Below are 96952 nucleotides of genomic sequence, written 5' to 3'. Positions count from 1 at the left end.
GCAAGCTTTTGTAAGTCCGCTCGACTTGCATGTATTAGGCACGCCGCCAGCGTTCATCCTGAGCCAGGATCAAACTCTCCAATAAAGAGTTTGAGCTTATGCTCAAATGTTGACTAGCTTATGTTACTTTTTCGTTCTTTGTTAATCCCTATAAGATTAACGTGGACGCTGTTGTTTTGTTTAGTTTTCAAAGATCATTTTGTGATGCGAATCGCTTAAAAGCGACTTCCTAATCATAACAACTTGTCCCTAAAGTGTCAAGCTGTTTTTAAACTTTATTGTCACCGTTGTTACCAGGATATTCGTTTGATACCCTTGTTCCTTGGCGACGAATTTAAATATACCATCCTACACACTATATTGCAATACTTTTCTTGATAATTTTCAAAGCAGTTTTCCTGACTAAATGGAACCTATATAGAAGGTATTATAATAGTGATGAAAATTCTTCATAGTTTTACCCACTTTCTTCATATAAACGAAAAACAATATAAAGGTAGAATTGTCACTTGAAAAATATATATTGTTCTTCCTCTCCGTCTCTTGTATGATGGTAATTGGACAGACAACATAACTTCATATCCACAAGGGGTGCCACTTTTGGCTGAGACTGAACAATGATGTTCTAACCCTCTGAACCTGTTAGATAATTCTATCGTAGGGATGTGGCAAACTTATTACTTATCTTAATTAAGCAATAAAAGAGCCTAACCTCTCTTTTATTGCTTTTTTTATTTGAAGGAGGAGATTATCATGAAAAAATCGAATACGCTTTTCCTTGTGGAAGTTGCTATTTTCGGTGCTTTAGCTTATTTGCTTGATGTTTTAGCAGGAGTTTTGTCATTAAAAATATGGGCGCAGGGAGGTTCCATCTCCATTGCGATGGTCCCAGTTTTTATTATGGCATTTCGCTGGGGATTAAAAGGTGGATTGCTTTCAGGGTTGATACTGGGATTATTGCAGCTCACATTCGGTCCTGTCGGAGTTCATATAGTTCAGATTTTGTTGGATTATATAGTAGCTTTTGTTGTGTTAGGGTTTGCCGGTTTGTTCGCTAGACAGGTTGTAATTGCAGTAAAGATGGACAATTTCAAAAAAGCGATCTATTTTGTAACCATTGCATCATTCATTGCCTGCACGCTTAGATTTTTTGCACACTATCTTGCCGGAATCATTTTCTTTAGGGATGCTGCACCAGCAGGGCAACCGATTGAGATTTATTCGCTCATTTATAATGGAACATATATGTTGCCTAGCTTTGTAATCTCGACAATAGTTACTTTGCTGCTGATCAAGGCAGTTCCAAGAATTTTCTCTTTTAGCAAATCCGTTTCTTGAGCTAATCCTCCGGGGTTAGCTTTTTTGTTTTTATTTTTACTAGAATGTAATGAAAGAGTCCTACATATATTCTAGTAAACGCTAATGTAGGAGGTTCTGTAATGATTGTAGTTAAAGATGTAGCAATGGTTGTGGCTCTCTTATCTTCAATGGGGTTATTTTTATACGGATACTTCGAAGGGCTCAGGCTGTGCAATCAAAGAGGAAGAGTCAGAGGTGAGGGCGTCATCTTCAGCTTTTCACTTGCGATGGTTTTTGCCTTGATTGCCAATGATCTTGTATCCTAAAATAAAGAAGCCGACTTATGCGAGTCGGCTTCCATTTGTTCATGACCTAATTTAAACTTCTTCAAGCAAAAAGTAATAGGAATGGTAGTTACGTTCATTGACAAATCCAAGTTTCCGAGCAATGGCAATGGAATCTTTTCGAAACAGTTCCGTTGTCCAGTTCGGCGTATCTCCTCGTTTCAGACACTCTTCAATAAAGAAATTAGCCATAGCAGAAGCAATTCCTTTGCCTCGATGTGCAGTATCATAGGTATTGATTCCAATTTCCTTGATTCCATTATGCTGATAGACCGAGAGGCAGGCTCCGATTACTTTGTCTTTGTAATAGGAAGCCACCCCAAGTCCGCTTTCTAGAAACTGATCAGTAGAGAGCCAAAACTTTAATATTTCTGCTGTCAGTAAATCATCATGATCCTTTAAGAGAATGTCACGGTCAATGAATGCAATTTTGTATTCTTTAGGTAGGTTGAATTTTTTATTAGAAGAAGCATACTTTTCTTTAGAAAAATCAAATGCCACTCTTGTTCCTTGTTTAATAGGAATAGTTTGAAATACATTTTTCATTTCTGCTTCATCTTTTCGGGGATATGTTTCTATATTGATGTCCTCTTCCCTATAGGCTCGAGCCATCGGAATGAGCTCCGCCTGGAACCATTTTTCAAAATCACTGTCCCCTATTTCCCCTATTAGATAAATCATTTCATGGACAGCATATACAACAAGCATCTTTGGGCTATCATGATTGTCTACGTAGGCCATTCCAATTTGCTGGCCTGAAAGTACCCCCCCAATAATTGGGTGCCTGTTCACCTTGTGCTTTTCTAAAAAAGCGGATAGCCCAATTGTCTCTTGAACCTTAACAAGCTCCATCATCGTTCACTCTCCAAAAAATTTCCACATATAGGCTATCTCTTCGAATGACTGGGCACCAATTTGTATTTGTTCGGTATCTACCTCCTCAGGATGAAGGGATAAATAGAATGCTCGGCTTGGATTGTCAGCCAGCACCCATACAAGCATGGATTTGTGGCCTTTCTCAATTAAGAATTCACGCACTTTTCTAAAAAGCGCCTTTCCGATTCCCTTTTTCTGATTGTTTTGAAGGATATAGATGGCATATAGTTCTCCATCCACATCATATTTCTTCGTTCGTTCAGGTCCCGCACTTGCAAAACCGACGATATCGCCATCCACTTCTGCTACAAAAAGACAACCTTTCTCATATCCTGCCTCTATTGCTGACTCCCACATCTTTTGTCTATTATCATAGGATAGGGATTCCAAGTAGCTATCATCAACAATTCTTCTATAGGTGGTTTTCCAGCTATCCACGTGCACTTTTGCGATGGATGCTTCATCACCGTTCTTTGCCAGCCTGATTTTCATTATCTTCTCTCCCTCACTCTATCAGCTCTTTTGATTTCTTGTTGTCTCTTAAAAAATAGGCCACACTCAGCATGACCAGCATACCACCAGTGAACTGTGTCCATGTGATGTACTCCTCTAATACGAAATAGGCAAGAATGGCTGCACCAATCGGTTCAAATAAGATGCTCATGGAAATGACATTGGTACTGATATACTTGATTGCCCAATTGAACAGGGAGTGCCCGAGCAGAGTGGGGATGATTGCGAGCAGCAGAAACCATAACCAATCCATTTCCGAGTACCCTGTAAAAGAATCACCTGTGAGCACAACATAAAAAAATAGCGCAATCGTGCTTACTCCATAAACAATAAAGGTATATGTAATGAGAGAAAGTCTTTTCCGGACGTCCTGGCCAAAAAGTAAATAGGCGGTAACCAATGCACATGCAACCAATGCCAGTATGTCCCCGAAAAGTGCCATCCCACTGATTCGGAAGTCTCCCCAGCTTATGATGATGCTGCCGATGATTGCAATCGCTCCACTTGTAATGGATTTGGGACTTAGCTTTTCCTTGAAGAAAATATATGTCCCTATAAATGCAAACAAAGGCTGTAAGGTAACGAGTACAGTGGAACTGGCGACACTCGTATAGTTAAGGGATTCAAACCATAATATAAAGTGGAAAGCCAAAAAAATTCCAGCCACTATGGAAAAGATCCAATCTCGTTTCGTTATAACCTTTAATTCATTCATATACTTATATAGGAATATCGGCATGATCAGCAGTACGGAGAAAAGCAGGCGATAAAAGGCAGTCACGCCCGCTGGAGCCTCTGCAAGCTTTACAAAAATGGCTGATGTGGATACGGTTACGACACCAATCGCCAAGGCTATATATGGATTCATCCACTTGTTCATTTTTCAGTCTCCTTGTCCAGATTCCAAGATGTAGATATTTCTTTCTAATTGTACTGAATATTGCTATAATTTTCTAATCATTTATTTATTATTTTTTGCAGCATACATAGATAGAGGAGGAGTTCGATGGAGGACATCTTGGAGTTTTTCATAGAGTATGATTTTATCATAAAGCTTAGCTTGGCAGTAGTTGCCGGAGTAATCATCGGATTGGAAAGAGAGCTGAAAGGAAAGCCACTCGGATTGAAAACATGTGTCATAGTTTCCGTGATGGCGTGCCTTCTGACCATTGTTTCCTACGAATCGGCGTTTCTCTATTCCAAAGAGTATTCACGACCGATGGATCCAGGACGTATTCCTTCTTATGTTATTAGTGGAATCGGATTTTTGGGTGCAGGTGTAATCATGAGAAGAAGCAACGAGGCCATTTCCGGATTAACGACTGCCGCGCTAGTTTTAGCATCTGCTGGAATCGGAATTACAATCGGAGCAGGCTTTTTCGTCGAGGCTTTAACAGGAGTAATCTTCATTATTTTAGGGGTGAAAGTCATCCCTTCCCTATTTGACGTTATCGGGCCAAAAAAGCTCAAGGAAAAGGAAATAAAGGTCAAACTTTATATTGAAAAAGATGTGAATCTAACGACAGTCATGAAGGAGATTCACAGCAAGAACCTCAACATCAAAAGGGTGAAGGTAAAAGAGGAAAGAGACGATATCGTGCTGAATTGCATCATTACAACCAAGAAAAGCATCTATACCACAGATGTCTATTATGAAATCAAAAGCTTGACCGGAGTTTTCCAAGCGGAAGTGGAGAATATCGATTAACAACAAATCATTTTTAAAAAAGTATTTGCAAAACAACAATTTTTTGATAAAATAAATTCAGTCCTAACGGGGCATTAGCTCAGCTGGGAGAGCGCTTCGCTGGCAGCGAAGAGGTCAGCGGTTCGAGCCCGCTATGCTCCATATTAAAAATCCTTAAAGCCAAATGGCTTTAAGGATTTTTTGATTCAACCTCTATTATGAATGGCTTATTGCCTATTACTGAATTTCTCCTCGATAAACGCCTGCTCTTCCTTCACACTCAAAATCCCTGTCGCTCTTCCGACAGAGCCGTCCTGCAGTTCCCAGATAGCATTATGGTCATCATCGACTTTTGTAAAGTTCTTATTCTGCCATTTAAGGAGGATTTCCTCGTAGATACTGCCATGCTTGTAGTCATTCCTATTGTGCAGCACTACTTCCAGCAGCCTATCGACACGTTCCTCGGTTAAAGGGAGGACTCCCCATTTTTTATCCGCTTCCACCTTTTGATGGCTCATATGATGAATGGCGTTCTGAACGGCCAATTCCGACATATCCGTTGGAAAGTCATCTTCTATTGTTGTGATGGTTTCTTGAAAATTCATCTGTGCCCCTGGTTCCACTTCTTCGGTTAATGGTTTTTTCAATTTAACCCCCCCACCAGATTCAGGCTCGACCGCTGCAATATAATACACAAGCATAATGATGATAAGTGGCAAGACAACAATGATCAGCCATTTCATATTGGTTTTTAATATCTTTATATTGTCCACTCCCCACATTTCCCCTATTTATTCTTCATTATACAGGATATGGCATTATCACGAAACACTTAAGTACATCTTTGAAATGTATGTAATCTGAAAAGTCTGAAGGTTTTATAGAAGCATATAAAAAGAATAAAACTGCAGTCGAAAAATCGACTGCAGCCATTTATTTTACAGACTCTAGTAATTTGTTGATCTCCATCGGATTAAATCCTTTTACCGCTTTGTCACCCACTGCCGTAACTGGAATTCCCATAAATCCGAACTTTTCAACTTCCTGTTGGTAGACTGGATCTGCCAAGATATCCCTTACTTCAAAAGGAATTTCCTCTTGTTTCAGGTATTCCTTTACATATTCACAGTCCTTGCATCCCTTTGCGGAATAGACGATAACTTTCTGGTTCATCTGAAGCCCTCCTTGATGTTTACTTTGGCTTCATTTTACCATAAAGGAACTCGTTTTTATAAGGGAGCTGCTCCCTACTTTTCGACCCATTCATCCTTGTCATTTTTCTTGTATTTATTCTTCACAGCATCCCATGCCACTTTATGGGCGGTTTCTTCCTTGTCATATTGTTCTGAGGCTGAGTTGAAAGCTTCTTTATAGATTTCCTGTCCATGCTTCGGCAGATTGTCTTTAACACCCTTGGGCAAATCTTTCAACGAATCATATGGCATCACGGTTTCCTCCTTTATATTTACTCTTACCTTATCCTTATCCTTTTCATCAGTTGAATAAACAAACTTCCCCTATAAGGAAGGAGATTCAATCCAAAGAGAGAAATTATTAATAAGAGAATGAGAATGTGGAATTCAACCAGAGTAGGAGTAACTTATGAAAAAAATGCTTTTGTTTGCCATCAGTACAATATCTTTTCTTTTAACAGGCTGCACATCCGATGTCGCTAAGGAAATCCCTGCAAAGCCATCTGCGGAAAAAAGCGCTGAGGTCCAAGTGTCAGAAGCTGATGAAAAATTATATACTCCTGGAATAAAGGTAAGTGATTGGATGCTACCGAGACAGAATTCGCGTATGCGATCCAGTTCTGTCACCCATGTGATGCTGCATTTCACGAATAATGCCATGCGTAATCCGGAGAATCCCTACAATCTGGATGATGTGTATGCTTTGTTTGAAGAATATGAAGTGTCGGCCCATTACATGATTGGTAGAGATGGGGAGGTTTATCATCTTGTACCTGAAAGCAGGGTTGCCTTTCATGCGGGAAAAGGAATTGATTTAAATTATCAGCATTACCATAATAGTTTCAATGAACATTCGATTGGAATAGAATTGCTTGCTATCGGGACCAAGGAAGAGATGTTTCCTATCGTCCCTGAGGAAATCTATGAGAGGATAGACCCTGCAGATATCGGGTACACCGAGGCCCAGTATACCGCATTGAACGAGCTGTTGGTCGATATTTTAAAACGCCATCCCTCTATTAAGAATGACCGGGAACATATCGTAGGTCATCACGAGTATGCCCCTGTTCGTAAAGTGGATCCAGGCTCCTTGTTTGATTGGTCAAAAATCGGGTTTTAGTAGCATACAAGTATTTCTCTTGAAAAATACCCTTTTTTCGTGACACAGCGGTCTTTGATTTCAAAGCCCGCTTTTTCTATCATCTCATCGATTGTTTCGATGGTTACCACGACCAGTTTATCCGATATTCTTCGAGCGTGTTTTAAAATATCTGCCTGATCTTCTGGTGTTGCATGGGTATAGAGGTTGTATGGCATGTCTATGATTGCGACATCATATTTTTCCGTAACATCCGCTATTGGTCCGAGTGTCACATTTCCTTTTAAGTTGAAATAAGCAATGTTTTCCCTTGAGCCTTCCGTAACCAATGGGTTTATATCCCTTCCCTCAATATGAATCCCCATGGACAAAGCTTCAACCAGGACGGTACCGATTCCACAGCATGGATCAATTGCTCTTATTCCTTCTGGGTGAGGAACAGCTATATTGGAAACTGCGCGGGCGACACGCGTGCTTAATGCGGTGGAATATTCGCGTGGTTTTTTCGTATGCTTCAACCATACCGCTTCATTTTTGCGATAATTGCCAAAGTACCATCTCCCACCATATGCCACAATTCCAAAGATATGCGCCGGATTATGGACATCCGCCTCTCCATGGATGCGTGCCCCAAGGTCCCTTTCCATTAACCTTCTCTCGTTGTATTCAATTTGATCTTCTTTTTCAAGGTCATTGATCTTGATGAAGATGATTTTAAACGTCTTATCCAACATATCTATCTCTTCGACTTGCTCTAGAATATCCGCTAGTGTATCGCCGGCATATAGAACTTCGATACGTTCCCTTATAAAAGGACTTCTGCTTGGATCTATGTTAATGGTGCTTTTTATTATGTTATTGGGGGATTCCATGCCAAAAAAAGAGCGCATCTCCAAGTGGCTCAAGGATCGCTCTTCAGGGCTGCTTGCATATGTATAAATAAATTCCTGTGTGTACAATTCCTTTTCCAACTACTACTCATCCTCTATCTTGTTAATGCTTGCCTTTAAAGCTTATCGGTAAATCTTTTAAAAAGCAATGAAAGCTGTACAATCAAAATTTGGCAAGCCTTTGATAGAGTTAACATTGCAGGGCAGAAAGCAGAGAACTGCCCCTGTTATTTGACGAGGTTATGCTTGAATGCGTAAATGACTGCCTGGGTCCGGTCCTGGACCTGCAGCTTCGCCAATATATTGCTTACATGTACTTTGGCTGTTTTCAATGCAATAAACAGCTCATCCGCAATTTCCTGATTCGTCTTCCCTTGTGTCATAAGAAGCAGAATCTCCATTTCACGATTTGTAAGTTCTTCATGCAGGTGGTGTTCATTCTTCTGACGCATCTTTTTCATCATTTTCCCTGCCACTTCAGGTTCCAGGATGGATTGACCTTTATATGTGGAGCGTACTGCATTTGCAATATCACTTGCCTTGGAAGTTTTCAGCATATAACTCGTTGCTCCTGCTTCTAGTGCCGGATACACTTTTTCATCATCCAGAAAGCTCGTGACTATTATTATTTTTGCGTCCGGCCATTGATCGATAATCCTTTTGGTTGCTTCAATGCCATCCATTTCCTTCATGACAAGATCCATCAGGATAATATCAGGTTTATGCAGGAGCGCCAATTCCACTGCTACTTTTCCATCATCCGCTTCAGCAATAACTTCTATATCAGGCTGTGCGGATAAATAGGCAGTGACACCAATCCTCACCATTTCATGATCATCTACAAACAAGACTCTAATCATTTTCCTCACCCTTTAAATCCAACTTGGGAACCTTTACTTCCAATCTTGTACCCTGGTTTTCTACACTCACTATTTTTAACGTGCCGCCTATCTCTACTGCCCGCTCATACATGTTTTGCAATCCATAAGCACCAGCCCGTTCCTTTTCCACCTCAAAGCCTTTCCCATCATCTACAACTCTCAGGATGATAAAATCATCACGGCTGATCAAGAGTACTTCAACAGACGATGCCTTGGCATGCCGAAGTGTATTGGAGAGGCTTTCTTGAAGTATTCGGAACAAATGATCCTCCACTCCCTTGTCAATGGAAAAGGGCTCAATCTTCCATGCAATGCTCATCGGAACCTTTTGCATCAATTCCACCAATAGCTCCTCTGCCCCTTCCTGGAGCGTTTTTCCTTTCAAGGCAACTGGCCTCAAGTGCAGAAGCAGCGCACGCATTTCCAATTGGGATTGATGTATCATCTCTTCGACCAGCCTGAGTTGCTTTGTTTCTCTGTCTTCAAGAGACTCTTTCGGCTCAGTTAAGGCCGACATGAGCATCGAAGCAGCGAACAACTGCTGACTTACCGAATCGTGCAATTCCCTGGCCAATCTGTTACGTTCCTGCGATACAATTTCCTGGATTCTGCTTTCAAGGTCCACCGCTTTTTCATTCGCAAGCTTTTGGGAAAGCTTCGTTTGTTCCTTCATCTGCTTTTGAATCTTGTTCAGTTCTCTTTCTATCTCGCCAATTTCCTGCACCGGATTCACGGCATCCCATTCGATATTTCTCCCTTGTTCTAGTTGGATGAGATGACCGTGAATCCCCATAATTTGCTTTTTCCAATACAATCCCGAAAATAGGCCAACCAATAAGCCAAGCAGGATACATATACAAAACGCAAACACAACAAATGGCAGATCGAACACTTTTACTTCCCATAAGGATGACCATTCCACTAAGGGAAAAGAAAGGAAGTAGACGAAGCCAAACGCAAGAAAACTGATGATGGCTGTGGTGACCCCCAACAGAAAATGCCTTTGCAATATACTCATACTCTTTTCACCTCGAGGCTTCCTACAATACAAGAGGTGATTATTTTTATCTTTTGGGCGGCATCATCATACCCCGAAGTTTGGTAATGTACCGTCTGATTCCATTCCTTCGACGATTCTTCCTCCAGTATCATGGTGGAACCAACCATTACAGAATGCTTGACACTGATATCAACCTCATATGGTACAAGAATTTGAATGTTGCCCACGACATTTCGTATGAAAATGACCGCTTCCCCTTTCGGAAGGACCGTATAACTTAGATCGATGATGGCATCTCCAATACCGGTTTGGATATTGACATCCTCCCATGTGTAGGAGTGTTCCGGTGTTTTCTGCCGGCCGAGAAATTTATTCTGGAACCACTTCTGTTCATGTTTCACCAGTCTTACACCCTTCGCATCCGCTATTTCCGGTCTAATATAGGAGGGATTCTGTTTGGATTGGGTAAACAAAATAAAGAAGTAAAGAATGGAAGCCAATAACAAGAATCTGAATGTAAAAGAGCCGATGATGGTAAAAAATACTGATAACGCACCTATGCCAAATAAGACTTTACCTAGAAACCAATTCCATTTCTTTTTGCCGAAATATAGACATATGCCAGAAATAAGAAGGGAAAAAATGAGACCGGTATCAAAAAACGAGATTTCCAGGATAAAAATAAAAAATCCAATGATGAGAATATAGCTCAACATATCAGTTTTCTTCATATTAAACATTGTTTCCCCTCCTTTTAAGGCATATTACATGCTTGCTGCAATGGATAAAAAAGGCGTACAATGCCGCCTTTTTTTAGAATATCAGTTATTAGGATGAAAGAGAATGTGTTTTCTCTTCATTTGGCAACTCTTTTTCAATTTGAGCGATTCTAGCATCTATTGTATGACGGTGGTAGGAAGCATTCACTTGATGTTCCAGACGCTCCAGATAGCTCTCCATTTCATTAAATCTAGAAGTGGACGGCGCTCCGTTATTGGATTCCAGGACCTGATTCATACGATGGTTGGCTCTGGCGACATTTTCTCTGCCCATCAATTCCATCCGCTTAATGTACATATCCTTAAGCTTGTGTTTCATGCCTTCATATTTTTGCTCCAGGGAAGTTAGATCTTTCGTAACCTTTTCTAAGGAAATCTTCAGCTGATTTGCGCGTTCCTCATATTGCTGATACTCTCTTACTGCAAATTCATAGAGTTCCGACTCGTCAGCTTTAGAAGCTATTTCAGCTTGATGGTTTCTTTTTTCCGCAAACTGGGTGGCTTGATGATATTCTCTTACAAACTCATCTTTCAGGATATTTTGACGTTCCACTAACAGTCGTACCTTTTCCACTTCTTTCTCGCAATCCCTTAAGTACTGGTTAAGCATGGATATTGGATTCTTTTGCTCTTTTTTATCAAGTGCTTCATGGAAATCTGCTGCGATAGTATTCTTAATTCTCGTAAATAAACTCATTTTCAGACACTCCTTTAATTATTTGTTGTTTAGTGCATTCCATTCTTTTTCAAAGTTTGTAAATGGGTCACTGCTTTCTTTGGCATCGATGATCGTGTCTTTCGATTTGTTCCAGTTTTTATAGACGACATATAAAATGTACGCTGCTACAAGTCCTAGAACGGCCGGGACATTTGCGATCGAGAATCCAATGGCGATGAAACCGATGATTCCCCACAGTACCTTGTTGGCGGTGGAATCGGTTTTCATGAACTCCTTCACCGCATAATAGGAAACCACCAAGCTTACTGCCAACCCGAGTAACGGTCCGATATTCGCCAGTAATATGAAGAACGCGATTACCCCTACTAATAACAATCCAAATTTTTTCATCTGTGTTTCCTCCTTTCATGTCTCTATCTTATCTGCTTTCAAGGATTGCTATAACGAGCCTGAGCTATATTTTGAGATAAGACTTGAGGCTTATTGGAGCTACGACCAATGAAAATGAATGTTGAAATGTCGAGAAGAAGGCTTATGTAGTCTTTTTGGCACTTGAACTTTCCAATGATAATTGGTAGAATTTTCAGAAAGTAACTTGTCTCACCTTTTTTAAAATAATGATTAGGAGGCGTTGTAATGGAAAAGCTGGTTCACTTAATTCCGTACAAAGTTGACAATCAATTGTTTGAGGCGCACCAAATTCCCGAAGGAGTGGACATGATACAAGCCCCCTCTCTCTGGAACCGAGGTTTTAAAGGCAAAGATACTGTCATAGCAGTCATTGATACCGGCTGCGATACCTCTCATCCGGATTTGGAAGGGAGAATCATTGCAGGTAGGAATTTTACAGATGATGATAATGGCGACCCTGAAAAGATTACCGACTATAACGGACATGGCACACATGTTGCCGGAACCATCGCTGCCATTAATGCCGAATCCGGTGTGATTGGTGTTTCTCCAGAAACTCAACTGCTGATATTAAAAGCTCTCGCTGGAGAAGAAGGCTCTGGCTCCTATGAATGGGTAACAGCTGCAATAGAATATGCAGTTTCTCAGAAAGTGGATATCATCTCCATGTCACTTGGTGGACCGATAGATGTTCCCGAACTTCATGATGCAATCAAGACTGCAGTGGAAAATCAGATCCTGGTTGTATGTGCCGCAGGGAATGAGGGGGATGGAAATCATTCTACCGAGGAATTCTCTTATCCGGCAGGCTATAACGAAGTAATATCGGTTGGGGCAGTGAGTCTTCAGCGCAAATCGTCCTATTTCACCAATTCCAATAATGAAGTGGACGTTGTGGCACCAGGAGAAAAGATAATTTCCACGATTCCCGGTGGCAGATACGCTGTTTTCAGTGGTACATCCATGTCTGCACCACACGTGGCAGGTGCTCTCTCCCTGGTCAAAAATTTGACTGAAAGCGAGTTTGAGCGCAAGCTTACCGAGCCGGAATTGTATGCACAGCTTGTGAAGCGAACCATTCCATTAGGCTATCCTAAGAGTCTTGAAGGAAATGGTCTGATTTATTTAACTGCCCCCGAATTGCTGGCAGATTATTTGAAACAAAATGATATTGAAGAATCGATCGGTGTATAGGGAGACGGTTGGTCAAAAGGGAAATCCCAAAGGAGTTTAACACTCCTTTGGGATTTTTTTGTTTTATATTATCTTACCTCTCTCACTTGTTTGTTCCTTGGTGACGTCTAATGCAAGAATTACCGAACCAATAGCTTGAACCCAGCTCCCCGTAGTAATAACTGCTTCAGTTGATTCACTTTCTCCGGTCTTTATTTCTTCTGCCCCACCAATCGCTTGCAGGGAGTTCCCGATAACCTGAAGCAGGTTCCCAATGATGGTCATGGTATCGGCTTCTGCTCCATCCCACTCATCTCCTAGTGCCGTAGCTGCACCGAGAGCTTGTAGCAGGTTCCCACTGATAAATAATTTATCCCTAATTATCGTCTCTTCATCTATTAAAAGACCTGAAATGACCGTGATATTCCCAGCGGCTTGAATTTCATTGCCTAATTTCCCAAACGTGAATCCTTCCTGCCCATCCGCTTCCAATGCATTACCTGTAGCTTGAAGCACATTCCCAACAATGTCTAGGCCCTCACTCTGCTCCTCCACTCTGACAAGGAATCTGGTACTGCTTACAGCGGAGATGACCGTTCCTACAGCCTGTATCCATGACCCGACGAGTATTTTTTTTTCACTATTCATGATTTTTCCGCCATTCTTTTCATACCAAAGCCTATTTAATAACAAGATAAGGTCTCATCATCTCATAGTCCTCGTGTTCTAGCATATGGCAATGCCACACATATAGTCCCGTGTATGGACCGAAATTCATGATGATTTTGGTTACCTCTTCCGGATTTGCCCTGACTGTATCCTTTTTACCACATTCCTGTGGTTCCGGCGGAATAGGTCGGCCAATATACTCAATTACTCGATCTTGTATAAAACGTTCTACATTATATTTCCTTCGGCTCAGGATCTGGAAATCGACTAGATGAATATGAATGGGATGAGTATCCTCTGTTGTATTGATCAAGTACCAGATTTCCGTGCTCCCTAGTTTCGGTTTCTCAGATATAGGAGCATCCCAATCTTTGTTATCCAAAAGCATGATTTCCCGACCATATTGGTCCATTGTATGATCCAATGTCAAAAACCTTTTCAATGCCGCGTCATTTGTCTGGAGTTTTGGGAAATTCCCCAAGTAGGATGGGATAACACTGGTGTCTATATGATCAAGAGGCAGATTCACGATGAATTTCATGATTTCTCTGATTTCGTTTTCCTTGTCACCCTCCGGAAACGGCGCCGGTGCTTCATTGGTCATGATGATACTTTTTCCTTCGAGGTTAGTAAAATCAATGACTAAATCTGCTCTTTCAGCAGGTGCAAGAGTAATGGACCTGATGCCTATCGGCCGCTCCATCAGACCCCTATCCGTACCGATCTGATACATAAGCTGTCCTGTCTCCAGTTTTAATCGATAAAAGCGGCTGTTGGAAGCATTGACTACTCGGAAACGATATTTACGAGGTTCTACTTCCAAGAAAGGCCATACCTTCCCATTGACCAGGATCGTATTGCCAAAAAACTCTGGTACAACAGATGTTTTCAGTCCCGATACTGGTTCATCCGGTTGTGTGGGATAGTAGAGAGAACCATCCGGCCGAAAGGATCTATCTTGGATGATAAGGGGAATATCATAGGCTAATGAGGGAAGATTCAGGGAACGCTCAAAATCACTTCGTACTAGATACATCCCAGCGAGTCCTGCATATATATTGAGACGGGTAATACCAAGTGCATGATCATGGTACCAGAGCGTACAGGAATTCATGTAATTTGGATACCGATAGATCCTTTGGGTAAATGTTGGGCCAACCTGTTCAAAGTTTGCACTGAACCATGATTCCGGATATCCATCACTTTCAGGTTCCACGACTGCACCATGCACATGAACGACTGTTCTGACTTCGGGAACATCTTTATGGGCGCCATGAACCGTAAAGTCCACAGGAAGCAAATGATTTTTTGGCAGAGCATTCATCCATTTGATGAATACCTTCTCCCCACAGTCGACTTCTATGGTCGGTCCAGGGAATATTCCTTCATATCCCCACACCGTTGTATAGGGGAGATCGCGGTGAAGGGATTGCTTCGTTTCCTTCATTGTTACCTCGTAATAGGTGTAAGTGTTGTCTTTTTTTACTGGTTCTAATTTTGGAGGAATAGGGAGTGCATCTACAAATTTTGTAAGAGAGGTTACAATTGTGGTTTCAGACATATTGGGTTCCCCCTTATTTAGGCTCTCCCCAAAGAATATTCGGCAGTCTTGCAGATTAACCCTATTTTTGCAGGTCCTTCCCCTTACTTGCTTCTAACCCACTGGATCGATTCCATGTCATCATGGGGATGCATGTAATGATCGTATTTTTTATATTCCTGCTCCAAGTCTGTTAAGGACAGTTCATACAGGTGCTGATCCTCTTTTTTGAATACACGGAAATAGAGGAGCTTGCTTATTAATTCCAAACGTCGATTTTCAACCGCATTTTTCAAAATTTCTCCCATTTTCATCACTCCTAAAATGATAAAATACAAAAAACCTCTTCCTGTATGAGACAAGAAGAGGTTGGATTCATATAGAAAGAGAAACCTCAACTTATCTGCCAAGCATTGCTGCTTGCTGGAATTAGCACAGTATCTCTTATTCGAATCTGTTGCTGAAGCTTCATAGGGCCATTCCCTCCACTTCTCTTGATAAGTTACGCTATTAAGTTATACAGAAAAAAGTAATTTGTTATGTTCATCATAAACCCGATAATCCCGATTTGTCAACTAAGAATTATTGTCGAGCCTCATGAACCTTCAGCATTTTTCCTTTTATTGTGGTGTGCTTCATCGCTTTTAGCACAATCGGACCCTTTCCATTCAAAATATCAACATAGGTGACATTATCCTGAATGGTGATGATGCCTATGTCACCTGCAGCCACTCCTGGTATTTTGGATATGGTGCCAACAAAATCGACCGCTCTGATTTTCTTTTTCTTTCCACCATTGAAATAGAGCTTCATGATATCCTTGTCCAGTTTCGCACTTTTTGCTTCTTTAATAGTTGGGCGTGTATTTATTTTCATATCAAATTCAGATGTTGCCCCAGAAACCATTTCTTTAGTTGGAGCTTCTCTTTTCGTTATCTTAAATCCAATATACGATTCGATTTCTGCCAGGAATTTTTCTTCATATGGAGTAACGAATGTAATGGCTTTTCCGGAATTTCCTGCACGAGCGGTCCTACCTGTTCGATGGACATAGCTCTCCTTTTCCATCGGCAGGTCGTAATTAATCACAAGGGAAACATTTGCGATATCAATCCCTCTTGCCGCAACGTCCGTCGCAACCAGATAGCGGAATCTCCCTAGTTTGAAATCATTCATAACGGCAAAACGATCCTCTTGCACAAGGCCTCCATGCAGCTTGTCACACGGATAGCCCGCTCGATCTAATTGACGATATACATCATCCACCTGAATCTGAGTTCTGCAAAAAACGATACAGCTATCCGGGTTCTCCACTGTTGTAACAGCCTTCAACAGTGAAAACTTATCATTCTCCTGAACTTCAATAACTGCATGCTCAATTTTATCTGTTGTGATTCCTGTACCTTTTATTTCAATATGAGTTGGCGTTTTCATATATTTAAGAGAAAGTTGCTCGACATCCTCTGGTAATGTTGCGGAGAATAGCATCGTCACCCTATCGATGGGCAACTTTTGGATAATGGCTTCCACCTGATCAATAAATCCCATATTTAACATTTCATCCGCTTCATCTATAACAAGATATTTTAAACGCTCCACGTCGAACGTCCCTTTTTCCATATGATCGAGCACCCTGCCAGGTGTCCCCACCACCACATGGGACTTTTGCTTCAACTCCAGCTTCTGTCTATCAAAAGGCTGCTTGCCATAGATGGCGGTAGCTTTAACCCGCTTGAACCTGCCGATATTCGTTATGTCCTCTTTGACCTGAGCCGCAAGCTCACGGGTTGGAGTCAGAACGAGTGCCTGAGGCTTATTCTCCTCCCACTCTACAAGATCACAAAGCGGTATGCCAAATGCTGCTGTTTTGCCGCTGCCTGTCTGTGATTTCACGACCAGATCCTTCTTTTCCATTGCATTCGGAAGCACTTTTTCCTGGACTTCCGTCGGAACTGTATATCTTAATTTTTCAAGAGCGCTAACTATCTCTTCACTTAATTGGAAGTCTCTAAAACTATTTTTCATGCTGTACCCTCATTTTTCTTCTATTTACACCAGATTCATTATACTTCATTATCGTTTGTAAAAAAAATAGACCCATTTGAGTCTATTCACTTCATGTTAATTTTCCTGTAAGAAGGTGACCTTTAATTCCAATACCTCTGATCTGCTGCCAATTCGTATCGGCGGCCCCCAAAACCCGAACCCAGAGGAAACGATAGCATGTAAGCTATTTTTCTTCAGGTAGCCCCAATCCAATTCGAACATCCTTTTTGTAATGAGGTGATTGGGCATCATTTGCCCTCTGTGAGTGTGACCCGACAAAATAATATCAATACCACTTTCTTCTGCTTCCTTTAGCTGGGTCGGCTGATGATCCATGGCGATGATGGGGAGGCCATGATCCAGTTTCTCTACTAAATCCTTGATGGACTTTCTTTTGGAGTCTGTTTTATCTTTCCTGCCCACTATATAAAAGCTATCCTCGACTTGAATGACTTCATCCATGAGAATGCGGATATCAAGCTTCTTCATTTCCTCTAAAAATGCCGGAATCTCTCTTCCGTAATACTCGTGGTTGCCTAGTACCCCATATATCCCCAATGGAGCATGCAGGTTTTTGAGAATCTCACCCATTTGCTTCCGTACAAATTGCTTTGGATCGTCATCAATTATATCCCCAGGAAGCAGGATTAAATCCGGATTTATACTTTCCACAGTTTTTACGAGACGATTCACATGCGCCCTTCCGGATAACTTTCCAAAATGCATGTCAGATGCCACAGCTATTTTCAGTTCCTTATGGTTTATCATCTTTTTAGGTATAGATATCTCATAGCTTCTAATTACCGGACTGTATGCGTTGAACGTTCCTAATGCCATAAGAAGCATGAAGATGATCAAAGTGATATTTCCGGTCCACATGATTGCAGCTTCTGCTGATAATGGACTCCACTTCAGCAGGAATACCGTTAAATTGGCTATAGGGAACAGAAGCAGACCGTATTGCACCACTGCAAACCAATAGGAGCCGATGATGGAGAGAAAACTAAGGACCTTCAACAGCCTTCCGAGAATATAGGAATACGCGATTATTGCTACAATAAGGCTATAAAGGATGGGGTGTTCCCAATTTAAGGCGGTGCTTGCCCAGATCCACACATTCCAGCCAAGATAGTAAACGAATAAATTGTACAACGAAAAAAACGCAAGAATCGATAGAACAGGACGAAGCTTCAATACGACAACCCCTTTGACGATATATCTGCATTCATTATAAGTCATTGAAACAGAAACAAATAATAAACTGCATCAAAAAACTGACCCCCGAGATGAAGGGTCAGTTTACTAGAGTGGATTTTTTCAGATAGGAGTCCAAAATTATATTTCCAAACGGGATAAACGCTGCGATTACTGCACCCATTATCCATTTAAAGGACCATCTGACTTTATACGTTACATAGGCGATTACGAAAAGATAGGTGATGAAAAGGAATCCATGGATTGCCCCGACTACACTTACCACCTCCGGAATATCCAAGCCATATTTTATCGGCATGGCAATGAACATCAAGAGTAGAAGCGAGCCCCCTTCAATAAGTCCCATTACTCGGAATCGATCGATCGGCGTCTTTTTCATAGAATATAAACCACCTTAATATTTGCTAGTTGTTTTCTGTATTATAATGGATTTCCGGGCGCAATAGCGGATAGAAAGTTGACAATCCTGTGAAGTGGAAAGCTGTATAAGAGTATCTTTTATCTACTTTTGGATTTCCTGCAATAAATCAGGTAGCCCAGCTGAATCAATAAGGTCAGAACAAGTGCAGATGGAAAGATGAAAATGAAGGATGCTACTGCGGCCAGATCCCCCCAGGTCGGGTCTGATAAGTGGATATAAATGGAATAAAGAACAGACAGAAAGAAACTGATGAGTACGCCATAAAAAATGATTTTATACTTTTTCATGCTAGTTCCCCCTTGTGCACCGTATATTTCAATGCTCAAAACACCGCTTTTGATAAGTATATTATTTAGATAGGCTAAATAACCCTAAAGGAAAAAAACAGTGCAATTATTACCCGCACTGTTTCTTATTATTCTTGATCTGCGACTTCCTTTAAGGACTGTATACCAGCTTCCAAATAGTCCATGAATTTCTTTTCCACCTCAGGCTCCAATATCCCGGGCATGCATTCTTGGATTTTCTTGAAGTTATAGATGATCATCTCCGTCGTTAACCCTCTGCTGACCAATACACTGTTCAGCCATGTAGCGTATTCGGTAAAGGTGTTGGTGTCATTCAGTTTATAAGCGGTATTCAGATATAAGAAATGATAGAAGTTGTCTTCTATTGTTCGCTCTTTCCCTTTTTCCCCAAACTTTTCTTTCAGGGAGGGGAAGTCCCGGTACATCTTTTCAACCACTTTTTCAACTATGGGCGTTACATCTATCTCGCCGATATCGGCTTTTATTTTTTGTACGGTAGGAGACAATATCAGTTTGGTCATGTTGCCACAACCTTATATCTGGTGATAGTCGGAATAATTGCTGCCAACTCTTGGTCCGGATACTTCTTTTCCAGCTCATGAATGCGTTTATAATCCTCGCCCTGCACCCAATCCATAAACGATTCCTTGGAATCCCATTCCATAAATACCGTCAATTCTTCTGTCTTCTTTTCATTTTGAAGCAAAAGGAAACGGTGGAACCCTTCCGCTTTCTCCACCAGCCCTGACCGGTTATGATAAATGGCAATCACTTCATCTGCTTTTTCTTGTGGTACTTTAAATGTCGAATGAACGATATACATAAAAATCCTCCTTCTTGATGATTGAACCATAGTAATTGAAGTATTTTTTAGAGTATGACAAAAAAGATGTATCTATATCCGCACATCTTTTTATACGTATTATCTATTTATCTATGTATGTGAAATTGGTAGTTCAATATTTCTTCTCTTTATTTCTTCTATAATCAACTTTAAGAAATCTTCATTAAGATTGTTCGTTTTTGCTGCTTCATATACTTCCATCAGTGATTCATTACTTAATAAATCCATTAGATTCCCTCCCAAGCGTTAGGATTTTCTAAATAGCTGATCTAAGTTATCTTATTCTGTTCTGTAGAGCTGCCAACCATTCGCTAGATAGTTTGTGTCATAAACGAATATTTAAATAAGATAGCTTTTCATCTTTTTAAAAATCCTAATATAGTGGAACGGAAGTAATTGGAAAATAGATTCATGTTATCTATCTAACCTCTATACGTAAATCTTATCGGAAACGTTTCACTTTTGTCCAATGAATTATCAGCCTTTGAGTGTTAAAACATTGCCTTTCAGCCCTGTTCCTTAGCATTTCAACCCTTTTGGGCCTACATTATAGGGACAAGTCTTGGGTTGACCGCAAAAAACTCAGATTACGAAATATTCACCTTAAATGTTCGTAATCTGAGCAAGCATTTCCTGAACTTCATTGATCTTGAGCTTAGAAATATGTGCGTATTTCTCGTGGTTGATAAAATAGGCAAAATAGGTTTCATTTTTAGGTGTAATATGTGATAGCATACGCAAATTCACGATATAGGAGCGATGGGTACGGTAGAAATTACTGTCTAGCTGCTTGTAGATATCGCTGATATTTTCATAGGTTTCGACTGTTTGATTGACGGTATAGATAATGCACTTTTTTCCTGATTTTTCAATAAAAATGATATCATTGAATGCAATATAATAAAAAGAACTGTTAGAACGGACAGGAAGTCTCTTGTTGCCCGAAAGCTCCCCAGCTTCCCTATTGTTCAATATGATTGCTTTCGCTCTCTCCAAAGCTTTGTACACCCTGATTTTTTCTACCGGCTTTACGATATAATCCACTGCCGAGATTGCAAAAGCTTCTACAGCAAATTCATTGTACCCTGTTGCAAAAATGAATTTTAAATCCGGCGCAAAAACCAGGCAATCCTTAATTGCTTCTAGTCCATTTTTATTCGGCATGTTAATATCTGCAATCACTAACTCCGGTTTGTTTTTCATAACACTCTCGATCAGCTGTTCTCCATTTTTACAAATATCGATTATTTTAAAGTCTCTTAACTGACTTATAAAAAATTTAAGTATTTCAAGAGAATCCTGATTGTCATCAACAATAATGAGATTTATTGGCTTCAATCGAAGAAAACCCCTTTCTTTCCGTAAAATTAAATAGGGATCTTCACCCAAAATGTACTTCCTTCATGTTCTTGGCTGCAAACCCCAACTCTACCTTTCATCTCCAGTACATTCTGTTTCACCAGGGTCAAACCAATTCCAGTTCCTTCAATATTAAAGTCTGCATGGAATATCCGGTAAAAAGGTTCAAAAATCTTTTCTTGCAGCTCTTTTGGAATTCCTATTCCCGTATCTTTCACAAAAAGTGCCAGGTAGTGCCCCGTCACTTTCCAATATAGGGAAACAGAACCTTCCACTCTATTATATTTAATAGCATTTGACAGCAGATTAACGACGACCTGTTGAAACCGTATCGGATCAACCAATACCGTCACATCCTCCAGGTCTTTTTCCACAAAAATCAAGATCTTTTTATCCAATGCATTATTTTTCAATAGTTGTATGCAATCATAAATCGCATCTTTGACATTGACAGGCTTGTAATTGTCATCAGCCATATCAGGCTTGGAATCAATCCTTACCAATTCGAGAATGTTATTAATTAATTGAAGCAGATGTTTACTGGAATACAGAATTTTACCTAACCGATATTCCTGCTTGGCCGAAAGAGGATCTTTTTTATCATCATCCAGTATTTGAGCAAAGCCTATAATGGAATTCAAAGGTGTTCGCAACTCATGACTAATCATTGCCAGGAAGTTCGTTTTCGTTCTATTTGATTTTTCCGCTACATTCTTTTCATTTATAAGCGATTGCTCGATACTTTTTTGCAGAGTTATATCATGAAAGATAATCAAATGGTGAGCTTGATAAATATCTTTGGAAGCGAAAAAACTGATGATTCTTTCCGTCTGATCCGGCCGATTAATCATATACTCATCAGAATGCGTTTTTCCTAAGGACAATAGATTACTCCAGTGTTCTTTTAAAGGAGTCTGGTTTGAATCACTCACAAATTTTTTCACCTGGAGAGACCTGCACTCTTCTTCCTTTATTCCAAGAATCGAGCAAGCTGCAGGATTGGTGTCTACAATATTCCCTTCATTATCCAGAATCATGATTCCTACCTGCGCCCCTTCGAATATATCGCGCAACTTCTGTTCATTCTGCATAAGATGAATAATGGTTTTCTGCAAATCCAGTAATTCCTTAGGCGACTCTGTCTTGTTCAGCTTCATCGCAGTCTCATTGAGGCTGGAATTGATCTCATGTGTTTCCGAAATTCTTTGTTTATGTATGTATTCTTCTGTAATATCAAGAATCATCAGCGTGTATTCTCCTGCCAAAGAAGGGAATATCATAAACCTTAGCCACTGTACGGATAATTCAGAGAACATTAAATCAAATTGCTCAAATCTGCTTTCCTTGATTACACTATCTATGTGGTTATCAATAATAGAGGATAATTCAAATTGAAATATGGAAATTATATGCTGGCCGTTTATTGGGCACGCATCAAGCTTTAAAAGGTTCATCGCTTCATCATTAATAAAACTAATTCTTTTATTCCCATCAAACAGGATATAGCCATTTGATCGACTGCTAAAAGAATTTGTTTTCTTAAATTTACTATGGTTTTTTTCGGCTTGATCCACTTTAATAAAATTATTCATTTTCATTCCTTTCTCAAATGCCCCATTCCTGACAAATGATTAAGAAAACTAGTATATGTATCTAGTAGTTTGGTGCATATCGAACATCTAGGAAAAAAGATGTAATATCATGCACATTAAAACTTGTACTGTTAATATTATATCTTTTAAAATAGACTTTTTACACCTTGTTACTGTTGGATATCCCTCCAATATTTACGTACACTCTGATATTTTAACTCTAAAAGCTATTATATAACCACTTCCCACGTTGCTTTTCACCTGCAATTTCTGCCCTTTTCATACCGTAAAACCTTTATTTCATTAGCTTTTCGACACTTTTGGTGGTCTCAACCTTATACTATAAACTTTAGCGTAATATAATAAATCCCCTGAAAAATATTACATTATTTACCGATAAGTGTGCATAAAGAAAGGAAGCCGAGATTTCTAGTCTATGGGCTTCCCTTTTCACTATTTAATTTCCAAAAAAAACTGTTTAAATACTATTGCACCAATTCCCATATATTCAAGATACGGATCTATTATTTTATTACATTCAAGCAATAGAAACATTACACTTCCCTCCCTAATGGAGATGATCGTTCTGGAAGCCATGAAGCTAGAAAATCAGGCAGTTTTCCATCTTTTACTGTCGTACCAGTATGTCCACCCTGCAGGATTTCACAGCTTTTATCTGGACTTGTAACCGCGTTCAAAATCGGTAGACATTGTTCTTTAGGAACTAAACGGTCTCCCTCTGTTACAACAACCAGCAAATTGGCACGAATTGCTGCGAGATCCACGTTTTTTTCATTTATTTCCAAGTTTCCTCGAATAAGCTTATTTTCTTTTACTAGATCGGTATTTATCTGTATGGCAGTTTTTGCAGTTAAGGGAATATGACCTTTTGTCCAGGTGTTGAAGCGAATCCATTTATCAACATATTCCCGGTCTTGTGCTTTACGAAGCAGAGAGAGGTAGGGGCTATAATAGATGGGCGATGTCAGAAGGCGCATGCCTGCTTCCACTTTGGGACCAGGGATAATTCCCATTTCTTCGATATACTTGTCAAAAGAAACCCGCTCTTCTCTCAACGCCTGTATCCAGGAGTCAAAGAATGGAATCCTTTCAAAATCAATTGGAGTTACGATGAGTATCAGATTTTTTATCGGTTCTTTAGCCAATGCGCAGTATATTGCCGCAAGTGTTCCACCCAGACAATATCCGAATACGGTGATCTCATCCGCTTGCGCATGCTTTAATGCACGTTGAACACCTCTTTGAATATACTCTTTTACATAGTCGTCAATGGATAGATTCCGATCCTCTAATCCTGGGATTCCAAAATCTAATAAGTATACATCGTATCCATTTTGGACAAAAGCTTCAATGGAACTTCTTCCGTGACCCAAGTCTAAAATAAATGGGCGGTTCACCAATGAATAGATAAGAAACAGAGGGACCTTGTATTTTTTTTCTTTTGCTGGATAATACCATAGGGTCGCTTTATTTTTTTTCCATATCGCATGTCTTCGTGTGACCCCATCACTATATGGAAGTTTATTGTATTCCTGCATTTCTTTTTTCCATTTTGATAGATTTTCAGAAGTCAAAGAGAAAACCACCTCTCCATTTGTATCACTTTTGAATCCTTGCCTGGTTTCTTTGAAAGCACAACGTCTCCTTCCTTGGCTTTGAACCGCGGGGAAACATGATCTTTCCTCTCGTTTTGATAGGATTGCCTTTGTACTTTTCGTTCCACTTGCTCCAATGAAACAGAAAGCTTTGCCAACTGCCCTTCGATGTTATCCATCTTTTCCTCGAGCTGTATCATCAATCTCGCTAAATTTGCCATATCATTTTTCGTCGGAAAATTAAATTGAAAGGAAAGAAGTTCAACATTTTCCTTTACACTCCTCATTCTTCTTGCAAGTAATTCACTACCCAAGTCCCCATATTGCGCAATATCTTCCCGGTTCAACTGAGTCTGAATCAGTTCATTCAGCTGTTTTTCCAATGATATCCCCTTTTTTATAAGGTTCTCCATTGCAACGCTATTACGATTTGCCAAGTATATTCACATCCTTCTTTAAATTAATGCTGTCATTCCGCCATCCATTACCAACACATGTCCTAAACAGTAATCGGAAGCTTTTGAAGCCAAAAAGACTGCCGCTCCTTTCAGATCATCTTCATTTCCGAAGCGTTTGGCAGGTATTTGCTGCATCAAGTCAGGTGCGGACTTTTCCAGTACTTTTTTCGTAATCTTAGTCGGAAACATTCCTGGAGCAATCGCATTTACCTGAATATTGTGCTGTGCCAATTTCACAGCAAGGTCCTTTGTAAAAGTGATGACACCACCTTTACTCGTGTTGTACGCAATTGTGTCCATAATCGATGGGGATGTTCCTCCTAATCCGGAAATGGAGGCAATATTGATAATCTTTCCGCTGCCCTGCTTAACCATCACTCTTGCAACTGCTTGGCTGAACAGGAATACTCCCTTTAGATTGACATTCATGACCTTATCCCATTTATCCTCTGGTAAATCCAGCGTCGGCGCCATCCAGGAAGTGCCACTATTATTGACTAAAATATCAATTGTTCCAAATTGCTCAAGTACAGTATCTACCACTAGCTTAATGTCCTCCGACTTTGTCACATCACACGAAAGTGCCAAGGAGCGAATACCTTTCTGCTCAAGCTCCTCACTTACCTCCTTGCAAGCAGCAAAGTCTCGCGAGCACACTACAACATTTGCACCTGCCTCTGCCAAACCATGGGCTATCTGTGCACCAAGCCCCTTACCTCCCCCTGTAACAATCGCTGTTCTCCCACTCAAATCAAACAACCCTTCTATATCCATCAAACAACCTCCTAGTTATACTACGTCCCCATCCTTACTCTATTAAACCTTAAAGAGACTTCCATATATTATAGAAAGAAAATGATAGAGATGTGTTTAAAATGAGCATAATGCCCTAGCATATTTTTAATAGAGAGGATGGGGCCTGACCCTCCTACACATCAACACAAACAAATCTTAAGACCGCTCCATCCTTCACCTACAACCAATCAACAACGCAAGGATCTGGCCCTGGTCTTGTGCATCCCTCTCGCACAAAACCTAAAAACCCATCCCTCCCAAACGTCAACTGCTTCAAAACCGCAAGATCAACAGTACGGGGCCTGACCCTCCTACCACATCCCCACAAAAAAACCTTAAGACCGCTCCATCCTTCACCTACAAACAATCAACAACGCAAGGGTCTGGCCCTGGTCTTGTGCATCCCTCCCGCACAAAACCTAAAAACCCATCCCTCCCAAACGTCAGCAGCTTCAAAACCGCAAGACCAACAGAACGGGGCCAGACCCTCCTTCCCAATCAATTCAAACAAAACTCAATCCCACCCTATCCCTAACCTACAAACAATCAACACCGCAAGGGTCTGGCCCTGGTCTTGAGCATCCCTCTCGCACAAAACCTAAAAACCCATCCCTCCCAAACGTCAGCAGCTTTAAAACCGCAAGATCAACAGACGGGGCCTGACCCTCCTACCACATCAACACAAACAAATCTCAAAACCGCTTCATCCTTCACCTACAACCAATCAACAACGCAAGGGTCTGGCCCTGGTCTTGTGCGTCCCTCCCGCACAAAACCTAAAAACCCATCCCTCCCAAACGTCAACTGCTTCAAAACCGCAAGATCAACAGTACGGGGCCTGACCCTCCTTCCCCATCAACACAAACAAAACCCAACACCACTCCATCCCTAACCTACAACCAATCAACAACGCAAGGGTCTGGCCCTGGTCTTGAGCATCCCTCCACCTATCAAAATCAGCACGAATCCAAAAAAAACAAAAAAAAAGCCCCCTATAAAGGGAGCTTTTCCTCGTCAAAAACTATTACTTTTGAACGTTAGTTGCTTGTGGTCCACGAGCGCCTTGTTCGATTTCGAAAGATACAGTTTGACCTTCTTCTAAAGATTTGAAACCTTCGCCTTGGATAGCAGAGAAGTGTACGAATACATCGTCTTGTCCTTCTACTTCGATGAAACCGAAACCTTTTTCAGCGTTGAACCATTTTACTTTACCTTGTAACATAATGTTTCCTCCTACAGTGGATGAATCCACAATTGTATTACCATTCTTGCTCTGCATAATCTTTCAAGACGAAAAACGTTGAAGTAAATTCCTTCTATCAGCCTTACCGAACAAAAACAATTAACTTAATCATAGAGGTTAATCTTTTAAAAATCAAGTTTTATTTGGTTTTGCTAGTAACTTCCATCTTTATGTGACGGTGTTGCTGGAAAACGGCAATGAAGATTATGCAGCAAAAAACTGCAACGATGGTGAATTTCTGTAGTAGTGTACCCAAGATAATCCAAAATATAAACCTATACAAATAAATTTTTTTCATCTGGAAAAAATTTATTTGAAATACAGGAAATATTATTCTTCCCTTTTTATGATTATATGTTGTAACATAGTACAATAGCTTTTCCAAGAAGAGACAACTGTATTTTTAGGGAGGACAACATGAAAAAATTCGGACTTTTACCCAGAATCATTTTAGCTATTCTCTTAGGTATTATCGTTGGGAACTTTGCACCACAGTGGTTGATTAAAATCTTTGTAACCTTTAATGAGATTTTCGGAAACTTTCTTGGTTTTGCCATCCCGCTTATTATCATTGCATTCATTGCACCTGGTATCGGGGAACTGGGCAAGGGGGCCGGAAAACTGTTAGGGATCACAACAGGATTGGCATACCTATCCACTGTTGCGGCTGGCCTATTGGCATTCTTTGCAGCAAGCTTTCTTTTTCCTTTGCTTTTGAAAAATGCAAATTTGTCTAAGGCTTTTGAAAATCCCGAAGAATCTCTGCTTGCACCTTTCTTTAAGCTTGAAATCCCTGCACCATTGGAAGTGATGACCTCATTGGTTATCGCCTTCACGCTTGGTCTTGGAATGGCTGCTATCAAAGGGAATGCACTAAAAACAGTGATGGTGGAATTCAGACAGATTATCGAGCTTGTGATTTCAAAAATCATTATTCCACTCTTACCGTTTCATATATTAGGAATTTTTGCGAATATGACCTATGGCGGTCAAGTCCAAACAATCATTACCGTATTCGCCAAGGTTTTCATCTTGATTATTCTGCTTCACATTGTCATGCTCCTTTTCCAATATACGTTAAGTGGGACAATTTCTAAGAAAAATCCATTTAAGATGCTTAAGACGATGCTGCCGGCTTATTTCACTGCACTTGGCACCCAGTCATCCGCATCTACCATTCCTGTTACGCTCGAGCGTGCAAAGAAAATGGGCGTTAAAGAGAAGACAGCGGATTTCACTGTCCCACTACTTGCCACCATTCATCTTTCAGGCAGGACAATCACCATCGTCTCCTGTGCAATGGCAGTCATGTTTATCAATGGGATGGATTATTCGTTCGCAACCATCCTGCAGTTCATTCTTATGCTTGGTGTCACGATGATTGCTGCACCAGGAGTTCCTGGTGGCGCTGTAATGGCCGCACTGGGACTTTTGCAGACGATGCTTGGCTTTGATCAGACACTGGTTTCACTGATGATTGCCCTGTATCTGGCGCAGGATAGCTTTGGTACGGCCTGTAACGTTACCGGAGATGGCGCAATTGCAAATGCAGTTGATCGATTGACCGGACACAAAAATTAGATATAAAGAAGCGGAGGGCTCAAATTTGAGTCCTCCGCTTTCTTTATGTAAGTGAGTTCATGAATTTATTTCAACTGCATTCTTTCATAACCAAAGTGCTCCAAAAATTCGTTAAATGCCTCCATCTTACCTAGAATGATATCGTGCTGCAATTCACCAGGAGCGGTTGAGTCCATCTCCTTCCTATAATCTTTAATTCTGGATTCTACATAGGAAATGATAGCTGTTTCATTAAATGATGTCATATATCTCATCTCGTCGTTTTAATAGGAATTTACCCTTGAACTAACACAAGCAAACTTTGGTGAGCACATTGCAAAAATAAAAGAGACTCAACATCTGAGTCTCCTGCTTTTATCGTTCCACTTCCTGTAAATCATGTATATCTACTGTTGTTCTCTCTTCACCCGGTCCGCGAAGGTGAACGGTGGCAGTTCGGCCGTCCTCGCTCAGGGAATCGATCCATACCTCTGTTCCTTGAAAGGTTACATTTATGTCGGCTGATGATGAAAGGATCTGTTTCACACGTTTTGTTTCCATTATTATCCCTCCTGCATTTTTTCTTTGTTCTTCATCTTTATATTTTTGCTTTTTTCCTCTTATTTATGCCTCCAAAGTTTAAGCCCTTGCCTCTATTGTCAAGAATATAAAAAGAGGTGAACATAATGAAGCTGAAACCTGATGAAAAAGAAGCCTTAAGTGATGCAATAGACAAGATGAATGAAAGCCTGGACCGTTTTATTGAGTTCTATAATGAAGCTGAAGAAGACAAAGCGATTATTGAATATGAAGATGAGGTCATTGCACTTATCCAGGCAGGAAAAGAGAAATATGGAGAAAGCGCCCTGACAAAAAAAATCAATCTGATCCTCAAAGAAGTGCTATCCTTTGTATCTGATGAGGAAAAGGAATCATGAAAAATCTCAAGAGTAATTCATCATTTTTATTCGCCTTTGTTCATTGGCCAGTAATCATTAGAATTCTTTGTATTATTTTCATCATAAATATCTCATTTGGAGTGCTGATACATTTTATCGAACCGGCTGAGTTCCCCGCAATATTTGATGGGATATGGTGGGCCATTGTAACAACGGCGACACTTGGCTATGGAGATTACGTACCCGTTACAGTTACCGGGAGATCCTTGGCCATACTATTGATATTTTTCGGGACAGGTTTTGTGACTACGTATTTTGTTGCGCTTGCAGCTAGTGCTGTGGCTACACAAAATGCTTATTTGGAGGGCAAAGTGGAGTATAAAGGTGAAGGACATATCATAATTGTCGGTTGGAATGAGAGGGTCAAAGAGTCTTTGATGCATATAAAAGAGCTTGTAAAGAAGCCTGTGGGGGTTGTCTTAATCGATCAGACCTTGCAGCAAAACCCACTACATGACCAAAATGTCCACTTTATTAAAGGGAATCCCATTTATGATCAGGTGCTTTTAAAAGCAAATGTTAAAAATGCATCACTCGTTGTCATAACATCCGATCAGAGCAAAGATGAAGTCCAGGCAGACATGAATGCCGTCTTAACATTATTGACCGTTAAAGGCTTGAATCCTGAAGTTCAAACCATTGTAGAGATACTGACTTCGGCCCAGGTCAAGAATGCCAGTCGGGCAGGTGCCGATGAAATTATCCAGACCAATATGCTATCAAGCTATGTCATGATCAACAGTATGGTATCATATGGCATGTCCAATACTGTCCTTAATATGCTTGATCAACTAAAAGGCAGCAAGCTGAAGTATCTGGATGCAGAGGAATCCTATATCGGTACGACCTTTGAGCAATTAAGCAACCAGCTGTTACAAAATAAGATACTATTGATAGGCATAAAAAGAAGAGAGGATACGATGGTCAATCCTCCTCTCTTCACGCTTATTCAGGCTGATGATAGTCTTCTGGTAATCAAAGATTAGTCCTGGAGTAGTACAGCTTCCAATTCTTTCACCAGAGTTTTGCCGAGATCGATGTACTCTTTAGGGAAAGTAGCGTCCGGGTCAACCGGTTCGGAAAACTGATCAAATGATGCTGTTGCATTGTCTACATGCACATTATCATCTAATCCTCTTTGGTATTTATGTGATAGTAAAAAAGGTCTTCCTAATCTCACAGAGGTACCTTGGGAGTCAAGCTGGCCATCTACCGCCTGAAAGGGAACACGTAAAAATTGGTATCCTTCATCACTGTCGATTTCATAATCAAAATAGCCATGGTCATACTCCCAGCCGCCACCAATTGAGTAGCCCAGACTTTTTAGTTCCTGTTCCAGCTTATAAAGATGAAACTCCGTACCTTCCAGTTTTGAAGGAATTGGAATCATGGAAATCCCTCCTTTTATAGTGGTAGGCTTCCCTTGTAGGATGTTTGTCATGCAAAATCATTAAAAAAAGCTGCCCACAACCTCGGCAGCTTTTCCTTTTTAAAACTATTTCAAACGCTTCTCAAGCTCCGCTTTAACCTCTTCAAAGCCTGGTTTGCCTAAGAGGGCAAACATGTTCACTTTATAAGCTTCCACTCCAGGCTGATCAAACGGATTGACGCCAAGGAGGTACCCGCTCATTGCACAAGCTTTTTCAAAGAAATATACAAGGTAGCCGAATGTATAGGCATCCATCGCAGGAATGTTTACAACAAGGTTTGGCACCCCACCGTCAGTATGTGCAAGCAATGTGCCTTCGTAAGCTTTCGTGTTGACGAAATCGACAGTCTCACCAGCGAGGTAGTTCAAACCATCAAGATCGTTTTCTTCCGCTTCCACTTTAAGCTCATGTCTAGGAGTATCGACTTTGATGATTGTCTCAAACAAGTCACGGCGGCCTTCCTGTACATATTGTCCCATAGAGTGCAGGTCTGTAGAAAAGTTTGCGGATGCAGGGAAAATACCCTTTTGATCTTTCCCTTCACTTTCACCAAACAGCTGCTTCCACCATTCAGAGAAATATTGCAATCCTGGCTCGTAGTTGATAAGCATTTCAATGGTTTTTCCTTTATTGTACAGGACATTACGAACTGCGGCATACTGATAGGCAGCATTGTCTTCCAACTCAGATTCAGCGAAATCAGAGCTTGCCTGTGCAGCGCCCTTCATCATCGCCTCGATATCTGCACCAGAAACGGCGATAGGCAGCAATCCTACTGCTGTCAGAACAGAATAGCGTCCCCCCACATCGTCAGGAATAATGAATGATTCGTATCCCTCTTCCGTTGCAAGAGTTTTTAATGCACCACGCGCTTTGTCCGTTGTTGCGTAAATACGTTTTCGCGCTTCTTCTTTACCGTATTTTTCTTCAAGGATCTTGCGGAAAATGCGGAAAGCCAATGCCGGCTCTGTTGTAGTACCCGATTTGGAAATGACATTGATGGAAAAGTCTTTTCCATCTAATAGGTCCATTAAATCTTTCATGTAAGTGGAACTGATGTTGTTTCCAACGAAAATCACTTGTGGAGTTTTACGCTGCTCTTTTGATAGTGCATTGTAGAACGAGTGATTCAGCATCTCAAGGGCAGCACGCGCTCCAAGATACGATCCACCAATCCCCACCACCAATAGAACATCGGAGTCAGCTTTAATTTTCTCTGCACTTTTGACGATTCGTGCAAACTCTCCTTTGTCATAGGCAGTCGGCAGATCGATCCAACCGAGATAATCATTTCCTGCCCCTGTTTTCTCATGTAGAGAATGATGCGCCACTTTCACTGCATCTCTTAAGTATGTAATTTCATGTTCGCCGAAAAATGATAGAGCTTTACTATAATCGAAGCGAATATGTGTCATTGTTTATACCCTCCAAAAAACATATTTACCATGCCAATTTTCACTTTACCTAATAACACACAATAATTCAAGAAGACCACTCTTTGAAAGCGGATACAGTTTTCAAAGAGGATTCGGGACATAAGAAAACGGCTATACACTACGTATAACCGTATCTTATTTAAAATATGAAGACTTACCAGAAGAGTCAGGTTGGCTCAACTTCTTCTTTTTCACCTTTATTTTTCGCCACTACTACACGAATATATTCACGTGGCTTAAATGGTCTGATGACATTTAAGCTGCCTTGATCGTCCAATTGATTGCTTCCAATCAGCACAATTTGAGAATCAGTGGTGTTCATACTATCGTCAAATTCCTTTTTCTGCTCGGTATTAACCCACCATGCACCAGCAAATAATGTGGAAAAAATTGAAAGAGCAACAGCTGCTTTTGTTTTCATCATAACTACCACCACCCTGTTTATAGAATGGCAAAATTCGACGTTTTTTATGCATGCAGAAAAAATTTTTTTGGTTTGTTTGGACGAGTTTCTATTTATTTAATATAGAAAGGAAAAATGGCCTATACTAAGAATCGACATGGATGCTATTAGGTTGGATTTAGTATATAATTTGATTTGGTAATGTTTCTTTATAAATAATTACTCTCAACAATACATTGCAGGTGCTTAATTGATTAAGGCGCTTTGCATTGTTTTCTTATGTTAGGGAGGTTACTTGAAATAGAGGAGGTTTGTGTCTTGTCACTGATTCACTTAGTGATTTTATCGCCTTTCTTGCTGGCGATTTTTGTGCCTTTGCTGCATAAGTATTTTAAGCGTATACATACCGGTTGGTTCGTCCTGCTACTTCCCATTCTATTGTTCATTTACTTTATAGGAAATTTAGGGGAAACGATGGACGGTAATACATATTTGAGTACAATGAATTGGATTCCTTCCATGGGGATAAATTTCGCAGTGTACCTGGATGGCTTGGGGCTATTGTTCGCCCTTTTAATAACGGGGATCGGTTCCTTGGTGGTCCTGTATTCCATTTATTATTTATCCAAGGAAAAAGAAGCCCTTAACACCTTTTATGTTTACCTTTTGATGTTCATGGGAGCCATGCTTGGTGTTGTATTATCAGATAATATGCTGGTTCTCTACTCGTTCTGGGAGTTGACCAGTATCTCTTCCTTCTTATTAATTAGCTATTGGTATCATCGGGAAAAATCCCGTTATGGAGCCCTTAAGTCCATGCTAATTACCGTTTTCGGCGGACTTTCCATGCTTGCCGGAATTATTCTACTCTACACGATGACAGGAACATTCAGTGTTCGCGAGACAATCGCAAATGTTGATATCGTAACTGCTCACGAATTATTTGTTCCTGCGCTCATTCTTTTTCTTTTAGGCGCTTTTACAAAATCAGCCCAATTCCCATTTCATATCTGGTTACCTGATGCAATGGAAGCTCCTACACCCGTCAGCGCATACCTGCACTCTGCAACGATGGTTAAAGCCGGTATTTACCTTGTTGCCCGCATGAGCCCTGTATTCGCTGGAGCACCTGAGTGGTTCTGGTTGATTTCAATTTTCGGAATCATTACGTTATTCTGGGGATCCTTCTCCGCAGTGAAGCAGACAGATTTGAAGGCTATCCTGGCTTTCTCTACAATCAGTCAGCTCGGATTGATCATGTCCCTGCTCGGAATCGGCAGTGCTGCGGTTTACTATGACTATCTTGAAGAAAATATCTATACGGTTGCGACACTTGCAGCCGTATTCCATCTGATCAATCATGCAACATTCAAAGGAAGTCTCTTTATGGTTGTCGGGATCGTCGACCATGAAACAGGGACAAGGGATATCCGTAAGCTTGGCGGATTAATGAACTTGATGCCGATTACCTTTACCCTTGCAATCATCGGTGGATTTTCGATGGCCGGACTGCCACCTTTCAATGGTTTTCTCAGTAAAGAGATGTTCTTTACGGGTATGGTCAACGCTACACAGATCGATGCGTGGAACATGGAAACATTAGGGATGATATTCCCGGTATTGGCTTGGATAGCAAGTATCTTTACTTTCATCTACAGCATGGTACTAGTGTTCAAAACCTTCACAGGGAAGTACCAGCCGGAAAAGTTGGATAAAAAACCACATGAGGCGCCACTTGGGATGTTGATTCCTCCCATTATTCTTGCTTCCTTGGTTGTTATTTTCGGATTTTTCCCGGAAATTCTGAAAGGCTTAATTGAAGCCGCCCTTCACTCCATTTTCCCCAGCAACTTTACAGTGGAGGATGTGCACATCTATTTCTGGCATGGATGGACAATCGAGCTATTCATGACGATCGGTGTTATCGCTTTCGGTTCCTTCTTGTACTTTACCGTGGCTAAATGGGGAAAGATCTACGAGTGGTTCCCGAAACGTCTCACATTGAACAAGCTGTATGACGGAGGTCTTGTAGGACTCGAACGTGGCTCTTTTGCCTTTACAAAGTTCTATATGACAGGATTTATCCGAAATTACCTTGTGATGATTTTTGGATTTATGGCCATATTGCTCTTTTATGTTATGGGGCAAACAGGGGCATTCAACTTCAACTTTGACAATGCATCAGAGGTTGGTGTTTATGAACTGATCCTGGCACTTGTCATGGTGATTGCGGCAGTGACTATCCTCTTTACTAAATCACGTCTTTCCGCAATCATTGCGCTTGGAGTAGTAGGTTATTCCATGAGCTTGTTCTTTGTACTATTCAGGGCACCTGATTTGGCTTTAACGCAACTGATTGTTGAAACCGTATCGGTAGCACTATTCCTGTTATGCTTCTACCATCTTCCTGAAATCTCCAAGAAGGTGAACAGACTAAGATTCCGCCTGACAAATTTCATCATCTCCATCAGTGTCGGTATCGTCGTTATTCTGATCGGGCTTTCTGTCAACAGTTCCCGTGTAGCAGAGTCCATATCAGATTATTTCGTAACTGCTTCATATGAGGAAGCAGGCGGAAAGAACATGGTAAATGTCATATTGGTAGATTTTCGAGGCTTTGATACCCTTTTCGAAATTGCCGTTCTCACCATTGCAGCTTTCGGTATCTATGCCATGATCAAGCTGCGACTTACGAAAGGGGAGAGTCAATGATGAAGGTGAATGATCTGATTTTACAAACCGTTACGACTTTTTTGGCGTTTATCATAATCATTTTCTCCATCTACCTTTTCTTTGCCGGCCACTATACACCAGGAGGCGGATTTATCGGAGGATTGATGACTTCCGCAGCCCTGGTCCTTTTGCTGCTGGCCTTTGATATAAAAACAATGAAAGAGGCTTTGCCTATTAATTTCCTGACAGTGGCAGCCAGCGGATTGATGATTTCCATTTTAACAGGGGTGGGGGCATTTCTTTTTGACGTCCCATTTTTGACACATACCTTTCAGTATATTGAACTTCCGATTCTTGGAGAAACTGCCCTTGCCTCTACGCTTGCATTTGACTTAGGAGTTTATTTAGTTGTTGTCGGAATCGCGATGACCATTATTCAAACGATAGGAGAGAGCGAATAATGGAAATAGTAATGACCATAGTTGCAGGAATACTGATTGCAACTGCTGTATATTTAATGCTTTCAAGAAGTATTTTACGAATTGTAATCGGAACAGGACTGTTATCGCATGGTGCCCATCTTATGATTCTTACCATGGGGGGATTGAAGCGGGGTGCTGCCCCTCTTCTCGGGCAGGAAGCCACTTCCTATACCGATCCTTTGCCGCAGGCTCTCATTCTAACGGCAATCGTTATCAGTTTCGGTGTCACCTCATTCTTCCTTGTCCTTGCATACCGTGCTTATCAAGAACTGAAGACAGATGATATGGATAAATTAAGGGGAAATGAAAATCATGAATAACCTAGTGATCTTACCGATACTAATCCCTTTAATTACAGCTACACTTCTTTTACTTTTACCAAAGAGAATCAAGCTGCAAAAATTGATTAGTGTCATTTCGTTATCTTTTGCAACTATTGCCTCAATCGTTCTCGTCCATAAGGTTTATACAGATGGGATTCAAACACTTGAAATAGGAAACTGGCGACCGCCCTTTGGCATTGTGCTTGTGGCGGATATGTTTGCCTCCCTGCTGGTGTTGACAGGTATCATTGTCTCCTTTATGTGTATCCTGTTTGCATTCCGCTCCATAGGAAAGGGACGGGAGAGCTATTACTATTATGCTTTTACTCAATTTCTATTAACAGGTGTGATGGGGGCATTCCTGACAGGGGATATATTTAATCTATTCGTCTTCTTCGAGGTGATGCTGATGGCCTCCTATGCACTGATTGTCATTGGAGGCACTCGCAGCCAACTACGCGAATCCTTGAAATATGTACTTGTCAATGTGATATCCTCCGCCCTGTTTGTACTGGCACTTGCCTACATTTATGGGCTTATGGGGACGCTTAATATGGCGGATATCTCCAACAAAGTGGCGGAATTCGGTCAAAGCGGAATATTAACAGTAGTTGCTATTTTGTTTTTAATTGTGTTCGGACTAAAAGGCGGGATTTTCCCATTGTACTTCTGGCTTCCTGGTTCCTATCATGCCCCACCATATGCTATTACAGCGTTATTTGGAGCATTACTGACAAAGGTTGGTGTATACGCAATCTTCCGGACATTCACACTTATTTTCTATCATGAACCAGCAATTACCCATACCATTATCGCCATACTAGCGGGGATCACCATCCTGATTGGTGCAATCGGCGCTATCGCATATTGGGATGTCAAAAAGATTCTCATTTATAATATTGTCACTGCGGTCGGTGTCATCATTTATGGTGTGGCACTTGCCAATGAAACCGGTTATGCAGGTTCCATCTATTATCTAGTACATGATATGGTCATCAAGGGGGCACTTTTCCTTCTAGGTGGAGCAATGTTTGCAGTTACTGGAACGGATAATATCAAAAAAATGGGAGGCCTTATCAAGCGTCACCCACTACTTGGATGGATGTTTTTCACAGCTGCAATGGCACTTGCAGGGATACCGCCGTTAAGTGGTTTCGTAGGAAAAGTTCTTTTGGTACAAGGTGGTTTAGAGGCTAATCACTATGTGTTTGTTGGTGTCATGCTTTTGTCGAGTTTACTCGTCCTCTACTCTGTCATGAAAATCTTCATGAATTGCTTCTTTAAGGCAGAGGTACTATCTGCAAAAGAAGAACAAGGCTCTACAAAAGGACTCATTTATCCTTCTGTCATCTTACTGGCACTTTCTGCATTCCTTGGATTTGGTGCAGAATTTGTATACCCGTATGTATGGCAGGCAGCAGAAACACTGATGGATCCATCCATCTATATCCAAGCAGTTTTAAAGGAGTAGTTTCTAATGGCTTTTCAAATTCTTATTAATATTTTGGTTGCAGGAACGTGGATGTTTCTTAAAAATGACTGGAGCTTTCCTTCCTTCTTTGTAGGCTATTTTTGGGGGCTTCTTCTGATACTCGCAATGAGACGCTTTATTCCCGGTCGTTTTTATTTTTCACGTATAATTGCCGCGGGAAAACTGTTTTTCCTTTTCCTGAGAGAGCTTCTATTGGCAAATGTTCAAGTAATCCGTGATATTCTTCGCCCTAACCTTGACATCAAGCCAGGTATTTTCGCATTGCCTACCGACCTGAAGAGTGATTGGGAAATCACCTTACTTTCCCTTCTCATCACCCTGACACCTGGTACGCTTGTGATGGATATTTCGGATGATAATAAAATCCTTTATATCCACGCAATCAATATGCCGGATGCAGATCAGGCTATCTCAGATATAAAAAACTCGTTTGAAAAGGCAATAATGGAGGTGACGAGATAAAATGTTTGACACTCCTTTGGAAGCATTACTTACAGTAAGCTTACTGATTTTATCCGTCTCCACCTTAGGGCTTGTATATCGTGTCATAAAAGGGCCATCCACTCCTGATAGGGTCATGGCACTTGATTCGATCGGGATAAACTTAATTGCCATAACCGCCATCATTTCCATTTCGCTAAAGACGGATGCCTTTTTGGAGGTAATTCTCTTAATAGGGGTTATCGCCTTCGTCGGTACTGTAGCTTTCTCAAAGTTTCTACAGAAAGGGGATGCCATCGAATATGACAGAAACAGTTAATGTTTTTATTGGCGTGCTCGTCCTGTTAGGTGCGCTCCTAAGCCTTGTAACCACATTGGGACTATTGCGCCTGCCTGATGTCTATTGTCGCAGCCATGCTGCTTCCAAGAGCGCCACATTGGGGGTTCTCCTCGTTTTAATAGCTGCCTTGCTTTATTTTTGGTTTGAAGACAATTATTTCAGTGCCCGTTTAGTGTTGGGTATTGTTTTTGTATTTGTTACCTCACCAGTAGCGGGGCATCTACTGATAAGGGCTGCATATTACACGGATGTTCCACTTTGGAAAGGTTCCGTACAGGATGACCTGAAGAAAAAAGCGCAATCCAATACACTCCAGAAGATGAAAAACAGCTAACGGTCAGAGCCCGTTAGCTGTTTTTGCATTCATTGTTGCTATATAGATATTGTATACATCAAATGTAGCCCGTTGATTTCCGCTCCGGACACTTGCTTTCCGCGGGGACGGATGGGAGCCTCCTCGGCTTCGCCTGTGGGGTCTCCCATGCCCTCTACTCTCCCGCAGGAGTCAAGTGTCCTCCGCTACAATCAACTCAGTTTTTTAACATTATTTGCTCTATTGAAATAAAAAATTGAGACAAAATAAAATTTTTCTATCTTTAGTAAGGTGAATTATTCCATTGAGTTCACCCCTGTTGGTCGGAGTGAAAGGCGTGAGACTCCTGCGGGAGCAGCGTGTCAAGGGAGACCCCACAGGCGCAAAAGCGCCGAGGAGGCTCCCGAGGCCGCCCGCGGAAAGCGAACGCCTGGAATGGAGACCAACAGGGTGTTTAATATTGACACCTTATCGCAAGCCAGCTCTATTCTAAAAGCAACAATCTTTGCGAAATGAGCCTTTTATAATTATAAGGATGCTTTTAAGATGGAAACCACATCATCATATGATAAGGATTTGAAATTGCCAACGGGACCTCGGGACATGACGTGCTCAGCCATTTTTTCAATATTCGTGTCATCGATATCATAATCTGCCAAGCGAGTCGGTGCTCCAAGACTGGACCAGAATTCACGCAGCCTTCTTATTCCTTCTAGTGCCACATCTTTATCGGTCGACCCGGAATCCTGTACACCAAAGACGCGGACTGCCAATTGCTTGAATCGCTCGATATTCTCATCTATCACATGCTCCATCCAGTTCGGGAACAGGATAGCCAGACCTCCTGCATGCGGAATATCATAAATGGCGGATACAGCATGTTCTATACCATGAGTAGCCCAGTCTCCACGGTACCCCATCTGCAACATGCCGTTCAAAGCGATGGTACCATTATAGAGGATTGTTTCACGGTGTTCGTAGCTCTCAAGGTCATCCAACAGCTTCGGAGCCGTTTCCATGACAGTGATCAATACCGCTTCACACATTCTATCTTGCAGCGGAGCATTTGTCGGTTGATGGAAGTATTGCTCCAGAACATGGGACATCATATCAACCATTCCATATACCGTATGATCTTTTGGTACGGTAAAGGTATTTTTAGGATCTAGTATCGAAAATTGAGGGAACGTAACAGGACTGCCCCAGCCATACTTTTCTTGCGTTTCCCAGTTGGTGATGACAGAGCCGGAATTCATTTCCGAACCGGTAGCTGCCAATGTCAACACGGTTCCAAATGGAAGTGCTTCTGTTGCGATATGTTTTCTAAGAACAATATCCCACACATCTCCTTCATATTTCGCTCCTGCTGCAATTGCCTTTGTGCAGTCGATGACACTTCCTCCGCCGACTGCCAGTATGAAGTCAATGTTATGCTCGCGGCAAAGCTCCACTCCTTTTCGAACAGTCGTAAGGCGTGGATTCGGCTCCACTCCAGCTAATTCTGTTAAGGTTGCACCAGCATTATGTAGAACCTCTGTAACCTCCGTATATAGACCACTCTTTTTAATGCTTCCTCCACCATAGACAAGCAATACGTTTCTGCCGTATTTCTCTAATTCCTTTGGAAGTACCTCAAGCTGTCCGCTGCCAAAGATTAATTTTGTTGGATTATAAAATGTGAAATTTTCCATTAGTTTAAACCCTCCCTTTTTCCATGATTATGGCTGATTTTATTTTGCTATGCAAAGAATCAGCCTCAACACATCTAGCATCCAACATAATTATTTTGTTTATGAATAAATTTTTCATTCTGACAAAATATATAAAGGAAGCACTTATATTCTCAAGGAGGGAATGTTATGAGTACAATTCAACGCATCGCTTTAGTTCTTACCATCATTGGTGCAATAAATTGGGGACTTATTGGATTTTTCCAATTCGATCTTGTCGCAGCTATCTTCGGTGGCCAAGACGCAGCCCTATCCAGAATCATCTACGGTCTAGTCGGAATCGCAGGACTGATCAACCTTGGACTTCTGTTCGTCCCATCCGAACAACACGAAAGAGAAGTAGAACCAAGAACCACAAGATAACCCAAAACCGCCTCTCCGTATTGGATGAGGCGGTTTTTTATTTATGGCTCTGTTAAACTCCGCTGATGATTTCCGCAATAGGCTACGCTTTCCGCGGGGCGTTTAGTGGAGCCTCCTCGGCTTCGCCTGTGGGGTCTCCACTAAACGCTTCCTCCCGCCGGAGTCTTCGCCTATTGCTCCAATCATCAGCTAGTGAACTTAAAAAGAATCGATAAATACATTAAAATGTATTGTCAAAAAGCAATTTTCTCTTAGTTATTATAGAAGAACAAAATTGATTTCACTCTCCCCCTATTGGTTGGAGCGCAAGGGGTGAGACTCCTGCGGAAGCAGCGTGTCGAGGGAGACCCCGCAGACGCTTTAGCGTCGAGGAGGCTCCCGAGGCCGCCCGCGGAAAGCGAACCCCTGGAGCGGAAACCAATAGGGGTGTTTTATACGTACATTTAATATAGAGGCAACTTTTACGAAAAAAAAAAACACCTACAACAGCAGGTGCCTTCGTTCGTATATTACTTCTTGATTAAATCTTCACGGTTGGATTGCTCAATCCACTCTTCTAATTTGTCTTTTAAAGTGTTGAAGCCGCCTGGAGCTGTTTCTGTGTGTTGTTTCACTACAGTAGCTTGACGCTTTTTAGGCTTTCTTGGTGCTGAAGCTTGGGGAGCTTCTGCAGGTGCTTCTTGAGTAGCTTTGATGGACAAGCTGATTTTTCCGGACTTCTCGTCAACAGAAAGAACTTTCACTTGAACCTCATCGCCCATTTTTAAATGTTCGTTAACATCTTTCACATAACCGTGTGTAATTTCGGAAATATGAACAAGACCTTGAGTTTCTTCGTCAAGTGCTACGAACGCTCCATAAGGTTGGATACCTGTTACTTTACCTGTTAAAACCGTACCTAATTCAAATTTATTAGACATGAAAACACTCCTAAATATTATAATTTTTATACACATTGAACGCAATAAAAAATTATACCACACATTCTACTTTTTTTCAAAAGATACTTTTTCATAAGACTGATCTGTGTCTTTATTATTCGTGGTTTTCATTTTATATATCCTCAATCGAATGAAATATATTTGTTCTTTTAGCACCTATATATAAAGGAGGAACTTTTAAGTGACTTAAATAGAAAAAATCAAAAAATGTACAAATATAAAACAAGCAATAAATGATATGATAGTGTTAGAAATAGGAAAAAGGGGCGATGGAAATGAAGAATGTTGGAGAGAATATTCGACAATACCGTGAGCGCGCAAAGCTGACACAGAGTGAACTTTCTTTAAAGCTAAGAGTTGGTACTGCAACGATTGAGAAATATGAAAGTGGTCAACAGATCCCGGATATGCAAACGATTTTAAAAATATCTACTGTCCTTGATGTTCCTGCTTCTGAACTACTGGAATCTGTTTCTCCTATAAATTCACATGGCATAGACCATGAACTGCAACAATTGATTGAGGAAGTAGGCGTAAAACGCGCAAAGTTGATTCTTCGAAAAGCAAAAGAGTATTCCGACGAGGACTTTCTGAATGTGATGCAAATGCTTTTTGAAAAGAAGTATAAAATAAATTAATAAAATATTTAAAAAATATGTTTATTTTATTATTAATGTGGGAATCATTAAACTATCAAGGCTTTCTAGTATTCCCCCTTTTGTTAAGGGCCAAATCCCTAAGTGGATTTGGCCCTCTTTTTTTGACCTGTAAAACACCGCTGTTGATTTCCGCACTAGGCGCAGCGACCCAAGGGGCGTTTGTGGGGCCTCCTCGGCTTACGCCTGTGGGGTCTCCACTAAACGCAACACCCGCCGGAGTCTTCGCCTATTGCTCCAATCAACAACTAGGTAACGTTCCTCAACATTATGCTTTTACAGAGCCTTTTTATATATAATTTTTGACAAAGCGCTCCATGCGTTTTATGGCTTCCTGGAGTTGTTCCATACTCGATGCATAGGAACATCTGATGTACCCTTCGCCGCTCTCCCCGAACACATTACCTGGGACGACGGCGACTTTTTCCTCTAGCAATAGATTCTCCGCAAATTCCTGAGAAGATAGCCCTGTCAGCTTCACAGATGGAAATGCATAAAAGGCACCGCCGGGAACATGGCAAGGCAAGCCGATCTCATTTAAGGATGAAACAAAATAGTTTCTTCTTCTACGGTAGCTTTTTTTCATATCCTCAATATCTTTCCGTCCATTTTTCAAGGCTTCAATGGCGCCATACTGAGCCATCGTGGAGGCACACATCATGGCATATTGATGGATTTTCAGCATCGCCTCGACTATATCGGTCGGTCCTGCAACAAACCCTAAACGCCACCCTGTCATTGCAAAGCCTTTGGAAAACCCTGAAATCAAAATCGTTCTTTCCTTCATGCCAGGCAAGGTGGGAAAACTGGTGAAGCTGGTATCAAAGCAAAGCTCTGCATAGATTTCATCCGAAAGGACAAGAAGGTCATATTTTTCTACCAGCTGACTTATCTCAAACAGCTCTTCCTTGCTCAGCATCGTACCTGTCGGATTATTTGGGAAACAAAGTAGAATTGCCTTTGTATTTGGAGTGATTGCATTCTCGAGATCCTCCATATCCACTGTAAACCCATTCTTCGCATCTGCTCCGACCTTGACTGCTCTACCGCCGACAAGTTCGATCAAGGGAGCATAGGATACAAAGCTTGGTTCAATGACAATTACCTCATCTCCGGGATCTACAATTGCACGTATCGCGAGATCCAATGCCTGACTTGCACCAACCGTAACGATAATGTCACTGCCGGCACTATATGTAACATCAAACTGCTGCTCCAGGTACAGGCTGATCCCCTTGCGAAGCTCCAGTAAGCCTGCATTGGCGGTGTAGGAAGTATAGCCGTTCTGCAATGAGGTGATACACGCTTCCCTCACTCCCCAGGAGGTGACAAAATCCGGTTCCCCCACTCCCAAGGAAATCACACCTTCCATATTGGCAGCCAAGTCAAAAAATCGGCGGATTCCTGATGGTTGAAGCTTTTTCACATGATGTGCTACTCGGTTTTTCATGGTGACACCACAATTCGGCGATCATCTTCTCCTTGATCAAAGATCGTCCCATCATGTTTATACTTTTTCATTATGAAGTGTGTCGTCGTTGAAATGACGGAATCTAATGTAGCCAGCCTTTCAGATACGAAGTTGGCCACTTGGGATAACGATTTTCCCTCGACCACAACCGAAAGGTCATATGCACCTGACATCAGGTACACAGATTTAACCTCGGGGAATCGGTAAATGTTTTTGGCAATTTCATCAAACCCTACATCCCGTTTAGGTGTAACCTTCACATCGATCATGGCAGTAACCCCTTCGAAGTTGTCCACTTTTCGCCAATCAATGATTGCACCATATTCTACGATAATTCGTTGGTTTTCCAAATGTTCCAATATATTTCTTGTTTTCTCTTCTGTAAGTTCTACCATTTTGGCCAGGACACCTACGTCAATTCGTCCGTTATCTTCGATGATTTGCAGTATGTCCAATTCTTTTTCTGTAAGTTGCATAGTACGGGCCCAACTCCTTTTCGATAAACGATGTCTCATTATAACAAATTATTCCTCAGCTTGGGTAACAGTTATTTTACAAAAATTTTTAACAAAATTACACATGTTTGAAAAGTTTCAAAGAGGTTAAAATACCTATATAATTCTGGATGGAGTGTTGGAAGATGAGAACAAATCACTTTACAGCAAACATTAACGGCATCAATATATTTTACGAATTCCATCATGATTCCGAATCAAGCGGCCTGAAAAAACCGACACTTGTGATGATTCATGGTTTTTTGTCGTCCTCTTTCAGCTTCCGAAGATTGATTCCTTTACTTACCAAGGATTACACTGTAATGGCCATTGACCTTCCCCCATTTGGAAAAAGTGAAAAATCCAAGAAGTTTGTCTATTCCTATGAAAATCTTGCCAAAGTGGTAATCGCATTGCTCGATAAGCTTGCCATCAAAAAAACGGTATTAATCGGACATTCCATGGGAGGACAGATAGCACTGAATGTCAGCAACCAGAAGCCCGAGCTTGTTGAAAAAGTGGTCCTGCTCTGCAGCTCCGGCTATTTAAAAAGACTGCCTGCAAGAATTGTCTACTCTTCCAAAATTCCATATTTTTATCTCTATCTGAAATTCTGGCTGGCAAGACAGGGACCGCTGAAGAATCTATTGAATGTTGTATATGACCATTCATTAATTGATGAGGAAATGATTGAGGGTTACACACAGCCTTTTTATGATGATCAGATTTTCCACGCCCTGACGCGAATGATCCGTGATCGTGAGGGTGATCTGGCATCAGATATCCTGAAAAAGATTGAAACACCAAGCCTTTTGATCTGGGGCGAGGATGATAAAGTCGTCCCTCTTGAAATTGGACGACGATTACACAGGGATCTGCCAAACTCACACCTCATCACCTATAAAAAAACAGGACACCTGCTTCCAGAAGAAAAACCCCAGGATGTCCGCCAAAACATACTGGATTTTATACAAACTTCCTATTAGTAAAAAAAACAGAAAAGCCATTGGCTTTTCTGTTTTTAAAAGGAACAAGACGAGTCTTCATTTTTTATTAGTAGAAGCTCCATCGCCTTCTCCCTGCACTGAGACAGTGGAATATTCTCCTCAAACGAAAACTCATATATCGCTTGTATTTTCTTTGCAAGTCTATTAATATCATCAAGTTCATGAACAGCCTGGACTACATCCACACATTCGGTATCGTAAGCATCCACACCATATCCTAATGGATCCCATTGCAGAAGGTTCTCCATTAAACGAACATTGATACTAGGTTTCATATCCATTTGCACACCTTGCTTTCCACCTTCTTATTGCTTGTCTTTTATTATAACTCTTTTAAATGAAAATGTTGAGTGGGGTGATCTTGATGCATTTTCTGCTTATCGATTTAACGTGCTAATCCGATTACTCCCGTAACTTTATCGGTATTGGACAAGCTTCGATAAATTTTTTAAGATGAAAGAAACAAAGGGGGAAGACAAAATATGTCTACATATAATTTTGACAAAATCATAAATAGAACTGGTACCTCCAGTGTTAAATGGGATGAAACCACCAGCGTGTTCGGTTATGGGGATGTGCTCCCTATGTGGGTGGCAGATATGGACTTCCAGTGTCCAAACGAAGTAACTGCCGCGATAAAAGCAAAAGCGGAGCATGGCATCTACGGATATACCTCTGTTCCTTTATCCAATCGCGATGCCGTTCAATCATGGTTAAAGAAACGGCATGATTGGAACGTGGATAAAAATTGGCTTTCCTATATATCAGGTGTTGTTCCTGCACTCAGTGCCGCAATCCAATCATTGACGGAACAAAACGATAAGGTAATACTATTCTCCCCTGTCTATTATCCTTTCTTTGACATGATCAAATGGAATGAGAGAAAGCTTGTCACAAGCCCGCTCCACTTTGAGAATGGCCGTTATAGTATGGATCTGGATCATTTTGAAAGCATGATAGATGAAGATGTGAAGCTTCTTCTTTTATGTAACCCACATAATCCGGGAGGTACGGTATGGTCCAAAGAAGAACTGAAGCAGCTTGGGGATATTTGTGTTAGGCATAATATAAAAGTGGTTGCCGATGAGATACATGGCGATCATGTACTAAAAGGTCACTCCTATACTCCATTTGCGTCCATCTCGGAAGAGTTTGCTCAAATAAGCGTTACCTGCATCGCCCCGACGAAAACCTTCAATATTGCTGGGTTACAGGCGGCTGTCATGATTATTCAGAATAAGGAACTAAGAGAAAGTGTCAACCTTTTTCAAATGAAGCAAGGGACCAACATGTTGAATGCCTTTGGCATCATTGCGATGGAAGCTGCCTATCGGTACGGAGATACATGGCTTAGGGAAGTACTGGAGTACATCGAAACGAATATGGAGATTGCAATCGATTTTATTGACAGGGAGCTTCCTGAACTCAGAGTAGCAAAACCGGAGGGAACTTACCTGCTGTGGATTGATTGTCGAGCGCTCAAAATGACCGATGAAGAGCTCAAAGAGTCCTTGCTTCAAAAAGGTAAACTGGCACTTGATTTTGGAAAGAAATTCGGCGATGAGGGAGAAGGCTTCATCAGGATGAACGTAGCCTGCCCGAAAGAAATTCTACTCGAAGGATTAACACGTTTGAAACAGGCGCTTGCTTAAATCAGCCCAATTGAAAATGGGTTATGCTGTAATGGCACAACCCATTTTTTACAAGGTTATAAGATGCTCCGTATTGTTTAAAGAAATCAGTGTACATTTATCCCCATTTTTCCGAAGTAAATGCATACCCGTGTCTCCTGTATAAAAACTTACATTTGCCGTCACAGGTAATTGGAGAAATGACTTCAACAGATTTGAGATTGTCCCGCCATGGGACACAATCGCAATTCTTGCAACCGCATAGCTTTCAGATAGTATTTTCGAAAAGGCAATTTCCGTTCTCATCCGAAATTCCAGTTCCGACTCCCCATTTTGTATTTTCTCATGCGGTTTTCTTCCACCAGGCGGCAATGGGTACTTGGTGGCGGCAACTTCCCTTTGCATTCCAGCAAGCACTCCATTATTGTATTCCATTAAACCCTGCTCCTTTATCAGCATACAACCTACTTCATCGGCAAGAATGGTAGCTGTTTCCGATGCCCTTTTTAAGGTGCTGGTCCAAATGATATCTGGCGGGCAATGCTCATTCAAGCGGCAAGCCAATCTTCTGGCCTGCTCCCTCCCAAGATCCGTAAGAGGATAATCAGCTCTGCCTTCATGCACGTTTATGAGGTCTGCCTCCGACTGTCCATGTCGTATAAGTAGTATCTCCAAAGATGAAACCCCCTTTATCTATAAATTTAAAATTATCGCAAAACTATGAACTATGTCAATAAGATTACGAATATTTCTTAAATAATACAAAAATAATGGAATTAAACCTTCGAATAAGGGACGAATAAAAAACAGGCAGGGAAACTATCCGTTTTCCTTGCCTGTTTTCATTTTATGACTATTTGGAAAGCATATTACTTTTTCTTCTCCGCTTCATCCACCGGTTCTTCCACAACTTCCTTCTTCTCTGCCACCTCTTTAGAAATGACTCCGCATGCAATCCGAGTGCCAGAATCTCCGGTTGGCTGAGTCATTCCGTCATCCGGTTCTTCCGAGATGATGATTGCAGTACCTTTCTTCCCAAAAAGAGATGTTTTTCCGTCCTTCAATGTTGCTGCTGGCGCCATCAGCTCCGCAATCACCGTTCCGTCATCCTCTACAATGATATTTGGCAGATCGCCGACATGGGCACCTTCTGGATGCAAAAGACCGTGTTCTTTGTCATCTGGATTAAAATGATTGCCGGCAGTCTTAAAATCCGGCGCGTCGCACAAGCCCTCTTCATGTATATGTACACCATGCTCACCGGGAGGAAGACCTTCGAGGTTCAGCTTGACGGTTACTCCTTTGCTATCCTCGGATATCTTTGCCACCCCAAGGGTATCACCGGAAGCATTAAAAACCTCCACGTCGAGTGCATTTATCTTTTCTTCCATACAACCATTTAACACAAAAAGCATTAGTACACTTAAGCAAGGTATCAGTTTACGCATACTTTCCTCCATCAGACTCTTTTTCCTAAGTTTCTCCGTTGCGAAGGAAAAGTATTTACGGAAATAAAAAAAAGAGAGATGAACCCCATACACCGGAGTTCATCTCATTATAGATCAGTTATTCTTTTATAATTTTTTCTCGCTTTAAGCGGTCCTCTAATTCCTTCGCTTTTTCAGATTCTTTTTTGGATACTTTTATAATCAGTCTGAAGACGAAGATGGCTGCAATAAAGAAAATGGTGAAAGTGATGGCAGCAGGAATATATTCTGATTTGTCCTCAGGGAAATAGAGAAACAATTGTAATATCAATGATGTTATCACGGTTGGAACACGACCTTTCTAATTGGGGACAGTCATGTTTTTAGTATAACAAACTCCTGTTTTTTTGGGAAACATCTTCATGCTTAATCAACAATCTTCATGCTCTCTATTTTGATTTCCTCTGTCGGCTTTGCCGAACCGTCCACCGGCACTTCAGCAATGGCGTCAACTACCTCCATGCCTTCTACTACTTGTCCAAATACGGTATGTTTATTGTCCAGCCAAGGCGTTCCACCATGCTCTTTGTATAATTCAATTGTCTCTGCAGGAAATTGGGCGCTTTCCATTTGGGCAATCATATCCTCTGTAACCTCGGATGCCTGAACGATAAAGAACTGGCTTCCATTTGTCGAAGGACCAGAGTTTGCCATGGAGAGTGCCCCTTTTCTGTGAGGGTGATTTTCACTGAACTCGTCCTCAAACGGCTCACCCCAAATGCTTTCCCCACCCATACCGGTTCCTTCCGGATCACCTGTCTGAATCATGAAGTCCTGGATGACACGATGAAAGATCAATCCGTCATAGTAGCCGCTAGCTGCATGCGTAACAAAATTCTCGACAGCTTTAGGTGCCGCATCCGGATATAATTCAACCACTATTTTCCCCTTTGACGTTGTGATTTCCACCGTATCGTCCTTCTTATCGTACTCATAGGCAGCTGCTTCCTCGCCACTGGTTCCTTCCGATTCGTTGTTGTTGCTTGTACCTTGTCCACAACCTGCTACAATAAGTAGTAGAGCAAGCATCATAAATGACCAAATTTTCTTCATGTTGTTTTCACACTCCATATATTATTCTTTATAGAAGATATTACTAGAAATAATAAGAAAAATCATCCATTAAAAATCAAAGGGGGACTTAAGATGGACGAAATTAAAGTAGGTTCGGTCGTTACAGGCATCTATAAGACGGGAAAATACATAGGCGAGGTGACAGATGTTCGCCCTATGCACTATTTGGTGAAGGTGAAGGCTGTGCTGAAGCATCCACAGCAAGGGGATCTTCATGCCCCGAAGGAAGTGGACGTACCTCTTTTTCATGAACGACGTGCACTTGCCCACAATGAACAAACAAACATTCCGAAAAATATGGTAAAGCTTTATGGTGGAGAAGTAATCGATTATAAGGAATCCTTGAAGATTGCCCTCGAAAGCTCAAAACAGGCTCTCCAAAACGACTCGGGGGATTGGGCTCAAAAATGCCTGGAGAATCTGTCTGTCCTTGAAACGGAATACAAACTATAATAATGTGTCCATGCAAACTGAAAGCCAAATCACTCTTGAGGTGATTTGGCTTTTTATAAGGCATATTTATTCATTATTTTAGATAGGTCGATGCGGTCTCCGATGGTAGTTGGCTTTGGTCTTGCCAGGTAGCTTTTATCCTTTTCCACTAACCGGAATATATTATAGGTCGTAAGGGCGTCATCGAGAGCACGATGATGTTTTCCTGTACCCTCTTTTCCATATTCCTGAACCGCTTTCCACAGTCCTGTCTGATTCTGATCTCCAAAGAACCTTTTATATTCCATGGAAAGGTCCACTTGTTTGCATGGCAATGGGAACTGCAGACCATGATAATCACAATTATTCTTCAGTACCCGCATATCCATGTTGCCCCAAGTAATGACGGTTCCCCTTTCATGCGCTTTAAAGGAACTCAGCACATCAATCAACTCAAAAAAACTTATTCCCTCATCCACTTTTTTCTGGCTGATGTTTAAAAAGGATCGGCAACGGTCAGTTAAGGTCGGAAATGCTTTCGGCTGGATATATGTGGAGAACTGCTGGATAATCTGTTCGTTCTCTACCGCCACAATACCGGCTTCAATGACTTCAGGAAAAAAATTCTTGGGGTAATGCCTGTTCTCAGGCATGGTGAACTCAAAATCAATGAACAAAAATAATGGAGGAAGACTCATCTTAACCCTCCCTTCTCTTAATTTTCAGAATTTTATTACTTTATTATATCATGGGAATATAGGTTTTAAGTACGATAATTAATACAATTTTCAAAAAATATGCTTGTTTATCGCTTTTTTGGTTGATTTTTTCCATCCATGAGTTATTATTTAGTTATACGAAATATTTAATATCCGAAATAACCAAAGAAGGTGAGTAATATTTCAACGTCAGGACGGAACATGTTCATCATGTGGTTTGCGAACTTTTTCGTTGCTGCGAGTGCTACAATGGTTCTCCCTTTTCTATCTTTATTCATTGAAACGTTCGGGAATTACTCTGATTCCTATGTTCAGCGCTGGTCCGGTTTTATTTTTGGGATCACATTCCTGACAGCGTTCTTCGTTTCACCGATTTGGGGAAGAATTGGGGATAAATACGGCTACAAGCCTATACTGATCTTAACCGGGTCAGGGATTGCGACTAGTATTCTATTGATGAGCTTTGTCGATAGTGTTCATGGGCTTTTTATCTTGCGTATGTTCATGGGGTTGGTTACCGGTTTTATTCCAACATCGATGGCCTTGATATCCTCCCAGACGTCTAAAGAAATCGCCGGGAGAACACTCGGTACATTGCAGACAGGCACTGTTTCCGGAGGCTTATTGGGTCCTTTGCTTGGAGGGATGCTGGCCGATTCCTTTGGCTTCACTTATACTTTTTTCATTACCGCAGGAGTCATTTATTTTGCAGTTTTACTCGTAGCATTTGGCATTAAAGAAAAGAAAAAGCAGCCCAAAAACAGTAAAGAAAAGATTTATACACGAAAAGAAGTTTTGGCCTATATTGTCCAAAAGCCGATGTTGCTTAAAATCATGCTTCTCTCTTTGCTGATACAAGCGGCAAACTTCAGTATCCAACCATTATTGACACTCTATGTAGGCGAATTGACCGGGGCGGCCAACCTTGCTCTGCTTGCTGGATTTGCCTTCTCTGCTACAGGTTTTGGCAACCTGCTGGCATCTCGCAACTGGGGTAAGCTCGGAGATAGAATAGGGTACGAAAAGGTCATTGTACTATTGATGTTCCTAAGCTCCCTGCTTTTTATCCCCCAGGCCCTGTCTACATCATTATGGCAATTAGTACTGTTCAGATTTTTCTTTGGAATGGTGGTTGGCGGACTGATTCCATGTATGACCGCATACATTCGATCTGCCGCTCCCCTTTCCATGCAGGGGGAAGTCCTCGGGTACAATGTAAGCTTCCGATTTCTTGGGAATGTCATCGGGCCTGCAATGGGCGGATTGATTTCAAGCTTTTATAGCATCTCGACTGTATTCTATGTAACGAGCTTCATTTTCCTTTGCTCGGGAATCATTCTGCTATACGGGATTACCCATCCGGAACGGGCAGAAAAGACAGTGGAGTCATCCAATTGAGCGTCGCAGCAGTTCCCCTGCTGAGGCGCTTTTTTCATTCCTTCTTCCATTCTCTTCCTTGTTCCTGTATGATTTTGTTTAATATATTGGTTATAAGGGGGCAAATCATGTCGACTCTTCAAGACTACGAAACAAGGATTCTGCATGCATTCCACACACATGCAAATGGCGAGAACAAGGAACCGATGGAAAAATACATGCGCAATCATTTTCCGTTCCTAGGCATTAGAACTCCGGAAAGAAAAGATATTCTACGTAGATTCCTGCTTGAAAACGGAAAGCCTCCTCTAGAGTGGCTCGAGCAGCTCGTCACCTTTTTATACAGTCAGCCTGAACGTGAGTTTCATTATGTAGCACTTGCGATGATTGACCTGCACATAAAGAAACTTGATGCAGACTTCCTGCCTTTACTGGAAAAATTGATTATCACGAATTCCTGGTGGGATACAATTGACCATATTGCACCGAAACATGTGGGTGCGATCCTATTAAAAAACAGAACTTCCATCGCCGACTATCCTGATCGCTGGATTCAGGACGATTACTTTTGGCTTCAGCGCTCTGCCATTCTATTTCAATTGAAGTACAAACAAAAAACAGATGAAGAAAAGCTGTTCCAAATAATCAATCAAAGAAAAGATTCAAAGGAATTTTTTATTCAAAAAGCGATAGGATGGGCTCTGAGGGAATATAGCAAAACCTCCCCTGATGCTGTCATTACATTCATTAAAAATAATGATTTGGCACCGCTCAGCCAGCGGGAAGGCATGAAGCATGTCCATACACTTAACCTAAGATAGATAAAAAATGAGGAAGTGCGCGTTGCAAGCGCCACTTCCTCATTTAACTATTACCTTTTTTTCAGAATCGCCATCGTACATCGGGAAACACATATAAGCGCTTCGTTCTCATCGACAATTTTGATATCCCATACCATTGTTGTTTTCCCTCGGTGCAGCACAGTACCAATGGCTGTCACCATTCCATCCCTTTTTCCTTTTAAATGATTTGCATTAATTTCCAGACCAACACAAATTTCCGTCTCCTGGTCAATCAGATGAAAGGTTCCGATACTTGCCACTGTCTCTGCCAGTGCTACGGATGCACCCCCATGCAGCAATCCAAACGGCTGATGCGTGCGCTTATCCACCGGCATGGTCGCGATAGCCCGTTCTTCTGATAATTCAATGATTTCCATCCCTAGCGCTTCAATTAACGTATTGGTTAGCTCCACCATTTACTCCTCCTATCATTTCCTATGTCTCAATAATACTACTGCAACAAGGAAGTATACAGAAAAGAATAGAAAAATCGGGAGTAAAGCAGGCCAATCCCACATATTGTCCACCTCCAAAATCCGAACCCTAAGAAATTCGGCTATTTGCTAAATATCAAACCTGTGAGTTGAGCGGCACTTTGTTATCGCATATAATGATTAAAAGATAATTGATAAATAGAGGTGAGATGCGTTGAATAAGGAAATACCTCTACATGATATTTCGTTGGAGAAGACATTCGAGAAATATGAAAGTAAATACAAGGCGGTTGCCGATAAAAAAAGGCTGCACATCATGAATCTTCTCTGTCAACACGGAGCACTGTGCGTATGCGATATGGTTCCATTGATCGGGATGCCACAGTCTAAATTATCGTATCATTTGAAAATCCTGCTTGATGCGGAAATAATCGTGAAAGAGACGAGAGGAACCTGGAGCTATTATTCTTTGAATCAGAAGGAAGTTGACAACCTTTTATCAGAGGAGCTTTGCTGTCTGTTCAGGTAGGTTAATAGGTGGAAAAAACAGACCGTTCCTTTCATGGGAGGCCATGAAAAGGAAGCGGTCTGTATTATTTTTAATATATATATTCAAGGTTCACTGTAGCGTTAATGGTAATTTCCTGGGGTTCGATAGGGGTACTTGCTTTTTCCTGTAGGGCAAAGCCTGCATATCTTGGTCCAAAGAACACTTGCTGGGCCACTTCTTCGACCCTTACTGGGACTGGGTGAAGACGTACACCTATCGTGCTAGCCATGGCGCATGCTTTTTTATATCCATTGAGGATCGCCTGCTGAAGTACTTGTCGGTAGATTGTATTATATTTGGTAGCCTCGAAGGAAAGATTTTCCGAAATATTTGCTCCATTTTCAAATGCGATGTCCACTACAGAGCCCACCTTAGTGATATCCCTCACAGTTACTCGGAAAATATGCCGCACTTCATAGGACGTCAATACTGGTGTGCCCGACTGATCTGTGTACCTTGGAAAAGATGTATAGGAGGACGTTTCAATATCATTCTGGTCAATCCCTGCTTGAAGCAAGGCTTGAATCATCCTATTTGCCTTTATCCGATTTTCCTCCTGGGCCGCTTGAACGTCTGGATTGGACGTAACCACCCCTAACTGAATATACGCAATATCAGGACGGACTTCTTTTTTTGCCGTTCCTTGTACCAGCATTTTTCGATGATTTGGACTTTCCATACACACCCGCCTCTTCCATTGGCTATTAACAGCTTCTTGTAGTTAATTGTATGAAGGGGGAGAAGGAAATAATACTTTATCGGTATTTTTGAAGAGAAAAGGTGGGATCATTCAGTTCTTTATACCATCTATGGACATTGTACAAGACAAGGGAAATAGCAGAAGCAAGGAAAAGTTCCATGCGATATTCGATGATAAACTGAGCCTGATGCCAGACATAATTCCCCAAAAAGAAGAATATTGTCACCCATACTACGGCAGCCGAATAGGCAGCCAGCGCAAATTGATAGAACGGGAGCTTCATAAATCCTGCCAAAAACGGAACGACATTTCTTGCGCCCGGAAGGAAGTAGGAAATACATAATGCAAATGCATGGTACTTATTGATTAGCGCTTCCCCTCTTACCAGGGAGGCCTCCACTTTTTCATTCTTCTCAAGTGTGGAATACAAGCCGCTTCCAAGACATCTGCCAAGAAGATAGCAAGTGGTCAAACTTGAGATTACGCCCAAATAGATGGTCAACAGTGCTGGAGTGGTCTGTAGAATCCCTTTATAGGAAATGATTCCTATTGAACTGACAAGCACTTCATTAGGGACCGGTATGCCAAACATGCCTAACCAAAGCCAAAAGAACAATCCTATATATCCATAGTCGCGTATTAGTTGTAAAATAATATCAAAATCCATGCGATCCCTTCTTTCCGCATTCAGCGAAGGATTTGATACAAATCTTTTTTGTTTGTACTTCTTCGTGTTACCTCTATATTCCTTTTATCTCAGCTATCTAAACTAAACAACACGCTGACAGATTTTTCTATATTACTTGTATGGAAAGGAGATTGTGCATGACCAACAAAACCGTTCTGATTACAGGCGCTTCCGGGGGCTTTGGTAAAACGTTCACGAAAGTCTTTTTACAAGCAGGCTATCACGTGATTGCTACGATCAGGCAGGAAAATAAAAAACAGGAGGTACTGTCCGGATTATCCGAACAGGAACGAACGAATCTAACCCTCTTATTTTTAGATGTATCACATGACCAATCTGTTGCGCAATTTCAAACTGCGTTAAGTGCTTTCCATCGGATAGATGTGCTTATCAATAATGCCGGTTTTGCCGTGGCAGGGTTTGCCGAAGAACTTACCGTTGAGGAATATAAGCTGCAATTTGAAACAAACTTTTTCGGAGTGATCCGTGTTACGAATGCTGTCCTCCCTTTCATGAGGAAACAAGGCTCCGGGAGGATTATCAATATCAGTTCAATCAGCGGGCTGGTCGGCTTTCCGGCACTGTCCCCCTATGTCTCTTCCAAGTACGCCCTAGAAGGCTACAGTGAAAGCCTGCGCTTGGAGGTAAAAGACTTTGGAATTGATGTCGTGCTTTTGGAACCAGGTTCTTTTCAGACAAATATTTGGACAAGCGGCACACACCTTTCCCAAAATGCGGGTAGTGACGCTTCCCCATACAAAAGCATGTTTGCTTCGATAAATAATAGAATGCTAGCAGAACGAAGCAGTTATGGAGATCCTTCCGAGGTGGCAAAGCTGGCTCTGAAAATTTCAGAAGACAAAGGGACGCCCACCCTTCGCTATACAGTAGGGAAGGGTGTCAGACTGATGCTGAACCTTAAGAGTCTCATCCCATGGAAAACCTGGGAACGCATGGTTCTAAAGCAGCTGTCGAAGCCCTGAATGACCACTTCCTTAGGTTGACAACTCTCCAAACCGTTCTTTTTACATATAGTGAGTATGTAAACGAAAATCCTGGTTTGGAGGGAAAAGTCATGTACTATCATCAATATCCCCAGCCACATTACTATCCCCGCAACACGTACTTTCCCGTTTATCCATATTTAAATGGGACCTATATCCCGAAGTATCGTTCATACCCCCAAGTGGATCCAACTTTTTTTACTGAATCCGCAGGCGCCATGCAGCAGCTGATGAAGGAAGCGAGCATTATCTTAAAAAAATTATCCGAATCTAAAGATTTTGCCTCTGAAGTAATGAGTGCCGCACAGGAAGGGAAGATGGAGAAAGTGGATCAGCTTTTAAAAAGCACCGGGGTTCATGCCGGTGTAAAAGCCGATTACAACCCGGATGGCATCAATTTAAAGCTTTCCTCGACCGTTGGTGGGACGGATTGCTGTCATTTGACTATATCGCTTAGGTGGCGGGCATGATTCCCTTTTAGGGGATTAGTCCCGCCTTTTTCATGCATTACTGGTACAAGTATCCACCCCTTTTTCAACCCAAAATCTGAACCCTTTTCCTTTTCATTTCGTTATAATGAGGGAAGGCACATATGTTTTTTCTACAAGAAAGTAGGATCTACCATGATACAAATTAAAAATCTATCAAAACATTATAAAGAATCTGCAGCGCTCGATTCAATTGATATAAGCATATCCAATGGCATATTTGGGCTTCTTGGACCAAACGGAGCGGGAAAAACGACATTGATGAGAATACTGGCAACGCTCCTGAAGCCAACTGGCGGCGACATATGGATGAACGAAATTTCTCTGACCAGGAATCCTGAGAAGGTACGTCATATGATTGGTTATCTTCCACAGAGTTTTCACGTTTATCCCCAACTGACACCGATGGAGTTATTGGATTATGTGGCCGTGATGAAGGGCATCAGAAGTAAATCACTTCGTAAAAAAACTATACATGATCTACTTGAGAGCGTGAATCTTCAGGAAAAAGCCAATGAAAAAGTGAAGACATTATCCCATGGAATGAAGCAGCGGCTCGGGATTGCACAAGCATTCATCGGTAACCCCTCTGTTGTCATTCTCGATGAGCCTACCGTAGGGCTAGATCCGGAGGAAAGGCTTAGGTTCAGAAACCTTCTATCCTTGGAAGGGAAAGATAAAGCTATTATTCTTTCCACACATGTTGTGACAGATATTGAAAGCAGCTGCTATGAGATAGCTGTATTAGATAAAGGCAGACTTGTTTTGGATGGGACCGTAGAGGATCTATTAGAGGAAGCCAGGGGTAAGATTTGGGAGATGGAATTGCATCAGAGGGATCTTGTCCATCTGAAAGCGGAGAAACTTATCTATTCCATCAAGCAACAATATGGAAGCTTCGTACAGGTACGAATATTGACAGATGAAAAGCCCTTTTCAGGTGCCATCCTTACCACACCTATTTTAGAAGAGGGCTATCTTTCCCTATTGGGGGATAGATCATGATTACTTATATTCGACACCTGCAATTGGAGCTTACCTTCCTGTTCAAGAATTGGCTGTTTCTCATCGGTCCACTGCTTTATTTTGTTTCTATTTATATCTGGTTTACCTTTCAGGGACCATATCAAGCATCACAACCCTTTTTACAGCGTTCAAATGAATTCCTGGCTGTTGGCCACACCGTATCTTTAGGGGTTATGTTTCTTGCAAGTGTACTCAGTATCAGGAGGGAAAAGCAGACGGTGATGCTGGATTGGACAAATTCCCTGCCCACCTCCTATCGGGGAATCATTTTAGCCAAATTCAGTGCTATCAATCTGTACAGCCTGATTTATACGATTATCTTCTTTGTTTCTTTTACAGCAATGGGAATAATACAGGATGAACGGTTGGGATTCCTGGTTGATCACGGATGGGTCCTGGCACTTCAAAGCCAAGTATCCTACTTTGTATCGATTGCCCTGGGGATGTTTTTGGGTGCGATGATTCCAAACCGAATTGTCTATATCATTGCATTCTGTGCCTGGATGTTCGGTACTTTTTTCATGGAAGGTTTTATTATTCAAAAATATCAACTCTACTATTTGAAAACCTTTCACCTGAGTCAATTTTTCCTGGACCAAAATATGTCTGAGGGCTGGGCCTTCAATTTGGCACAGAAGGAAGCATGGCTCTCCCGGATTTTTGTCTTCTTTTTCGGTTTGCTGCTCTTAAGCTTAACTGTGTGGAGATCGGGTACGAACCGCCTTTCTTCCAAAAAAAGAAGGGCCGCTTACAGCGTAGTGCTCATCGTAGTGCTGACCATTGCTTCCGCTGCTCCCTACACCCATTTATGGATAGAGAGAATAACAAAATCGGAAAAGCTTTTCCGACATGCAGTGAACCAGGAGAATCTGGAAGAATCAAATGTTGACTATACTTCCTTTATGGAAACCGAGAATTATAGATTAGTAGTGGAACGTGTTGGAGACTCTACCATCCTTGTTGAATCCGAAATAAAAATGGGCAGTTTGGAAGAGAGCCGTTTAACCTTTACCCTTTATCCAACCTTTGAAATTGATTCCATCACCTGGAACGGAAAAGAGTGGGATTACCATAGAAAGAATAGTACCGTCACCCTGGAAAATCTTAAGAATAACTCCTCCAATACCTTGACTGTCACCTATCAAGGAACATTGAATGAATGGGGCTATTCGTACTCCATGGAGAAAAACTTTGCTTTTCTGCAGGATGACAATATGTATCTTCCTTCCTATATCGCATGGTATCCAATTATGGGGGAATTTCCGGTATATGAAAAATTCGTAAATGGGACGGCGAAAAATCTATTTACCAATTACTATCATCGATCCGCAGAGCTAAGCCGGAATATACCTCCTACCGATTTTTCCATCACAATGAAAGGCTTTGAGCAGCCTGTGTTCGGGACTTTTGAAGAAAGCGGCAGACTGCCTGATGGGTCCCTTCTGATTACAAGCAGTGCGACTCCAGGGCTGACCCTTTTCTCACAAGCAGGGTTGGTGGAGAAGGAATTGGCTTTTGGGACACATATTATCAGTTTGGAAAAGCACATGAAGCAGCTTGAGGGGGAATTTGATAATCTAGATGGAATTCTTGCCTATTTGAACAGTTGGCTTACCGTTAATAATAGCTTTAAGGAGAAATTAGTGTATCTACCGTCCCTGGAGTATACAGGTTCTGAAAGTTACTTTATCAATACTATCGATGATGCATTTTTTGCGGATGAAAGAAGCAGGCAATACTTCTATTCGTATGGACCTGAATTCGATAATAAAGACTTGTTCCTGGATGTGGAAGCGCATTTTATTACCGACCTTCTGTTTAAGCATTATCCGCATAGTCCCTACGCTACTTCGGACGATTTCACGGTCTACCATGGGATGATCCAGGCATACCTGCTTGTAGTTTTCAAGGAATACTACCAATTCAGTTGGGAGGATTTCCAACGGTTAGGCGGCTCAAATTATTGGAATCTCACTTCATTAGGCTACCTAGATCATGAAGAAGGCAGTACGATAGTCACGAAGCTGGAGAATAGGCTTTCAAAAGAAGAACTTGCACCGGAGGAAGAAATAGTATTTCTGGTGGCAAAGGAATGGGAAAAAGGTAATAAAGAGAAAGTGAAGCAGTTTCTTCGTGAGGTTCACGAGGATATGAAGGCAAACTCCACGCCTGGCTACAGTTATTACGACTGGAAAATTAAATGGAATAAGATAATGAGTGATTAATAGGAGTAAAGAACAAGACCAAAAGGAGGGACAGCCAGTGATCAGCGATGAACAGCTGCTCGAACAGATGGCAGAGGGCAACCAGGCTGCATTTGAAGCCTTTGTCCATCGATACCATGTAGCGATTCACCAGTATGTGGAAAGACTTTTAAAGGATTCCAAAAAAGCGGAGGATATTGTGCAGGAGACATTTATCCGATTAATAAAACAGCTGCAGATGAAGAAGATCCCTACCTATCCGAAAGCATGGCTCTATAGGGTGGCATCCAATCTTTGCAGGGATTATTGGCGAAGTGCCCAGTATCGCACGGAAGGTACAGCAAAAGAGGAAATGCCGATAGCTGTGGACCAGAAAGCCTCTGTCATTGAAATATATGAACGGCAGGAAACACGTAAAGAGGTATTGGCATCCCTTGACACCTTATCTGATGCCCAGCAGCAGATTGTCGTGCTGCGGTTTTACCAGGATTTGAAACTGAAGGAAATTGCCGAAATACTGGATATCCCTCTCGGAACAGTGAAGTCCAATCTGTTCCATGCCTTGAAGAAACTTAAAGGGGTATTATCGAAAGAATCCGAAAAGGAGGCGAAGAGAGATGAAGGACCATCAGGATCAGAACGACCAAGAGCTATATCAACTAGAGGATGAAATGAAGGACATGTTTTCTTCTTATGTAGTAAAGACGCCGACAAGTCAGGATACGAAAGCCTTACTTGCAGCATTACAGCCTGCTTTTAATCAAATAGCAGATGAAGATTTGGAAGAATTCCAATACGAAGCAATGAAAGCACCTTCGCTCTTTTACCAACTGAAAGCACAAGTTTCCTTTTACCAGTGGCATTTCTGGTTAGCAAGCACCATCATATTCATCATGCTCACCCTTTATACATCCAGTGTTAATGTTTCAAGTGCACCTGTTTTCTATATGTTTGCCATTCCCTTATCCATGTTGGTAGGAGTATTTTATACGTATCAGACCTGGAACAAGCAGATGCGCACCATTGAAGGGATTACGCCGTTCCCTCCTGCTTTGCTTCTGTTAAGCAGAATGATTATCATTTTTTCCATGAACATCCTTTTCGGCATCGTCAGCTCGATTTATCTCAGCTTTGCCATGTCACAGTTCTATTTACTTCCGTTTTTATTGCATTGGATTGCACCAGCCATATTCATATTCGGGGTTTTTGCCTACTGTATGATGAACAAAGGAGTGAAAATCGGATTCGGAATGGGGATCGTTTCATGGGTAGCCATTTTCATAGGCACAGTCATGGTCAGGGATATGTCCTATCGCCTTGATATTTCCTATAGTCAGATTGCAAGTATTCAGGGGGCTTTGGTAATTCTGGGAACACTACTCCTTTTCCATGCTTTCAGAAAAAGTCTGGTACTTCAGTCAATGGAACAATAACGGGGTCATCCGCATGATTATGATAAAGGATCTGAATTGGAGCTATAAGAAATTTTCCCTGTCCATTGATGAACTTACATTTGAAAAGGGTATAACGATACTTGTAGGTAACAATGGTTCCGGAAAGTCGACACTGCTTCATCTGTTGGCAACAGCCATCAGCGCGCCTGTTGGGACCATTCATTACGACGAAGATACCATGGATAACAATCTTGCCCACGTGCGCAGCAGGATAGGCTTTGTCCCTACTGGCATTGAACTGTACCAAGACTATACCCCCTTTAAATTAATGTTGTATATGTCTCAGCTCAAAGGGATCGGAAAGGATTTTGCCATACAGCAAACAAAAACACTGCTTGGCGTTTTCCATCTGGAGGATGTGGCCCAGAAGAAAATCAAAAGACTTTCCCAAGGGATGCAGCAGAGATTGGCACTTGCTCAGGCATTCATTGGCAGGCCCCGGTATATTTTTCTGGATGAGCCATTGAACTTTTTGGATATCCATGAGCGAAAATGTCTGTTAAACTATTTAACAACCCTTTCTTCACATTGTGTCATTGTCGTGGCTACACATGAACTGAATGAATGGGAGGATATTTGCCACTCTGTACTTTGGATGAACCGGGGAGAAGTCCTCTATGCGGGACAGAAGCATATGTGGAAAGAAAACCTTCCTTCAAATGTATGGAAGGGGGAACTGCTAGACGAGGACTATGATGAATTTTCAAAAAAGCATCTTATCGTGTATGCTGGCCGCCTTCCGAAAGGGCTGCTTGTAAAATGCGCGTCACAACAGCAGCCCGCGCCAGGCTTTGCAAGGACTCCTCCTACCATGGAGGATGCGTTCTTCATACGTAAACAATCCATCAAAGAAGCTAGAGATTCATAGCTTCTTTTTGTTTTTGATAGTGGCTAAGGGAAAGGTGTTCTTCAAGAGTCTTCACTGAATCCCATGCGATGTCTGGCTACGTCTGCTTTCACGGTTTAGAATTGTAATATTCTTTTCATATCTTTGTAATGGGCTTGTATTGTATAATTATTTTGGGAGATTCTTTGTGTTTTTAAAGGAGTTAATATAATGATTACACATTTTAAAAAGCTAGATTGGATATTGATTACAGCACTTGTTTTGTTATGTGTCTATGGATTGGTCATGATATACAGCGCAGGGATGCTTTTTGGCCTGGAGACCTACGATGATGCGAGTTATTTTTTTAACCGGCAGAAAGTATGGCTCTACGTAGGAATTCCCGTTTTTATCACCGCCATTATTACTCCTTATAAGCTATACGATAGATTCACTCCACTCATGCTTGCAGTAATCATTCTCCTCTTATTATTAGTATTGATTCCTGGTATTGGAAAAGAAGTAAATGGAGCGAGAAGCTGGTTTCCCGTAGGAGGTTTCACCATTCAACCAGCTGAGATTGCTAAGCTTGGGATGCTGATTTATTTCGCAAGGGTTTATGCGCGGAAGCAGCCATACATACATCAATTTAAAAAAGGGGTTTCTCCACCACTATTGGTTTTAGGACTTATCTTCGTATTGTTGATGCGACAGCCTGACTTGGGGACAGCGACCGCAATCATAGGAGGCTGCGGCGCAATATTGATCTGTTCAGGGGCAAGATTGAAGCATATTCTCCTGTTAGGTACAGTGGCAGTAGGCGTCATTGGATTATTAGCCACTACCGCCACCTACCGGCTAAAACGATTGACCTCTTTTGTCGATCCTTTTGCCGATGCAGGTGGAGATGGCTATCAATTGATCAACTCCTATATTGCCATTGGTGAAGGGGGTTTGTGGGGAAGGGGCCTTGCTCAAGGGATACAGAAGCTCGGATACCTTCCTGAGGCCCACACAGACTTTATCCTGGCTGTCATTTCAGAGGAATTAGGTATGTTCGGAGTGATATTCCTCTTTATTTTGTACTTGATTGTACTAGTTCGGGGGGTGCGCATAGGAGTTGCCATTAAAGATCCATTTGGCAAACTGCTCGCATTCGGAATTACCTTTCAGATCAGCATTCAAGTATTCATGAATGCCGGCGCTGTTAATGGGATATTACCCATCACAGGGATAACACTGCCATTTATCAGCTATGGCGGTTCTTCCTTACTAATAACGATTTTTGCTGCAGGAATTTTGGTCCACCTATCGAAACATGCAAAACTGGCTATTGAGGCTCGAGAGGAGACACAAACATCATGGGGACAGAAAATAACAAGCTAGAGTATAGTCGAGTCGATTATACATTGTTATTTCTGCTGTTTTTACTTTTTATTATAAGTTTAGTGGCAGTATATAGTGCTTCGGGTCAGTATTTTGCGAATGACCCTTTTTACTTTTTTAAACGGCAGATTGTTTGGTACATCATCGGGGTTGGAATCATGGTTTCCATCATGTTCTTTGACTATGAACTGTTGGAGAACCTTGCCCTACCGTTCTATACGCTCGGACTGATTTTATTGGTAGCCGTCGAGTTATTCGGGACGGTCCGAAACGGTTCACAACGTTGGATCAATCTTGGGGGCTTCATGCTGCAGCCATCAGAGTTCATGAAAATATTTTTACTCATCCTTCTTGCAGCAGTCATCAATAAATGGATGAAGGAAAAGCATGAACTCGACTTCAAGACACCACCTATCGTGGTTATTAAACTGATTGCATATACGATGCCGCCTTTTCTTCTGATTTTGAAACAGCCAGACCTTGGGACGGCACTTGTAATCGCAGCAATCATGATTACGATGATATTCATCAGTGGTACATCCTGGAAAGTGTTGTCGTTGTTAGCGGGATTCATCATTTCAGTATTAGGGACACTGGTCTATCTGCATAACTTTCATTTTGAGCTATTCACCAAATTTATCGAACCACATCAGCTTGAGCGTATTTATGGCTGGTTAAGCAGAGAGGAATACGCGTCCTCCTATGGATTCCAATTGACGGAAGCTTTAAAAGGGATTGGAGCCGGGCAAGTGTCCGGACGCGGCCTGTTGGAGGGAGTCCAGTCACAAAGCGGGCGAATACCAGAGGTGCAGACGGACTTCATCTTTGCCTTGATCGGGGAAGAGTTTGGGTTTGTCGGGGCAACACTCGTTATTTCGATTTATTTCATTATGATTTATAAATTAATCATGATTGCAATTAACTGTGATAATCCATTTGGGACATACTTGGTGACAGGGGTCATCGGGCTTTTTGCTTTTCAGATCTTCCAGAATATCGGTATGACCATCGGATTGATGCCAATTACCGGTTTGGCGCTTCCTTTCATGAGCTATGGGGGCAGTGCTTTGCTGACCAATATGATTGCGATGGGAATTGTCATGAGTGTGAAGTACAGGACGAAGCAGTTTATGTTTGATTGATAGTTGTTTTGTAGTCTCATATAAGTAAAGGCTCGTTTTACCAGAAAACTGGTTAAACGAGCCTTTTGTCATCTATCTCCTAAATCCGCCTTCAGAATGAATGACCTGTCCTGTGATCCAATCGGCCTGGTCACTTACGAGGAACCTGATTATTTTTGCCACATCGTGAGGCTCTCCCACCCTGCCAAAAGGGAACAATGGCTGCAGCTCCCTTTTGATGGATTCAGTCATCCATCCTGTGTCTGTCGGGCCAGGATTCACTGCATTAACGGTTATGCCCAAGGGAGCCAATTCTGCGGATAGAGTCAGCGTGAGCGCATCAACTGCCCCTTTTGTTGTAGCATAGGCCAGTTCTCCCGGCATCGGCCCCTGTGACTGACCGGATGTAAGGTTGACGATTCTCCCTCCAGCCTGCTTATCAAATACTCTGGCAAAATGAACACTCAATAGTGTGGTGGCACGGATATTGATTAAATAATGCTTATCAAGCTCTTCAGCCGTCAGGTCCGAGAAATCGTTATTGGTCGAATAGGCGGCATTGTTTATGAGGATATCAGGCTTCCCCAACTCCTTTTGCACTGCCTCCATCAGCAGTTCTGCCGAATCACTGCGGGACAAGTCCAATTCCAGGCTCGCGGCTTTTACACCTTTGGCCTCCAATTCATTTTTGAGCAGCAAAGGCTCATTGCTTTCCATATCCCACGGCATTGCCCTGTCGTAATCCATCCAGTATGTAAAAAAAATGTGATGGCCGGCATCCGCCAGTTCACGGCATATGGCTGCTCCTATCCCTTTCAATCGGCTGGCACCGGTAATTACAGCTATTTTCTCCACCAACATCCCTCCCTTTCCATTAGATTAGCATAATTCCACTTCCAGACACAGAAAAAAAAGCAACGAAATTGTCCGCCGCTTTCCCATTATTTTTAATTATACTCTAACCCAAAAATAAGTGTGTTCTATTTAACTCCCTATTGATTTCCGTTCCAGGTGTTCGCTTTCCGCGGGGCGGTGCTTGAGCCTCCTCGGCCTTGCCTGTGGGGTCTCAAGTCTACCGCTATCTCCCGCAGGACAAGGAAGGCTGCGGCAGCGATACATCGCACGAAGAAAATGTTCGCATTTTCGAGGAGTCTCACACCTTGCACTCCAATCAACAGGGGCGGCAGGTGAAGCATAACGTCATCACTATATTTTCATTTCTCAGGTGTAGATCTTTTTCATGAGTATCTCTGTTTAATACTAGAGTTGATCTATAAGAATCTAGCTGTTGATTGGAGCAATAGGCGAAGACTCCTGCGGGAGATGGCGTTTAGTGGAGACCCCACAGGCGAAGCCGAGGAGGCTCCATCAACGCCCCGCGGAAAGCGCAGCCTATTGCGGAAATCAACAGCGGTGTTTATAGAGTTAAATTAATTAAAATAGAATAATAGCAATTACTTTTTAGGTGCCTCTAAACGCTTTTCCAACTGATCGATCCGCTCGAGCAGTTTTTCGTTCTGTGACTCCAAATCGCGAGTAGCCTGCTTGGAGGAGAAATAAGGGTCTGTCTCCCACCAGTCCATCCCGATTTCCTTTGCTTTATCGACAGATGCAACAAGCAGACGGATCTTGATGGTAAGCAGTTCGACATCGGCAAGGCCTATCTTGATATCCCCTGCAATGACGACACCTTTATCTAATATCTTTTCCAATACTTCCACTAGGTTACTAGATTGACCTGGGGTTTGCATGGACATAATTAACAGCTCCTTAATAGCTCAGAAAGATTACAACAGGTTCCCAAGGGGTCCTAGGTTTATGTTCAAGTCTTCATCATCTAAGTCGAAAATCTCTTTCAAATCTTCCATTTTCAATTCCAGATTCATTAACGCGGTACCGAGCTTTTCAATCTCCTCGTCCGTCAGATTGCCTCTCTCCACGCGTCTCAGGGCATGCCTTTCAATCAGCTGCCTTAACAGCTCAATCACTGTCAGGACCAATTGGGAAAGCCCTTGTTCGACATTGTCCGGGTCTAGCTGGATTCTACCGCTTTTTTGTGGCTGGTGTTCCATTCTTCTTCCTCCTCATCTATTATTTTCCGCTCATTGGTCTCCATGAGCTTATCTACGGAGGTAATGAGCAGACGCAGATCCAAATAAATTAAATCAATATCTGCGATGGAGATGATCAGCTCACCTCTGAGGGCAACCCCTTTATCGAGGATGACATCCAATATATCGAGTAAGGAAACATCTTGATTCGGATCTACTCCATTAGGTGCTGGCATTGTGAACCCTTCCTTCTATAGATTGGCAAAATAATAACAAGGCCAAGGTCCTGTATATTCCATCGTAAACCCTGTTTCTGCATGGGACTCTTTCAACCGCTGAAGTTCCTGGATGAATTCCTCACGCTTTTCTTTTGGAATCAGATACACACCATTCCAGTTCATATCCTGTTTTCTGCCTGTCATCTCTTGGCTCCAATTTTTCTTCACAGCAGAATCGGAACAATGATGGCCCAATTGCTCATGAATGATATCACAGCTTTTTCTTTTCGCTTCTGTTGTCTCTTGATCGATCAAGTTCTTCAGCTTCTTCTTTTCAAAAAATTGCCTACCAGGGCTTAAAGCGGCTATTTCTTCTTCCCTCTCTTTTATAGCGGGAGAATGTTTCAATATTTCTTCTTTGATTTTTTCATCCTCACAATAGATTTTCAGATTCCATTCTTCTGTGTGTGCAAGCTCTGCAAAAAGACGCGTGATTTTTTTCTCTTGCTCCTTGATGGTCAGACCCAGATTTTCCTCGCTCTTATAGATCGTACAAAATTTCAGAGGAACAAGCGTGTATGATTCATGCAGAGTGGCTAATGTTTCATGGTGATGATAGGCTTTCGTTTTCAGCCAATCCAGATCGTTCATTTTTTCTTCAATTGCCGTTTCCGAGTATTCCTCGGCATCCAATCTGCACATGACAGCCATCACCTCTCCAAGCTGTCTTGTATAGATTTCGTGCTGATCATCAATTCCCATAATCGTTTCTAATGGTCTTTCTTCCGCTTCTTTCGCAGGTATTAACCCGTATAAGTAAAATAGCTGTTCCGTTGTTATAGCTTCCATTACTTATACACCTCCATCTCTTTTCTTCAAGTCATCAAACATTCGCTGCTCACGAAGCTTAGCAATCTCATATCTCTCCAACAGAATTTCTTCCTGTTTGTTATATTCCTCTTCAGTTATCTCATCCATTTCCGCCATCATCTCAAGCTGTACAAGCTTTTGCTGGATCGTATCGAGATCGTACATCTCTTTATCCACTTCTTCCTGTATTTTTCCTCCGAGTTTTACAAGCGCGCCGATTGGTCCGGTCAACAGCTTATGAATCATTAAGCATTCTTCGCCTTCAGCTTAATATCAATGAAGTTGTAAGCCGGCCATGGACCTGAGTATTTAAACTCCACTTTATCGGACCAATTTTCATACAGGTCATTAACAAGCTTGTCAAATTGTTCTTCATCATCACGATCAATCAGAAAGGAAGCGTTAATCAGCATCTTCCCGCCAATCGTTTCATTTTGTTTCGCCGAAACAGCTTTCTCAGCGAGCGGGAGGAATATCTCCTTCATGCATGCCTGCATCTTCTCCTTCATGAAACGCTGTGCCATATCTCCGAGCTCGATACGTTCATAATAGGAGGCCGCTTCTGATTTCCCACTGATTTTTTCTTTCAGCTTGATGGCCTTCTGGTTTTTATTGATCTCTCTTTTCAGCCACTCGTCTTTTCCCATGATCTTCAAACCGACTTCAATCTTGTTTTCGATTTTCGCGAAAATCTCTACAAACTCTTCGTGCAGGGATTTCATCAAGAATTGAACGTCCGCCTCCGATTCAAAAACATTCCCAAAACTCATGGGTATGACAGAGGATTTTTCCATCATCGAAGAGACCACAGATTGGTGGGTAAGGAGATTATCTTTTTTCGGGTGATAGATTTTGATTGGGGCGCTTGCAACTACCATGGAGAATTCTTTATAGTCGATTAATTGTAAAGGTGTGGACTGGCCTTCGAGTTCCACATTTCCGAGCGTAAGTTCTTTATCCTGTTTTTGAATTGCACAAAATGTATAATATCCTTGTTTACTTTCCATTGTTATTCCCTCCAAATGCTTTCTTGAACTCTTGTGTAATAATAGATAAGCTTCTTGATTTCTTTTCATACTGCATGCCCTTATGAACGGTATGCAATAATATATCTATGCACAGCTGCTTGAATTCCTCGTCTTCTGCACTGATGTTCATCTCTTTATCTTTTGATACAGTTGCAATCATAAGTGCTGCACGTATCCCTGGGCCTTGCTTGCTCTTTGATAGACATTTCTCGCGTAGACTTGAGACAAAGCCCGCAATCATTTCAGCATGCTCTTCAGATATATCAACCTTCTGACTAATGATAGTGGACTCTGCTGTAAGATCCAGATAATCCAACTCCATGGTAATCATTCGGTCCAGCAGGGCATCCTGTGTTTGGTGAACCCCTGCATATTCAGATGGATTACTAGTAAAAATGATGGAAAAATCCTCATGAACAGGAACCCATTTCTCTTTATGCTTTGATCCGTATAAAGGGAGGACTCCTTCTTCAATCACTGATAAAAACAGGTTGTTCGTTTCAGGCTTAGACCTGGTGAACTCATCATATATCAGGGTATAGCCATTTTTCACTGCCTCTAGCAGCAGGCCTTCCTGCCAAGTCTCCCGCATGGTTTCCTCTTTTTTCATCACGGAACGCACATAATTGTCGACTAGGAGCTTTTTGGTATAGCCATTAAAGTCACCCAATAGATCTGCATTGGTCATTTCCTCATGCCCTTGCAAAACCACTACAGGCCTTTCCAGCTTTTTCGCAGCATGAAGTGCGATGGAGGTCTTCCCCACTCCTGTCGGCCCTGTAAAATGCACAGGAAAACCGTTTTTAAGATAATCTACAGTTCTTGATGTAATTTCATCAACTGTGGAATGTGTGACAATCTCAATATCCAATTGTTTATTCATCTATCCTACCTCCACGACAATTCAACGACTTTACTCCTGATATAGATCCAGGGAACTTCTGGCACGCAAGCTTCTTCGATCATAGGATTCCACTTCCATGTCTTTATTTAATCTTGCATGATATACTCCCACCATCTGATCCTTGGCATAAGCCTTCATATATTCCTTTTCTTCAATAACCTCTACTACAACGTCCCAGCCTTGGTCAGTTGGTTGCACGGACGTAATTTTATATGGAGGCTTCACGAATTCGCAAAAGAACTCCGTTACTTCATTCAATACCTTTTTCATACTCATTCTAATCACCCACCCGCCGATTCATTGAAATGGAACAAAGGCACATGCGATATGTGCCTTGTCCCTTGTATATTCTTTTGTCAAAATTACGCTTTTTGTCTTTCGTTCACTTGTTCGGATAATTTGAATTCATCGTCCATCAGGTCGTCTCTTAAAAGGCCAACCGCTTCTGCATATCGCAACCAAGTGTCCACACTCGCGATAACGACGCGGGCTTCCACTGTCACCAACTCGATACCCACTAATGAAACGCGGGCGTATACATCAATGACGACCCCTTTATCTAGAATTCTATCGATTACTTCTGCTAAACTGGATCCGTCTGTACTCTTTTGAATAGCTGCCATTTTACTTCACTCCTTTAGTATCACTTGCATGTGGGATCTCCACATTGCTCTTAACGGCATTCATACCTTTTATATCCGTTGCTTTATTTGTTTCTGTGTAGGATTTTATATCACTGGAGTTTCTTCGGTTTCCTGTATCTCCTTGCATAGCCTCTCCAGCCTCTTTCACTTTTTGCAATTTATTTTTGACTTTTAATAGAGAGTCTTGGATTTTCACTTTCATTTCGTCCGCTTTCGTGTGGACGTTATCAGCTAGGTCACTTCTAGACTCTTCCAACGATTCGGATGCATCTGTGATTTTCCCCTGCATCTTTTCTTTCGTCTTCTTTTTTTTATAGTCGATATATTGCTCTGTCGCTTCTCTCTTTACCTTCTTAATCAGCCTTTTCTTCAGTTGCTTCATGTTCTTGGTTCCCTTTGTCTCTTCGAAAAAATTTCATCACCTTATTTCGAGAGTCCGACTTCAACAAGAATGCGGAACTTGCGGCTAGACTGCCAATTACAGCACCCTTCACCCATTTATTTCCCTTAAGTTGTAATGCGCTACCTTTAACATCCATGAATCTTCCACTCCTTTATTCGATAAAATTTATTCTGTTTCTCGTTATATTCACGCTTTGGAAGATGATTAAACAAAAAGGAGCAAAAAAGGGTAGGATTCCCTATGAATTTAGTAATAGCTACCTCTATAGGAATAATTTCTAGCCACCACAATGTTTATTGCGCTTTAAAGGAAGGGTAAGAAAGATGTAATTCATACTTTATATGTTTTTTGAAAGTATTATAGGAAGCTTTGTTAATTAAATGTTTATACTAGCTGTTGATTGGAGCAATAGGCGAAGACTCCTGCGGGAGATAGCGGTAGGCTGGAGACCCCACAGGGCGAAGCCCGAGGAGGCTCCAGCAGCGCCCCGCGGAAAGCGCAGCCTAGTGCGGAAATCAACAGCGGTGCTATACAGGCCCATATAGAATAGAAAAGAAATGGACAGGAGGAAGACAAATGAAGAAAGCAGTGCTTTTCAATGGAATTCTTATCAGTAGTCTGGTAGGAGCACTCATAACAAAATTACGTTCTGACAATAAAGCTCAAGCAGCTGTGAAAATAAAAGGCAACCAGAATTCACGTGGGGAACTGATCTATCATGTTCCAGAAGGGCAATTCTATGAAGTTACAAAAGCAATCGAATGGTTTGATACAGAGGAAGCAGCTGTTGCAGTAGGGTATCGTAAATCAGCTAGATAAACAGCCACTAAAAACAGGCAGGAAAACGATATGTTTTCCTGCCCGTTTTTTTATTGACGAAATTTGCGCTCCTCTCTTTGTCAACCTAATAAAAAATCATGTTGACAGACAAGAGTCTGATAGATTATCATTTTTATTGTTAACTACATCAGACAAAGGGGTTTACATTATGAAGCGTAGAATGAGAACATTGGATATTACATATGCAGCAATGTTTGTTGCACTGATGGCAATCGGGGCCAATATCGCATCCTGGGCACCATTTTTGGAAGTGGCAGGCATTCCATTGTCCATGCAGCCATTTTTCTGTATACTTGCCGGCATACTCTTGGGATCACGCCTAGGGGCAATAAGTATGTTTGTTTATTTATTGGTAGGAGTTGCAGGGGCACCTGTCTTCGCACAGTTTGGATCTGGGATGGGTGCTGTACTTGGCGGCTCAGGCGGCTTTATTCTTTCTTATATCATAACAGCATTTGTAGTCGGGCTAATTGTGGAAAGAAACGAAAAGCCGGGTATTGCCACTTTTATGACAGCATCATTCGTTGGAATCATCCTTATTTATGTAATCGGCACAACCTATATGTGGTTTATCGTAAACAATGTGGCGGAAGGAAATATGAGCTACGAAGCGGCATGGAGGATTATGGCTTGGTTCTCCGTAAAGGATTTGGTGTTTACAGTTATCTGCGCGATGATCGCACCGAGACTGTACCATGCATTGAATAAGACTACGAACATCTCCAACACACGGAGAGTTGCATAAATAATAGTAAAAGACCTGCTACTGATATAACAGTAGCAGGTCTTTTACTTTTACGGCTCCGTTAAACACCGCTGTTGATTTCCTCACAAGGCTTCGCTTTCCGCGGGGCGTTTGTGGAGCCTCCTCGGCTCTTCGCCTGTGGGGTCTCCACTAAACGCTTCCTCCCGCAGGAGTCTTCGCCTATTGCTCCAATCAACAGCTAGTCTTCACATAAAACAACATTTTTGTCTTTCACCTAAGACCCTCATATAAATGAATTACACAATGAGAAATGAAAATTTGGTGTAACTTAATGCATACCTGCCTCCCCTGTTGATTGGAGTGCAAGGTGTGAGACTCCTGCGGGAGATAGCGGTAGACTTGAGACCCCGCAGGCAAGGCCGAGGAGGCTCAAGCACCGCCCCGCGGAAAGCGAACACCTGGAACGGAAATTAACAGGGATTTAAACAGAACACATACTTATTTTCAGGGTAGCCTACATTATAAAACCATCGCAGCAATGCAACCAAAGATAATCAATGGAATATTGTAGTGGATGAATGTCGGCACACAAGTATCCCAGATATGACTTAATGAACTGTTACATCTTTAACGAAAGTTCACCAAAGCGCGATATAATAAGGTTCTTCGCTATTCGAGTTGCAACATCTTTAACTTTAATTCAATGCAATTTACGTGCGTGCGTTACCCTTTTGTTACCCATTTTATGAAAACCCAGATAGTATTCTGGGTTTTTTCTAACCCACAAAATAAAATCCTCTCTTAATACTCTTTGCGTTTTACCGATAATAACTACTGAAAGTTCATTTAGTTCCAACATCTTTTTTGCCTCAGAATATGTAACCCCCAATACTCTCTCGATATCGTAGGCAGTCAAAAAGCTGGGTAACTTGGGATATTGCATTTTTTCTCCCCCTTTTTTTATCTCTGTAATTGAATTCCTTGCCTATTGAAGGCTATAATTTAAGCAACCATTGTAAGGAGGTACATTATGGCTCTCCGTAAAGGGAGATGCCGTCTGCTCGAACTTCTAGGTGAAATTAGTCAAGCGGAATTCGCTCGTAGAATGAAAGTCAATGAGTCCTCAGTATCCAGATGGATGAAAAATGAGCGTGAAATGAGTTATGAAAATGCTGTGCTAGCAGCAAGAATCTTAAACTGTCACGCTGAAGACTTTTATGAATGGGTTGAAGTTGAAAAAGGCAAACGGCAACGGTAGGTGGTATTCCACCCTCCCCCGGAGTAAAAGTTGCCTTATAGGCAAGTATTACTTATAATATTGACCTGTTTTAGAAAATATTACAATGGTAAAACATTACATTAAAATAATAAAAAGGCAGCTATCTTAGCCGCCTTTTTTTACATGCTCCAAAAATCATCATAATGAACATCCTTCCCCAACTTCTCCTTTATTGTCTTTATTATCTTTTTTGCTGTCTTCATTGTAGGCTCATGATTTTCTTCTGCTGAACACAGCCTCGAAATTGTCGGTCTGGAAACCTTGCTCATTTTCGCGAATTCCGTCTGTGAAACTCCGTGCTGATCTAACCACTTTCCTAATTTAGTTCTCTTTTTTCCTAACCCAAACCAATCCAAAATGGCCCGCCTCCTAATAACTTCTTGTTAAGTCATTCTGTCCAAAAATTTCTTTTTTAAACTTTTTGCTCAAAAATTTGTCAACATGGACAAACAGGGCTGCATACCATTTAACATGCCAAACAAATTGCGAAACAGATTGCCAAAAGAAACGCCTTAAAGCTTGCTAAAACACGCTTCCAGTAATATTGCCACTCTAGCAAGCGATAAGGCAAGCGCAATTCCTGTATGGTACCGCTCTTTGACAACTAAATGATTGCCAAAAGGTAGGGACTATACTACGTATACCAAAGGAAAGGGGTGGGGTCTTTGTTGTTCGAAATCACTTCATCAATCGTGGCCGGTTCAATCGCTGGTTTTTCTTATTATCAAAAATCTGGTGGAGGAAGAAATGATCATACAAAAATCGTAAACATAGCTCGAAACTGTGGATTGAAAAATAAAGAAGGAAAGGAAATTAGAATTCACCGCAAGTCCAAAAAAGATGGATACACAGAGTTTGTCTATCAAATGCCACAGGGGTTGTCTGCAAAAGAGTTTCAAGATAAGCTGGCTAACTTTCAAGATGGCCTGAACATCAAAAAGACAATTCCGGATATATCTTTCAGTGATTTTAAAACAGTCAATTGGAAAGGAGATGTGCTGCAGCAAGTTAGGGATATTTTTAGCAAAAAACAATCTTTTAAAAAAGAGGTTGAAATAACTTTCGATGGGATGCTTAAGTTCCGAGTTTACAATTCAACGCTCACTGAATATTTCCCTTTCGATGAAAAGCTTTTGATAAGGACGAAAGATTGGGAGGTTGTTATTGGTACAACTCGCGACAAAAAAATCAAGCATGATTTTGATGAAATTTACAACATGGTTATTGCCGGCAGTCCAGGGTATGGTAAAACCGTTTTGCAAAAGCTCGTTATTACTTCACTCATCATGAAGCACCCTGACCATGTAAGCTTCACTCTGATTGATTTAAAGGGAGGCTTAGCATTCAGTCGATTCAGCAAGCTTAAGCAGGTGGAGTCGCTTGCAACGGATCCTGAGAGTGCTCTTGAAAAGCTTCAGGGTGTGGAAGAACGAATGGAGAAAACACTAGATTATTTAAGGGAAAATGAATTTGAAGATGTGAAAGAAGCTGGAATGAAAGAAAGGCACTTTATCGTTATTGATGAAGCAGCTGATCTTTCAAATTACAGTGAGGCATTAGAAATAATCGAAAGAATTTGTGCGAAGGGGCGCGGTGCCGGGTACAGAGTCATTTATTGCACCCAGTATCCAATTAATAAGACGATCCCGTCTTCTGTCCGTCAAAACTGTGATGGCCGAGTGTGTTTCAAATTACAAACAGGTACAGCAAGCTTGGCGGCATTAGATGAACAGGGTGCTGAGGAACTTCCTTTTGTGAGAGGTAGAGCTATCTATAAGTCTCCACACGGGAAATCAATCATCCAGACACCTTTAATCACGAATGAATTCATCAAGAAAGCCATTCATCCACATATCAACATCCGTCCACGAAAGGAGAATACAGACACCCATGAAAAGGATGGTACAAAAGGAACAACGGGAGGAAGCTATACTCTTGTCATTGAAGAAACTGAGCTATCTTAGCAGGTCCCAGATTCAAGTTATCCACAATTTGAACAGCATCAGAACTGCAAATCACGTCCTGAAAGAAATGGAACAATACTTGAGCTCTTTCCGGGATGGAGAAAACATCTACTATCTAAACAAAGAAGGCAGGGAAAAGGTCAACGCAAAGAAGGCATTAAAAAAGACAGTGCAAGCCAGGCATTATATCATGCGAAATTCCATCTATATTGCTTTTGGTTGCCCGTCTACCTGGAAGAATGAAATGAAGCTTGAAGTAAAAGGAAAGGTGAAAGTGATTGCAGATGCCATATTCATGAGAGACAAGAAACGTCACATTGTGGAGGTAGATCACACACAGAAGATGTCTAAAAACCGAGACAAGATAGACCGGTATAAACAGTTAATGCAGCTGAATGTGTTTGATGTTCCACCTAAGTTTATCTGGATCACCACGACAGAATACCGGAGAAAACAAATTGCGGAGTTATGCGAAGGGCTAGATTTTCAAATATTCACTGTGGAAGATTTCCACTAAGGAGGAATTGGTATGTTCAACAAGAAGGTGCAAACAGTCGGTAGTATCTCGGAATTTATGGGCAGAAAGGAAAAGCGTTATGAGGATTTGAGAACCCAGGAAGAAATAATGATGGACCAGGCAAAGACAACGGGTAAAACACTAGCGCTCACATCAACCCTACCTTTGGCAATTGCTCCTTTTGCAAAAGTGAAAGTTGCAGCTGCAGCAAGTGCTCCTACTTACTATGGAGAGGTCCTGCCGGTTAACTCTGCGGCAACTACGGCTGATGGGATTTTTGAGACCATGCTTACTGCTTTTGACCCGCTAATCACATTGATTCAGGCTTTGGCATATCCGGTAGCCATGGTAGTTGCCCTGGGAGGATGTCTCTTTATCATGATAGACAATAAGGAAAAAGGCTTTGGCATGATGCAGTCAGCCGGCTTAGGGTATGTTCTCGTAACTCTAATGCCGATGATTCTCAACATTTTAGTAAGAGCTATGAAAGACGCTGTATAAGGAGTGAATCACCATGAAAACAGTCATCATCATGAGCTTACTGTTTCGCATTTGGAATGAAAGAGAAAAAATGAAGCATTACTTTTGGAGGTGATCGGTGTGAAATTCAGACTTACCTCTGAATATGGAGTGCTCGAGCAAATTAGAAATAACAAACCGCACACAGGGATTGATTTAGCTATGCCAGAGGGCACAGAATTACGCTCTATCGGTGAAGCTGTTGTGGAAAGAGTTGTAGACTATGGAACCGCAAATATAGGCAAAGGAGTCATCCTCCGATTAGAGGATGGTTCCAGAGCCATATACGGTCATCTGAGTGATATTAAGGTAAAAGCAGGGCAAATACTTCATGAAGGAGAATCCATTGGATTCAGTGGCAATACAGGCCATTCGTCAGGCCCACATCTTCACTTTGGTTTAAAGGATGCACAGGGTCATTTTGTAGATCCAACTCCCCTGGCATCCAAACTCGATTCCCTTTCAGGTCCTCAATCAATGTGGGATAGATTTTTGGAGAACGGGCAGGTGGGAATGGTTAAATTTCCTACCTTACCTTCTATAAAAGAATGGATAGGTGATTTTTTAACAACAGGCATTCAGGATTGGATAGCAGAATTCATTGCAGTTTTACCGATTCTAGTAGCTGTAGGAGTTGGAGTTTGGGCACTCATAAATATGATGAGCAGCAGGCTTGCGACAATAGGGTTTTCACTTGTAATTATTAGTGGCGGATTAATGCTTTTATGATTGACGAAATACACGAATTAACATATATTCGGCAGTATAATCGAATTTAGGAGTTTGATAGTTTATGAGAAAAGAAATGGAAGTAGGAGACCAGGTAAGGAATCATGAAACAGGATTAGTTGGGGTACTTAAGAAATTGGACGATTCACATCTCTATTATGTGGAAGGAAATCATGAAATTGCCGGCAAGTGGGTGACAGGGTATGATCATTTGTGGAAGTTTAAGAAGAGTTGGCAGCTGTATATAAAGAAAAAAGACCCCCAATAAGGAGGTCTCTTTTTTATGCTTGTTTCATCATTTTTACTTGTTTTTTCATTCTCTTATCTGCCTTACTCTCGCTTACTACCATAATCGCATGGATCATTCCAGGAACGAATAAGCAAAGAGTGAGAAGAAAATTAATAAACGCTTGAAATGGTCTACCAGTGAGTAGAACTGCAACTGGAGGTAAAAAGATAGCTAATAAATACATCATAATAAAGACCCCTTTTCTTTGGTATAGTTTGTTATTCTATACCTATGTTTGGAAGTCCTTCCTAGAAGTGGCTTTTTTCTACAATTATTTACCTAGATATTTTGCAACTTTGGCTACAGTCGCGAATTTATCAGCTCCTGATAGATCCGTAAACTTATCCGCCTGCAGCTTTCCTTTCCCGCCACCTACAATAATTACTTCCTTCGCTACTCTCCCCAGCGCCTCTGCTTTTCTGCGGGTGTAAGCAGGTGCTCCGGTTAAATTGATTAATGACTCCACGACAGGAAAGTCTGATGTTGAATTATACACAATTGCTTTATCTAGCATGAATGGTTCCTCCTCTTTAGGTGGTTTAGGTGCTTCTGGTTTTACTTCAACTTTATCATGCGTCATATCCAGCAACTCTTTATACCTGGATGCTCTTGTCACCATCGGAGCAGGGCAATTCTTTCCCGTCACATCGTAATGCCGAACAAATCGATTGTAGGTATCCTTCAGCTGCGGAAACTTCTCCTGCAGCATCTGGTGAACAAGAGCTGTTCTTTTCAACGTATCCGGATGAATGGTTCCGTCCTTCTCTACACACATTTCAACACCGATGGTCAGCAAATTTGCATTGCCGCTTTTATACTGTGGACTTGTCGCATTAAGGGTCGATAGTAGTGGACCAGGTTTACGGTCATTAGCATGGAAGCAGACCTCATCAAGCGGTACCAACTCAAGTGCTTTATCCTTATCAACAAAGATATGAGCACTAGCATATCGTTTTTTATTTTCGGGCAAAGTGTCATTAACATCAGGTAAATGCATATCAAAATAGGCAAAATGATTGTCAGCTGTGCCCCCAGCGTTTGCCGTCCAGTGGTCTACAACAGCCTGTACCCGTAACAACTTGATTCCCGTTCTGGTGGTGTGATGTTTCCGAATATGTTTTATTTTGTAGTTTAAAGTAACCAATTATTTTTCCTCCTTCTTTTTATCCTCCTGAATCACATGAAGTTTTTCCGTAATAATAGTAGGTACTTTTACTCCGATCTGTGCTAAGTTCTCCAGAATTGATAACCCCTCATTTGCGATATAAAAAAGGACAGTAGCATAAGCCACCGCCCCATTTAACCCGAGTATATTGTCAATTACATTGGCCACAATAATTACGCCGAACACCAGCATCTTCCTGGCATATCCAAACAATGCATTCCGGCTGCGTAATCGCTTCAGCTTAATTGCTTTAAAAATACCCGTCACAATATCGATAAACATAAGAAGAGCTAAAGAACCTAAGAGCTTTACTCCCCCAAACAAATACGCTTGTACTACTTGTAAGTCCTCTACGTTAATCCACATTTCATTTTCCCCCAATTATAAAAGCGACCCCTGAGGATCGCTTTTGTATTAATTATTCCTTATAACCTTCTGCTCTTAGCATGGACTGATACGGCTCTGGAACCTGAGTAAGAGTTTTCATCCCATTGTCCAATTGATAGCGGTACAAATTAAGCATTCTTCAACGCCTCCAATTCTGATTGTAGTAACATGACCATTTCAGCTAGATCGTTTACTTGTATAAAAAGGCTCATGACCATGTTACCCAGTTCATTATCGTTTTGATAAGTGACAACCAAAGCATTACCCAGGTCGTTCACAACTTCGAGATTGATAGGAGAGGGATTGTTTTTCAAATCCCTCTGAAAATCCTCCACGCTCTTTCCTGCCCGTTCAATGATCGCTATCTGTTCGGGTGTTAATTTCATTGCGCTCCCTCCAATGCTTTAATGCGTAGCAACATGTCGTATGCCATGCGGTCCAGTACGCTAACCTTCGTTTCCAGGTCGCTTTGCTTCGCCACGGTCTGTGATAAGCTGCTCGGAATGCTCTGCTCCACCGTTGCCCGAATGTCTTTCGGGTTGTTCGTGAATAGGTGGCGGTTTAAGACTAGATAGGTGACAGTATATTCGGCGGCTGGGTCATAATACGATTCTGAAATTTGAGCAAAGCCATTCCCGTTCGTCTTAGGGGTTGAGTAGTTTTTAAGTTCCCAATTGTAGTCTGGTCCGTTATTTCTATCCACCTTCATAATCTTATTTGTGGCATGTTTAGTTTTTTGTTCTACGTTCGGATTGTCGGCATTGATGAAGTAACTACCCCCACTTAGATAAGGAACAACCTTCTCCCTCACAATCACCCCACTACCAACATTCGCTTGCGCCTTACCCTGCACGGAAATAGCGCCCTCCACGTTCACGGGTTTCACTTGTGCCGTTGCTCTCACATAGGAAAGCTTGTACGGCGTGTAGTCTGTCGGCTTGGTGTCTAACGCTTCCTGTGCCGTTGCCGTCTGCCCGTTTCCTGTGACTGAATTCCAGGTTGTGCCGTCTGTGTATTTCCAGCCGTTGAAGTAGCGTTTGATGTCGTTTGTGGTAGGTGTGTAGGTTTCGCCAAATCCTGTGTCGGTGTTAGATACAGAAAGTGCAACATACGAACCTACTGTATAAGAAATGTCTGCCATATCTGCCAAAAGACCTTTTCGGTAAAGTTGCAATCCGTTGTATTTAATACCGACAGGAAATAGATTAACTTCTGCGCCTGACACAGTAACATCAAAACGTTTATGTTTTGTGTAGTTGTTTTTAAAAATCCAATCCAAACTCCCATCCAACACAACATCCTTCACAACTTCCTCCCTTACCTTCCACTCGCCGTTATCCTGGAAAAGAACGTCTTTCTTTGTTCCGATCCGTCCTAGTTTCGTTTCTGCGTATAGGTGGGACGGGTTTCTTGGGACGAATGGTTTTGCTTCGGAACCTAGTGTGAACATTGGTTGGACGTTTGAAATTTCAGAAGGTAGTATATTTGTTTCATCTGTCTTTCTTACGCTTATCCTCACATAATTTGTTTTTGTGCTGGTTGTGAAAACCTTACTGTTAGACCAGTTTTGAGAACCGATAGAACTTCCGTTAATCTGCTCAAACTCGTAAACATAAGCATCATAACCACTTTTTACTACGATTGAATACTGTTGATTGGGAACAACGCTTACAAACTCACCACTAATCCGATTGGCAATATTGTTAGGGCTTCCGTTTGTCGTAGACACACTCCCTTGATACCAATTTTCATCGTTCGATGGTAGCAAGTTCTCCCCCTCCACCGTCACAATAGGGTTTTGCACATGTTTCATCCCCTGGACTCTCGGATAACGTGTCAATACATCGCTCTCCGTCCAATCCGCTAGAATCTTCCCGTATTCGGTTGCGTCCACTTCGTAAAGTGGCGTAATCGGGTCGAATAATTGGGCCATTGGTTTTAGTTCGATTTCTAGGTTGACGAAATCGGTGTTGATTGTTGAAGCGGTCACTCCGTCAGATGCGTCTGCGTAGGCCAGGAAGTGGACTAAGCCGTTGTTGTCGATTACATCTTTTACTTCTCTAGGGTGATATAAATTGGAGATAGTCAGCTTTGTAATACTATTAGAAATGTGAGATGGTCCAGAACCCCAGTCATTCGTATTCGCCCTCCACATGCAAAGAGTAGCTTTATTCCCACTCGGCCCACTACCGAACCCATGCCAATTCGCCACAATCTTACTCAAATTATCCTTCAACCACTGAACCTTAGCCGCCGTGTCTGCCCCTGGAATTCGTCCGTGGGTGCGTTCGACTTGGGCGATTAGGTCGAAGGAGAAATGATGTTGCATCACATTTCCGTTACCATTGTTTGAACTAGTTCTAATGATCCCGTCTAATTTATAAATTTTATCAGGGTCGCTTATTTCAAGTAATGTTCCTGTCGGACTTATTAAGGAAGCATTAGCTTGTGATTGGAATTTATGTGGATTCTCCACCAAACTAGCTGAAACTTTCCCCTCAAAATCCGCAATGCTCGTTATCTGCGGTTTCGTGATAATGTCGGTGTTGGCTTTCAACTCAATGTCCGTGTTGAAAAAGTCTGTGTTGATGGTTGATGCCGTTACCCCGTCACTTGGGTCTGCGTGGGCGAGATAATGAACAAAACCATTACTATCTATCACTAGATGTAAAAGAGTATTGCTCCGCACTAACTTCGTGACAGTGCCGTTGGTGTGAACGGAAGGTGTATTCCATGAATTATCGTACCACTCTGCAAAGTTCGCTTTATTCCCACTCGGGCCACTACCAAACCCATGCCAGTTCGCCGTTATCTTCGCCAAATTATCCTTCGCCCACTGCACTTTATCGGCAAGTGTCTCTTTCGGGATGATGCCGTAATTGCGCTCTATTTGCTCTATGATGTTGATGGAGAAGAGGTGTTGTGCTAATTCACCACTACCTGTCGATGACCAAGCAGAAGAAACGACTCCATTTAATGTTTTAATAGCATCAATATGCGCTTGAGTATTATCTGCAGTAGTGTACAAATTGACACTTTGCAAAGACGTGCCCCTTGCTCCTCTAAATCTATGAGGATTAACAACTGTACTATCCGCAACTTTCCCCGCATAATCTGCAGTGGTCACAAGCGTATTCGGCACTTCAAACTTCTTCACACCCTCATGTGTATCTTTGTACGTTTTGATGCGTGTTTTTTTGTCTGCTAGGACGTACTTTTTGCCGATTTCCAAGTTTGACTGACCTAACGAAATGAGCGTTTCCCCTTCAATTTCAAGGTCAATCGGTGAAGGTGTATCGGTGTCGATGATGCTCGTTCCGTATGGCAGAACTTTTGTGGATCGGTTTGCCTTTGCGAATTTCGCTTGTAAATCCGTTGCAACCGTGTCCGTATGCTTTTGGGTATATAACCATGAGCCAGACTGATAACGATAAATTTTGCTATCGTGTTGTGTCTGTACGGTGTCACCCTCGCTTGGTTCTGGGTAGGTGGTAGCAATCGCTGCAAAATCAGCAACCGGCACCAACCATTTTGTTTTTAACTCTTCTGCCACGGCTTTTGTATTGTCTCCCTGCGCCTTTGCATATTCCGCTTGGGTGTTTGCCTCTGCCGTTGCCTGTTCTGCAGCTACACGGGCATTTTCGGCGTTTACGGTTGCCGTGATTGTTTCGGAACGGGATAAATCAGCTTCTTCTGCTGCTCGATCCGCATTTGCGGCAGAATCTTGGGCCGTTTGAATAGCTGCGCTCGCTTCTTGCATTTTCGGCTCGATCTTTTCTACTTCTATCTGGAACGTGTCAATGGTATTGTCAATATCATTTTTGTAACTTGCTACATCCTGGTTTGTGTTAGCCTGATAGTCGTCCATGGTGGTATTAACGTGGGTTTTAAAGGTCTCCACTTCGGCGGTTACATCATTTTTAAAGGTATTGACCTCGGCTGTAATATCCGTTTTGTATTGGTCGATTGCAGAGAGCTCTATTACGATACGCTCTGCAATTTTCCCAGTCTTCCAGCGTTCCAGACTCGCTTGAATCGATATACTCAAATATCCTATAGTAGGGAACGTTTTTTGTGTGCTATCGGGAAAATCTACGATGAATTCTGCTCGGAAATCCCCAGCTTCAATAGTGGTCAATTCCGAAACAGAATACTCGATTTTTCCATTAATAGGATCAGTAATAGTAGCAGGGTCGGTTAATACTACTTCTCCTGTAGCACGCCTGGACATGATAAAACGGACGGAAGACCCTGTTAAGTCAACAGGGTTCCCTTCAGTATCCGCTGCAACATATTCTATTTTGTCTTTTGTATCGTTCAACTTAAATTGTATAATCATCGTTTCACCCCTTAAATAGACCTAATTACTTTGCCGATGATAACCTTACTTATTAGCATCACTCGATCATTGGCAGCAGGGTTGTAACTATCCAGGTGTGGATATCCCTTTTCCGTGACCGCTCCTTCTCCATCAAATAGAAGTTTCGGCAGTCCAGAAGTGTGGTTCGGGTCGACGGTCGCATATCGGACTAATTTTTGCGAATCCTTATTTTTAAAATGATCCAGGAAAAATTCCGAATCCATTCACTCACCCCCTAGACAGATACAATCCGTCTGACATTATGTTTCATCAACCCTCCGGCTTCCAGTGGCATTTCCCACCCTGTTTCACTGTAGGTATGGTTAATACCTAATGGTGAGTATTCCACACGCAAGACATCAAAATAGTCATGCAAAGGGTTAATGGCAGTTCTAAAGGAAAGCTTGCCGAATATTTGCGAACTTTCAAATGCGATTCGCTGCACATAAGCATCTAAGGATTCTTGGTCTGCTATTTCATCCACTTCCCGATAGTCCACAATAATGCGAGAACGATTTACTGTACTCGTGGGGCTCAAAGCACTGTTATTAGTGTAAGTGGAAACCAAAGGGTCACGTTCTGGATCGGATAGAACCGCAACCCATCTATTCGGAATGCTGTAAAGATCTAAATCCTCTTCCATGCCAGCAGATACAATACTCAAATCATCATCCTTATAGGTGAATTCCACTATTCTATCCACAGGACTCACATACGGTCGACTCGTGAAATATCCGAATACATCCACATGTAACGGAGTGAAATTGATGGCGCCTAACAGCTCGTTTATTGCCTTGATTTTCTCAGTACCTGGAGGATATTCAATGTCATTTGGGATTGTCTTTTCAACTTCCTCAATGTTGTATTGGGTAATCCCGGCACTTTTCAAGATATCTAAAATGGCTGCACGGTAATTGACTCCCTTTTTTACGATGTACCGACTTTGAAACTTGTCATCTTTTAGAATCAATAGACCATCAAACGCCCCCACATCCCGGTAAACATTTCGATTATGGTCACTCCTTGTGGGACTAACCAATAAAAAAACACCTAACGGAAATTCAATCCAGTCAGATGTTTTGGGCATTTTCAAAAGAAGTATAGGTTGGATCCTATCGGTCAGCCAGTTGATGTCCCCTCGGTCTTGTAAGGTGAAGGTAGCAGTACGCTTGATGGTGGAAAGTGCATTCATGGATACTTTCCCACTTAACACCCTATCTAGTTCTCCTATTTTCCGATTGTTCCCATCTAATAAGTCATAACGAAATCGAATATGCCTAGAGCCATATTTGCCATGTAATGCATCTAAAATATCCTGTGGAGGGTACGGATAACTCGTTAAAGAAATCATGCCAATTCCTCCGTAAAGCTGATTTCATGTATAGTGATGTTGGTCGTGTTCCCGTGTTTTTCATCCGAAATCGGTAATTCGAACACATGGCCGAAAAGCTTTCGACCTCTTCCATCTCGATAACACAACACGTTTTTAGATCGAATGAGTTGCTGCAAGAATCTGTAATCATCTTCCCCTCGGAACATTTCGAGAGTCACACTGACAGAGTTTTCTTCCGTGATGTCAAATTCCGCAACAGGTAATTTCCTGCCTGCAAATGGGAGTAGTTTGCCTGTCGGCTTCCAGGTATCTACCCTACCCACTCGGTCCATGCGGAAATGGTGTAAAGTGTTCGGATAAAATACTTCATGCAACCATACCCCTCTAAATTGAACTTGCGCAGAGGTGAAGGAATCGCTGAATGTATCCATATCGCCGTATGCCCTCACTCGGTATTCGTACACAACACCGCTTGCAGGCGTGTAGTCCACAAAAGTGTCTCCCACATCTATTCCGATTAGTTCCCAATCTCCCTCCACCCGCCTGTATACATCCACCGAAACAACTGGTGGTATTTCTCCTGTAGGGGTAGGGTGGGAAAAATCCAAAGTGATGGTAGTTTCCTGGGTGGTGGTTGTTATCTCCGCCGGTGCCGGGGGAACGTAATCCACATCAATAGTGATGGCGGAATAGTCACTCCACAATCCCAATGAGTTGACGATCGCTAAACGGATGTCGTACTCTTTGTGGTTTTCCAATCCTGAAATTGAATAAGCTTGTGACACATCATCGGTATTTTCGTATTGCCATATCACTTGGCCTGCTTCGACCAATTCCAAGTGGAATCCCGCTTGCCCTTCGCTCGTCCATTCAACCGTCACCAGAGAACCGTTTACTGTTCCTGTGGGCTGGGTGATGACTGGTGCAGGAGGATTGACACTAGCTATAAACACGACCGTATCAGAAGTAGCATGATTACTTCCATCTTCATTGTTTAACCGTACTTGCCATTCAATAATCCCTTCTGGAAAGGTGTTCGGTGCTACATCGACATGAATTGCACTAAGAACAACGGAGATTACGTTCCATGTTGTAGTATCCTGGATACGCCACCATACTTCTTGGGTCATTCCATCCGTCGGTATAGGTGTAACCCTCCATGAAAGGCGGATAGTCGCCGTCCTATCTGCTACCACACCACCAGAAGGAATCAGTTTCGTTATTTGAGTAGACAAGCTATCCCCTCCTTTCTACGCTTGCCTTGTTTTCATTTTCAGCATTTGGAAAAATTCTTGAATGCCTTGTAATTCTTCTAAATCGCTCGCTTGAATACTGACATGAATATCTCCATAGGAATTAGAAAGAGTGCTTGTTCCTTCTGGCTTCATCGACCCGACCACGTTGTTCATCAATTTTCGAGCATCAGGAATCATACTCTCCGCGCCTTCTAGGAAACCATCGATCATATTGGAACCCCATTTAACGATGTTTCGCCCTTCTCCTTCTTTTGCAGGAGAGTTGAAACCTAAGAAACCGGCAACTGCACTTGTCACTTTCGATGCAGTTTTCTTTACATCTTCAAGCTTCGCCATCATACCATCCACGAATCCTGATAGCATGTTTTTGCCCCACTGGACTGCGCTGTCTTTCAAATCACCGAACCAATCGGATATCATCCCCCATAAAAATTGGAATTGTGAGGATAGAATATTCCAGGCTCCCTTTAAAACCGCTGCTATTGCCTGCCATAATCCGTCCCAAATTTTCTTGAGTCCTTCACCCATTCTGGACCAGTCCCCGGTAAAGAGACCGATGAAAAAATCGAGTAAACCTTGGACAATCGAAAAGGCTCCCTTAATTATTCCGACTATCATATCAAAAGCAAATTTAGCTATTTTCATAATCTGATCGCCGAAAACCGCCCAATATGCTTTCGCGAATTCGATAAAAGCAGAGATGGTTTCACTTACCAAGGCAAAGAAATCCATGAATCCAGCTTTCATATTTTTAAGTTGTCCTTGGTTCTCAGAAACCCAAGTTTTTACGAAAGCAATAACTTGTTGAATCCATCCGATCAGAACTGATAACCCTTCGAACAATGGCGGTAAAATTCTGGTTGTGACAAAATCCATCACTTCACTAATTCTGGTGAATGCATTTCCGACAAACTCTTTTATTTGTGGCATATGAGCCAAAATCCAATCTAAAAATGTTTGAAAGGTTGGAAGTACTTGGTTGGCCAAGTTCATTCCTACTGCACCTAGAGCGCTTTTCACATCCGCCATGGTGTCTCCAAACACTACATTAGCTTTGACGGATTCTTCACTCATGACGATTCCAAGTTCGTCAGCTCGTTGCTTTAGCGCGTCCATCCCTTCACTACCGGCATTGAGTAAAGGTAGCATTTCAGTGTAAGACTTACCTAAAAGATCATTACCTAGGGCGTTTCTTTCTGCACCCTGTTCCATGTCAGCGAGAGAGGCCATTACTTCTTCAAAAATATCTTCCTGGCTTTTGTTCTTCAGGTCGTCCATCGAGATTCCTAGTTTAGTAAAAGCTTCAGTCGCTTTCTCATTTCCGTTCGATGCTTCGTCCATTACATCTGACAACTTCTTTACACCGGTTTCGAGCTTTCCGATATCCGCCCCGGATTGTTCAGCAGCATATTTCCAGCGTTGTAGTTCTTCTCTGTTGATGCCTGTTCTTTCGGATAGTTTGTCTATGAAATCTGCAGCTTCGGCAGTTTTATTTACCAGTGCGAACATTCCAGCTGCCCCAGCTGCTGCAGCTCCAGTCAACGCTAATCCCCACTTGCCTACAGTGGCGACTCCGTTCACGAACTTCTTTCCTAATCCCTCTGCCTTCTGGTCGGTTTTGGCTATACTCTCATTCGCTTTATCGTTATCGACCATAATGGATCCAAAGAGCTTAAATATTTCCATCAATCTCACCTTCTTTCTTAAAGGCGCTTAAAATTTCTTTTACATCGGTCAAAATTTCTTTTTCAGATTTGTTCGATTGCTCTCTTGGATTATAGAAATCTTCAAAAGACATGTAGTCCTCTGAGGTCATATTTTGATATTTCATTAGGTACAATTGCCATGCCTTTTGCTCTTTCCTTTTATCAAAGGCTTTTTTCAAGAGCCTGGTAATATTTCGTAGTGATAGTTTCATCACATAATCAAAAGAATAATGGCTATGCAATAGGTGTAGAGTTTCCTCATATCCTCCTACTGCATAGCCGATTTGAAAAAAGATACTAGTTCGTCATTAGCGAATATAGCTTTAAAGGTGTTTATAGTGTGGATCAGCGGTTGGGATTTAACTTCTTCCACATCTTTTTCTTGGGCCAGGGCAACGATATGGAAAATTTCTTCTTTGATTTTAGGGGAGTTTTTCATTACAAATACGGTAATTTTAATTCCGGCATTCACTTGCAGTTCATCCGTTTTTCCGTCTTTGGCTTTGATAATATTTTTCTGGACATACCCTTGCAAATCCAATTTTTCGTATATATCTGCCACAAATGGCAGCATATCAAATGCTTTTTCGGTCTTAATCATCAGTTACCTCCATAAAAAAGAGGGGCATTATGCCCCTAATTTTGGATAATATATTTTGAATGGGACATCTTCCAATGTGTCTGCATCGAAATGAGCTTCATATTCTAATGCAATTACAGCTTCATTTTTATGCTGCGGTTGTAGAGACAATCCGTTTTTATTCAGCGCATTAAAGATTTGGATAATAACCGGCTCATTAGAACCAGATAGTTTTCCGACATACGTAATGTTGTCTTTGTAATCCGTCGATTCGATTTTAGGTTTAGCTGTAATAACGTCGTGCTCAGTTCCGCTAGTGTCAATGTTGCTTGCCGCTAATGCATCCGCAAGAATTTCTTTAGAAATTTCTAATAGATTTGCAGTCATTTTTACTTCCCAACCATCAATAGTCTGTAAATCTTTCGCTTTCCCTCTCACACCATCAACGTCAATGTTTCTAATCTCCGGTATTGCAGTAAATTGACCACCCCCGCGAGTAGCACCTAATAATTTATTCGCTGCTACAGCCGTTGCAAAAGTGTCTGTGGCCACATCATAGTTTTTGAAAAATGCACCGGCATCCAGCAAAAGTTTTTCGGCTGTTTTACTAGTAAATCCACTAAAACTCATTCATTTAACCTCCTGTCAAAGTAACGTACAGAAAATATAAGTTTCCTACGTTTTATGTTTGGATCATCGTCAATCACAGTCAATCGACTTTCGCGGTGAATTGAAAATTGCATATGTTCATCCAAGTATGTTAACTTGTGCAGGGCTTTCCATAAGGTTCCTGCAAGTGTTTCTAAGGTGGTTGTGTCCGATTGGTTATCCCAAATATCCACATCCAAGCTTAATACCTCTAATTCCTCATCTGTATAACTGTTGGGGAGGTCAAAGACGATATAAGGAAAAGAGATGGCGGTCGGTCTTTGGAAATGCACTTTGCTATGATACTGCCTTAAAAGAGTTTTTAAGATGGTTCGTAATTCCTTCATTCTGGGCCGTCACCACTCTTTGTTTCCGTTTCATCAATCAGTCCCATGGCACGATTCTCTGACTCAATAGCCGAGAGGTACTGTCCTTGTATCTTGCGGATCTCGTTAATGTTCTCATATACCGTTTCCCTCAATATGTTTCTGGCCGGCTGACCATGAGAGCCTAGCTCACTTCTGGCACCGTACCATGTATCATGCTTGTGTCCAATGACCAGATCCGACTCTTTCCTGCGCAGCCAATATTGAGTGGATTTGTAAACCCTTCGACTACGTTTCATCCCAGGAAGCGCTCTGTATTTTGCGGTCAGTCGCTTGCGTAGGAATTTGGCGGTATCTCGAAGGGCAGCTCTCGACAATTCGGCCAATGTATACTGAACTTTATCAACATTGGAGATAAACTCTACACCTTCTTTTTTGATTTTCGTTACGCTTTTAGGAAGAGGCATTGTTAATCATCCCCTCACACACTAATTCCAAAGAATCAAAGTCCTCAATACCTTTATAGGATTTGGGTTGGTATGATCGTATAACTCTATAACGCACCCCATCAAACTCTACTTCACTTTGCCTTTGGTAGTCATATTTATTCACAATGAAAGTGTATTCGGGTTTCAAACCATGTGCTGCTGCAGCGTAGAATTCTGTCCTTTGTATTGATTGCGCGTCACACAGGATGTCTTTTCTTTTCTCTACTTTGATTGGATCTCCTAGTGCGTTTTCCCCAAAAGTAATATCAATTAGGGTTAGTTCATCATCAAATGTTGCCATCAGTGGCACCACCATTCCGAATAAGTAAATTATGAAAACGGAACTGAAGGTGTCTTGGCATACCGCCTGCACTGTCTCTGTTTTGGTATCGCCAGGTTGAGAGATCCACTACAAACATCAGATGGCTGGGGTTATGTTCAGACAGCACTATCCCATGTGTGTCCTTCAACTCTGAATTGACACCACTTATAATGGCGGCCAGGTATTCATCCCTTACCGCCGAACTGATTCCAAGTCTTGCTTTGACAAGAGGGAGGGCAAGGGTTGCACTCATTCTTCATCATCCACTTCTTCAATCAAGACTTCTTTACGTTTGTTATCCGTGCCTGAAAGTTCTTCAATACGATCTTTCTTTGCGCGGCCGGAACGAGGGAACTTGTCCCCCACCCGGTACACATGGTTATCGTCTTGAAGATCAGTGAAGGCTTTGACTACTTTATATTTCGCCATGTTTTATCACCCTTTCAGATTATTAAACCCCTTCTGGTGTTTTTGTAATCACCACGAAGTATTCGTTGTAGATAGGCTTACCATCGTAACGAGCAGTTCCTTTAAACACTGTTTCGTCCTGGATGAAACGAACATCTGTGGATACCGCTAGTTGAACACCCTTACGTTCTCCAAGAAGGTATTTCTTGAAGTCTCCTAGAACGATAGTGTCAGCCGGTGCATATTGACTGAATACAACTCTTGTTCCATCAGGAAGACGTGGAGACTGAGCAGTTTGCACCACAAGGCGGCCATCAGAAGTTGGCAAGAAAGTCTGTGGAGCCAGTTCAGCATAGTATGTGCTACGCTTCATAACCGCGATCACTTCGCCCACAGGAGCTCCGTCTTCACCATCATCAATGATAGACATCTTTCCTACGATATCCCCCAGTGTGAAATCTGATTCCACATTCTGAGCAGTTACACCGTTTAATGCAGTGATTACTCCTAGAGGTTGCTTGGAAGCAGCACCTGCACCAACAAGAATCGCCTTGTCTAAAGCTTTTGCGATTGCCATTGATAGACGACCTTCGATGAAGTTTGCAAGGTTGATCATGCTATCTTCAAGAACTGCGTTACATACCGGGATAAATCCACCGACTTTGAATCCGTCCAATTCAGTTTGGCTGAATGAAGACGCAAGCTCTTCAACTGGATCACACATTTCCGTCCAGATGGCTTCCGGAATCGCACCATCCATGATGATACGGGCAGTACCAGTTAATTGTTGGACCGTTACTTCGCGGTAAAGAGCTGAGTAATCACCAAGGCGGGACTGGATCATGTCGATAACAACTTCAGGGATTGTTAGATCAGTGTTAGTTAAAGCACGTTTGTTCAGTGCAGCTTCAGATACCTTAGCGTAAAATTCACGTACCTCTGGACGATTTAATCTTTCGAGCATTTGGCTACGTGATTCAAACTTGTTTACTTTCATTCGTGTTTCCCCCTCTTGAACTGTGTTTTTTTGTTGTGTTGCAGCTGGAGCAGATCTTTCACCTTCTCCATTTTTCGGTTCTTTGGAATTCAATTCCTCAAGCTCACCTTCAAGCTTGGAAATTTCTTCTTCCAATTCTTTTTTCTTTCCGTCATACTCTTCTTTATCAGTGTCAAACTTGTTAATTTCCTCTTCTACGGTGGCAACTTCCTCATCTGTACTAGCTTCTTCCAAGGCAGCTTCCAGGTCTGTAGAACGTTTAACAAGTTCCTCACCCTTTTTGTTTAGTTCCGTAAGTAATGATTTACGCTGTTCAATTTTCTTCGCCAACATTAGTTGTTTTAGTGCCATTCTTCAATCGCTCCCTCAATTGATTTTTTTTACTTTCTCTCATACGCTTCACGTCTTTCTCGTAATCTGCTTTTCTAGCTTGTACAGATGTATCAGCATATGCCGGGAAGGTAACAACAGAAATCTCATGAAGGTCTACTTTCTTCAACCGCCATTTAATTGTTCCGTCATCCCTGTATTCCGTTTCTTCATCGAGAATCCTAAAGCCGAAACTGCACTGATCTACATCGCCGCGCTTCAATCGCGCATACAGATTGACTGCATCGGTGTCCTCTTCATTGACCTTGACTCTTCCCCACAGTCCCCTGCCGTCCACACGCAACTCAAGTGTACCTGCTTTGGTTCTACCAAGAACAAAGTTGCTGTCGTGGTTGATCAAGGCTCTCACATCATTGGCCATGCTATCGTTAAAAGCAGTTGGATCGATAACTTCAAATGCACCTGGCCACAGTTCTGTTTCTGAATTGAACACAGCGAAATAACCCTCTATGACTTTCTCGTCAGCTTCAGCGCGTGTACTCAATTCGCTCGGAAGGCTGCGGATTTGCATCTTTTTTTCTCTACTCATCATCCTCACCTCCTTGCAAGAGCTTCTTTTGATTACCTAACATATCGGCAGGAACATAGTTCTCTAATGCCAGCAGTTCACTCATGCGAGTATCTGGGCTTAGACCTACCCAGTCTCTCCACTCATTCCTATCCATGGCCATGCGGTCCACAAGCTCTTTTCCTGCTCCTACAAGTTCGCTGAGGTCATAAGCATACAAAGACCTAGCATTGAACTTGAAATACAAATCAGGGGCATATAGAAGCTTTCTGGTAAGCTCTTGTTCGATTCCTTTTGCAATAGGTAGAATGGTCGAGTTGATGAAATGGTTATATTCATCCTTTTTGTACTCTCCGACTCCAACAAAAAAAGCCGGAACACCAAATATCCCCGCTACTGTCCTCTTATCCAGTTCAACTGCTTCGTTTATAGCTAAGTCTTTAAGTGATAATGGTTTAACTTGTTCTACTTCTAATAACTCGGCCGGAATAATCCAAGGTTGTCCAGCAGTTGAGCGTTTCAGGTACATGTCATATACTGCATCTCTTCCTGCTTCACTAGAAAGTTCAGCAGTGTGGGCATCAACTTTCACAATCAGAGATGGCATATACTTCCCACTCATGAATTCCTTTTTCGTTGCAGTCGCCTGCTTCAAGTTGTAGATAATGTCCTTTAATACAACTTTGTACCCTTCACCGATGTAAGGTTTATCAGGACTCGGGTTGACCACAAAATGAAGGATTTCATTGTAATCATAAGCCCGCCCGCCATACACAACCTGATATGCAGTATCTGTATCCTGAAATGAGAGCTTGGAAGCTGCAAAAGGGATTAATTCATCAATCAGTCCGTCCTGAAATTTCGGAAAAACTACACTGTTCCCTTCGCCTTCAAGCAGTAGATTCCGAATTATGTTATAGACCCAAGTTTTTCTGGTCATCAAGCTATATGGATTTATATCGATTTTCTTAGCGAGTTGATTTCTTACTCTAACATCTCCCTTGTCAGTGTTTTGCATTAGGTGAATAGTCATGGAAGATATGAGATCAGCAATCTTGTGGACGGCTATCTTTACCTCTGGATTATCACTAAGCTTCGTGTATCCAGGCACACACAATGTGTCGTAGGCATCCGTTGTCAGAAAAAAACCTAGTGAGCTATCAGTGGTACTCCTGGTTTGTGCAGGCTGTCCTTTATTTCTTGAACGTTTTTTTTTGCTCAATTATTTCTCACCTCCCCCAAGCCACTTAGCAGCTGCAGTAGACCGCTCCATGTTTTCAAGTTTTCGTACAGCACCAAAAACCGCAGCATCGAATAAATCTATCCGTTGCTCCGGCATCACCTTTTCATATTGAATCATGTCATCTGTTTTCTCGATGGCTCTGACATTTTGCACACAGTATTCAAAGGCATCCGAGTGCAAGTAGTAAAAGTTTCCGTCCTTTGCTTTCTTTTCAATTAAGCGGAATCCCTGAGACTTCTTATGGAAGTATTGCGGCTGGTCCACAATACTGAAACCATTACGCTTCATTCCCAAGAAAAATTCCTGTGCAAACTTTCTATCGAATCCTACTTGCTTTATTCGGAATCCTTTCTTCTTCATCGTGACAAACCATTTTATTATGTCATCGTAGTTCACAGTTGGGGTATTACACATGGTTAGCCAGCCATCGTCTTTCCAACCAAACAAAGGAATGTTGTCCTCCTCTGCTTTTTGGTGGGCGGTGACGATGGGGAAGAAGGCGTGGGTGATGGCTATGTCCACATTCCCATAAGAACCATACAAGGCCGCAGCGGTTAAATCGTGCATTTTGGAAAGGTCGGCTCCACCGTACCAATCGATTTTCATTTTAGCTAGATCATCCAAGGTCCATTCATACTTCTTGTCAGAGTTTTTAAACTCATCAAGATTGAAATATGCTCTTAAAGCTGAGGTGTAAATGTTCAATGATTTTGCTAAAAAGTCTTTTCTCTGCTGCGGATCGTTCTGAGCCTGCATAGCATCGTTCATCATGTCGGACGGTCTGATGGAAACACCATAAGCTGGATTGGCCTTTTCATGTTCAATGGGATTTGTATAGTCCACATTACCATGTTCGTCCTCATCGGCTTTTGCAATGAAAACATAATAAGCTTCGTCTTTAACCGTACCGTCCAGGATCTTCTTACAATACTGAAGACGTTGGTAGCAAAAACTCGTCATGTTATCCCCGGCAGTTGTTATCCCAATCATCAATTTATTCGTATAAGCTTTCATGGCCTCTTTAATAATGTTGTATTGCTTGGCCGTTTTGTAAGCATGGAGCTCATCGGCAATACCGATATTACAGTTTAATGAATCTTGCTTATCCGGGTTTGCAGCCAAGGCTTGAATAAATATGGATCCATCTCCTAAATCTCCCGCGATTGAATGTTCTTGGTTATTGTCGATGACGCGGAAGTTGTCTTTCTCTCCCATTTGTCCCAAATTGAAATTAATAAAGTTGAAGCTTTCCAAAGACTGTTTCAATGCTGCAGCAACAATATATACCTTACTACCACTTCGCCTGTTTAAAAGCCCCAAAGCCCATGCAAGAGCCGCCGCAAACGATGTCTTAATATTCTTCCGAGGAATATAAATAAACGCTTCCTTGAAGCGCCTGATGGTCGTGTCCTTATGAAAGAAACCGAGTAAGTTGTAAACCTGAAATTTGTGAAACGGTTCAAGTAAAAATGGTGTACCTCTTAAAGGTGTTCCGTCCTGTGATTCGCCCTGTGCATGAACGAACGTTTTTTCGATGATTCCAATTACAAATTCTGCATCCTTTGGATTGAAATCATATTCAGGATTTTTCAAGTCGTTAAAGAATCTTTGGCATCCTTGAATCTGTTCCCGGTTAGCAAGTTTCTTTCCGTCCACAATGCTCTGAGCATACGCCATAACTAAATCATAATTAGCATAACTCGAACTCATGAGCTACCTAACACCAGCTGCAGTTTTGATTTCGGCTTACTCTTAGGTTCTTCTTTCCGCTTAGGGACATCGGGTTTCTTAATAGCATTGAAAGCTTTAGGGTTGATACACAAAATATTTGAGTATGTGGCCAAGTCTTTCCGCAAAGCCTCCATCGCAGAATAAATAGGAGTCTTCCTGTCATTAGTCGCACCAGCTTTATTCGTATACTCCTCAGAGATCTGATAGCCGGATTCCTCAAACGCTTTTTCAAATGCCTGGTACTGAGCCAACATCCCGACATAAATATCAATGATCTGGTCATAATCATCCTTGTACACGCCAAGATGGGCCATCTGCTTCACCGTCTGATTTCTCAATTGTGTCTTTGATTTTAATTTAGCCATGATGTTTTACACCCCCTTCCAAGATTTGAAAAAGCCGCTCTATTGGAAAAAGTTTCCCCCTTCGGTCTCCAGGGCTTTCAAAAATAAAATGATGGAGTGGGGGGGAGTAATGTTCTTTCCTTCCAGCGGTTTCCCTTATCTGTTAGTTCGTTTGTAACTCGATCGTGCATTTCGTTGTGGCAGTTGCTGCAGAGTGAAAGAAGATTATTTGTAGCCAACTTGTACTCTGGATAAAGTTCTAATGGGTAGATATGATGGACTGTTGTTGCCTGCTTAATCTTCCCATACCTTCTGCATTCCCTACATTCGTATAGATCACGTCGGAGTATGCGGTCACGTTTCTTTATCCAGGCAGATGATTGGTAGAATAGATTGACTCGCTTCATAAAATAACATCCTTTTTTCCCGGCTCAATAAAAAAAGCACACTAAATAGTGCGCTTTTTTAATACCTATTATGCGAATAATCCTGGAACTAAAGTTTTCGCTCCAAAAAACTGCATCTTCCCACAATTTCCGCAGCCTGTAACTATTGCTGGAAAATTTCCCGGTTTTGACTGATCTAACAAAATCAATTCTGTTATGACTACTAGTTCAGTAGAACCACATGCATTACATGGTTTATCGACACCTTTTATCAATAATGCGTCATGAATTTCATCTAACTGCTTTTGAGAAAACTTCACAGTATCACCTCACTTCAGCCTATAAATTCGCCAAAAGGAGATAATTCCCTGCAAGAACATGCACCGTCAAAAGGATATTCAACTAGATAATTCATTCAATTTACCAATGTATGCAATGTGAGAAAGTCCATACAAATCTTGTTTTACATCATTACCATATGATAAAACCGTTGTTTTTTTCAATGAAACTTTATATATAATTCCAG

Annotated in this window: 125 protein-coding genes, 1 tRNA gene, 1 rRNA gene, 1 pseudogene and 2 riboswitches (1 of these 130 only partly in view); of the genes and pseudogenes, 41 read left to right on the top strand and 87 right to left on the bottom strand. The window is 41.8% G+C overall.

The features are described from left to right. Positions 1 to 85 (bottom strand): 16S ribosomal RNA (locus ACQCT5_RS11055); the annotation flags it as partial. Between the two features lie 492 nt (positions 86 to 577). After that, positions 578 to 681: riboswitch (TPP riboswitch) on the top strand. 72 nt (positions 682 to 753) lie between these two features. Here ACQCT5_RS11055 and thiT point away from each other — a divergent pair. Both thiT and ACQCT5_RS11045 read left to right on the top strand, forming a co-directional pair. Continuing rightward, positions 754 to 1338, top strand: a complete 585-nt coding sequence (thiT, locus tag ACQCT5_RS11050; RefSeq protein ID WP_499641803.1) for an energy-coupled thiamine transporter ThiT — start codon at positions 754 to 756, stop codon at positions 1336 to 1338. Positions 1339 to 1439: 101 nt separating this feature from the next. Next, the gene (locus ACQCT5_RS11045; protein WP_499641801.1) at positions 1440 to 1625 is read left to right on the top strand and encodes a hypothetical protein; all 186 of its coding nucleotides are present in this window, start codon (positions 1440 to 1442) and stop codon (positions 1623 to 1625) included. A 51-nt stretch (positions 1626 to 1676) separates the two neighbouring features. On the opposite strand, the gene ACQCT5_RS11040 is transcribed toward ACQCT5_RS11045, so the two are convergent. From ACQCT5_RS11040 to ACQCT5_RS11030, 3 genes are read right to left on the bottom strand one after another with little or no spacing between them, the layout of a single operon-like run. Beyond that, entirely contained in the window at positions 1677 to 2498 is an 822-nt protein-coding gene (locus ACQCT5_RS11040; RefSeq protein ID WP_499641799.1) for a GNAT family N-acetyltransferase, read from the bottom strand. A gap of 3 nt (positions 2499 to 2501) precedes the next feature. After that, entirely contained in the window at positions 2502 to 3011 is a 510-nt protein-coding gene (locus ACQCT5_RS11035; RefSeq protein ID WP_499641797.1) for a GNAT family N-acetyltransferase, read from the bottom strand. A 13-nt stretch (positions 3012 to 3024) separates the two neighbouring features. After that, a complete protein-coding gene (locus tag ACQCT5_RS11030) occupies positions 3025 to 3912 on the bottom strand; it encodes a DMT family transporter (RefSeq protein WP_499641796.1) in 888 nt (295 codons plus the stop codon). A 126-nt stretch (positions 3913 to 4038) separates the two neighbouring features. On the opposite strand from ACQCT5_RS11030, the gene ACQCT5_RS11025 reads away from it, so the two are divergent. Both ACQCT5_RS11025 and ACQCT5_RS11020 read left to right on the top strand, forming a co-directional pair. Beyond that, a complete protein-coding gene (locus tag ACQCT5_RS11025) occupies positions 4039 to 4740 on the top strand; it encodes an MgtC/SapB family protein (protein WP_499641794.1) in 702 nt (233 codons plus the stop codon). Between the two features lie 68 nt (positions 4741 to 4808). Then, positions 4809 to 4881: transfer RNA gene (locus ACQCT5_RS11020), tRNA-Ala, on the top strand. 65 nt (positions 4882 to 4946) lie between these two features. On the opposite strand, the gene ACQCT5_RS11015 is transcribed toward ACQCT5_RS11020, so the two are convergent. The 3 genes from ACQCT5_RS11015 to ACQCT5_RS11005 all read right to left on the bottom strand — a co-directional run bounded on the left by ACQCT5_RS11015 (position 4947) and on the right by ACQCT5_RS11005 (position 6164). Continuing rightward, the gene (locus tag ACQCT5_RS11015; RefSeq protein WP_499641792.1) at positions 4947 to 5492 is read right to left on the bottom strand and encodes a DUF6241 domain-containing protein; all 546 of its coding nucleotides are present in this window, start codon (positions 5490 to 5492) and stop codon (positions 4947 to 4949) included. Between the two features lie 160 nt (positions 5493 to 5652). Further along, a complete protein-coding gene (locus tag ACQCT5_RS11010) occupies positions 5653 to 5892 on the bottom strand; it encodes a glutaredoxin family protein (protein WP_499641791.1) in 240 nt (79 codons plus the stop codon). 74 nt (positions 5893 to 5966) lie between these two features. After that, positions 5967 to 6164, bottom strand: a complete 198-nt coding sequence (locus ACQCT5_RS11005) for a ChaB family protein (protein ID WP_204420179.1) — start codon at positions 6162 to 6164, stop codon at positions 5967 to 5969. Positions 6165 to 6321: 157 nt separating this feature from the next. Between ACQCT5_RS11005 and ACQCT5_RS11000 the strand changes: the two genes are divergently transcribed. Then, positions 6322 to 7032 carry an N-acetylmuramoyl-L-alanine amidase gene (locus ACQCT5_RS11000; RefSeq protein ID WP_499641788.1) on the top strand — a complete coding sequence of 237 codons (711 nt, stop codon included), beginning with the start codon at positions 6322 to 6324 and terminating at the stop codon, positions 7030 to 7032. Here ACQCT5_RS11000 and ACQCT5_RS10995 read toward each other — a convergent pair. The 6 genes from ACQCT5_RS10995 to ACQCT5_RS10970 form a co-directional block, all read right to left on the bottom strand. After that, complete coding sequence (locus ACQCT5_RS10995) at positions 7029 to 7982, bottom strand: TRM11 family SAM-dependent methyltransferase (RefSeq protein WP_499641786.1); 954 nt, start codon at positions 7980 to 7982, stop codon at positions 7029 to 7031. The two genes, ACQCT5_RS11000 and ACQCT5_RS10995, sit on opposite strands and share 4 nt — an antisense overlap. A gap of 146 nt (positions 7983 to 8128) precedes the next feature. Further along, complete coding sequence (locus ACQCT5_RS10990; RefSeq protein WP_499641784.1) at positions 8129 to 8761, bottom strand: response regulator transcription factor; 633 nt, start codon at positions 8759 to 8761, stop codon at positions 8129 to 8131. Continuing rightward, on the bottom strand, positions 8754 to 9800 hold the full coding sequence (locus tag ACQCT5_RS10985; RefSeq protein ID WP_499641782.1) for a sensor histidine kinase: 1047 nt from the start codon (positions 9798 to 9800) through the stop codon (positions 8754 to 8756). The genes ACQCT5_RS10990 and ACQCT5_RS10985 overlap by 8 nt, the downstream gene beginning before the upstream one ends. Beyond that, positions 9797 to 10522, bottom strand: coding sequence for a cell wall-active antibiotics response protein LiaF (gene liaF, locus ACQCT5_RS10980; protein WP_499641781.1), 726 nt, complete (start codon positions 10520 to 10522; stop codon positions 9797 to 9799). Before liaF ends, ACQCT5_RS10985 begins: the two co-directional genes overlap by 4 nt. Positions 10523 to 10610: 88 nt before the next feature. Further along, positions 10611 to 11258 carry a PspA/IM30 family protein gene (locus tag ACQCT5_RS10975; RefSeq protein WP_499641779.1) on the bottom strand — a complete coding sequence of 216 codons (648 nt, stop codon included), beginning with the start codon at positions 11256 to 11258 and terminating at the stop codon, positions 10611 to 10613. A gap of 18 nt (positions 11259 to 11276) precedes the next feature. Next, positions 11277 to 11630, bottom strand: coding sequence for a lmo0954 family membrane protein (locus ACQCT5_RS10970; RefSeq protein ID WP_499641777.1), 354 nt, complete (start codon positions 11628 to 11630; stop codon positions 11277 to 11279). 246 nt (positions 11631 to 11876) lie between these two features. Here ACQCT5_RS10970 and ACQCT5_RS10965 point away from each other — a divergent pair, with 246 nt between their 5' ends. Further along, positions 11877 to 12845 carry a S8 family peptidase gene (locus ACQCT5_RS10965; protein WP_499641775.1) on the top strand — a complete coding sequence of 323 codons (969 nt, stop codon included), beginning with the start codon at positions 11877 to 11879 and terminating at the stop codon, positions 12843 to 12845. 63 nt (positions 12846 to 12908) lie between these two features. Here ACQCT5_RS10965 and ACQCT5_RS10960 read toward each other — a convergent pair whose 3' ends face one another. From ACQCT5_RS10960 to ACQCT5_RS10885, 16 genes are all read right to left on the bottom strand, one after another. After that, positions 12909 to 13472 carry a DUF6944 family repetitive protein gene (locus ACQCT5_RS10960; protein WP_499641774.1) on the bottom strand — a complete coding sequence of 188 codons (564 nt, stop codon included), beginning with the start codon at positions 13470 to 13472 and terminating at the stop codon, positions 12909 to 12911. Between the two features lie 31 nt (positions 13473 to 13503). After that, positions 13504 to 15054, bottom strand: coding sequence for a multicopper oxidase family protein (locus ACQCT5_RS10955; protein WP_499641772.1), 1551 nt, complete (start codon positions 15052 to 15054; stop codon positions 13504 to 13506). 83 nt (positions 15055 to 15137) lie between these two features. After that, positions 15138 to 15341 (bottom strand): Fur-regulated basic protein FbpA, encoded by a 204-nt coding sequence (locus ACQCT5_RS10950; protein ID WP_499641770.1) that lies wholly within the window; start codon positions 15339 to 15341, stop codon positions 15138 to 15140. Positions 15342 to 15429: 88 nt separating this feature from the next. Beyond that, positions 15430 to 15537: riboswitch (SAM riboswitch) on the bottom strand. A 78-nt stretch (positions 15538 to 15615) separates the two neighbouring features. After that, positions 15616 to 17058 (bottom strand): DEAD/DEAH box helicase, encoded by a 1443-nt coding sequence (locus tag ACQCT5_RS10945; RefSeq protein WP_499641767.1) that lies wholly within the window; start codon positions 17056 to 17058, stop codon positions 15616 to 15618. A 96-nt stretch (positions 17059 to 17154) separates the two neighbouring features. Continuing rightward, positions 17155 to 18273 carry a metallophosphoesterase gene (locus ACQCT5_RS10940; protein WP_499641765.1) on the bottom strand — a complete coding sequence of 373 codons (1119 nt, stop codon included), beginning with the start codon at positions 18271 to 18273 and terminating at the stop codon, positions 17155 to 17157. A gap of 100 nt (positions 18274 to 18373) precedes the next feature. Beyond that, positions 18374 to 18673, bottom strand: a complete 300-nt coding sequence (locus tag ACQCT5_RS10935; protein WP_499641763.1) for a DUF3817 domain-containing protein — start codon at positions 18671 to 18673, stop codon at positions 18374 to 18376. A 119-nt stretch (positions 18674 to 18792) separates the two neighbouring features. Further along, positions 18793 to 19002, bottom strand: a complete 210-nt coding sequence (locus ACQCT5_RS10930) for a hypothetical protein (RefSeq protein WP_499641761.1) — start codon at positions 19000 to 19002, stop codon at positions 18793 to 18795. Positions 19003 to 19130: 128 nt separating this feature from the next. Beyond that, positions 19131 to 19544 carry a hypothetical protein gene (locus tag ACQCT5_RS10925; RefSeq protein WP_499641759.1) on the bottom strand — a complete coding sequence of 138 codons (414 nt, stop codon included), beginning with the start codon at positions 19542 to 19544 and terminating at the stop codon, positions 19131 to 19133. Then, entirely contained in the window at positions 19541 to 19846 is a 306-nt protein-coding gene (locus tag ACQCT5_RS10920; RefSeq protein ID WP_499641758.1) for an antibiotic biosynthesis monooxygenase family protein, read from the bottom strand. The genes ACQCT5_RS10925 and ACQCT5_RS10920 overlap by 4 nt, the downstream gene beginning before the upstream one ends. Positions 19847 to 19957: 111 nt before the next feature. After that, positions 19958 to 20095: a sporulation histidine kinase inhibitor Sda gene (gene sda, locus ACQCT5_RS10915; protein ID WP_499641756.1), complete on the bottom strand. Its 138-nt coding sequence runs from the start codon at positions 20093 to 20095 to the stop codon at positions 19958 to 19960. A gap of 375 nt (positions 20096 to 20470) precedes the next feature. Then, positions 20471 to 21205, bottom strand: coding sequence for a LytR/AlgR family response regulator transcription factor (locus ACQCT5_RS10910; RefSeq protein WP_499641753.1), 735 nt, complete (start codon positions 21203 to 21205; stop codon positions 20471 to 20473). A 29-nt stretch (positions 21206 to 21234) separates the two neighbouring features. Continuing rightward, positions 21235 to 22818, bottom strand: a complete 1584-nt coding sequence (locus ACQCT5_RS10905; RefSeq protein WP_499641751.1) for a PAS domain-containing sensor histidine kinase — start codon at positions 22816 to 22818, stop codon at positions 21235 to 21237. A 554-nt stretch (positions 22819 to 23372) separates the two neighbouring features. Beyond that, complete coding sequence (locus tag ACQCT5_RS10900; protein ID WP_499641750.1) at positions 23373 to 24413, bottom strand: alpha/beta fold hydrolase; 1041 nt, start codon at positions 24411 to 24413, stop codon at positions 23373 to 23375. Then, positions 24410 to 24871: a hypothetical protein gene (locus ACQCT5_RS10895; RefSeq protein WP_499641748.1), complete on the bottom strand. Its 462-nt coding sequence runs from the start codon at positions 24869 to 24871 to the stop codon at positions 24410 to 24412. Before ACQCT5_RS10895 ends, ACQCT5_RS10900 begins: the two co-directional genes overlap by 4 nt. Positions 24872 to 24889: 18 nt before the next feature. Further along, entirely contained in the window at positions 24890 to 25666 is a 777-nt protein-coding gene (locus ACQCT5_RS10890) for an SDR family oxidoreductase (RefSeq protein ID WP_499641747.1), read from the bottom strand. 1045 nt (positions 25667 to 26711) lie between these two features. Further along, on the bottom strand, positions 26712 to 26909 hold the full coding sequence (locus tag ACQCT5_RS10885) for a cold-shock protein (RefSeq protein WP_204420134.1): 198 nt from the start codon (positions 26907 to 26909) through the stop codon (positions 26712 to 26714). Positions 26910 to 27347: 438 nt separating this feature from the next. Between ACQCT5_RS10885 and ACQCT5_RS10880 the strand changes: the two genes are divergently transcribed. Next, a complete protein-coding gene (locus ACQCT5_RS10880; protein WP_499641744.1) occupies positions 27348 to 28511 on the top strand; it encodes a dicarboxylate/amino acid:cation symporter in 1164 nt (387 codons plus the stop codon). Positions 28512 to 28576: 65 nt separating this feature from the next. Here ACQCT5_RS10880 and ACQCT5_RS10875 read toward each other — a convergent pair whose 3' ends face one another. Both ACQCT5_RS10875 and ACQCT5_RS10870 read right to left on the bottom strand, forming a co-directional pair. Continuing rightward, the gene (locus ACQCT5_RS10875) at positions 28577 to 28756 is read right to left on the bottom strand and encodes a hypothetical protein (protein WP_499641742.1); all 180 of its coding nucleotides are present in this window, start codon (positions 28754 to 28756) and stop codon (positions 28577 to 28579) included. Positions 28757 to 28865: 109 nt separating this feature from the next. Next, positions 28866 to 29051 (bottom strand): H-type small acid-soluble spore protein, encoded by a 186-nt coding sequence (locus ACQCT5_RS10870; RefSeq protein ID WP_417899172.1) that lies wholly within the window; start codon positions 29049 to 29051, stop codon positions 28866 to 28868. Positions 29052 to 29176: 125 nt separating this feature from the next. Between ACQCT5_RS10870 and ACQCT5_RS10865 the strand changes: the two genes are divergently transcribed. Together ACQCT5_RS10865 and ACQCT5_RS10860 are read left to right on the top strand one after the other, a co-directional pair. After that, entirely contained in the window at positions 29177 to 29428 is a 252-nt protein-coding gene (locus tag ACQCT5_RS10865) for an atypical membrane-integrating protein (Mistic protein) (protein WP_499641740.1), read from the top strand. Next, positions 29425 to 30435 carry a potassium channel family protein gene (locus ACQCT5_RS10860; RefSeq protein ID WP_499641738.1) on the top strand — a complete coding sequence of 337 codons (1011 nt, stop codon included), beginning with the start codon at positions 29425 to 29427 and terminating at the stop codon, positions 30433 to 30435. The genes ACQCT5_RS10865 and ACQCT5_RS10860 overlap by 4 nt, the downstream gene beginning before the upstream one ends. Here ACQCT5_RS10860 and ACQCT5_RS10855 read toward each other — a convergent pair. The 3 genes from ACQCT5_RS10855 to ACQCT5_RS10845 all read right to left on the bottom strand — a co-directional run bounded on the left by ACQCT5_RS10855 (position 30432) and on the right by ACQCT5_RS10845 (position 32739). Then, on the bottom strand, positions 30432 to 30839 hold the full coding sequence (locus ACQCT5_RS10855) for a YugN-like family protein (protein WP_499641736.1): 408 nt from the start codon (positions 30837 to 30839) through the stop codon (positions 30432 to 30434). The genes ACQCT5_RS10860 and ACQCT5_RS10855 overlap by 4 nt on opposite strands. A 105-nt stretch (positions 30840 to 30944) precedes the next feature. After that, positions 30945 to 32294, bottom strand: a complete 1350-nt coding sequence (locus tag ACQCT5_RS10850; protein WP_499641734.1) for a glucose-6-phosphate isomerase — start codon at positions 32292 to 32294, stop codon at positions 30945 to 30947. Positions 32295 to 32481: 187 nt separating this feature from the next. Further along, positions 32482 to 32739 (bottom strand): hypothetical protein, encoded by a 258-nt coding sequence (locus ACQCT5_RS10845; protein WP_499641731.1) that lies wholly within the window; start codon positions 32737 to 32739, stop codon positions 32482 to 32484. Between the two features lie 297 nt (positions 32740 to 33036). On the opposite strand from ACQCT5_RS10845, the gene ACQCT5_RS10840 reads away from it, so the two are divergent. The 7 genes from ACQCT5_RS10840 to mnhG are packed head-to-tail and all read left to right on the top strand — an operon-like array spanning position 33037 to position 38803. After that, complete coding sequence (locus ACQCT5_RS10840) at positions 33037 to 35430, top strand: Na+/H+ antiporter subunit A (protein WP_499641729.1); 2394 nt, start codon at positions 33037 to 33039, stop codon at positions 35428 to 35430. Then, positions 35430 to 35852: a Na(+)/H(+) antiporter subunit B gene (locus tag ACQCT5_RS10835; protein ID WP_499641826.1), complete on the top strand. Its 423-nt coding sequence runs from the start codon at positions 35430 to 35432 to the stop codon at positions 35850 to 35852. The genes ACQCT5_RS10840 and ACQCT5_RS10835 overlap by 1 nt, the downstream gene beginning before the upstream one ends. Further along, entirely contained in the window at positions 35852 to 36193 is a 342-nt protein-coding gene (locus ACQCT5_RS10830) for a Na(+)/H(+) antiporter subunit C (RefSeq protein ID WP_499641727.1), read from the top strand. Before ACQCT5_RS10835 ends, ACQCT5_RS10830 begins: the two co-directional genes overlap by 1 nt. Beyond that, positions 36186 to 37667 carry a Na+/H+ antiporter subunit D gene (locus ACQCT5_RS10825; RefSeq protein ID WP_499641725.1) on the top strand — a complete coding sequence of 494 codons (1482 nt, stop codon included), beginning with the start codon at positions 36186 to 36188 and terminating at the stop codon, positions 37665 to 37667. The genes ACQCT5_RS10830 and ACQCT5_RS10825 overlap by 8 nt, the downstream gene beginning before the upstream one ends. 6 nt (positions 37668 to 37673) lie before the next feature. Continuing rightward, entirely contained in the window at positions 37674 to 38150 is a 477-nt protein-coding gene (locus tag ACQCT5_RS10820; protein WP_499641723.1) for a Na+/H+ antiporter subunit E, read from the top strand. A gap of 1 nt (position 38151) precedes the next feature. Then, the gene (locus ACQCT5_RS10815) at positions 38152 to 38448 is read left to right on the top strand and encodes a Na(+)/H(+) antiporter subunit F1 (RefSeq protein WP_499641721.1); all 297 of its coding nucleotides are present in this window, start codon (positions 38152 to 38154) and stop codon (positions 38446 to 38448) included. Next, a complete protein-coding gene (gene mnhG, locus ACQCT5_RS10810; RefSeq protein ID WP_499641719.1) occupies positions 38432 to 38803 on the top strand; it encodes a monovalent cation/H(+) antiporter subunit G in 372 nt (123 codons plus the stop codon). Before ACQCT5_RS10815 ends, mnhG begins: the two co-directional genes overlap by 17 nt. Before the next feature lie 506 nt (positions 38804 to 39309). Here mnhG and ACQCT5_RS10805 read toward each other — a convergent pair. After that, positions 39310 to 40473: an iron-containing alcohol dehydrogenase gene (locus ACQCT5_RS10805; protein ID WP_499641716.1), complete on the bottom strand. Its 1164-nt coding sequence runs from the start codon at positions 40471 to 40473 to the stop codon at positions 39310 to 39312. 168 nt (positions 40474 to 40641) lie between these two features. On the opposite strand from ACQCT5_RS10805, the gene ACQCT5_RS10800 reads away from it, so the two are divergent. Beyond that, positions 40642 to 40875 (top strand): DUF378 domain-containing protein, encoded by a 234-nt coding sequence (locus tag ACQCT5_RS10800; RefSeq protein ID WP_224841174.1) that lies wholly within the window; start codon positions 40642 to 40644, stop codon positions 40873 to 40875. 509 nt (positions 40876 to 41384) lie between these two features. Here the strand turns inward: ACQCT5_RS10800 and yugI are convergent. Continuing rightward, positions 41385 to 41795 carry a S1 domain-containing post-transcriptional regulator GSP13 gene (yugI, locus tag ACQCT5_RS10795; RefSeq protein WP_204420091.1) on the bottom strand — a complete coding sequence of 137 codons (411 nt, stop codon included), beginning with the start codon at positions 41793 to 41795 and terminating at the stop codon, positions 41385 to 41387. A 296-nt stretch (positions 41796 to 42091) separates the two neighbouring features. On the opposite strand from yugI, the gene ACQCT5_RS10790 reads away from it, so the two are divergent. Continuing rightward, entirely contained in the window at positions 42092 to 42454 is a 363-nt protein-coding gene (locus ACQCT5_RS10790) for a helix-turn-helix domain-containing protein (RefSeq protein ID WP_499641714.1), read from the top strand. Positions 42455 to 42761: 307 nt separating this feature from the next. On the opposite strand, the gene ACQCT5_RS10785 is transcribed toward ACQCT5_RS10790, so the two are convergent. Then, a complete protein-coding gene (locus ACQCT5_RS10785; protein ID WP_499641712.1) occupies positions 42762 to 43922 on the bottom strand; it encodes an aminotransferase in 1161 nt (386 codons plus the stop codon). After that, positions 43919 to 44419, bottom strand: coding sequence for an Lrp/AsnC family transcriptional regulator (locus tag ACQCT5_RS10780; RefSeq protein WP_499641710.1), 501 nt, complete (start codon positions 44417 to 44419; stop codon positions 43919 to 43921). Before ACQCT5_RS10780 ends, ACQCT5_RS10785 begins: the two co-directional genes overlap by 4 nt. A 164-nt stretch (positions 44420 to 44583) precedes the next feature. Here ACQCT5_RS10780 and ACQCT5_RS10775 point away from each other — a divergent pair, with 164 nt between their 5' ends. Further along, on the top strand, positions 44584 to 45423 hold the full coding sequence (locus ACQCT5_RS10775; RefSeq protein ID WP_499641708.1) for an alpha/beta fold hydrolase: 840 nt from the start codon (positions 44584 to 44586) through the stop codon (positions 45421 to 45423). Between the two features lie 35 nt (positions 45424 to 45458). Here ACQCT5_RS10775 and ACQCT5_RS10770 read toward each other — a convergent pair whose 3' ends face one another. Next, complete coding sequence (locus ACQCT5_RS10770) at positions 45459 to 45725, bottom strand: DUF1871 family protein (RefSeq protein ID WP_499641824.1); 267 nt, start codon at positions 45723 to 45725, stop codon at positions 45459 to 45461. Positions 45726 to 45926: 201 nt separating this feature from the next. Here ACQCT5_RS10770 and ACQCT5_RS10765 point away from each other — a divergent pair, with 201 nt between their 5' ends. Next, positions 45927 to 47096 carry a MalY/PatB family protein gene (locus ACQCT5_RS10765; protein WP_499641706.1) on the top strand — a complete coding sequence of 390 codons (1170 nt, stop codon included), beginning with the start codon at positions 45927 to 45929 and terminating at the stop codon, positions 47094 to 47096. 48 nt (positions 47097 to 47144) lie between these two features. Here ACQCT5_RS10765 and ACQCT5_RS10760 read toward each other — a convergent pair whose 3' ends face one another. From ACQCT5_RS10760 to ACQCT5_RS10745, 4 genes are all read right to left on the bottom strand, one after another. Next, positions 47145 to 47750 (bottom strand): histidine phosphatase family protein, encoded by a 606-nt coding sequence (locus ACQCT5_RS10760; protein ID WP_499641704.1) that lies wholly within the window; start codon positions 47748 to 47750, stop codon positions 47145 to 47147. 194 nt (positions 47751 to 47944) lie between these two features. Beyond that, positions 47945 to 48523 (bottom strand): superoxide dismutase family protein, encoded by a 579-nt coding sequence (locus ACQCT5_RS10755; RefSeq protein WP_499641702.1) that lies wholly within the window; start codon positions 48521 to 48523, stop codon positions 47945 to 47947. A gap of 118 nt (positions 48524 to 48641) precedes the next feature. Continuing rightward, positions 48642 to 48842 carry a hypothetical protein gene (locus ACQCT5_RS10750; protein ID WP_499641822.1) on the bottom strand — a complete coding sequence of 67 codons (201 nt, stop codon included), beginning with the start codon at positions 48840 to 48842 and terminating at the stop codon, positions 48642 to 48644. Between the two features lie 86 nt (positions 48843 to 48928). Then, on the bottom strand, positions 48929 to 49615 hold the full coding sequence (locus tag ACQCT5_RS10745; protein WP_499641701.1) for a peptidylprolyl isomerase: 687 nt from the start codon (positions 49613 to 49615) through the stop codon (positions 48929 to 48931). A gap of 93 nt (positions 49616 to 49708) precedes the next feature. Between ACQCT5_RS10745 and kapB the strand changes: the two genes are divergently transcribed. Continuing rightward, the gene (gene kapB, locus ACQCT5_RS10740; RefSeq protein WP_499641699.1) at positions 49709 to 50089 is read left to right on the top strand and encodes a kinase-associated lipoprotein KapB; all 381 of its coding nucleotides are present in this window, start codon (positions 49709 to 49711) and stop codon (positions 50087 to 50089) included. 53 nt (positions 50090 to 50142) lie between these two features. Here kapB and kapD read toward each other — a convergent pair whose 3' ends face one another. Next, on the bottom strand, positions 50143 to 50766 hold the full coding sequence (kapD, locus tag ACQCT5_RS10735; RefSeq protein WP_499641698.1) for a 3'-5' exonuclease KapD: 624 nt from the start codon (positions 50764 to 50766) through the stop codon (positions 50143 to 50145). Positions 50767 to 50988: 222 nt separating this feature from the next. On the opposite strand from kapD, the gene ACQCT5_RS10730 reads away from it, so the two are divergent. Next, entirely contained in the window at positions 50989 to 52185 is a 1197-nt protein-coding gene (locus ACQCT5_RS10730; protein WP_499641696.1) for an MFS transporter, read from the top strand. 107 nt (positions 52186 to 52292) lie between these two features. Further along, a complete protein-coding gene (locus ACQCT5_RS10725) occupies positions 52293 to 52985 on the top strand; it encodes a DNA alkylation repair protein (protein WP_499641694.1) in 693 nt (230 codons plus the stop codon). A gap of 50 nt (positions 52986 to 53035) precedes the next feature. On the opposite strand, the gene ACQCT5_RS10720 is transcribed toward ACQCT5_RS10725, so the two are convergent. After that, a complete protein-coding gene (locus ACQCT5_RS10720) occupies positions 53036 to 53422 on the bottom strand; it encodes a hotdog fold thioesterase (RefSeq protein ID WP_499641692.1) in 387 nt (128 codons plus the stop codon). A 232-nt stretch (positions 53423 to 53654) separates the two neighbouring features. Here ACQCT5_RS10720 and ACQCT5_RS10715 point away from each other — a divergent pair, with 232 nt between their 5' ends. Continuing rightward, positions 53655 to 53969: an ArsR/SmtB family transcription factor gene (locus tag ACQCT5_RS10715; RefSeq protein WP_499641690.1), complete on the top strand. Its 315-nt coding sequence runs from the start codon at positions 53655 to 53657 to the stop codon at positions 53967 to 53969. Positions 53970 to 54039: 70 nt separating this feature from the next. Here the strand turns inward: ACQCT5_RS10715 and ACQCT5_RS10710 are convergent, their stop codons facing one another. Next, positions 54040 to 54669 carry an SIMPL domain-containing protein gene (locus ACQCT5_RS10710; RefSeq protein WP_499641688.1) on the bottom strand — a complete coding sequence of 210 codons (630 nt, stop codon included), beginning with the start codon at positions 54667 to 54669 and terminating at the stop codon, positions 54040 to 54042. A gap of 76 nt (positions 54670 to 54745) precedes the next feature. Then, entirely contained in the window at positions 54746 to 55357 is a 612-nt protein-coding gene (locus ACQCT5_RS10705; protein WP_499641686.1) for a DedA family protein, read from the bottom strand. Between the two features lie 158 nt (positions 55358 to 55515). Between ACQCT5_RS10705 and ACQCT5_RS10700 the strand changes: the two genes are divergently transcribed. The 9 genes from ACQCT5_RS10700 (at position 55516) to rodA (ending at position 64908) form a co-directional block, all read left to right on the top strand. After that, positions 55516 to 56361: an SDR family oxidoreductase gene (locus tag ACQCT5_RS10700; RefSeq protein WP_499641684.1), complete on the top strand. Its 846-nt coding sequence runs from the start codon at positions 55516 to 55518 to the stop codon at positions 56359 to 56361. Then, on the top strand, positions 56313 to 56852 hold the full coding sequence (locus tag ACQCT5_RS10695; protein WP_499641682.1) for a YuzC family spore coat inner layer protein: 540 nt from the start codon (positions 56313 to 56315) through the stop codon (positions 56850 to 56852). Before ACQCT5_RS10700 ends, ACQCT5_RS10695 begins: the two co-directional genes overlap by 49 nt. A gap of 153 nt (positions 56853 to 57005) precedes the next feature. After that, a complete protein-coding gene (locus ACQCT5_RS10690; RefSeq protein ID WP_499641680.1) occupies positions 57006 to 57875 on the top strand; it encodes an ABC transporter ATP-binding protein in 870 nt (289 codons plus the stop codon). Continuing rightward, a complete protein-coding gene (locus ACQCT5_RS10685; RefSeq protein ID WP_499641678.1) occupies positions 57872 to 60121 on the top strand; it encodes an ABC transporter permease in 2250 nt (749 codons plus the stop codon). The genes ACQCT5_RS10690 and ACQCT5_RS10685 overlap by 4 nt, the downstream gene beginning before the upstream one ends. Before the next feature lie 37 nt (positions 60122 to 60158). Next, on the top strand, positions 60159 to 60770 hold the full coding sequence (locus tag ACQCT5_RS10680) for an RNA polymerase sigma factor (protein ID WP_499641676.1): 612 nt from the start codon (positions 60159 to 60161) through the stop codon (positions 60768 to 60770). Continuing rightward, positions 60718 to 61533, top strand: coding sequence for a hypothetical protein (locus ACQCT5_RS10675; RefSeq protein ID WP_499641674.1), 816 nt, complete (start codon positions 60718 to 60720; stop codon positions 61531 to 61533). Before ACQCT5_RS10680 ends, ACQCT5_RS10675 begins: the two co-directional genes overlap by 53 nt. Before the next feature lie 13 nt (positions 61534 to 61546). After that, positions 61547 to 62422 carry an ATP-binding cassette domain-containing protein gene (locus ACQCT5_RS10670; protein ID WP_499641673.1) on the top strand — a complete coding sequence of 292 codons (876 nt, stop codon included), beginning with the start codon at positions 61547 to 61549 and terminating at the stop codon, positions 62420 to 62422. Between the two features lie 189 nt (positions 62423 to 62611). Then, positions 62612 to 63766: a putative lipid II flippase FtsW gene (ftsW, locus tag ACQCT5_RS10665; RefSeq protein WP_499641671.1), complete on the top strand. Its 1155-nt coding sequence runs from the start codon at positions 62612 to 62614 to the stop codon at positions 63764 to 63766. After that, positions 63742 to 64908, top strand: a complete 1167-nt coding sequence (gene rodA, locus ACQCT5_RS10660) for a rod shape-determining protein RodA (protein ID WP_499641669.1) — start codon at positions 63742 to 63744, stop codon at positions 64906 to 64908. The genes ftsW and rodA overlap by 25 nt, the downstream gene beginning before the upstream one ends. A gap of 72 nt (positions 64909 to 64980) precedes the next feature. Here rodA and ACQCT5_RS10655 read toward each other — a convergent pair whose 3' ends face one another. The 12 genes from ACQCT5_RS10655 to ACQCT5_RS10600 form a co-directional block, all read right to left on the bottom strand. Continuing rightward, the gene (locus ACQCT5_RS10655; protein WP_499641667.1) at positions 64981 to 65748 is read right to left on the bottom strand and encodes an SDR family oxidoreductase; all 768 of its coding nucleotides are present in this window, start codon (positions 65746 to 65748) and stop codon (positions 64981 to 64983) included. A 593-nt stretch (positions 65749 to 66341) separates the two neighbouring features. Beyond that, a complete protein-coding gene (locus ACQCT5_RS10650; protein ID WP_386641230.1) occupies positions 66342 to 66644 on the bottom strand; it encodes a gas vesicle protein in 303 nt (100 codons plus the stop codon). Between the two features lie 30 nt (positions 66645 to 66674). Further along, positions 66675 to 66959: a gas vesicle protein K gene (locus ACQCT5_RS10645; RefSeq protein WP_499641665.1), complete on the bottom strand. Its 285-nt coding sequence runs from the start codon at positions 66957 to 66959 to the stop codon at positions 66675 to 66677. After that, positions 66920 to 67174 (bottom strand): gas vesicle protein, encoded by a 255-nt coding sequence (locus ACQCT5_RS10640; RefSeq protein ID WP_499641663.1) that lies wholly within the window; start codon positions 67172 to 67174, stop codon positions 66920 to 66922. Before ACQCT5_RS10640 ends, ACQCT5_RS10645 begins: the two co-directional genes overlap by 40 nt. 15 nt (positions 67175 to 67189) lie before the next feature. Beyond that, positions 67190 to 68005, bottom strand: coding sequence for a GvpL/GvpF family gas vesicle protein (locus tag ACQCT5_RS10635; protein ID WP_499641661.1), 816 nt, complete (start codon positions 68003 to 68005; stop codon positions 67190 to 67192). A gap of 3 nt (positions 68006 to 68008) precedes the next feature. Next, complete coding sequence (locus ACQCT5_RS10630) at positions 68009 to 68272, bottom strand: gas vesicle protein GvpG (RefSeq protein ID WP_499641659.1); 264 nt, start codon at positions 68270 to 68272, stop codon at positions 68009 to 68011. Then, positions 68272 to 69033 carry a GvpL/GvpF family gas vesicle protein gene (locus ACQCT5_RS10625; RefSeq protein ID WP_499641657.1) on the bottom strand — a complete coding sequence of 254 codons (762 nt, stop codon included), beginning with the start codon at positions 69031 to 69033 and terminating at the stop codon, positions 68272 to 68274. Before ACQCT5_RS10625 ends, ACQCT5_RS10630 begins: the two co-directional genes overlap by 1 nt. Further along, positions 69023 to 69937: a gas vesicle protein GvpN gene (gene gvpN / locus ACQCT5_RS10620; protein WP_499641656.1), complete on the bottom strand. Its 915-nt coding sequence runs from the start codon at positions 69935 to 69937 to the stop codon at positions 69023 to 69025. The genes ACQCT5_RS10625 and gvpN overlap by 11 nt, the downstream gene beginning before the upstream one ends. Positions 69938 to 69967: 30 nt before the next feature. Beyond that, positions 69968 to 70234 (bottom strand): gas vesicle protein GvpO, encoded by a 267-nt coding sequence (gene gvpO, locus ACQCT5_RS10615; RefSeq protein WP_386641213.1) that lies wholly within the window; start codon positions 70232 to 70234, stop codon positions 69968 to 69970. Between the two features lie 86 nt (positions 70235 to 70320). Further along, on the bottom strand, positions 70321 to 70581 hold the full coding sequence (gene gvpA, locus ACQCT5_RS10610; RefSeq protein ID WP_204418811.1) for a gas vesicle structural protein GvpA: 261 nt from the start codon (positions 70579 to 70581) through the stop codon (positions 70321 to 70323). Between the two features lies 1 nt (position 70582). Beyond that, entirely contained in the window at positions 70583 to 70984 is a 402-nt protein-coding gene (locus ACQCT5_RS10605; RefSeq protein ID WP_499641653.1) for a hypothetical protein, read from the bottom strand. Beyond that, complete coding sequence (locus ACQCT5_RS10600) at positions 70956 to 71141, bottom strand: hypothetical protein (RefSeq protein ID WP_386641206.1); 186 nt, start codon at positions 71139 to 71141, stop codon at positions 70956 to 70958. Before ACQCT5_RS10600 ends, ACQCT5_RS10605 begins: the two co-directional genes overlap by 29 nt. A gap of 440 nt (positions 71142 to 71581) precedes the next feature. On the opposite strand from ACQCT5_RS10600, the gene ACQCT5_RS10595 reads away from it, so the two are divergent. Together ACQCT5_RS10595 and ACQCT5_RS10590 are read left to right on the top strand one after the other, a co-directional pair. Next, positions 71582 to 71824: a sunset domain-containing protein gene (locus ACQCT5_RS10595; RefSeq protein ID WP_499641651.1), complete on the top strand. Its 243-nt coding sequence runs from the start codon at positions 71582 to 71584 to the stop codon at positions 71822 to 71824. 169 nt (positions 71825 to 71993) lie between these two features. Continuing rightward, positions 71994 to 72590, top strand: a complete 597-nt coding sequence (locus tag ACQCT5_RS10590) for a biotin transporter BioY (RefSeq protein WP_499641649.1) — start codon at positions 71994 to 71996, stop codon at positions 72588 to 72590. A 480-nt stretch (positions 72591 to 73070) separates the two neighbouring features. Here ACQCT5_RS10590 and ACQCT5_RS10585 read toward each other — a convergent pair. Together ACQCT5_RS10585 and ACQCT5_RS10580 are read right to left on the bottom strand one after the other, a co-directional pair. Beyond that, positions 73071 to 73163, bottom strand: a pseudogene (locus ACQCT5_RS10585) (Na+/H+ antiporter NhaC family protein); the annotation flags it as partial. Positions 73164 to 73251: 88 nt separating this feature from the next. After that, positions 73252 to 73494: a hypothetical protein gene (locus ACQCT5_RS10580; RefSeq protein ID WP_499641647.1), complete on the bottom strand. Its 243-nt coding sequence runs from the start codon at positions 73492 to 73494 to the stop codon at positions 73252 to 73254. 87 nt (positions 73495 to 73581) lie between these two features. Between ACQCT5_RS10580 and ACQCT5_RS10575 the strand changes: the two genes are divergently transcribed. Further along, entirely contained in the window at positions 73582 to 73809 is a 228-nt protein-coding gene (locus ACQCT5_RS10575; protein WP_499641645.1) for a helix-turn-helix domain-containing protein, read from the top strand. Between the two features lie 140 nt (positions 73810 to 73949). On the opposite strand, the gene ACQCT5_RS10570 is transcribed toward ACQCT5_RS10575, so the two are convergent. After that, positions 73950 to 74186 carry a helix-turn-helix domain-containing protein gene (locus ACQCT5_RS10570; RefSeq protein WP_499641643.1) on the bottom strand — a complete coding sequence of 79 codons (237 nt, stop codon included), beginning with the start codon at positions 74184 to 74186 and terminating at the stop codon, positions 73950 to 73952. 309 nt (positions 74187 to 74495) lie between these two features. On the opposite strand from ACQCT5_RS10570, the gene ACQCT5_RS10565 reads away from it, so the two are divergent. From ACQCT5_RS10565 to ACQCT5_RS10545, 5 genes are all read left to right on the top strand, one after another. Continuing rightward, the gene (locus tag ACQCT5_RS10565) at positions 74496 to 75794 is read left to right on the top strand and encodes an FtsK/SpoIIIE domain-containing protein (protein ID WP_499641641.1); all 1299 of its coding nucleotides are present in this window, start codon (positions 74496 to 74498) and stop codon (positions 75792 to 75794) included. Beyond that, positions 75766 to 76311, top strand: a complete 546-nt coding sequence (locus ACQCT5_RS10560; protein ID WP_499641639.1) for a replication-relaxation family protein — start codon at positions 75766 to 75768, stop codon at positions 76309 to 76311. Before ACQCT5_RS10565 ends, ACQCT5_RS10560 begins: the two co-directional genes overlap by 29 nt. Before the next feature lie 12 nt (positions 76312 to 76323). After that, positions 76324 to 76812, top strand: coding sequence for a hypothetical protein (locus ACQCT5_RS10555; protein ID WP_499641637.1), 489 nt, complete (start codon positions 76324 to 76326; stop codon positions 76810 to 76812). A gap of 99 nt (positions 76813 to 76911) precedes the next feature. Further along, positions 76912 to 77559, top strand: coding sequence for a M23 family metallopeptidase (locus ACQCT5_RS10550; RefSeq protein WP_499641635.1), 648 nt, complete (start codon positions 76912 to 76914; stop codon positions 77557 to 77559). Positions 77560 to 77623: 64 nt separating this feature from the next. Further along, the gene (locus ACQCT5_RS10545; protein WP_499641633.1) at positions 77624 to 77827 is read left to right on the top strand and encodes a hypothetical protein; all 204 of its coding nucleotides are present in this window, start codon (positions 77624 to 77626) and stop codon (positions 77825 to 77827) included. A gap of 13 nt (positions 77828 to 77840) precedes the next feature. On the opposite strand, the gene ACQCT5_RS10540 is transcribed toward ACQCT5_RS10545, so the two are convergent. The 25 genes from ACQCT5_RS10540 to ACQCT5_RS10420 form a co-directional block, all read right to left on the bottom strand. Then, positions 77841 to 78035, bottom strand: a complete 195-nt coding sequence (locus ACQCT5_RS10540; RefSeq protein WP_499641632.1) for a YqaE/Pmp3 family membrane protein — start codon at positions 78033 to 78035, stop codon at positions 77841 to 77843. A gap of 84 nt (positions 78036 to 78119) precedes the next feature. Next, entirely contained in the window at positions 78120 to 78992 is an 873-nt protein-coding gene (locus ACQCT5_RS10535; RefSeq protein WP_499641630.1) for a peptidoglycan recognition protein family protein, read from the bottom strand. Continuing rightward, on the bottom strand, positions 78993 to 79379 hold the full coding sequence (locus tag ACQCT5_RS10530) for a phage holin family protein (RefSeq protein ID WP_499641628.1): 387 nt from the start codon (positions 79377 to 79379) through the stop codon (positions 78993 to 78995). It lies immediately after the preceding gene. A 149-nt stretch (positions 79380 to 79528) separates the two neighbouring features. Continuing rightward, positions 79529 to 79786: a hypothetical protein gene (locus tag ACQCT5_RS10525; protein WP_499641626.1), complete on the bottom strand. Its 258-nt coding sequence runs from the start codon at positions 79784 to 79786 to the stop codon at positions 79529 to 79531. Next, entirely contained in the window at positions 79783 to 83739 is a 3957-nt protein-coding gene (locus tag ACQCT5_RS10520) for a BppU family phage baseplate upper protein (protein ID WP_499641623.1), read from the bottom strand. Before ACQCT5_RS10520 ends, ACQCT5_RS10525 begins: the two co-directional genes overlap by 4 nt. A gap of 11 nt (positions 83740 to 83750) precedes the next feature. Further along, positions 83751 to 83984 (bottom strand): hypothetical protein, encoded by a 234-nt coding sequence (locus tag ACQCT5_RS10515; RefSeq protein ID WP_499641621.1) that lies wholly within the window; start codon positions 83982 to 83984, stop codon positions 83751 to 83753. Between the two features lie 11 nt (positions 83985 to 83995). Continuing rightward, entirely contained in the window at positions 83996 to 85111 is a 1116-nt protein-coding gene (locus tag ACQCT5_RS10510) for a hypothetical protein (RefSeq protein ID WP_499641619.1), read from the bottom strand. Next, positions 85108 to 86328: a fibronectin type III domain-containing protein gene (locus tag ACQCT5_RS10505; protein ID WP_499641618.1), complete on the bottom strand. Its 1221-nt coding sequence runs from the start codon at positions 86326 to 86328 to the stop codon at positions 85108 to 85110. Before ACQCT5_RS10505 ends, ACQCT5_RS10510 begins: the two co-directional genes overlap by 4 nt. Before the next feature lie 15 nt (positions 86329 to 86343). Beyond that, the gene (locus ACQCT5_RS10500; RefSeq protein WP_499641616.1) at positions 86344 to 88035 is read right to left on the bottom strand and encodes a phage tail protein; all 1692 of its coding nucleotides are present in this window, start codon (positions 88033 to 88035) and stop codon (positions 86344 to 86346) included. Next, positions 88022 to 88147: a hypothetical protein gene (locus ACQCT5_RS10495; protein ID WP_499641614.1), complete on the bottom strand. Its 126-nt coding sequence runs from the start codon at positions 88145 to 88147 to the stop codon at positions 88022 to 88024. Before ACQCT5_RS10495 ends, ACQCT5_RS10500 begins: the two co-directional genes overlap by 14 nt. A 176-nt stretch (positions 88148 to 88323) precedes the next feature. Further along, positions 88324 to 88656 (bottom strand): hypothetical protein, encoded by a 333-nt coding sequence (locus ACQCT5_RS10490; RefSeq protein WP_499641612.1) that lies wholly within the window; start codon positions 88654 to 88656, stop codon positions 88324 to 88326. A 27-nt stretch (positions 88657 to 88683) separates the two neighbouring features. After that, positions 88684 to 89265 (bottom strand): hypothetical protein, encoded by a 582-nt coding sequence (locus ACQCT5_RS10485; RefSeq protein ID WP_499641610.1) that lies wholly within the window; start codon positions 89263 to 89265, stop codon positions 88684 to 88686. After that, entirely contained in the window at positions 89262 to 89630 is a 369-nt protein-coding gene (locus ACQCT5_RS10480; protein WP_499641608.1) for a gp17 family tail completion protein, read from the bottom strand. Before ACQCT5_RS10480 ends, ACQCT5_RS10485 begins: the two co-directional genes overlap by 4 nt. Further along, on the bottom strand, positions 89627 to 90076 hold the full coding sequence (locus tag ACQCT5_RS10475) for an HK97-gp10 family putative phage morphogenesis protein (protein WP_499641606.1): 450 nt from the start codon (positions 90074 to 90076) through the stop codon (positions 89627 to 89629). Before ACQCT5_RS10475 ends, ACQCT5_RS10480 begins: the two co-directional genes overlap by 4 nt. After that, complete coding sequence (locus tag ACQCT5_RS10470) at positions 90063 to 90398, bottom strand: phage head closure protein (protein WP_499641604.1); 336 nt, start codon at positions 90396 to 90398, stop codon at positions 90063 to 90065. The genes ACQCT5_RS10475 and ACQCT5_RS10470 overlap by 14 nt, the downstream gene beginning before the upstream one ends. Then, entirely contained in the window at positions 90385 to 90672 is a 288-nt protein-coding gene (locus ACQCT5_RS10465) for a head-tail connector protein (protein ID WP_499641603.1), read from the bottom strand. The genes ACQCT5_RS10470 and ACQCT5_RS10465 overlap by 14 nt, the downstream gene beginning before the upstream one ends. Beyond that, a complete protein-coding gene (locus tag ACQCT5_RS10460) occupies positions 90669 to 90848 on the bottom strand; it encodes a hypothetical protein (protein WP_499641601.1) in 180 nt (59 codons plus the stop codon). Before ACQCT5_RS10460 ends, ACQCT5_RS10465 begins: the two co-directional genes overlap by 4 nt. Positions 90849 to 90870: 22 nt before the next feature. Continuing rightward, positions 90871 to 92175, bottom strand: coding sequence for a phage major capsid protein (locus ACQCT5_RS10455; RefSeq protein ID WP_499641599.1), 1305 nt, complete (start codon positions 92173 to 92175; stop codon positions 90871 to 90873). Continuing rightward, a complete protein-coding gene (locus ACQCT5_RS10450) occupies positions 92138 to 92746 on the bottom strand; it encodes an HK97 family phage prohead protease (protein ID WP_499641597.1) in 609 nt (202 codons plus the stop codon). The genes ACQCT5_RS10455 and ACQCT5_RS10450 overlap by 38 nt, the downstream gene beginning before the upstream one ends. Next, on the bottom strand, positions 92736 to 93944 hold the full coding sequence (locus tag ACQCT5_RS10445) for a phage portal protein (protein ID WP_499641595.1): 1209 nt from the start codon (positions 93942 to 93944) through the stop codon (positions 92736 to 92738). The genes ACQCT5_RS10450 and ACQCT5_RS10445 overlap by 11 nt, the downstream gene beginning before the upstream one ends. Then, positions 93945 to 95675, bottom strand: coding sequence for a terminase large subunit (locus ACQCT5_RS10440; protein ID WP_499641593.1), 1731 nt, complete (start codon positions 95673 to 95675; stop codon positions 93945 to 93947). Further along, complete coding sequence (locus tag ACQCT5_RS10435; protein WP_499641591.1) at positions 95672 to 96061, bottom strand: P27 family phage terminase small subunit; 390 nt, start codon at positions 96059 to 96061, stop codon at positions 95672 to 95674. Before ACQCT5_RS10435 ends, ACQCT5_RS10440 begins: the two co-directional genes overlap by 4 nt. Before the next feature lie 77 nt (positions 96062 to 96138). Continuing rightward, on the bottom strand, positions 96139 to 96447 hold the full coding sequence (locus tag ACQCT5_RS10430) for an HNH endonuclease (RefSeq protein ID WP_499641589.1): 309 nt from the start codon (positions 96445 to 96447) through the stop codon (positions 96139 to 96141). Between the two features lie 68 nt (positions 96448 to 96515). Continuing rightward, positions 96516 to 96746, bottom strand: a complete 231-nt coding sequence (locus ACQCT5_RS10425) for a hypothetical protein (protein ID WP_499641587.1) — start codon at positions 96744 to 96746, stop codon at positions 96516 to 96518. A gap of 78 nt (positions 96747 to 96824) precedes the next feature. Continuing rightward, positions 96825 to 96952, bottom strand: partial view of a hypothetical protein gene (locus ACQCT5_RS10420; RefSeq protein ID WP_499641585.1) — the end only. 160 nt of this gene lie beyond the right edge of the window; only the last 128 of its 288 coding nucleotides appear in the window; its start codon lies beyond the right edge, outside the window; it ends in the stop codon at positions 96825 to 96827.

Source organism: Sutcliffiella halmapala (assembly GCF_050107295.1).
Taxonomy (GTDB): domain Bacteria; phylum Bacillota; class Bacilli; order Bacillales; family Bacillaceae_I; genus Sutcliffiella_A; species Sutcliffiella_A halmapala_A.
This window is presented reverse-complemented; position numbering and strand designations above follow the sequence as displayed.

Coding starts and splice junctions, on each gene's coding strand:
- thiT (WP_499641803.1), top strand. CDS start 754: ATGAAAAAATCGAATACGCTTTTCCTTGTGGAAGTTGCTATTTTCGGT.
- ACQCT5_RS11045 (WP_499641801.1), top strand. CDS start 1,440: ATGATTGTAGTTAAAGATGTAGCAATGGTTGTGGCTCTCTTATCTTCA.
- ACQCT5_RS11040 (WP_499641799.1), bottom strand. CDS start 2,498: ATGATGGAGCTTGTTAAGGTTCAAGAGACAATTGGGCTATCCGCTTTT.
- ACQCT5_RS11035 (WP_499641797.1), bottom strand. CDS start 3,011: ATGAAAATCAGGCTGGCAAAGAACGGTGATGAAGCATCCATCGCAAAA.
- ACQCT5_RS11030 (WP_499641796.1), bottom strand. CDS start 3,912: ATGAACAAGTGGATGAATCCATATATAGCCTTGGCGATTGGTGTCGTA.
- ACQCT5_RS11025 (WP_499641794.1), top strand. CDS start 4,039: ATGGAGGACATCTTGGAGTTTTTCATAGAGTATGATTTTATCATAAAG.
- ACQCT5_RS11010 (WP_499641791.1), bottom strand. CDS start 5,892: ATGAACCAGAAAGTTATCGTCTATTCCGCAAAGGGATGCAAGGACTGT.
- ACQCT5_RS11005 (WP_204420179.1), bottom strand. CDS start 6,164: ATGCCATATGATTCGTTGAAAGATTTGCCCAAGGGTGTTAAAGACAAT.
- ACQCT5_RS11000 (WP_499641788.1), top strand. CDS start 6,322: ATGAAAAAAATGCTTTTGTTTGCCATCAGTACAATATCTTTTCTTTTA.
- ACQCT5_RS10990 (WP_499641784.1), bottom strand. CDS start 8,761: ATGATTAGAGTCTTGTTTGTAGATGATCATGAAATGGTGAGGATTGGT.
- ACQCT5_RS10985 (WP_499641782.1), bottom strand. CDS start 9,800: ATGAGTATATTGCAAAGGCATTTTCTGTTGGGGGTCACCACAGCCATC.
- liaF (WP_499641781.1), bottom strand. CDS start 10,522: ATGTTTAATATGAAGAAAACTGATATGTTGAGCTATATTCTCATCATT.
- ACQCT5_RS10975 (WP_499641779.1), bottom strand. CDS start 11,258: ATGAGTTTATTTACGAGAATTAAGAATACTATCGCAGCAGATTTCCAT.
- ACQCT5_RS10970 (WP_499641777.1), bottom strand. CDS start 11,630: ATGAAAAAATTTGGATTGTTATTAGTAGGGGTAATCGCGTTCTTCATA.
- ACQCT5_RS10965 (WP_499641775.1), top strand. CDS start 11,877: ATGGAAAAGCTGGTTCACTTAATTCCGTACAAAGTTGACAATCAATTG.
- ACQCT5_RS10960 (WP_499641774.1), bottom strand. CDS start 13,472: ATGAATAGTGAAAAAAAAATACTCGTCGGGTCATGGATACAGGCTGTA.
- ACQCT5_RS10955 (WP_499641772.1), bottom strand. CDS start 15,054: ATGTCTGAAACCACAATTGTAACCTCTCTTACAAAATTTGTAGATGCA.
- ACQCT5_RS10950 (WP_499641770.1), bottom strand. CDS start 15,341: ATGGGAGAAATTTTGAAAAATGCGGTTGAAAATCGACGTTTGGAATTA.
- ACQCT5_RS10945 (WP_499641767.1), bottom strand. CDS start 17,058: ATGAAAAATAGTTTTAGAGACTTCCAATTAAGTGAAGAGATAGTTAGC.
- ACQCT5_RS10935 (WP_499641763.1), bottom strand. CDS start 18,673: ATGAAAAAGACGCCGATCGATCGATTCCGAGTAATGGGACTTATTGAA.
- ACQCT5_RS10930 (WP_499641761.1), bottom strand. CDS start 19,002: ATGAAAAAGTATAAAATCATTTTTTATGGCGTACTCATCAGTTTCTTT.
- ACQCT5_RS10925 (WP_499641759.1), bottom strand. CDS start 19,544: ATGACCAAACTGATATTGTCTCCTACCGTACAAAAAATAAAAGCCGAT.
- ACQCT5_RS10920 (WP_499641758.1), bottom strand. CDS start 19,846: ATGTATATCGTTCATTCGACATTTAAAGTACCACAAGAAAAAGCAGAT.
- sda (WP_499641756.1), bottom strand. CDS start 20,095: ATGGATTTATTAAGTAATGAATCACTGATGGAAGTATATGAAGCAGCA.
- ACQCT5_RS10905 (WP_499641751.1), bottom strand. CDS start 22,818: ATGAATAATTTTATTAAAGTGGATCAAGCCGAAAAAAACCATAGTAAA.
- ACQCT5_RS10890 (WP_499641747.1), bottom strand. CDS start 25,666: ATGGATATAGAAGGGTTGTTTGATTTGAGTGGGAGAACAGCGATTGTT.
- ACQCT5_RS10885 (WP_204420134.1), bottom strand. CDS start 26,909: ATGTTACAAGGTAAAGTAAAATGGTTCAACGCTGAAAAAGGTTTCGGT.
- ACQCT5_RS10880 (WP_499641744.1), top strand. CDS start 27,348: ATGAAAAAATTCGGACTTTTACCCAGAATCATTTTAGCTATTCTCTTA.
- ACQCT5_RS10875 (WP_499641742.1), bottom strand. CDS start 28,756: ATGACATCATTTAATGAAACAGCTATCATTTCCTATGTAGAATCCAGA.
- ACQCT5_RS10870 (WP_417899172.1), bottom strand. CDS start 29,051: ATGGAAACAAAACGTGTGAAACAGATCCTTTCATCATCAGCCGACATA.
- ACQCT5_RS10865 (WP_499641740.1), top strand. CDS start 29,177: ATGAAGCTGAAACCTGATGAAAAAGAAGCCTTAAGTGATGCAATAGAC.
- ACQCT5_RS10860 (WP_499641738.1), top strand. CDS start 29,425: ATGAAAAATCTCAAGAGTAATTCATCATTTTTATTCGCCTTTGTTCAT.
- ACQCT5_RS10855 (WP_499641736.1), bottom strand. CDS start 30,839: ATGATTCCAATTCCTTCAAAACTGGAAGGTACGGAGTTTCATCTTTAT.
- ACQCT5_RS10850 (WP_499641734.1), bottom strand. CDS start 32,294: ATGACACATATTCGCTTCGATTATAGTAAAGCTCTATCATTTTTCGGC.
- ACQCT5_RS10845 (WP_499641731.1), bottom strand. CDS start 32,739: ATGATGAAAACAAAAGCAGCTGTTGCTCTTTCAATTTTTTCCACATTA.
- ACQCT5_RS10835 (WP_499641826.1), top strand. CDS start 35,430: ATGAAGGTGAATGATCTGATTTTACAAACCGTTACGACTTTTTTGGCG.
- ACQCT5_RS10830 (WP_499641727.1), top strand. CDS start 35,852: ATGGAAATAGTAATGACCATAGTTGCAGGAATACTGATTGCAACTGCT.
- ACQCT5_RS10825 (WP_499641725.1), top strand. CDS start 36,186: ATGAATAACCTAGTGATCTTACCGATACTAATCCCTTTAATTACAGCT.
- ACQCT5_RS10820 (WP_499641723.1), top strand. CDS start 37,674: ATGGCTTTTCAAATTCTTATTAATATTTTGGTTGCAGGAACGTGGATG.
- ACQCT5_RS10815 (WP_499641721.1), top strand. CDS start 38,152: ATGTTTGACACTCCTTTGGAAGCATTACTTACAGTAAGCTTACTGATT.
- mnhG (WP_499641719.1), top strand. CDS start 38,432: ATGACAGAAACAGTTAATGTTTTTATTGGCGTGCTCGTCCTGTTAGGT.
- ACQCT5_RS10805 (WP_499641716.1), bottom strand. CDS start 40,473: ATGGAAAATTTCACATTTTATAATCCAACAAAATTAATCTTTGGCAGC.
- ACQCT5_RS10800 (WP_224841174.1), top strand. CDS start 40,642: ATGAGTACAATTCAACGCATCGCTTTAGTTCTTACCATCATTGGTGCA.
- yugI (WP_204420091.1), bottom strand. CDS start 41,795: ATGTCTAATAAATTTGAATTAGGTACGGTTTTAACAGGTAAAGTAACA.
- ACQCT5_RS10790 (WP_499641714.1), top strand. CDS start 42,092: ATGAAGAATGTTGGAGAGAATATTCGACAATACCGTGAGCGCGCAAAG.
- ACQCT5_RS10785 (WP_499641712.1), bottom strand. CDS start 43,922: ATGAAAAACCGAGTAGCACATCATGTGAAAAAGCTTCAACCATCAGGA.
- ACQCT5_RS10780 (WP_499641710.1), bottom strand. CDS start 44,419: ATGCAACTTACAGAAAAAGAATTGGACATACTGCAAATCATCGAAGAT.
- ACQCT5_RS10775 (WP_499641708.1), top strand. CDS start 44,584: ATGAGAACAAATCACTTTACAGCAAACATTAACGGCATCAATATATTT.
- ACQCT5_RS10770 (WP_499641824.1), bottom strand. CDS start 45,725: ATGGATATGAAACCTAGTATCAATGTTCGTTTAATGGAGAACCTTCTG.
- ACQCT5_RS10765 (WP_499641706.1), top strand. CDS start 45,927: ATGTCTACATATAATTTTGACAAAATCATAAATAGAACTGGTACCTCC.
- ACQCT5_RS10755 (WP_499641702.1), bottom strand. CDS start 48,523: ATGCGTAAACTGATACCTTGCTTAAGTGTACTAATGCTTTTTGTGTTA.
- ACQCT5_RS10745 (WP_499641701.1), bottom strand. CDS start 49,615: ATGAAGAAAATTTGGTCATTTATGATGCTTGCTCTACTACTTATTGTA.
- kapB (WP_499641699.1), top strand. CDS start 49,709: ATGGACGAAATTAAAGTAGGTTCGGTCGTTACAGGCATCTATAAGACG.
- kapD (WP_499641698.1), bottom strand. CDS start 50,766: ATGAGTCTTCCTCCATTATTTTTGTTCATTGATTTTGAGTTCACCATG.
- ACQCT5_RS10730 (WP_499641696.1), top strand. CDS start 50,989: ATGTTCATCATGTGGTTTGCGAACTTTTTCGTTGCTGCGAGTGCTACA.
- ACQCT5_RS10725 (WP_499641694.1), top strand. CDS start 52,293: ATGTCGACTCTTCAAGACTACGAAACAAGGATTCTGCATGCATTCCAC.
- ACQCT5_RS10720 (WP_499641692.1), bottom strand. CDS start 53,422: ATGGTGGAGCTAACCAATACGTTAATTGAAGCGCTAGGGATGGAAATC.
- ACQCT5_RS10710 (WP_499641688.1), bottom strand. CDS start 54,669: ATGGAAAGTCCAAATCATCGAAAAATGCTGGTACAAGGAACGGCAAAA.
- ACQCT5_RS10705 (WP_499641686.1), bottom strand. CDS start 55,357: ATGGATTTTGATATTATTTTACAACTAATACGCGACTATGGATATATA.
- ACQCT5_RS10700 (WP_499641684.1), top strand. CDS start 55,516: ATGACCAACAAAACCGTTCTGATTACAGGCGCTTCCGGGGGCTTTGGT.
- ACQCT5_RS10695 (WP_499641682.1), top strand. CDS start 56,313: ATGGAAAACCTGGGAACGCATGGTTCTAAAGCAGCTGTCGAAGCCCTG.
- ACQCT5_RS10690 (WP_499641680.1), top strand. CDS start 57,006: ATGATACAAATTAAAAATCTATCAAAACATTATAAAGAATCTGCAGCG.
- ACQCT5_RS10685 (WP_499641678.1), top strand. CDS start 57,872: ATGATTACTTATATTCGACACCTGCAATTGGAGCTTACCTTCCTGTTC.
- ACQCT5_RS10675 (WP_499641674.1), top strand. CDS start 60,718: ATGAAGGACCATCAGGATCAGAACGACCAAGAGCTATATCAACTAGAG.
- ACQCT5_RS10670 (WP_499641673.1), top strand. CDS start 61,547: ATGATTATGATAAAGGATCTGAATTGGAGCTATAAGAAATTTTCCCTG.
- ftsW (WP_499641671.1), top strand. CDS start 62,612: ATGATTACACATTTTAAAAAGCTAGATTGGATATTGATTACAGCACTT.
- rodA (WP_499641669.1), top strand. CDS start 63,742: ATGGGGACAGAAAATAACAAGCTAGAGTATAGTCGAGTCGATTATACA.
- ACQCT5_RS10655 (WP_499641667.1), bottom strand. CDS start 65,748: ATGTTGGTGGAGAAAATAGCTGTAATTACCGGTGCCAGCCGATTGAAA.
- ACQCT5_RS10650 (WP_386641230.1), bottom strand. CDS start 66,644: ATGTCCATGCAAACCCCAGGTCAATCTAGTAACCTAGTGGAAGTATTG.
- ACQCT5_RS10645 (WP_499641665.1), bottom strand. CDS start 66,959: ATGGAACACCAGCCACAAAAAAGCGGTAGAATCCAGCTAGACCCGGAC.
- ACQCT5_RS10640 (WP_499641663.1), bottom strand. CDS start 67,174: ATGCCAGCACCTAATGGAGTAGATCCGAATCAAGATGTTTCCTTACTC.
- ACQCT5_RS10635 (WP_499641661.1), bottom strand. CDS start 68,005: ATGGAAGCTATAACAACGGAACAGCTATTTTACTTATACGGGTTAATA.
- ACQCT5_RS10630 (WP_499641659.1), bottom strand. CDS start 68,272: ATGATTCATAAGCTGTTGACCGGACCAATCGGCGCGCTTGTAAAACTC.
- ACQCT5_RS10625 (WP_499641657.1), bottom strand. CDS start 69,033: ATGGAAAGTAAACAAGGATATTATACATTTTGTGCAATTCAAAAACAG.
- gvpN (WP_499641656.1), bottom strand. CDS start 69,937: ATGAATAAACAATTGGATATTGAGATTGTCACACATTCCACAGTTGAT.
- gvpO (WP_386641213.1), bottom strand. CDS start 70,234: ATGAGTATGAAAAAGGTATTGAATGAAGTAACGGAGTTCTTTTGCGAA.
- gvpA (WP_204418811.1), bottom strand. CDS start 70,581: ATGGCAGCTATTCAAAAGAGTACAGACGGATCCAGTTTAGCAGAAGTA.
- ACQCT5_RS10605 (WP_499641653.1), bottom strand. CDS start 70,984: ATGAAGCAACTGAAGAAAAGGCTGATTAAGAAGGTAAAGAGAGAAGCG.
- ACQCT5_RS10600 (WP_386641206.1), bottom strand. CDS start 71,141: ATGGATGTTAAAGGTAGCGCATTACAACTTAAGGGAAATAAATGGGTG.
- ACQCT5_RS10595 (WP_499641651.1), top strand. CDS start 71,582: ATGAAGAAAGCAGTGCTTTTCAATGGAATTCTTATCAGTAGTCTGGTA.
- ACQCT5_RS10590 (WP_499641649.1), top strand. CDS start 71,994: ATGAAGCGTAGAATGAGAACATTGGATATTACATATGCAGCAATGTTT.
- ACQCT5_RS10580 (WP_499641647.1), bottom strand. CDS start 73,494: ATGCAATATCCCAAGTTACCCAGCTTTTTGACTGCCTACGATATCGAG.
- ACQCT5_RS10575 (WP_499641645.1), top strand. CDS start 73,582: ATGGCTCTCCGTAAAGGGAGATGCCGTCTGCTCGAACTTCTAGGTGAA.
- ACQCT5_RS10555 (WP_499641637.1), top strand. CDS start 76,324: ATGTTCAACAAGAAGGTGCAAACAGTCGGTAGTATCTCGGAATTTATG.
- ACQCT5_RS10545 (WP_499641633.1), top strand. CDS start 77,624: ATGAGAAAAGAAATGGAAGTAGGAGACCAGGTAAGGAATCATGAAACA.
- ACQCT5_RS10540 (WP_499641632.1), bottom strand. CDS start 78,035: ATGATGTATTTATTAGCTATCTTTTTACCTCCAGTTGCAGTTCTACTC.
- ACQCT5_RS10530 (WP_499641628.1), bottom strand. CDS start 79,379: ATGTGGATTAACGTAGAGGACTTACAAGTAGTACAAGCGTATTTGTTT.
- ACQCT5_RS10525 (WP_499641626.1), bottom strand. CDS start 79,786: ATGAAATTAACACCCGAACAGATAGCGATCATTGAACGGGCAGGAAAG.
- ACQCT5_RS10520 (WP_499641623.1), bottom strand. CDS start 83,739: ATGATTATACAATTTAAGTTGAACGATACAAAAGACAAAATAGAATAT.
- ACQCT5_RS10515 (WP_499641621.1), bottom strand. CDS start 83,984: ATGGATTCGGAATTTTTCCTGGATCATTTTAAAAATAAGGATTCGCAA.
- ACQCT5_RS10510 (WP_499641619.1), bottom strand. CDS start 85,111: ATGATTTCTTTAACGAGTTATCCGTACCCTCCACAGGATATTTTAGAT.
- ACQCT5_RS10500 (WP_499641616.1), bottom strand. CDS start 88,035: ATGGAAATATTTAAGCTCTTTGGATCCATTATGGTCGATAACGATAAA.
- ACQCT5_RS10495 (WP_499641614.1), bottom strand. CDS start 88,147: ATGTCTTTTGAAGATTTCTATAATCCAAGAGAGCAATCGAACAAATCT.
- ACQCT5_RS10490 (WP_499641612.1), bottom strand. CDS start 88,656: ATGATTAAGACCGAAAAAGCATTTGATATGCTGCCATTTGTGGCAGAT.
- ACQCT5_RS10485 (WP_499641610.1), bottom strand. CDS start 89,265: ATGAGTTTTAGTGGATTTACTAGTAAAACAGCCGAAAAACTTTTGCTG.
- ACQCT5_RS10480 (WP_499641608.1), bottom strand. CDS start 89,630: ATGAAGGAATTACGAACCATCTTAAAAACTCTTTTAAGGCAGTATCAT.
- ACQCT5_RS10475 (WP_499641606.1), bottom strand. CDS start 90,076: ATGCCTCTTCCTAAAAGCGTAACGAAAATCAAAAAAGAAGGTGTAGAG.
- ACQCT5_RS10470 (WP_499641604.1), bottom strand. CDS start 90,398: ATGGCAACATTTGATGATGAACTAACCCTAATTGATATTACTTTTGGG.
- ACQCT5_RS10465 (WP_499641603.1), bottom strand. CDS start 90,672: ATGAGTGCAACCCTTGCCCTCCCTCTTGTCAAAGCAAGACTTGGAATC.
- ACQCT5_RS10460 (WP_499641601.1), bottom strand. CDS start 90,848: ATGGCGAAATATAAAGTAGTCAAAGCCTTCACTGATCTTCAAGACGAT.
- ACQCT5_RS10455 (WP_499641599.1), bottom strand. CDS start 92,175: ATGGCACTAAAACAACTAATGTTGGCGAAGAAAATTGAACAGCGTAAA.
- ACQCT5_RS10450 (WP_499641597.1), bottom strand. CDS start 92,746: ATGATGAGTAGAGAAAAAAAGATGCAAATCCGCAGCCTTCCGAGCGAA.
- ACQCT5_RS10440 (WP_499641593.1), bottom strand. CDS start 95,675: ATGAGTTCGAGTTATGCTAATTATGATTTAGTTATGGCGTATGCTCAG.
- ACQCT5_RS10435 (WP_499641591.1), bottom strand. CDS start 96,061: ATGGCTAAATTAAAATCAAAGACACAATTGAGAAATCAGACGGTGAAG.
- ACQCT5_RS10430 (WP_499641589.1), bottom strand. CDS start 96,447: ATGAAGCGAGTCAATCTATTCTACCAATCATCTGCCTGGATAAAGAAA.